At 35.6% G+C, this 114,254-nt stretch carries 123 protein-coding genes, 12 tRNA genes, 1 pseudogene and 5 riboswitches (1 of these 141 running past the window's edge); of the genes and pseudogenes, 98 read left to right on the forward strand and 38 right to left on the reverse strand.

The window, feature by feature from the left end:
* Window positions 1–45: 45 nt before the first annotated feature.
* The 14 genes from AC22L0_RS00005 to AC22L0_RS00070 all read left to right on the forward strand — a co-directional run bounded on the left by AC22L0_RS00005 (window position 46) and on the right by AC22L0_RS00070 (window position 3,154).
* Window positions 46–119 (forward strand) — tRNA-Pro (locus AC22L0_RS00005).
* 16 nt (window positions 120–135) lie between these two features.
* A tRNA-Ala gene (locus AC22L0_RS00010) sits at window positions 136–208 on the forward strand.
* A 20-nt stretch (window positions 209–228) separates the two neighbouring features.
* A tRNA-Ser gene (locus tag AC22L0_RS00015) sits at window positions 229–321 on the forward strand.
* A 55-nt stretch (window positions 322–376) separates the two neighbouring features.
* A tRNA-Ser gene (locus AC22L0_RS00020) sits at window positions 377–469 on the forward strand.
* Window positions 470–490: 21 nt separating this feature from the next.
* Window positions 491–567 (forward strand) — tRNA-Met (locus AC22L0_RS00025).
* A gap of 3 nt (window positions 568–570) precedes the next feature.
* Window positions 571–646: transfer RNA gene (locus AC22L0_RS00030), tRNA-Asp, on the forward strand.
* 8 nt (window positions 647–654) lie between these two features.
* Window positions 655–730 (forward strand) — tRNA-Phe (locus tag AC22L0_RS00035).
* Window positions 731–739: 9 nt separating this feature from the next.
* Window positions 740–812, forward strand: a tRNA-Thr gene (locus tag AC22L0_RS00040).
* 6 nt (window positions 813–818) lie between these two features.
* Window positions 819–889 (forward strand) — tRNA-Trp (locus AC22L0_RS00045).
* Window positions 890–899: 10 nt separating this feature from the next.
* Window positions 900–976: transfer RNA gene (locus AC22L0_RS00050), tRNA-Ile, on the forward strand.
* 8 nt (window positions 977–984) lie between these two features.
* Window positions 985–1,059: transfer RNA gene (locus AC22L0_RS00055), tRNA-Asn, on the forward strand.
* A gap of 1 nt (window position 1,060) precedes the next feature.
* Window positions 1,061–1,132: transfer RNA gene (locus AC22L0_RS00060), tRNA-Glu, on the forward strand.
* A 129-nt stretch (window positions 1,133–1,261) separates the two neighbouring features.
* Window positions 1,262–1,681: a CBS domain-containing protein gene (locus AC22L0_RS00065; RefSeq protein ID WP_000199011.1), complete on the forward strand. Its 420-nt coding sequence runs from the start codon at window positions 1,262–1,264 to the stop codon at window positions 1,679–1,681.
* Window positions 1,682–2,002: 321 nt separating this feature from the next.
* Entirely contained in the window at window positions 2,003–3,154 is a 1,152-nt protein-coding gene (locus AC22L0_RS00070) for a DUF3965 domain-containing protein (protein WP_000648912.1), read from the forward strand.
* Window positions 3,155–3,394: 240 nt separating this feature from the next.
* Here the strand turns inward: AC22L0_RS00070 and AC22L0_RS00075 are convergent, their stop codons facing one another.
* Entirely contained in the window at window positions 3,395–3,733 is a 339-nt protein-coding gene (locus AC22L0_RS00075; RefSeq protein ID WP_001137824.1) for a hypothetical protein, read from the reverse strand.
* A 5-nt stretch (window positions 3,734–3,738) separates the two neighbouring features.
* The gene (locus AC22L0_RS00080) at window positions 3,739–4,893 is read right to left on the reverse strand and encodes an SH3 domain-containing protein (RefSeq protein WP_487272078.1); all 1,155 of its coding nucleotides are present in this window, start codon (window positions 4,891–4,893) and stop codon (window positions 3,739–3,741) included.
* Window positions 4,894–5,162: 269 nt separating this feature from the next.
* Window positions 5,163–5,274: riboswitch (TPP riboswitch) on the forward strand.
* 60 nt (window positions 5,275–5,334) lie between these two features.
* A riboswitch (TPP riboswitch) is annotated at window positions 5,335–5,438 on the forward strand.
* An 85-nt stretch (window positions 5,439–5,523) separates the two neighbouring features.
* Here AC22L0_RS00080 and tenA point away from each other — a divergent pair.
* The 18 genes from tenA (at window position 5,524) to kdpDN (ending at window position 20,499) form a co-directional block, all read left to right on the forward strand.
* Complete coding sequence (gene tenA / locus AC22L0_RS00085) at window positions 5,524–6,219, forward strand: thiaminase II (RefSeq protein ID WP_087966361.1); 696 nt, start codon at window positions 5,524–5,526, stop codon at window positions 6,217–6,219.
* Window positions 6,188–6,937, forward strand: coding sequence for an ABC transporter ATP-binding protein (locus tag AC22L0_RS00090; RefSeq protein WP_001256793.1), 750 nt, complete (start codon window positions 6,188–6,190; stop codon window positions 6,935–6,937). Before tenA ends, AC22L0_RS00090 begins: the two co-directional genes overlap by 32 nt.
* Entirely contained in the window at window positions 6,937–7,689 is a 753-nt protein-coding gene (locus AC22L0_RS00095) for an ABC transporter permease (protein WP_087966359.1), read from the forward strand. Before AC22L0_RS00090 ends, AC22L0_RS00095 begins: the two co-directional genes overlap by 1 nt.
* On the forward strand, window positions 7,686–8,687 hold the full coding sequence (locus AC22L0_RS00100) for an ABC transporter substrate-binding protein (RefSeq protein ID WP_000670417.1): 1,002 nt from the start codon (window positions 7,686–7,688) through the stop codon (window positions 8,685–8,687). The genes AC22L0_RS00095 and AC22L0_RS00100 overlap by 4 nt, the downstream gene beginning before the upstream one ends.
* A gap of 10 nt (window positions 8,688–8,697) precedes the next feature.
* Entirely contained in the window at window positions 8,698–9,318 is a 621-nt protein-coding gene (gene tenI / locus AC22L0_RS00105; protein WP_000787170.1) for a thiazole tautomerase TenI, read from the forward strand.
* Window positions 9,311–10,420 (forward strand): glycine oxidase ThiO, encoded by a 1,110-nt coding sequence (thiO, locus tag AC22L0_RS00110; protein WP_087966358.1) that lies wholly within the window; start codon window positions 9,311–9,313, stop codon window positions 10,418–10,420. The genes tenI and thiO overlap by 8 nt, the downstream gene beginning before the upstream one ends.
* Window positions 10,421–10,435: 15 nt before the next feature.
* A complete protein-coding gene (thiS, locus tag AC22L0_RS00115) occupies window positions 10,436–10,639 on the forward strand; it encodes a sulfur carrier protein ThiS (protein ID WP_061654757.1) in 204 nt (67 codons plus the stop codon).
* A 2-nt stretch (window positions 10,640–10,641) separates the two neighbouring features.
* Window positions 10,642–11,412, forward strand: a complete 771-nt coding sequence (gene thiG, locus AC22L0_RS00120; RefSeq protein ID WP_016117182.1) for a thiazole synthase — start codon at window positions 10,642–10,644, stop codon at window positions 11,410–11,412.
* The gene (gene thiF / locus AC22L0_RS00125) at window positions 11,405–12,424 is read left to right on the forward strand and encodes a thiazole biosynthesis adenylyltransferase ThiF (protein WP_087966356.1); all 1,020 of its coding nucleotides are present in this window, start codon (window positions 11,405–11,407) and stop codon (window positions 12,422–12,424) included. The genes thiG and thiF overlap by 8 nt, the downstream gene beginning before the upstream one ends.
* A gap of 15 nt (window positions 12,425–12,439) precedes the next feature.
* Complete coding sequence (gene thiD, locus AC22L0_RS00130) at window positions 12,440–13,252, forward strand: bifunctional hydroxymethylpyrimidine kinase/phosphomethylpyrimidine kinase (protein WP_000867378.1); 813 nt, start codon at window positions 12,440–12,442, stop codon at window positions 13,250–13,252.
* Window positions 13,253–13,337: 85 nt separating this feature from the next.
* Window positions 13,338–13,485, forward strand: a riboswitch (cyclic di-AMP (ydaO/yuaA leader).
* Window positions 13,486–13,578: 93 nt separating this feature from the next.
* Window positions 13,579–13,965: a hypothetical protein gene (locus AC22L0_RS00135; RefSeq protein ID WP_000424067.1), complete on the forward strand. Its 387-nt coding sequence runs from the start codon at window positions 13,579–13,581 to the stop codon at window positions 13,963–13,965.
* A gap of 13 nt (window positions 13,966–13,978) precedes the next feature.
* Window positions 13,979–14,212: a hypothetical protein gene (locus tag AC22L0_RS00140; protein WP_001985933.1), complete on the forward strand. Its 234-nt coding sequence runs from the start codon at window positions 13,979–13,981 to the stop codon at window positions 14,210–14,212.
* A gap of 259 nt (window positions 14,213–14,471) precedes the next feature.
* Window positions 14,472–14,617, forward strand: a riboswitch (cyclic di-AMP (ydaO/yuaA leader).
* A gap of 100 nt (window positions 14,618–14,717) precedes the next feature.
* Window positions 14,718–14,822, forward strand: coding sequence for a SipW-dependent-type signal peptide-containing protein (locus AC22L0_RS00145; protein ID WP_000887894.1), 105 nt, complete (start codon window positions 14,718–14,720; stop codon window positions 14,820–14,822).
* Window positions 14,822–14,899: a K(+)-transporting ATPase subunit F gene (kdpF, locus tag AC22L0_RS00150; RefSeq protein ID WP_223153441.1), complete on the forward strand. Its 78-nt coding sequence runs from the start codon at window positions 14,822–14,824 to the stop codon at window positions 14,897–14,899. The genes AC22L0_RS00145 and kdpF overlap by 1 nt, the downstream gene beginning before the upstream one ends.
* 19 nt (window positions 14,900–14,918) lie before the next feature.
* Entirely contained in the window at window positions 14,919–16,586 is a 1,668-nt protein-coding gene (gene kdpA / locus AC22L0_RS00155; RefSeq protein ID WP_000638322.1) for a potassium-transporting ATPase subunit KdpA, read from the forward strand.
* 13 nt (window positions 16,587–16,599) lie between these two features.
* A complete protein-coding gene (gene kdpB, locus AC22L0_RS00160) occupies window positions 16,600–18,690 on the forward strand; it encodes a potassium-transporting ATPase subunit KdpB (protein WP_001247992.1) in 2,091 nt (696 codons plus the stop codon).
* A gap of 16 nt (window positions 18,691–18,706) precedes the next feature.
* Window positions 18,707–19,288: a K(+)-transporting ATPase subunit C gene (kdpC, locus tag AC22L0_RS00165; protein WP_087966351.1), complete on the forward strand. Its 582-nt coding sequence runs from the start codon at window positions 18,707–18,709 to the stop codon at window positions 19,286–19,288.
* Between the two features lie 56 nt (window positions 19,289–19,344).
* Window positions 19,345–20,499 (forward strand): KdpD-like non-kinase potassium sensor, encoded by a 1,155-nt coding sequence (gene kdpDN, locus AC22L0_RS00170; protein WP_087966349.1) that lies wholly within the window; start codon window positions 19,345–19,347, stop codon window positions 20,497–20,499.
* Window positions 20,500–20,523: 24 nt separating this feature from the next.
* Here kdpDN and AC22L0_RS00175 read toward each other — a convergent pair whose 3' ends face one another.
* Window positions 20,524–21,705, reverse strand: coding sequence for an MFS transporter (locus AC22L0_RS00175; RefSeq protein ID WP_000748741.1), 1,182 nt, complete (start codon window positions 21,703–21,705; stop codon window positions 20,524–20,526).
* Window positions 21,706–21,845: 140 nt separating this feature from the next.
* Here AC22L0_RS00175 and AC22L0_RS00180 point away from each other — a divergent pair, with 140 nt between their 5' ends.
* From AC22L0_RS00180 to AC22L0_RS00210, 7 genes are all read left to right on the forward strand, one after another.
* Window positions 21,846–22,307 (forward strand): MarR family transcriptional regulator, encoded by a 462-nt coding sequence (locus tag AC22L0_RS00180; RefSeq protein WP_000679683.1) that lies wholly within the window; start codon window positions 21,846–21,848, stop codon window positions 22,305–22,307.
* Between the two features lie 128 nt (window positions 22,308–22,435).
* Window positions 22,436–23,290, forward strand: coding sequence for a patatin-like phospholipase family protein (locus AC22L0_RS00185; protein WP_000892691.1), 855 nt, complete (start codon window positions 22,436–22,438; stop codon window positions 23,288–23,290).
* Window positions 23,291–23,489: 199 nt separating this feature from the next.
* Window positions 23,490–23,885, forward strand: a complete 396-nt coding sequence (locus AC22L0_RS00190; protein ID WP_000676983.1) for a hypothetical protein — start codon at window positions 23,490–23,492, stop codon at window positions 23,883–23,885.
* 87 nt (window positions 23,886–23,972) lie between these two features.
* On the forward strand, window positions 23,973–25,046 hold the full coding sequence (locus AC22L0_RS00195) for an ABC transporter permease (protein ID WP_087966347.1): 1,074 nt from the start codon (window positions 23,973–23,975) through the stop codon (window positions 25,044–25,046).
* A gap of 9 nt (window positions 25,047–25,055) precedes the next feature.
* Window positions 25,056–26,288 carry an ABC transporter permease gene (locus AC22L0_RS00200; protein ID WP_000465074.1) on the forward strand — a complete coding sequence of 411 codons (1,233 nt, stop codon included), beginning with the start codon at window positions 25,056–25,058 and terminating at the stop codon, window positions 26,286–26,288.
* Window positions 26,289–26,939, forward strand: a complete 651-nt coding sequence (locus AC22L0_RS00205; protein ID WP_000615295.1) for an ABC transporter ATP-binding protein — start codon at window positions 26,289–26,291, stop codon at window positions 26,937–26,939.
* 32 nt (window positions 26,940–26,971) lie between these two features.
* A complete protein-coding gene (locus AC22L0_RS00210) occupies window positions 26,972–27,175 on the forward strand; it encodes a hypothetical protein (RefSeq protein WP_000432806.1) in 204 nt (67 codons plus the stop codon).
* Between the two features lie 97 nt (window positions 27,176–27,272).
* Here AC22L0_RS00210 and AC22L0_RS00215 read toward each other — a convergent pair whose 3' ends face one another.
* Window positions 27,273–28,574, reverse strand: coding sequence for an NCS2 family permease (locus tag AC22L0_RS00215; RefSeq protein WP_000482710.1), 1,302 nt, complete (start codon window positions 28,572–28,574; stop codon window positions 27,273–27,275).
* Between the two features lie 202 nt (window positions 28,575–28,776).
* Here AC22L0_RS00215 and AC22L0_RS00220 point away from each other — a divergent pair, with 202 nt between their 5' ends.
* The 3 genes from AC22L0_RS00220 to AC22L0_RS00230 all read left to right on the forward strand — a co-directional run bounded on the left by AC22L0_RS00220 (window position 28,777) and on the right by AC22L0_RS00230 (window position 30,826).
* Window positions 28,777–29,643, forward strand: a complete 867-nt coding sequence (locus AC22L0_RS00220) for an SDR family oxidoreductase (RefSeq protein WP_001136259.1) — start codon at window positions 28,777–28,779, stop codon at window positions 29,641–29,643.
* A 66-nt stretch (window positions 29,644–29,709) separates the two neighbouring features.
* Window positions 29,710–30,471, forward strand: coding sequence for a L,D-transpeptidase (locus AC22L0_RS00225; RefSeq protein WP_025118307.1), 762 nt, complete (start codon window positions 29,710–29,712; stop codon window positions 30,469–30,471).
* 103 nt (window positions 30,472–30,574) lie between these two features.
* Window positions 30,575–30,826: a hypothetical protein gene (locus tag AC22L0_RS00230; protein ID WP_000834195.1), complete on the forward strand. Its 252-nt coding sequence runs from the start codon at window positions 30,575–30,577 to the stop codon at window positions 30,824–30,826.
* 32 nt (window positions 30,827–30,858) lie between these two features.
* Here AC22L0_RS00230 and AC22L0_RS00235 read toward each other — a convergent pair whose 3' ends face one another.
* The 9 genes from AC22L0_RS00235 to AC22L0_RS00275 all read right to left on the reverse strand — a co-directional run bounded on the left by AC22L0_RS00235 (window position 30,859) and on the right by AC22L0_RS00275 (window position 37,568).
* Complete coding sequence (locus AC22L0_RS00235; RefSeq protein ID WP_001115480.1) at window positions 30,859–31,074, reverse strand: DUF1540 domain-containing protein; 216 nt, start codon at window positions 31,072–31,074, stop codon at window positions 30,859–30,861.
* 72 nt (window positions 31,075–31,146) lie between these two features.
* The gene (locus tag AC22L0_RS00240; RefSeq protein ID WP_000738450.1) at window positions 31,147–31,599 is read right to left on the reverse strand and encodes a thioredoxin family protein; all 453 of its coding nucleotides are present in this window, start codon (window positions 31,597–31,599) and stop codon (window positions 31,147–31,149) included.
* Window positions 31,600–31,611: 12 nt separating this feature from the next.
* Window positions 31,612–32,031 (reverse strand): disulfide formation protein C, encoded by a 420-nt coding sequence (locus tag AC22L0_RS00245; RefSeq protein WP_087966345.1) that lies wholly within the window; start codon window positions 32,029–32,031, stop codon window positions 31,612–31,614.
* 165 nt (window positions 32,032–32,196) lie between these two features.
* A complete protein-coding gene (locus tag AC22L0_RS00250) occupies window positions 32,197–32,445 on the reverse strand; it encodes a YhdB family protein (RefSeq protein ID WP_001195459.1) in 249 nt (82 codons plus the stop codon).
* Between the two features lie 120 nt (window positions 32,446–32,565).
* Window positions 32,566–33,078: a PCYCGC domain-containing protein gene (locus AC22L0_RS00255; RefSeq protein ID WP_000761029.1), complete on the reverse strand. Its 513-nt coding sequence runs from the start codon at window positions 33,076–33,078 to the stop codon at window positions 32,566–32,568.
* Between the two features lie 54 nt (window positions 33,079–33,132).
* Window positions 33,133–34,233, reverse strand: coding sequence for a GerAB/ArcD/ProY family transporter (locus AC22L0_RS00260; RefSeq protein ID WP_001095042.1), 1,101 nt, complete (start codon window positions 34,231–34,233; stop codon window positions 33,133–33,135).
* A gap of 16 nt (window positions 34,234–34,249) precedes the next feature.
* Window positions 34,250–35,332 (reverse strand): Ger(x)C family spore germination protein, encoded by a 1,083-nt coding sequence (locus AC22L0_RS00265; protein ID WP_087966342.1) that lies wholly within the window; start codon window positions 35,330–35,332, stop codon window positions 34,250–34,252.
* Window positions 35,329–36,846 (reverse strand): spore germination protein, encoded by a 1,518-nt coding sequence (locus AC22L0_RS00270; RefSeq protein WP_000467491.1) that lies wholly within the window; start codon window positions 36,844–36,846, stop codon window positions 35,329–35,331. The genes AC22L0_RS00265 and AC22L0_RS00270 overlap by 4 nt, the downstream gene beginning before the upstream one ends.
* 125 nt (window positions 36,847–36,971) lie before the next feature.
* Window positions 36,972–37,568, reverse strand: a complete 597-nt coding sequence (locus AC22L0_RS00275) for a hypothetical protein (protein ID WP_000276960.1) — start codon at window positions 37,566–37,568, stop codon at window positions 36,972–36,974.
* 238 nt (window positions 37,569–37,806) lie between these two features.
* On the opposite strand from AC22L0_RS00275, the gene AC22L0_RS00280 reads away from it, so the two are divergent.
* From AC22L0_RS00280 to AC22L0_RS00340, 13 genes are all read left to right on the forward strand, one after another.
* Window positions 37,807–38,367, forward strand: a complete 561-nt coding sequence (locus AC22L0_RS00280) for a nitroreductase family protein (protein ID WP_000214819.1) — start codon at window positions 37,807–37,809, stop codon at window positions 38,365–38,367.
* 114 nt (window positions 38,368–38,481) lie between these two features.
* The gene (gene spoVR / locus AC22L0_RS00285; protein WP_001202717.1) at window positions 38,482–39,897 is read left to right on the forward strand and encodes a stage V sporulation protein SpoVR; all 1,416 of its coding nucleotides are present in this window, start codon (window positions 38,482–38,484) and stop codon (window positions 39,895–39,897) included.
* 108 nt (window positions 39,898–40,005) lie between these two features.
* Entirely contained in the window at window positions 40,006–41,277 is a 1,272-nt protein-coding gene (locus AC22L0_RS00290) for a neutral/alkaline non-lysosomal ceramidase N-terminal domain-containing protein (RefSeq protein ID WP_000034536.1), read from the forward strand.
* Between the two features lie 174 nt (window positions 41,278–41,451).
* A complete protein-coding gene (locus AC22L0_RS00295) occupies window positions 41,452–42,420 on the forward strand; it encodes a trypsin-like serine peptidase (RefSeq protein ID WP_000887279.1) in 969 nt (322 codons plus the stop codon).
* Window positions 42,421–42,792: 372 nt separating this feature from the next.
* Complete coding sequence (gene cdr, locus AC22L0_RS00300) at window positions 42,793–44,457, forward strand: CoA-disulfide reductase (protein WP_487272080.1); 1,665 nt, start codon at window positions 42,793–42,795, stop codon at window positions 44,455–44,457.
* Window positions 44,458–44,642: 185 nt separating this feature from the next.
* On the forward strand, window positions 44,643–44,906 hold the full coding sequence (locus AC22L0_RS00305) for a metal-sensitive transcriptional regulator (RefSeq protein ID WP_000456205.1): 264 nt from the start codon (window positions 44,643–44,645) through the stop codon (window positions 44,904–44,906).
* Window positions 44,907–44,994: 88 nt separating this feature from the next.
* A complete protein-coding gene (locus AC22L0_RS00310) occupies window positions 44,995–45,555 on the forward strand; it encodes a sulfurtransferase TusA family protein (protein WP_087966336.1) in 561 nt (186 codons plus the stop codon).
* 38 nt (window positions 45,556–45,593) lie between these two features.
* The gene (locus tag AC22L0_RS00315) at window positions 45,594–46,724 is read left to right on the forward strand and encodes an MBL fold metallo-hydrolase (protein WP_000114056.1); all 1,131 of its coding nucleotides are present in this window, start codon (window positions 45,594–45,596) and stop codon (window positions 46,722–46,724) included.
* Between the two features lie 27 nt (window positions 46,725–46,751).
* Window positions 46,752–46,982, forward strand: coding sequence for a sulfurtransferase TusA family protein (locus tag AC22L0_RS00320; protein WP_002093886.1), 231 nt, complete (start codon window positions 46,752–46,754; stop codon window positions 46,980–46,982).
* A 38-nt stretch (window positions 46,983–47,020) separates the two neighbouring features.
* Complete coding sequence (locus tag AC22L0_RS00325; protein WP_001092317.1) at window positions 47,021–47,380, forward strand: rhodanese-like domain-containing protein; 360 nt, start codon at window positions 47,021–47,023, stop codon at window positions 47,378–47,380.
* Window positions 47,381–47,394: 14 nt separating this feature from the next.
* Window positions 47,395–47,691 carry a rhodanese-like domain-containing protein gene (locus tag AC22L0_RS00330; RefSeq protein ID WP_000661816.1) on the forward strand — a complete coding sequence of 99 codons (297 nt, stop codon included), beginning with the start codon at window positions 47,395–47,397 and terminating at the stop codon, window positions 47,689–47,691.
* Window positions 47,692–47,763: 72 nt separating this feature from the next.
* On the forward strand, window positions 47,764–48,243 hold the full coding sequence (locus tag AC22L0_RS00335) for a DsrE/DsrF/DrsH-like family protein (protein WP_000437728.1): 480 nt from the start codon (window positions 47,764–47,766) through the stop codon (window positions 48,241–48,243).
* Between the two features lie 33 nt (window positions 48,244–48,276).
* A complete protein-coding gene (locus AC22L0_RS00340) occupies window positions 48,277–49,041 on the forward strand; it encodes a sulfite exporter TauE/SafE family protein (RefSeq protein ID WP_000060715.1) in 765 nt (254 codons plus the stop codon).
* A 69-nt stretch (window positions 49,042–49,110) separates the two neighbouring features.
* Here the strand turns inward: AC22L0_RS00340 and AC22L0_RS00345 are convergent, their stop codons facing one another.
* Complete coding sequence (locus tag AC22L0_RS00345; protein WP_000642362.1) at window positions 49,111–49,551, reverse strand: hypothetical protein; 441 nt, start codon at window positions 49,549–49,551, stop codon at window positions 49,111–49,113.
* Between the two features lie 148 nt (window positions 49,552–49,699).
* Window positions 49,700–50,899, reverse strand: coding sequence for an LCP family protein (locus AC22L0_RS00350; RefSeq protein WP_000437392.1), 1,200 nt, complete (start codon window positions 50,897–50,899; stop codon window positions 49,700–49,702).
* Window positions 50,900–51,213: 314 nt separating this feature from the next.
* Between AC22L0_RS00350 and AC22L0_RS00355 the strand changes: the two genes are divergently transcribed.
* A complete protein-coding gene (locus AC22L0_RS00355) occupies window positions 51,214–52,209 on the forward strand; it encodes a YhdH/YhfP family quinone oxidoreductase (RefSeq protein ID WP_087966332.1) in 996 nt (331 codons plus the stop codon).
* A 36-nt stretch (window positions 52,210–52,245) separates the two neighbouring features.
* Here AC22L0_RS00355 and AC22L0_RS00360 read toward each other — a convergent pair whose 3' ends face one another.
* Both AC22L0_RS00360 and AC22L0_RS00365 read right to left on the reverse strand, forming a co-directional pair.
* Window positions 52,246–53,901, reverse strand: coding sequence for a Na/Pi cotransporter family protein (locus AC22L0_RS00360; protein ID WP_000456270.1), 1,656 nt, complete (start codon window positions 53,899–53,901; stop codon window positions 52,246–52,248).
* Window positions 53,902–54,252: 351 nt separating this feature from the next.
* A complete protein-coding gene (locus AC22L0_RS00365) occupies window positions 54,253–55,455 on the reverse strand; it encodes an MFS transporter (RefSeq protein ID WP_000503243.1) in 1,203 nt (400 codons plus the stop codon).
* A gap of 319 nt (window positions 55,456–55,774) precedes the next feature.
* Between AC22L0_RS00365 and AC22L0_RS00370 the strand changes: the two genes are divergently transcribed.
* The 8 genes from AC22L0_RS00370 to AC22L0_RS00405 all read left to right on the forward strand — a co-directional run bounded on the left by AC22L0_RS00370 (window position 55,775) and on the right by AC22L0_RS00405 (window position 63,373).
* A complete protein-coding gene (locus AC22L0_RS00370) occupies window positions 55,775–56,863 on the forward strand; it encodes a DUF871 domain-containing protein (RefSeq protein WP_087966330.1) in 1,089 nt (362 codons plus the stop codon).
* Between the two features lie 76 nt (window positions 56,864–56,939).
* Window positions 56,940–58,880 (forward strand): BglG family transcription antiterminator, encoded by a 1,941-nt coding sequence (locus tag AC22L0_RS00375; RefSeq protein ID WP_087966328.1) that lies wholly within the window; start codon window positions 56,940–56,942, stop codon window positions 58,878–58,880.
* 110 nt (window positions 58,881–58,990) lie between these two features.
* Window positions 58,991–59,311 carry a PTS lactose/cellobiose transporter subunit IIA gene (locus tag AC22L0_RS00380; RefSeq protein WP_000774631.1) on the forward strand — a complete coding sequence of 107 codons (321 nt, stop codon included), beginning with the start codon at window positions 58,991–58,993 and terminating at the stop codon, window positions 59,309–59,311.
* A 1-nt stretch (window position 59,312) separates the two neighbouring features.
* Window positions 59,313–59,618 (forward strand): PTS sugar transporter subunit IIB, encoded by a 306-nt coding sequence (locus AC22L0_RS00385; protein WP_000275642.1) that lies wholly within the window; start codon window positions 59,313–59,315, stop codon window positions 59,616–59,618.
* A gap of 83 nt (window positions 59,619–59,701) precedes the next feature.
* The gene (locus tag AC22L0_RS00390) at window positions 59,702–61,012 is read left to right on the forward strand and encodes a PTS sugar transporter subunit IIC (protein WP_001013053.1); all 1,311 of its coding nucleotides are present in this window, start codon (window positions 59,702–59,704) and stop codon (window positions 61,010–61,012) included.
* Entirely contained in the window at window positions 60,988–61,266 is a 279-nt protein-coding gene (locus AC22L0_RS00395) for a hypothetical protein (RefSeq protein WP_000900048.1), read from the forward strand. The genes AC22L0_RS00390 and AC22L0_RS00395 overlap by 25 nt, the downstream gene beginning before the upstream one ends.
* Window positions 61,256–62,341, forward strand: coding sequence for a DUF871 domain-containing protein (locus tag AC22L0_RS00400; RefSeq protein WP_061654740.1), 1,086 nt, complete (start codon window positions 61,256–61,258; stop codon window positions 62,339–62,341). The genes AC22L0_RS00395 and AC22L0_RS00400 overlap by 11 nt, the downstream gene beginning before the upstream one ends.
* A gap of 108 nt (window positions 62,342–62,449) precedes the next feature.
* Entirely contained in the window at window positions 62,450–63,373 is a 924-nt protein-coding gene (locus AC22L0_RS00405; RefSeq protein WP_087966326.1) for a HEAT repeat domain-containing protein, read from the forward strand.
* A 52-nt stretch (window positions 63,374–63,425) separates the two neighbouring features.
* Here the strand turns inward: AC22L0_RS00405 and entC are convergent, their stop codons facing one another.
* The 4 genes from entC to AC22L0_RS00425 all read right to left on the reverse strand — a co-directional run bounded on the left by entC (window position 63,426) and on the right by AC22L0_RS00425 (window position 68,251).
* Complete coding sequence (gene entC, locus AC22L0_RS00410) at window positions 63,426–64,838, reverse strand: cell wall-binding protein EntC (protein ID WP_140160727.1); 1,413 nt, start codon at window positions 64,836–64,838, stop codon at window positions 63,426–63,428.
* Between the two features lie 457 nt (window positions 64,839–65,295).
* The gene (locus AC22L0_RS00415) at window positions 65,296–66,450 is read right to left on the reverse strand and encodes an ABC transporter permease (RefSeq protein ID WP_001986269.1); all 1,155 of its coding nucleotides are present in this window, start codon (window positions 66,448–66,450) and stop codon (window positions 65,296–65,298) included.
* Between the two features lie 26 nt (window positions 66,451–66,476).
* Window positions 66,477–67,151 carry an ABC transporter ATP-binding protein gene (locus AC22L0_RS00420; protein WP_000609104.1) on the reverse strand — a complete coding sequence of 225 codons (675 nt, stop codon included), beginning with the start codon at window positions 67,149–67,151 and terminating at the stop codon, window positions 66,477–66,479.
* Window positions 67,148–68,251, reverse strand: coding sequence for an efflux RND transporter periplasmic adaptor subunit (locus tag AC22L0_RS00425; RefSeq protein WP_087966324.1), 1,104 nt, complete (start codon window positions 68,249–68,251; stop codon window positions 67,148–67,150). Before AC22L0_RS00425 ends, AC22L0_RS00420 begins: the two co-directional genes overlap by 4 nt.
* Window positions 68,252–68,462: 211 nt before the next feature.
* Between AC22L0_RS00425 and AC22L0_RS00430 the strand changes: the two genes are divergently transcribed.
* The 3 genes from AC22L0_RS00430 (at window position 68,463) to AC22L0_RS00440 (ending at window position 71,160) form a co-directional block, all read left to right on the forward strand.
* Window positions 68,463–69,197, forward strand: a complete 735-nt coding sequence (locus AC22L0_RS00430; RefSeq protein ID WP_087966323.1) for a YwaF family protein — start codon at window positions 68,463–68,465, stop codon at window positions 69,195–69,197.
* A gap of 90 nt (window positions 69,198–69,287) precedes the next feature.
* Window positions 69,288–70,154, forward strand: coding sequence for an ABC transporter permease subunit (locus AC22L0_RS00435; RefSeq protein ID WP_140160726.1), 867 nt, complete (start codon window positions 69,288–69,290; stop codon window positions 70,152–70,154).
* A gap of 1 nt (window position 70,155) precedes the next feature.
* Window positions 70,156–71,160 (forward strand): ABC transporter permease, encoded by a 1,005-nt coding sequence (locus AC22L0_RS00440; protein WP_000269984.1) that lies wholly within the window; start codon window positions 70,156–70,158, stop codon window positions 71,158–71,160.
* Between the two features lie 45 nt (window positions 71,161–71,205).
* On the opposite strand, the gene brnQ2 is transcribed toward AC22L0_RS00440, so the two are convergent.
* The 4 genes from brnQ2 to AC22L0_RS00460 form a co-directional block, all read right to left on the reverse strand.
* Window positions 71,206–72,522 carry a branched-chain amino acid transport system II carrier protein BrnQ2 gene (gene brnQ2, locus AC22L0_RS00445; protein ID WP_087966320.1) on the reverse strand — a complete coding sequence of 439 codons (1,317 nt, stop codon included), beginning with the start codon at window positions 72,520–72,522 and terminating at the stop codon, window positions 71,206–71,208.
* Between the two features lie 217 nt (window positions 72,523–72,739).
* Entirely contained in the window at window positions 72,740–73,309 is a 570-nt protein-coding gene (cotJC, locus tag AC22L0_RS00450) for a spore coat protein CotJC (RefSeq protein WP_000265274.1), read from the reverse strand.
* A 12-nt stretch (window positions 73,310–73,321) separates the two neighbouring features.
* Entirely contained in the window at window positions 73,322–73,585 is a 264-nt protein-coding gene (locus tag AC22L0_RS00455; protein WP_001076509.1) for a spore coat protein CotJB, read from the reverse strand.
* Between the two features lie 8 nt (window positions 73,586–73,593).
* Window positions 73,594–73,809 (reverse strand): spore coat associated protein CotJA, encoded by a 216-nt coding sequence (locus AC22L0_RS00460; protein ID WP_087966318.1) that lies wholly within the window; start codon window positions 73,807–73,809, stop codon window positions 73,594–73,596.
* Window positions 73,810–73,902: 93 nt separating this feature from the next.
* Here AC22L0_RS00460 and AC22L0_RS00465 point away from each other — a divergent pair, with 93 nt between their 5' ends.
* Together AC22L0_RS00465 and AC22L0_RS00470 are read left to right on the forward strand one after the other, a co-directional pair.
* Window positions 73,903–74,271 (forward strand): VOC family protein, encoded by a 369-nt coding sequence (locus tag AC22L0_RS00465; protein ID WP_044129442.1) that lies wholly within the window; start codon window positions 73,903–73,905, stop codon window positions 74,269–74,271.
* Between the two features lie 14 nt (window positions 74,272–74,285).
* Window positions 74,286–75,065, forward strand: coding sequence for a DUF2935 domain-containing protein (locus AC22L0_RS00470; RefSeq protein WP_000440974.1), 780 nt, complete (start codon window positions 74,286–74,288; stop codon window positions 75,063–75,065).
* Between the two features lie 17 nt (window positions 75,066–75,082).
* Here the strand turns inward: AC22L0_RS00470 and ku are convergent, their stop codons facing one another.
* On the reverse strand, window positions 75,083–75,895 hold the full coding sequence (ku, locus tag AC22L0_RS00475; protein WP_000557746.1) for a non-homologous end joining protein Ku: 813 nt from the start codon (window positions 75,893–75,895) through the stop codon (window positions 75,083–75,085).
* Window positions 75,896–76,233: 338 nt separating this feature from the next.
* On the opposite strand from ku, the gene AC22L0_RS00480 reads away from it, so the two are divergent.
* From AC22L0_RS00480 to AC22L0_RS00495, 4 genes are all read left to right on the forward strand, one after another.
* Complete coding sequence (locus tag AC22L0_RS00480) at window positions 76,234–76,515, forward strand: YkvA family protein (protein WP_000733854.1); 282 nt, start codon at window positions 76,234–76,236, stop codon at window positions 76,513–76,515.
* 11 nt (window positions 76,516–76,526) lie between these two features.
* A complete protein-coding gene (locus AC22L0_RS00485) occupies window positions 76,527–77,132 on the forward strand; it encodes a DedA family protein (RefSeq protein ID WP_000435017.1) in 606 nt (201 codons plus the stop codon).
* 98 nt (window positions 77,133–77,230) lie between these two features.
* Window positions 77,231–77,599, forward strand: coding sequence for a DUF3992 domain-containing protein (locus tag AC22L0_RS00490; RefSeq protein ID WP_001277547.1), 369 nt, complete (start codon window positions 77,231–77,233; stop codon window positions 77,597–77,599).
* A gap of 20 nt (window positions 77,600–77,619) precedes the next feature.
* Window positions 77,620–77,958: a DUF3992 domain-containing protein gene (locus AC22L0_RS00495; RefSeq protein WP_000282809.1), complete on the forward strand. Its 339-nt coding sequence runs from the start codon at window positions 77,620–77,622 to the stop codon at window positions 77,956–77,958.
* A 62-nt stretch (window positions 77,959–78,020) separates the two neighbouring features.
* On the opposite strand, the gene AC22L0_RS00500 is transcribed toward AC22L0_RS00495, so the two are convergent.
* A complete protein-coding gene (locus tag AC22L0_RS00500) occupies window positions 78,021–78,440 on the reverse strand; it encodes an S-Ena type endospore appendage (protein ID WP_000752308.1) in 420 nt (139 codons plus the stop codon).
* A 305-nt stretch (window positions 78,441–78,745) separates the two neighbouring features.
* On the opposite strand from AC22L0_RS00500, the gene AC22L0_RS00505 reads away from it, so the two are divergent.
* The 3 genes from AC22L0_RS00505 (at window position 78,746) to AC22L0_RS00515 (ending at window position 81,674) form a co-directional block, all read left to right on the forward strand.
* On the forward strand, window positions 78,746–81,208 hold the full coding sequence (locus AC22L0_RS00505) for a LamG-like jellyroll fold domain-containing protein (protein ID WP_487272081.1): 2,463 nt from the start codon (window positions 78,746–78,748) through the stop codon (window positions 81,206–81,208).
* A gap of 79 nt (window positions 81,209–81,287) precedes the next feature.
* Complete coding sequence (locus AC22L0_RS00510) at window positions 81,288–81,491, forward strand: hypothetical protein (protein ID WP_000435800.1); 204 nt, start codon at window positions 81,288–81,290, stop codon at window positions 81,489–81,491.
* Window positions 81,492–81,503: 12 nt separating this feature from the next.
* Window positions 81,504–81,674, forward strand: coding sequence for a hypothetical protein (locus tag AC22L0_RS00515; protein ID WP_001174850.1), 171 nt, complete (start codon window positions 81,504–81,506; stop codon window positions 81,672–81,674).
* Window positions 81,675–81,702: 28 nt separating this feature from the next.
* On the opposite strand, the gene bcaP is transcribed toward AC22L0_RS00515, so the two are convergent.
* Window positions 81,703–83,106 carry a branched-chain amino acid transporter BcaP gene (gene bcaP / locus AC22L0_RS00520; RefSeq protein WP_000838700.1) on the reverse strand — a complete coding sequence of 468 codons (1,404 nt, stop codon included), beginning with the start codon at window positions 83,104–83,106 and terminating at the stop codon, window positions 81,703–81,705.
* A 257-nt stretch (window positions 83,107–83,363) separates the two neighbouring features.
* Here bcaP and AC22L0_RS00525 point away from each other — a divergent pair, with 257 nt between their 5' ends.
* The 9 genes from AC22L0_RS00525 (at window position 83,364) to AC22L0_RS00565 (ending at window position 91,122) form a co-directional block, all read left to right on the forward strand.
* On the forward strand, window positions 83,364–84,491 hold the full coding sequence (locus AC22L0_RS00525; protein ID WP_001985966.1) for a cation:proton antiporter: 1,128 nt from the start codon (window positions 83,364–83,366) through the stop codon (window positions 84,489–84,491).
* Window positions 84,492–84,615: 124 nt separating this feature from the next.
* Complete coding sequence (locus AC22L0_RS00530) at window positions 84,616–84,930, forward strand: hypothetical protein (RefSeq protein ID WP_000704957.1); 315 nt, start codon at window positions 84,616–84,618, stop codon at window positions 84,928–84,930.
* A gap of 29 nt (window positions 84,931–84,959) precedes the next feature.
* Entirely contained in the window at window positions 84,960–85,823 is an 864-nt protein-coding gene (locus AC22L0_RS00535; protein ID WP_000648164.1) for a MurR/RpiR family transcriptional regulator, read from the forward strand.
* Between the two features lie 310 nt (window positions 85,824–86,133).
* Complete coding sequence (gene murQ / locus AC22L0_RS00540) at window positions 86,134–87,018, forward strand: N-acetylmuramic acid 6-phosphate etherase (protein WP_000892344.1); 885 nt, start codon at window positions 86,134–86,136, stop codon at window positions 87,016–87,018.
* A 24-nt stretch (window positions 87,019–87,042) separates the two neighbouring features.
* The gene (locus AC22L0_RS00545) at window positions 87,043–88,407 is read left to right on the forward strand and encodes a PTS transporter subunit EIIC (RefSeq protein WP_000711291.1); all 1,365 of its coding nucleotides are present in this window, start codon (window positions 87,043–87,045) and stop codon (window positions 88,405–88,407) included.
* A gap of 48 nt (window positions 88,408–88,455) precedes the next feature.
* A complete protein-coding gene (locus AC22L0_RS00550) occupies window positions 88,456–89,529 on the forward strand; it encodes a DUF871 domain-containing protein (protein ID WP_002196231.1) in 1,074 nt (357 codons plus the stop codon).
* Between the two features lie 152 nt (window positions 89,530–89,681).
* A complete protein-coding gene (locus AC22L0_RS00555) occupies window positions 89,682–90,086 on the forward strand; it encodes a DoxX family protein (protein WP_001077751.1) in 405 nt (134 codons plus the stop codon).
* Between the two features lie 149 nt (window positions 90,087–90,235).
* Window positions 90,236–90,637, forward strand: a complete 402-nt coding sequence (locus AC22L0_RS00560) for a nuclear transport factor 2 family protein (protein ID WP_001126691.1) — start codon at window positions 90,236–90,238, stop codon at window positions 90,635–90,637.
* The gene (locus AC22L0_RS00565) at window positions 90,637–91,122 is read left to right on the forward strand and encodes a PRK06770 family protein (RefSeq protein WP_000897980.1); all 486 of its coding nucleotides are present in this window, start codon (window positions 90,637–90,639) and stop codon (window positions 91,120–91,122) included. The genes AC22L0_RS00560 and AC22L0_RS00565 overlap by 1 nt, the downstream gene beginning before the upstream one ends.
* A 34-nt stretch (window positions 91,123–91,156) precedes the next feature.
* Here the strand turns inward: AC22L0_RS00565 and AC22L0_RS00570 are convergent, their stop codons facing one another.
* The gene (locus AC22L0_RS00570; RefSeq protein ID WP_048567866.1) at window positions 91,157–92,068 is read right to left on the reverse strand and encodes a DMT family transporter; all 912 of its coding nucleotides are present in this window, start codon (window positions 92,066–92,068) and stop codon (window positions 91,157–91,159) included.
* A 205-nt stretch (window positions 92,069–92,273) separates the two neighbouring features.
* Between AC22L0_RS00570 and AC22L0_RS00575 the strand changes: the two genes are divergently transcribed.
* Window positions 92,274–92,768, forward strand: coding sequence for an Lrp/AsnC family transcriptional regulator (locus tag AC22L0_RS00575; RefSeq protein WP_000446088.1), 495 nt, complete (start codon window positions 92,274–92,276; stop codon window positions 92,766–92,768).
* A 129-nt stretch (window positions 92,769–92,897) separates the two neighbouring features.
* Window positions 92,898–93,353: an N-acetyltransferase gene (locus tag AC22L0_RS00580; protein ID WP_000686662.1), complete on the forward strand. Its 456-nt coding sequence runs from the start codon at window positions 92,898–92,900 to the stop codon at window positions 93,351–93,353.
* A gap of 80 nt (window positions 93,354–93,433) precedes the next feature.
* On the opposite strand, the gene AC22L0_RS00585 is transcribed toward AC22L0_RS00580, so the two are convergent.
* Complete coding sequence (locus AC22L0_RS00585; protein ID WP_000878073.1) at window positions 93,434–94,204, reverse strand: SDR family NAD(P)-dependent oxidoreductase; 771 nt, start codon at window positions 94,202–94,204, stop codon at window positions 93,434–93,436.
* A gap of 133 nt (window positions 94,205–94,337) precedes the next feature.
* On the opposite strand from AC22L0_RS00585, the gene AC22L0_RS00590 reads away from it, so the two are divergent.
* The 5 genes from AC22L0_RS00590 to AC22L0_RS00610 all read left to right on the forward strand — a co-directional run bounded on the left by AC22L0_RS00590 (window position 94,338) and on the right by AC22L0_RS00610 (window position 97,918).
* Window positions 94,338–94,697 (forward strand): MerR family transcriptional regulator, encoded by a 360-nt coding sequence (locus AC22L0_RS00590; RefSeq protein WP_000288059.1) that lies wholly within the window; start codon window positions 94,338–94,340, stop codon window positions 94,695–94,697.
* Window positions 94,698–95,109: 412 nt separating this feature from the next.
* The gene (locus tag AC22L0_RS00595) at window positions 95,110–95,454 is read left to right on the forward strand and encodes a DMT family transporter (protein ID WP_000796011.1); all 345 of its coding nucleotides are present in this window, start codon (window positions 95,110–95,112) and stop codon (window positions 95,452–95,454) included.
* A gap of 2 nt (window positions 95,455–95,456) precedes the next feature.
* Window positions 95,457–95,771, forward strand: a complete 315-nt coding sequence (locus AC22L0_RS00600; RefSeq protein WP_000539671.1) for a DMT family transporter — start codon at window positions 95,457–95,459, stop codon at window positions 95,769–95,771.
* Window positions 95,772–95,922: 151 nt separating this feature from the next.
* The gene (locus tag AC22L0_RS00605; protein WP_001999151.1) at window positions 95,923–96,501 is read left to right on the forward strand and encodes a TetR/AcrR family transcriptional regulator; all 579 of its coding nucleotides are present in this window, start codon (window positions 95,923–95,925) and stop codon (window positions 96,499–96,501) included.
* A gap of 214 nt (window positions 96,502–96,715) precedes the next feature.
* A complete protein-coding gene (locus AC22L0_RS00610; protein ID WP_487272082.1) occupies window positions 96,716–97,918 on the forward strand; it encodes an MFS transporter in 1,203 nt (400 codons plus the stop codon).
* 55 nt (window positions 97,919–97,973) lie between these two features.
* Here the strand turns inward: AC22L0_RS00610 and AC22L0_RS00615 are convergent, their stop codons facing one another.
* Window positions 97,974–98,312, reverse strand: a complete 339-nt coding sequence (locus AC22L0_RS00615; RefSeq protein ID WP_000997917.1) for a winged helix-turn-helix transcriptional regulator — start codon at window positions 98,310–98,312, stop codon at window positions 97,974–97,976.
* 169 nt (window positions 98,313–98,481) lie between these two features.
* Between AC22L0_RS00615 and AC22L0_RS00620 the strand changes: the two genes are divergently transcribed.
* Both AC22L0_RS00620 and AC22L0_RS00625 read left to right on the forward strand, forming a co-directional pair.
* On the forward strand, window positions 98,482–99,021 hold the full coding sequence (locus tag AC22L0_RS00620) for an ester cyclase (protein WP_000511560.1): 540 nt from the start codon (window positions 98,482–98,484) through the stop codon (window positions 99,019–99,021).
* Window positions 99,022–99,044: 23 nt separating this feature from the next.
* Window positions 99,045–99,593: an NAD(P)H-dependent oxidoreductase gene (locus AC22L0_RS00625; RefSeq protein ID WP_000789184.1), complete on the forward strand. Its 549-nt coding sequence runs from the start codon at window positions 99,045–99,047 to the stop codon at window positions 99,591–99,593.
* 62 nt (window positions 99,594–99,655) lie between these two features.
* Here AC22L0_RS00625 and AC22L0_RS00630 read toward each other — a convergent pair whose 3' ends face one another.
* Entirely contained in the window at window positions 99,656–101,416 is a 1,761-nt protein-coding gene (locus tag AC22L0_RS00630; protein ID WP_140160724.1) for an SgrR family transcriptional regulator, read from the reverse strand.
* Window positions 101,417–101,499: 83 nt separating this feature from the next.
* On the opposite strand from AC22L0_RS00630, the gene AC22L0_RS00635 reads away from it, so the two are divergent.
* Window positions 101,500–102,756 carry an MDR family MFS transporter gene (locus AC22L0_RS00635; RefSeq protein WP_087966312.1) on the forward strand — a complete coding sequence of 419 codons (1,257 nt, stop codon included), beginning with the start codon at window positions 101,500–101,502 and terminating at the stop codon, window positions 102,754–102,756.
* A gap of 44 nt (window positions 102,757–102,800) precedes the next feature.
* On the opposite strand, the gene AC22L0_RS00640 is transcribed toward AC22L0_RS00635, so the two are convergent.
* The 5 genes from AC22L0_RS00640 to AC22L0_RS00660 form a co-directional block, all read right to left on the reverse strand.
* The gene (locus AC22L0_RS00640) at window positions 102,801–103,004 is read right to left on the reverse strand and encodes a hypothetical protein (protein ID WP_001063872.1); all 204 of its coding nucleotides are present in this window, start codon (window positions 103,002–103,004) and stop codon (window positions 102,801–102,803) included.
* A gap of 325 nt (window positions 103,005–103,329) precedes the next feature.
* Window positions 103,330–103,845 (reverse strand): type 1 glutamine amidotransferase domain-containing protein, encoded by a 516-nt coding sequence (locus tag AC22L0_RS00645; protein WP_000037532.1) that lies wholly within the window; start codon window positions 103,843–103,845, stop codon window positions 103,330–103,332.
* 23 nt (window positions 103,846–103,868) lie between these two features.
* Window positions 103,869–105,866 (reverse strand): catalase, encoded by a 1,998-nt coding sequence (locus AC22L0_RS00650; protein WP_487272083.1) that lies wholly within the window; start codon window positions 105,864–105,866, stop codon window positions 103,869–103,871.
* 190 nt (window positions 105,867–106,056) lie between these two features.
* Window positions 106,057–107,256 (reverse strand): ABC transporter permease, encoded by a 1,200-nt coding sequence (locus tag AC22L0_RS00655; protein ID WP_000021375.1) that lies wholly within the window; start codon window positions 107,254–107,256, stop codon window positions 106,057–106,059.
* 60 nt (window positions 107,257–107,316) lie between these two features.
* A complete protein-coding gene (locus AC22L0_RS00660; protein ID WP_001186301.1) occupies window positions 107,317–108,741 on the reverse strand; it encodes an amino acid permease in 1,425 nt (474 codons plus the stop codon).
* A gap of 148 nt (window positions 108,742–108,889) precedes the next feature.
* Window positions 108,890–109,071, reverse strand: a riboswitch (Lysine riboswitch).
* 99 nt (window positions 109,072–109,170) lie between these two features.
* Between AC22L0_RS00660 and AC22L0_RS00665 the strand changes: the two are divergent.
* Window positions 109,171–109,419: pseudogene (locus tag AC22L0_RS00665) on the forward strand (glutamate racemase); the annotation flags it as partial.
* 110 nt (window positions 109,420–109,529) lie between these two features.
* Entirely contained in the window at window positions 109,530–110,615 is a 1,086-nt protein-coding gene (locus AC22L0_RS00670) for a DUF3626 domain-containing protein (RefSeq protein ID WP_087966310.1), read from the forward strand.
* A gap of 79 nt (window positions 110,616–110,694) precedes the next feature.
* On the opposite strand, the gene gapN is transcribed toward AC22L0_RS00670, so the two are convergent.
* Complete coding sequence (gene gapN, locus AC22L0_RS00675) at window positions 110,695–112,134, reverse strand: NADP-dependent glyceraldehyde-3-phosphate dehydrogenase (protein WP_087966308.1); 1,440 nt, start codon at window positions 112,132–112,134, stop codon at window positions 110,695–110,697.
* Window positions 112,135–112,730: 596 nt separating this feature from the next.
* Here gapN and AC22L0_RS00680 point away from each other — a divergent pair.
* Window positions 112,731–114,254, forward strand: the 5' portion of a protein-coding gene (locus AC22L0_RS00680) for an ABC transporter ATP-binding protein (protein WP_000953785.1). The gene runs 237 nt beyond the window's last position; the window shows 1,524 of its 1,761 coding nt (coding positions 1–1,524); its start codon is at window positions 112,731–112,733; the stop codon falls past the right edge of the window.

Below are 114,254 nucleotides of genomic sequence, written 5' to 3' on the forward strand. Positions count from 1 at the left end.
TCAAGAGGTTAGGGGTTCGACTCCTCTCGGGCGCGCTTTTATTAACGGGAAGTGGCTCAGCTTGGTAGAGCACCTGGTTTGGGACCAGGGGGTCGCAGGTTCAAATCCTGTCTTCCCGATATTCCCAAAAAACATGGGGCCTTAGCTCAGCTGGGAGAGCGCCTGCCTTGCACGCAGGAGGTCAGCGGTTCGATCCCGCTAGGCTCCACTTTATTTAATATATGTCTCGGAGGTATACCCAAGTTCGGCTGAAGGGATCGGTCTTGAAAACCGACAGGCGGTGAGAATCGCGCGGGGGTTCGAATCCCTCTACCTCCTCCATTTTTTCTTTAATGGTTTAGACATATAATAATAAAATATTTATTTTTTCCTTCATGGAGGTATACCCAAGTTCGGCTGAAGGGATCGGTCTTGAAAACCGACAGGCGGCGAGAGTCGCGCGGGGGTTCGAATCCCTCTACCTCCTCCATTTTTTAAAACTTTATATTGTCGCGGGGTGGAGCAGCACGGTAGCTCGTCGGGCTCATAACCCGAAGGTCGCAGGTTCAAATCCTGTCCCCGCAACCAAATGGTCCCGTGGTGTAGTGGTTAACATGCCTGCCTGTCACGCAGGAGATCGCCGGTTCGACCCCGGTCGGGACCGCCATTTATGTTGGCTCGGTAGCTCAGTCGGTAGAGCAGAGGACTGAAAATCCTCGTGTCGGCGGTTCGATTCCGTCCCGAGCCACCATTTTTTTATGCCGGCTTAGCTCAATTGGTAGAGCAACTGACTTGTAATCAGTAGGTTGGGGGTTCAAGTCCTCTAGCCGGCATCATTTAGGGGCATAGTTTAAAGGTAGAACTGAGGTCTCCAAAACCTCCAGTGTGGGTTCGATTCCTACTGCCCCTGTAAAGTATATGGGCCTATAGCTCAGCTGGTTAGAGCGCACGCCTGATAAGCGTGAGGTCGATGGTTCGAGTCCATTTAGGCCCACCATATATTATTCCGCAGTAGCTCAGTGGTAGAGCTATCGGCTGTTAACCGATCGGTCGTAGGTTCGAGTCCTACCTGCGGAGCCATGGCCCGTTGGTCAAGTGGTTAAGACACCGCCCTTTCACGGCGGTAACACGGGTTCGAATCCCGTACGGGTCATACAAAAAAGAGTCAGCATTATGCTGGCTCTTTTTTATTTTGTTAATCCTTTTTATTACGTTACTTTCCAGAAATAAATAAAGGAATTTTGGAAAAGCTATGGTATGTATAAAAAGGAGGAAATAAATAATGACACGAGTTAGAGACTTAATGAGTACCCATATTGTACATTGTACACCGCTAGACAATGTATATGAGGCAGCTGTTAAAATGAAGGAAGAATCAGTTGGATTAATTCCTGTTGTTGAAAATGAGCAAGTTGTTGGGCTTGTTACTGATCGTGATTTAGTCGTTCGAGGGATTGCTGAAAAACATCCTGGATCTAATAAAATTACAAATGTAATGACAACAAATATTATCTCAGTTTCTCCAAATGATTCTATTGAAAAAGCTACAGAGCTAATGGCACAGCATCAAATTAGACGATTACCAGTAGTTGATAGTGGTCAACTTATTGGCATGTTAGCACTAGGAGATTTAGCTATAAGGGAATCAGCAGATGATCAAGCTGGATTTGCCTTGAGTGAAATCTCAGAGCGTACAGAGTAAATTGAAACTTTAATTAACCGAGAGTTTAATGGTCACTCATAAAGAGCTAAATTATATATAAATTTCAGATACATTATTCTAGCATATATGGATTAAACTAATATGTTAGCGTGATGTATCTGAGACATTATATAATAAGGATACGGTTAATAATTTCGACATTTTTTTAAAATTTGTTATTCTTAATTTTTAATAAGAGAAAAGATGATATACTGATAGATATAAGTATTATGATAGATTTTGAATATAACAATATTAATTTTTAGTGGTGCGATAATAAATTAATATTTCCTACATAGATGAAAAGGGAAGGGGAATTATATGAAGGCTGTACAGGGCGATCCAAATTGGAATTTGGTTACAGATACATATATAGAACCAAATAATTTCGCTGAATTATTTTCTTTGCTTGTACCTTGTCACCCAAAAGGTGAGGGGAAAGAACGAACTATATTAGTATGGAAAGAAAAAGAATTTTATAAAGAAGAAAATTTAGCGGCATTTATCGTATATGGCATGAATAAAGCAAAGAAATTACCGCAGTTTCATAAAGATGAAATTCCAACTTTAGTGCGTATTCTTCGCTTATGCCAAGAGATTGGTTGGTATGAAGAGGCAAATGATTTTATGATAGCGCAAGGATTAGCTGAGTTTGTTCATACTTCATTGGAATATGAAACATGGGATCTTTTGACGCAATCAGTTGCTTTAAATTATTTAATTATTAAATATCGTATAGGTGAATTGACAGATAGGGATATTGAAATTTGGGATAGAGTTAAATTTAATGAGAAGTGTATAACCGATTGTAAACATTTATTATCTCATAAAGAAGTATTGGAATTTACATTCTTTTATATGTGCAAGAGAGCGAAATCATTATCAAAAGAGCAATTAAATAGTGATATGATGAGTTTAGCAATGTATTGTAATACTTTTGTATATGATTTGTATACACATGATTTATTACGGAAATATCGTAAGTGTACAGATTTCCTATCATATTATGGACCTAGTCAGGCAGTTTTAGCATGTCAAAGAGCTGTATTATCTCAAATTTCCGATCGCTTAGACCCATTAAAGACAACACATGTAGATGATTATTTATATGTGATGAAAGAAATGATGGAGCATATGACGATAGGAGTAATGGATCGATATGGTCATTTTATTGGAAAGCTACTATCTTATGTGCCATTTTTCGAAATGATACAAGTTCCACAGCATGCATATTATTGTGAAGAATTACTGTATATTTGTAAGGGCATTGAATATAAAGAAGAAACACTACGCAATTATATATTTATACAATTACATGATTGTTTACCATCATTCTTTAGGCTATTTCTTAAAAATAAGCGTTACGCAACGATTCATGATATTCTTTTCTATTGGTGCGATGACGAACAACGAATGAGCTTAGAGAAAAAATATAATCTGAGCTTTATTTATGAAAAATATGCTTGTGGATAAACAATATTTTCGATATGAAAAATTAATATAAATTAAAAAGGATCTCCAGTTTATGTGAGATCCTTTTTTGTTAGTAAAACAAGGAGAAAGTGATTAAGACAAGAAAAAACATTCCATATAGGAGAAGTTGTTCAGTATAACTTCCTTGTATACCAAAAAAAGTATTGGCTTTCTTATACAAATTCAATATGTATTTTATTGGAGTATCTTTGAAAGATTGGTACACAGTGTCTCCTCTTTCTAAGCTTCTTGTTCTTGTTTTTGTTTTTGGTTATAAGGGACATTAATATATCTAGCTACAAATAATAAAACAGCCATAAAGAATACTGGAAATACAGTAGATAAATAAAAGCCATTACTAATTATATTTGTTATGAGAGCACTCAAAAGAAAAATAGCATTATAAATATGGGCAATTTTTTGTTTTAGTTGCACTTGAAATGATTCCATCATAATTTCTAATGCAACAAAAGCAATAATAATAGATAAAAATACAATGTTTGTATTGTAAATGATTAAACAACAGATTAAACCTAAAAAGGCTACGTATTCAATTATAAGAGGTATATTGCGTGGCATACAATTTACCTAACTAAATATGGCAGTGGATTTACTGCATTTGTTTTTTCAAAATTCCATTCTCCATTATGTAATTCAAAATGAAGATGCTGCCCGTATGAATGACCTGTGTTTCCCATATGACCTATTAATTGTCCAGTTTGTACTTGATCACCAGCTTGTACAGTGCGATCCTTCATATGAGCATAAACAGTTGTATATAATTTCCCATTGATTTGATGCGCAATGAAAACAACATTGCCATAGCTAGCTGAATAATAAGATTTCACAACTTTACCTGCAGCAGCAGCTTGGATAGAGACGTTTCCTGGAGCGGCAATATCTATACCATAATGCATTTGTTCCCAGCGTATATCAAAGGTTGAGCTAATTCTTCCTTGAGCAGGGAATTTGAAAGCAGCTGGAATTGATGAAGGTTGATCTGTTTTAGCTTGTGGTTGATTTTGTACTACATAGTGTTTTGCTACATATCCGTATCCTGTGCCAAAACGAATTTTATACCAAGTTCCTACAGTTTCTACTACTTGTACTTGTGTACCGTTTTGTAATGAACCGAGTAGAGGGCTACTTGTACTAGCGTTGCTACGTACATTTAGATTAGGTGTTGCAACAGTATATTTTGTATTATTTTGAACGGTGATTCCTTTTACTAAGGGTTGTGAACCATTAGAGATGAATGCTTTTTGTACGTAACCTGTTTGGCCATTATGCGATATTTTATACCATTCGCCTTGATCTTCTTGAATGGTAATAAACTTGCCATTTGGTAATACATCTAAAATGGAAGATTCTAAATTAGGTTCAGAGCGAACGTTTAATGCATTAGCATTAACGATGTATTGATCATTAGAATGAAGTTTGTTTTTTAGTAAAATAGCATCTTTTTGTACATAACCTACTTTATTATGAACAGATACTTTATACCACTCATTAGTTGTTTCAAGGATGTTCACTTTTGTATTAAAGCGAATTGTATCAATTGATGTGCTTTTTACGTTATCTTCTGTATGTAATGCTACTTGATCGACTTTGACATACCCAGTTTTAATATTAGATAATTGTTCAGCGTTTGCTTTTTGTACATTTGTTTCACCCATAGAAGGAAGTAAAGAAGCAATCGCTACAGTAGTTGCTGTTAAAGCAGTAGCTTTCATATTCATGGAATAGAGACCTCCTCTAGTTGTATAGTTGTAATTTTATTATAGTATAAAGATATAATATAGTGGGTGTATTCACATAAATGTAATATGAAATCAATATAAAAATAAATTTTTTGAGGATAATGATTCCTTCTTATGCAATTAATTGGGGTTTTATTTTCTAAAATAGAATGTATGTATTGTATAAATTTGATATTCTGTTAATAATTAAGAAAATTAAAAAAGTTGATGATGTCTTATTAGGGTGTTATACTGACAGTGATAATTATATAGTTTGCTAGGAGAGCTGGTGTTGCCAGCTGAGAGTAGGCCGTAAGCCTTTGATCCTTTTTATTACCTGATCTAGATTATGCTAGCGTAGGGAAGCAATTCGGACACTAACAATGAGTCCCCGTTTCTTTGCGTATAGAAACGGGGCTTTTTTATTTGAAAATTTCATATTGAAACCACTAGGGGTGCTTGATTTGCTGAGAGAGGAATAATCCTTAACCCTTACAACACCTGATCTAGGTAATACTAGCGAAGGGAAGTGGAACATCGAATAAATGTATAACTTTATTTGCTGTAACCACTTCTTATATATAGAAGTGGTTTTTTATTTAGATACATATATTGAAAGGGGATAGAGAAATGAAATTTTGCGATAGATTATTAGAAACTGTGCAACCGGTTTGGGAGATGAGTCATAATCATCCGTTTGTAGTAGGTATGGGAGATGGCACGTTAGAAAAAGATAAATTCCAGTATTATATTATTCAAGATTATTTATATCTGCTAGATTATGCAAAGTTATATGCGATTGGTGTTGTAAAAGCAACGAATCCACAAGTAATGGGAAAGTTCGCTGAACAAATTGATGGAATATTAAATGGCGAAATGACAATCCATAAACAATATGCAAAAAGACTTGGAATTTCTATAGAGGAGATAGAGTCTGCGAAACCATCTGCTAAAAATTTAGCTTATACAAATTACATGATGTCTGTATCTCAAAATGGCACACTTGCGGAATTAATAGCAGCGCTTCTTCCATGTATGTGGAGCTATTGGGAAATTGGAAAGCGTTTAAATGATATTCCTGGAGCAAGAGATCATGAGTTTTTTGGTGAGTGGATTCAAGGATATAGTTCGGGAGAATACGGTAATCTGTGTATTTGGTTAATAGATTTATTAAATGAAATGGCAGTGGGAAAGTCTGAGACAGAACTAGAAAGATTAGAGGAGATTTTCTTATATTCCAGTCGATTTGAATATTTATTCTGGGATATGTCCTATCGTAAGGAGATGTGGGGATTTGAGGAGCAAGAACATACTACAGTTTCATAATGTTTCTTTTCATTACGATGAGAAACCAATCATCCATGAATTAAATGCTTCTATACATGAGAAAGAGTTTGTCAGTATTATCGGACCGAGTGGATGTGGGAAAAGTACTTTATTTCGCCTTATTACAGGTCTAGAAAAGGTAAGTACTGGACAGATAGAACTGACAGAAACAAAGCACCATCCTGTAGGATATATGCCGCAAAAAGATATGCTTTTGCCGTGGAGAACAATTATTGAGAATGCTGCCCTGCCGCTAGAGTGCCAAGGTGTACAGAAGAAAGAAGCACAAGTAAAGGCAAAGGAACTGTTACATAAATTTGGTTTGCAAGGGTATGAGAAAAAATATCCGAAAGATTTATCTGGTGGTATGAGACAACGTGTATCTTTTATTCGAACTTTATTAACAGGCGGGGAAATATTGCTGTTAGATGAACCATTTAGTGCGTTGGATGCTTTAACGAAGACCTCTTTGCAAGAATGGTTGTTTGAACAATGGCAAGAGTGGGAAAAAACAATTTTATTCATTACTCATGATGTTGAAGAAGCGTTATTTCTTTCAAACCGAGTTTTAGTAGTGGAACAGCAGCCGATAACGACTTTGACTGAGCGGACTGTACCGCTTGATCATAACAGAACACGAAAAGATTTATATAAACCGGAAGTATTAGCGCTGAAAGATGAGCTTCTTAGTATGTTACAAAGGCAGGTACTTGTGTGATGAACCGATTGAAAGAATTAGTTCCTGCTATTACACTTTCTAGTATTTTACTAGCTGTGTGGGAAATAGGAGCAAGAATTGTAGATGAGATGTACATTTTACCGTCACCTTCTGCGATTGTAATGAAGATATGGAAACTAAAAGACATATTATTTACAGTTCATTTACCTGCAACGTTATACGTCGTTTTAATAGGTGTTGTTATCTCTATCGTATTAGGTGTAGGGCTAGCGATGTTAATGAATGCGAGTACATGGATGGAGAGAGCATTTTATCCATTATTAGTTGCTTCACAAACGATTCCGATTACTGCGCTTGCTCCGCTATTTGTTTTATGGTTTGGATACACAATTTGGAGTAAGGTTGTTGTCACAGTTTTAATTACGTTTTTCCCAATTGCGGTCAATACGTATGATGGACTGCGTAGTACGAAAAAAGAATGGGAGGAGCTCTTAGTTACATATGGAGCAACAAAAAGAGATATTTTTCTTAAATTAAAGTTGCCGTCTGCTCTTCCTTATTTTTTCTCAGCTTTACAAATTGCAGTTCCGCTTAGTGTTATCGGAGCAGCAATTGGAGAATGGCTCGGTGCACAAGCTGGGCTTGGATATTTCAGTAAGAGAATGATGACGCAGTTAGATGGAGCTGGCGTATTTGCACCTATTGTATTGTTATCATTATTAGCTATTTTCTTCGTCGTAATTATTTCCATATTAGAAAAGAAATTCATTAGTTGGAGGAAGTATTCATGAAATTTTTAAAGCGCATCTTTGTGTTTACATTATTAATTGCAATAATTGCAGGATGTTCGAGTAATTCAGCATCAGACAAAAGTAAAAAAGAGAAAGAAATAACAGTCATGTTAGATTGGTATCCAAATGCGGTACATAGCTTTATCTATGCAGCAATTGAAAAAGGATACTTTAAAGAAGAAGGTGTAAAGGTAAATATTAAATTCCCTTCTAATCCGACTGATCCATTAACGCTGGCAGCAGCAGGGAAGGTAACAGTTGGCTTGTATTATCAGCCAGATGTTGTTATGGCGAGAGCGAATGAGCAAATTCCAGTGAAATCAATTGGAGCTGTCGTACGTTCACCATTAAATCATGTTGTATCACTGAAATCAGCGGGCATTCAATCACCGAAAGATTTAGAAGGAAAAACAGTAGGATACTCTGGAACACCTTTAAGTGAGATGTATTTAAAAACGATGGTAAAAGAAGCTGGTGGTAATCCTGATACAGTGAAAGTAGTTGATGTTGGATTTGATTTAGTACCAGCATTAATTACGAAGAAAGTAGATGCGGTAACAGGGGCATACATTAACCATGAAGTACCTGTTATGCGTCATGAAGGCCATGAACCAGCGTACTTTAATCCAGCTGATTACGGAGTACCAAACTACCATGAGCTTGTGTTTGTAACAGGTGATAAAACGTTGAAAAAAGATAAAGAAGCGTTGCAAGCTTTCTTACGTGGTACGAAAAAGGGCTATGATTTCATGAAGAAAAACCCAGATGAAGCATTGAATATTTTATTAAATCATCAAGAAAAAGAAAACTTCCCACTTGTGCCAGAAGTTGAAAAGGAAAGTATGAAAATTTTATTAGAGAAGATGGAAACGAAAGATGAGCCATTCTTATCAGATTCAAAAGAATCTTGGGAGAAACAAAATAAGTGGCTGAAGAACAAAGGAATGACGAAAGAAACCGTCCCAGCCGATGAACTATTCGAAAATATTTTAAAGTAGACGAATGAATATGAAAAATGAGCTCCACGTAATCTCAAATGGCCATATGCCATTCGAAGAGTTAGTGAATGTAGCGATGCAAATTGAGAGTGAGATTGATTATTTGCATATTCGTGAGCGTGAGAAGAGTACGAAGGAATTATATGAAGGTGTGGAAAGTCTATTAATGGAGGGCTTTCCGGCTTCTAAAATTGTCATAAACGATCGAATTGATATTGCAATTTTATTAAATATACCTCGTGTTCAACTAGGATATCGAAGTACAGATGTAAAGTCAGTGAAAGAAAAGTTTTCGTATTTGCATGTCGGTTATTCTGTGCATTCGCTAGATGAAGCAATAGTAGCTTTTAAAAATGGAGCGGATTCACTCGTTTATGGCCATGTATTTCCGACAGATTGTAAAAAAGGTGTGCCAGCGAGAGGGCTTGAAGAAATTTCAGACATTGCAAGGTGTTTATCTATACCGATTACAGCAATTGGAGGAATTACCCCAGAAAACACAGTGGATGTTCTTACTAACGGTGTAAGTGGTATAGCAGTTATGTCTGGAATTGTAAGTAGTAGTAACCCGTATAGCAAAGCGAAATCTTATAAGGAATCAATAAGAAAGTGGGCGGAAAAACATGTGTGAGAAGTATGATGTAGCGATTATTGGTGGTGGTGTAATTGGCAGTTCAGTTGCACATTTTCTAGCAGAAAGAGGACATAAAGTAGCGATTGTGGAGAAGCGAAGTATTGCATCGGAAGCTTCCAAAGCAGCTGCTGGTTTACTTGGTGTTCAGGCAGAATGGGATGCGTATGATCCGCTATTTGAACTTGCTAGAGAAAGCCGAGCTATATTTCCACAACTTGCAGCAGTTTTACGTGAAAAGACGGGTGTTGATATTGGATATGAAGAAAAAGGAATTTATCGTATTGCTCAAAATGAAGATGAGAAGGAAAGAATTCTTCACATTATGGATTGGCAGCAGAAAACAGGTGAAGATTCTTATTTTCTAACGGGAGACCATGTGCGGGAAAAAGAGCCATATCTATCTGAATCTATTATAGGAGCAGTATATTATCCGAAAGACGGTCATGTTATTGCACCAGAGCTTACGAAAGCATTCGCACATTCTGCGGCAATTTCCGGTGCTGATATATATGAACAGACAGAAGTATTTGATATCCGTATTGAAAATAATAAAGTGACTGGAGTTATTACAAGTGAAGGTATTGTCACATGTGAGAAAGTCGTTATTGCAGGAGGTTCATGGAGCACGAAGTTACTCAGTTATTTTCACCGCGATTGGGGTACATATCCAGTTAAAGGAGAAGTGGTTGCGGTAAGAAGTAGAAAACAACTTTTAAAAGCACCTATTTTTCAAGAAAGATTTTACATTACTCCAAAGCGCGGTGGACGTTACGTAATTGGGGCAACAATGAAGCCACATACGTTCAATAAAACTGTGCAGCCAGAAAGTATAACTTCTATATTAGAGCGTGCTTATACAATATTGCCAGCTTTAAAAGAAGCAGAATGGGAAAGCACATGGGCAGGATTAAGACCACAATCGAATCATGAAGCTCCTTATATGGGAGAGCATGAAGAAATAAAAGGTTTATATGCTTGCACGGGCCATTATCGAAATGGTATTTTATTAAGTCCTGTTTCTGGCCAATATATGGCTGATTTAATAGAAGGAAAGCAAGAGAATCATTTGCTAGATTCATTGCTTTCTAGAAGAGTTTAGAAAGGGGATGGAAGTTTGAACTTAAAAATTAATGGTAACCAAATTGAAGTGCCATCGAGTGTAAAAACAGTAGCTGAGCTACTTACACATTTAGAGCTAGATAACAGAATTGTTGTAGTAGAGCGTAATAAAGATATTTTACAAAAAGATGATCATACAGATACATCTGTTTTTGATGGAGACCAAATTGAGATTGTAACTTTCGTAGGAGGCGGTTGATTATGTTAAACATTGGACCATTTTCATTTCATTCTAGACTTTTATTAGGAACAGGTAAATTCCCTGATTTTGACGTGCAGCAAAAGGCAATTGACGTTTCTGAAGCTGAAATTTTAACGTTTGCAGTACGTCGTATGGATATCTTTGATGCAAAGCAACCTAATTTATTAGAGAAACTTGATGTGAAAAAATATACGTTATTACCAAATACAGCAGGGGCAAAAAACGCTGAAGAGGCTGTTCGTATTGCAAAATTAGCAAAAGCCTCTGGGCTTTGTGACATGATAAAGGTAGAAGTTATTGGTGATGATAGAACGTTATTACCTGATCCGGTAGAAACGTTAAAGGCATCTGAAATGTTACTAGAAGAAGGATTTATCGTACTTCCGTATACATCTGATGATGTTGTATTAGCACGTAAATTACAAGAGCTTGGCGTGCATGCGATTATGCCAGGAGCATCTCCAATCGGATCAGGACTTGGTATTGTAAATCCATTAAATTTGAGCTTCATTATTGAACAAGCGACAGTACCAGTTATCGTTGATGCCGGTATTGGTAGTCCAGCTGATGCAGCATTTGCAATGGAATTAGGAGCAGATGGCGTGTTATTAAATACAGCTGTATCAGGAGCAAAAGATCCTATTAAAATGGCAAAAGCAATGAAATTAAGTATTGAAGCAGGCCGTTTAGGATTTGAAGCAGGTCGTATTGCACGTAAGCGTTGTGCAACTGCAAGTAGTCCTTTAGAAGGAATGAGCGTAGTTGAATAATCGATATTCTCGCCAAGAACTATTTTCTCCAATTGGAGAAGAAGGACAGCAAAAGATAAGAGAAAAGCATGTGCTTATTATCGGTGCAGGTGCATTAGGTAGTGCAAATGCAGAGATGTTTGTAAGAGCAGGTGTTGGCAAGATAACAATTGTTGACCGTGATTATGTAGATTGGAGTAATTTACAAAGACAACAATTGTATGCAGAGAGCGACGTAAAGAATAATCTTCCAAAAGCTATAGCGGCTAAAAAACGTTTAGAAGAGATTAATAGCGATGTAACAATAGAAGCTCTCGTTCAAGATGTAACAGCTGAAGAGCTAGAAGAACTTGTTATAAATGTTGATGTAATTATTGATGCGACTGATAATTTCGAAACGCGCTTTATTGTAAATGATATAGCACAAAAATATTCTATTCCATGGATTTACGGTGCATGTGTAGGTAGTTACGGTCTTTCTTACACAATCCTTCCTAGTAAAACACCATGTTTATCATGTTTATTACAGTCGATTCCGCTTGGCGGGGCAACATGTGATACAGCGGGTATTATATCACCTGCTGTATCTCTTGTCGTTTCTCATCAAGTAACAGAAGCTCTTAAACTGTTAGTAGAAGATTACGAATCACTTCGAGATGGGCTTGTATCGTTTGATATGTGGAAGAATGAGTATTCATGTATGAATGTGCAAAAGCTTCGCCAGCATAATTGTCCTTCATGCGGAGAGAATGCATTATATCCGTATTTAAATAAAGAGAACACATCAAAAACAGCAGTTTTATGCGGGCGAAATACAGTTCAAATTAGACCACCTCATAAAGATAAAATAAATTTTGAACAATATAAAGAGTTGTTGGAAGGTCGTGTGAATGATTTAAATATAAATCCATATTTACTATCATTTTCTATTGAAGACAAGAGGTTAGTCGCCTTTAAAGATGGCCGTGTGCTCGTACATGGAACGAAAGATATAAGCGAAGCAAAAACGATTTATCATCGCTATTTTGGATAGAAAAGGATGAGTGGGATGAAAGTGAATAAAGCTTTAACAATTGCAGGGTCTGATAGCGGCGGCGGTGCTGGAATTCAGGCAGATTTAAAAACATTCCAAGAGCTTGGTGTATACGGAATGACGGCTATTACGGCGATTACTGCTCAAAACACGCTTGGCGTTCAAGGGGTATATCCTGTTCCGTTAGAAGGTATTACAGAACAGCTGAATTCAATTGGTACGGATTTAACACCAGATGCAGTGAAACTAGGAATGTTATTTAGTAGTGAAATAATTCAAATTGTTGCAGAACAAATTAAAAAGTTTGGCTGGAATAATATTGTGCTAGATCCCGTTATGATTGCAAAAGGCGGTGCATCATTATTACAGCAAGAAGCAGTTCAAGCATTAAAAGAATATTTATTACCAGTAGCAACTGTTATAACACCGAATGTCCCAGAAGCAGAAGTGTTAACTGGGATGGAGATTCATAATGTTGAAGATAGTAAGGAAGCTGCAAAAGTATTGCATGAATTAGGTGCTAAATATGTGCTTATGAAGGGCGGACATGCAGAATATCAAGGGAATGAAGTAATTGATTTCCTCTTTGATGGAGAAAAATTTATTGAGTTTAGAAGCGAGCGAATTCCTTCAAAGCAAACGCATGGAAGTGGGTGTACATTTGCTTCAGCGGTTACAGCAGGACTTGCGAAAGGATACTCAATTGAAGATGCTGTTCAAGAAGCAAAACGATTTATTAGTATAGCAATTGAAGAGCCATTGAATATTGGTAGTGGCCATGGGCCGACGAATCATTTTGCATATAAAGTGAATAGAATGCGTGCATAGGTAAGTGAAAAGCCAGTTTTATAACTGGCTTTTTTTCTGTTTACTTTTTCAAAATACAGGAGTAATATATCAGCCAGAATACATTTTTTTGTAAACGCTGAGTCCAATTATATGGAGCGGAGGAACCAATTAGTGCGTAGGCACTAGGGGTGAATCTTTCAAGTTTGAAAGTAGGGCTACTCTCAAAGTCCGAATCCGACAGCTAACTTCGTAAGCGTCTTGAGAGAGGACGGTGCCATGATGGATACATCACTTCATCGATCTGATTAGTATAGGGGAATATCAATCTATGTTTGATTTCTTTTATACTAAGGAGGATGAGGTACATGGAACTAACACTTATTTGTGTTGGAGAAGAAAGTAAGGTAGATAGTTTAAGAGATCTAGTATCATTTCAACATGAGTTAATTATTTTTACAGCAAATGAAGAGATAGCGGCTGAAGTTAGGAATTGTGGGTTTGATTGGACTTATAGCTGCAGTAAGGAGCAGGACTTTACTAGTATTTGTGAGTGTATTAAGAAGGTGATTTTACTAGGGGATGAGCTTCCAATCGTTAGTTTTTTCACAGAACACATTCGCTTTTCTTTTCAAGCACCTATTACTGTTGTTACAAGGAATAAACGATATCCAGCGAGGCTCTATGAAACAATTGGAGCTAAGTTTGTCGTGTTTACAAATTGTGATAATATTTCTTTTTTATTTTTTGAATAGGGCGGGGGAAGAAATGATGAAGGTACTATTACTTGGAGATATAGCAAATCGTTGGGCAGTATCGGTAGAGCGAGTTCAAGAATTGGTTCAGATCGATCCCCTTTTTCCAGGGCCGTATATTATATTACCATCAAAAGATGCTTTGTATTTAGAGGTGGATATTACCGAGTATGAGCAGCTACATGCAGAATTGACACAAGTTTATATTCGCGGGAGAAATTTACGTGCATTTTTACGAGGAGAATAAAGGTTGAATAAAAAGAGCGAATGCTGAGTGCAACAAGCTATGCACTTCATCTCATTCGCTCTTTTTATTTCATATTTAAAAGGTCATTTTTAAGAAAAGAGAAGAGAAATAAAGAAAATAGATGAAATAATAGTAATAATCTTCAATGTAAGCGTTTAAATGAATGTAAATATTATTATTTTCAGTAATTTACCCCTTTACAAGTGAAATATAGAGGAGTATATTTACTCTCATAAATCATTCATAAAATTTCCAAAAAAACCTAAAATCGCTGAGTTCCAGAAATGGAGCGGGGGAACCAATTTTGTGCATCGTCACTTGGGGTGAATCTTTCAGTTTTGAAAGTAGGGCTACTCTTTAGGCCCGAATCCGACAGCTAACCTCGTAAGCGTTTAGAGAGGAGGTTTACTTTTTGTTGTTCATTTTTTGAACACTGAGTAGAGCTCAGTGTTCTTTTTTAACATTTAAATGGTAAATTTTAACAAAAACAAAGCGAGGGATAGCTATGTTAGATGTTGTAATGGTCGGGATTTTTATTTTATTAGTTGCATCAATGGCAAGTCTTGCAAGTTGGTCAGATAAAGTTGTGAAAGAAGGAAAGCAATCATGATGATTGTCTTATCGGTTATTGTCGCAGCAATTACAGTGTATTTAGTGTATGCATTATTAAATCCAGAGAAGTTTTAATTAGGGGGAATCATTCATTATGATTTGGGTTGCAGTCATTATTACAATGCTCTTGTTTATTTTAGTAGCAAAGCCAACGGGGATTTATTTAGAAAAAGCTTTTCAAGGTAGCAAAAAGCTAGATAAAGTATTCGGGCCTTTTGAAAAAATTATTTTTAAAATTACGGGTGTAAAAGAATACAATCAAACGTGGAAACAGTACGCATTATCATTAGTTTTACTCAACGGATTTATGATTGTTATTGTATATTTCATTTTCAGATTACAAGGTGTATTGCCGCTAAATCCAGCGCATATTGAAGGAATGGAGCCTACGCTCGCTTTTAATACAGCAATTAGTTTTATGGCTGATACAAACTTACAGCATTATAGCGGTGAAAATGGCTTATCTTATTTATCACAATTAATCGGGATTACATTTTTAATGTTCGCAGCACCAGCAACAACATTAGCGCTCGTTATGGCATTTATAAGAGGGCTCGCTGGAAAAGAACTCGGTAACTTTTTCGTTGATTTTACGAGAGCGTTAACGAGAGTATTTCTTCCTATCGCTTTTATTACGGCGTTAATCTTTGTCGCTCTTGGTGTACCGCAAACGTTAGATGGGGCTGTTACAGCACATACGATTGAAGGTGCAAAGCAAAGTATATTACGCGGACCAGTTGCATCATTCGTGTCCATTAAGGAACTTGGAAATAACGGTGGTGGATTTTTCGGAGCAAACTCTACGCATCCTTTTGAAAATCCAGGACAAATGAGTAATATTTTGCAAATGATGCTTATGATGTTATTACCAACTGCACTTCCGTTTACGTACGGACGAATGGTAGGAAATAAAAAGCAAGGTCGTATCCTTTTCGTATCACTATTCATGATGTTTTTACTAGGATTTATCACAATTACGACATCTGAATTACATGGAAATCCAGTATTAAATGAAATGGGTATCCAGCATGTACAAGGAAGTGCAGAAGGAAAAGAAGTGAGGTTCGGAACAGTATTTTCTTCCCTTTATGCGACAGTAACGACTGCTGCGGAAACAGGTGCTGTTAATACGATGCATGATACGTTAACACCAATTGGTGGTTTAGTACCACTCGTAAATATGATGTTAAATACAGTATATGGCGGCGTTGGAGCAGGCTTTGTGAACATTATTATGTATGCAATTATCGCGGTGTTTATATCTGGGTTAATGGTTGGACGGACACCAGAGTTTTTAGGTAAAAAGATTGAAGGTAAGGAAATGAAATTAATCGCGGTCACGATTTTATTTCATCCATTGCTCATTTTAGGCTTTTCGGCATTAGCTCTTTCAACAAATTTAGGGACGGATGCTATTTCTCATTCCGGTTTCCACGGTTTAACGCAAGTTGTATATGAGTATACATCGTCAGCTGCGAATAACGGATCTGGATTTGAAGGATTAGGAGATAATACACCGTTTTGGAATATTACGACTGGTTTAGTTATGTTTTTAGGACGTTACTTCAGTTTAATTACGATGCTAGCTGTGGCAGCTTCGTTGAAAGAAAAAACGGTAGTGCCAGAAACAGTCGGAACGTTCCGTACAGATAATAGTTTATTTGGTGGCATCTTCATCGGAACAATTGTAATTGTTGGTGCATTAACATTCTTTCCGATGTTAGTACTCGGACCAATTGCAGAATTTCTTACATTGAAGTAATGGAGGGTAAATGATGAGACCGGTAGTAGTAAAAGAAAAACAATTAAATGAGTCACAAATACATGCTGTAGAAGATGAAGTTAGACAAGCGAAAACGATGGATCGTGATATCGTAACACATGCGATGAAGCAATCCATTGCGAAATTGAATCCGAAAGTCATGATAAAGAATCCGATTATGTTCGTTGTGGAAATTGGATTTATCATTACGTTCATTTTATCTTTTCTTCCAAGTAGTTCTAGTAGTATACCAGGTTGGTTTAATATAACAGTTTCTCTCATTCTATTATTTACAGTTTTATTTGCGAATTTTGCAGAAGCATTAGCAGAAGGTCGTGGTAAAGCGCAAGCCGATTCTTTAAAGCAGTCAAAGAAAGATGTGTTTGCAAATGTTGTAAAAGAAAATGGAGACATTGTCCAAGTTTCAGCAACTGATCTTACAAAAGGTGACGTTGTTATCGTAAAACAAGGGGAAATGATTCCGAATGATGGCGAAGTAATCAAAGGATTAGCATCTGTAGATGAATCTGCAATTACAGGGGAATCAGCTCCTGTTATAAAAGAAGCAGGCGGTGATTTTTGTTCCGTAACAGGTGGAACGATGGTCGTAAGTGATGAAATTACAATTGTCATTACGAGTAATCCTGGTGAATCATTTATAGACAAAATGATTTCTTTAGTAGAAGGAGCTGCTCGTCAAAAAACGCCGAATGAGATTGCTTTAAATACAGTATTAACGAGCTTAACTCTTATTTTCTTGATCGTCGTTGTGACGTTGCCGATTTTTACAAATTATTTAGGGTTTCAAATTGATACTGCTGTGCTAGTTGCATTATTAGTTTGTTTAATTCCAACGACAATTGGTGGGCTATTATCGGCAATTGGTATTGCTGGGATGGACCGTGTGACAAAGTTTAACGTGTTAGCGATGTCGGGGAAAGCAGTAGAAGCTGCTGGCGATATTAATACAATTATTTTAGATAAAACAGGTACAATTACTTTTGGGAACCGGATGGCTCATACATTATTGCCTGTAGGAAATGAAACGATTGAGCAAGTTGGAAAGTGGGCCGCTATTAGTTCTGTTTTAGATGAAACACCAGAAGGTCGATCTGTTATCGAGTATGTGCAGGGAAAATCTATATCATACAATAGAGAACTTGCAGAACAAGGTGAGTTTGTTCCGTTTAAAGCAGAAACGAGAATGAGTGGTGTTGATTTACAAGACGGAACGAAAGTGAGAAAAGGTGCTGTAGGTGCCGTTATTGAATGGGTTGAGTCACAAGGCGGAATAATTCCGAAAGATGTAAATCAAAAAGCAGACTTAATTTCAAAAGAGGGTGGAACACCACTTGTAGTTGCAGTAGATAATCGTATTTACGGTTTAATTTATTTAAAGGATACAGTAAAACCGGGTATGCGTGAGCGTTTTGAACAGTTACGCCAAATGGGGATTAAAACGGTTATGTGTACAGGTGATAATCCGTTAACGGCAGCAACGATTGCAAAAGAAGCTGGAGTAGATGAATTCGTTGCCGAGTGTAAACCGGAAGATAAAATTGCTGTTATTAAAGCAGAGCAAGATAAAGGGAAACTTGTAGCGATGACAGGTGATGGTACAAATGATGCTCCAGCATTAGCACAGGCGGACGTTGGATTAGCGATGAACAGTGGTACGACAGCAGCGAAAGAAGCGGCTAACATGATTGATCTAGACTCGAATCCAACGAAAATTATTGAGGTTGTAGGAATCGGTAAGCAATTGTTAATGACACGAGGTGCTTTAACGACGTTTAGTATTGCGAATGATATAGCGAAATATTTTGCAATCATTCCAGCAATGTTTACACTTGCGATTCCGCAAATGGAGGCATTGAACATTATGAAATTAACATCACCACTGTCAGCGATTTTATCAGCATTAATATTTAACGCTGTTATTATTCCATTACTCATTCCGTTAGCGATGAAAGGTATTGCATATAAACCGATGAGTTCTAATGCATTGCTTAGCCGAAACTTACTTATTTATGGGCTTGGCGGAGTTATCGTTCCGTTCATTGGAATTAAGGTAATTGATATGATTGTCGGCTTGTTCATATAAGGAAGAGGGGAAAAAGATGGAGAAGAAACAAAGTATGCTATCACCAATTATCCGTATTACTTTTACATTTCTAGTGTTGTGTGGACTTGTATACCCACTTATTGTTACTGGTATTGCACAAGCAGTGATGAAGGATAATGCGGATGGAAGTCTAATATATAATGATAAAAATGAAGTGATTGGTTCTAAATTAATTGGTCAAAACTTCACGGATCCACGTTATTTTCAAGGGCGTGTTTCTAGTATTGAATATAAGGCTGAAGCATCTGGTTCAAATAACTATGCACCATCTAATCCAGATTTAGCAAAGCGAGTAGAGAAAAGTATTGCGGACTGGAAGGAAAAAAATCCAGCTGTTCCAGTTACAGAAGTACCGATAGATTTAGTGACAAATTCAGGTTCAGGGCTTGATCCTGATATTAGTCCAAAGGCGGCCTCGGTGCAGGTGGATCGCATCTCGAAATTAACGAATATTCCGAAAGAAAAACTTAATCAATTGATTAAGGATCAAACGGAAGGCGCTGCACTCGACTTGTTTGGAGAAGATCGCGTGAACGTTTTAAAGTTAAATTTAGAATTACAGAAACTACTGAAATAGTAACAGTGCTACCTCAATCTAATGGATTGAGGTAGCGTTGTTTCGAAAGAAAGGTTGTGAATGTTTTGTATGCAGATGACTATAAACCGACTTTTCAAAGGCGAACACCAGAGGAATATTTAGAATATATTCGTCAGCAAAATCGGGGAAAGTTAAAGTTATATGTCGGAGCAGCTCCAGGCGTAGGAAAAAGTTATAAAATGCTCTTTGATGCAAGGGAAATGAAAAAAGATGGAATTGATATTGTAATTGGTTTAATTGAAACGCATGGAAGAAAAGAGACGGAAGAAGCAATTGCTGATTTAGAAAAAGTTCCTTTGAAAGAAATCCAGTATAAAGGAAAGGTATTTTATGAGCTTGATGTGGAAGGAATAAAAAAACGCGCGCCGCAAGTAGTCGTAGTGGATGAACTTGCGCATAGTAATGTTCCTGGTTCTAAACATAAGAAACGTTATATGGATGTGCAGGAATTGTTAGAGGCTGGTATATCGGTATTATCAGCTTTTAATATTCAACATTTAGAAAGTGTTCATGATATTGTAGCTCAAATTACGAATGTAAAAGTAAGAGAACGAATTCCAGATTTTATTTTACAAAAAGCAAATGAAATTCAGCTCGTTGATGCAACGCCTGAGGTATTAAGGAAGAGACTAATAGACGGAAAGATATATAAAGAAGAAAAAATTCAGCAAAGCTTACAAAACTTCTTTACACTTAATAATTTAGGAGCACTTAGGGAATTATCACTTCGAGAAGTTGCCGATGATATGGACGAGAAAATTAGCCAAACAGTAATAGAACCAATTGGCGTAAAAGAAAAAATTCTCGTTTGTGTACAATACAGTTCAACAGCGGAGAAATTAATAAGACGGGGATGGCGCATGGCTGATCGATTAAATGCTGAATTGTACGTATTAAACGTTGAGAGGGAAAATATAGATTCTATTTCAGCTGGAAAAAAGCAGACGATTGAAGAGTGGAAATCGTTAACCAATCAATTTGATGCGAGTTTTGTATTAGAAGAGGCGAAAGGGAGAAAACCAGCGGATGTTATTATTGAAGTCGCAAGAAGATTACAAGTGACGCAAATTTTACTTGGACAATCTGCAAGAACAAGGTGGGAAGAAATACGAAAAGGCTCTATTGTAAATGAAATTATGAGACAAACAAAGTATATTGATATTCATATTGTTGCGGATCAAAGAGGGTAAAATAGAGCCGACATTTTGGGGGCTCTATTTTAATTTTTGTACAGCATGAAAACTTAGCATTTTCATTGCATATAAGATTACAAGTAAAAACATAATTGCGCCTAGGAAGAAAATCCAAAAGTAATTTTGGTTAAATAAAAGAAATCCACCTATAAGTGGCCCTGTACCCATACCAAGATAGCGGATGAAGTTGTATATACCGATAGCTGTTGCACGTTCTTGTACGAATTCTTCTGTTAATAAAGTAGTGTGAGTTGGCATAGAAAGTCCCATACTAAAACCGTACAAAGATGTAACGATAATGATGAATGAGATATTGATGCTATATGTGAAAGAGAATAAAAAGACACATATAATATTGAAGAAACTCGTAATAAATAAAGTTGGCTTTGTTGTGAGGCGTTTTTGCAAAAACTTGTAGCAAAAACTTCCTAGCATGATAGAAAGAGACATTGGCACAAACATAAGACCAATTTCATTTGCAGCTAAATGAAATGAATTTGCTAAAATGCTCGGTAAAAAAACGAGAAAGCAAAAGTAAATACAAAATTGAATGAAGCCAATAAGAGTAATAGAAAATCCAGTTTTATTTTTTAAGATAAGAGAGTAATTCTTTTGTGCTTTAGAACGCTTAATTACATTTGGCTTTGTTTCTGGAAGTAGTGAAATGTTTATAATTAATAAGATAATGCCAAGTGTAAATAAAAAGAGAAATACAGATAAGTGACCATGTATACTGCCAAGATAACCACCTATGAGTGGAGCCATTGCAGGTGCGAGGGCAAGTAACATTTGGTATAGGCTCATCGCTTCTCCGCGTTCTTTTCCTTCAAATAAATCGCCGATAATCGTTGCTGAAACTACAGGTATAGCCGCTATTCCTATAGCTTGAACAGCTCTAAAAAAGAGAAATAAATAAATGTTTGCCGAAAAAGCACATCCGATTGAACCAATTGTACTAATGACTAAACTAGGAATAAGGACAGATTTTCTTCCTTTTGTATCAATTAAAGGTCCATATACGAGCTGCATAATTGCAAGAACGAATGTGAAAAGTGAAACTGTTACATTTACAAGATAAAGAGAAGTGTGAAAAGAATTTTGAATCATCGGTAAGATAGGTGTGTAAATATTTTGCGCGAAGGAACCGAATAAGGCACTAATACAGACAACATATAAAATAAGAGTTAGTTTAGATTTTTTCATCATGTTAACCTCCTTGTGATTTAGTTTCCTTGGAAACTAAATTTATTTTAACATGATTTTCTTACTTGTAAAGATGAAAAAATGGTTTTAAAATGGTATATAGTTAAATTGTTTCTTTGGAAACTTAGGAGGCGAACGGATTGAAGCATGCAACGAAGCAAATGGAAATACTTTCGGACATTCGTACACTTTTGCATAAAAAAGAAGAATATTTAAAACGACAAAATGAGAAGTTTCTTCGTGAGACAGGCGTAAGTAGTATGTCTTTATCTGAGTTACATGTAATCGAATGTATCGGAAAAAATGGTTTGATGAATGTAACGGCAATTACGACAGAAATGGGCATGACGAAGGGAGCAATCTCTAAAATTTGTACAAAGTTGTTTCAAAAGCAATTCGTTGAGAAGATGCAAATGTTAGATAATCAAAAAGAAATCTTCTTCAGCTTAACGGAGAGTGGGAATGAAATATATAAAGCTCATGAAAAATTGCATAAGCAAGCTGAAGAAAAGTGGTTGTTACTTTTAGATGGATATACGAAAGAAGAGCAAGACTTTATTCAAAGGTTTATAAAGGATGTCTCCGATCATTTGGAAATATAATTGGAAGAAAAAACTCCTTTTTCTCAAGTCTTTTAAATATAATTTCTGAAAGAACTCATATATAATAGAAAAAGATACTTAACATGGTGAATAATTAAAGAGTCAATATATATAGAGGAGAGAGTAACATGCTTGAAAATACGGGGTTAGTATTAGAAGGCGGCGGTATGCGTGGTGTGTACACGGGCGGGATATTAGAATACTTTATGGAACAAGATTTATATTTTCCATATGTAATCGGTGTATCAGCTGGTGCTTGTCATGCAGCGTCGTATCTTTCCAGACAAAGAAATAGAAATAAAACGGTCAATATTGATTATGCATCACATCCGAAATATTTATCGTATAAAAACTTATGGAGAAAACGTCAGCTATTTGATATGGATTTCATTTTTCATGAAATTCCAGAAAAGTATGTGCCGTTTGATTTTGAAACATACTTTAATAGCCCGGAACGTTTCCTTGTAGGAACGACGGATTGTGAAACAGGGCAATCTGTTTATTTTGAAAAAGAAGGAACGAATGATGATGCGCTAAATTTATTACAAGCGTCTAGTTCATTGCCTTTCATTGCACCGGTAGTAAATTACCGCGGTAAACAACTGTTAGATGGCGGGATTTCTGATCCAATTCCAGTTCGTAAAGCGCAAGAGGATGGATTTAAAAAATCAGTCGTTATTTTAACGAGAAATCATGGCTACGCGAAGAAAAAATCAAGGTTTGGATGGGTTGCAGCGAAAGCTTATAAAAAATATCCGAACCTTGTTAACACGATGCTGAATCGTTATGAAGTGTATAATGAAACACTTCACTACATTGAAAAAGAAGAACAAGCTGGGAATTTATTTGTTATTCGTCCAGAAGTGCCGCTTCAAGTAGATCGTATGGAAAAAGATACAGCAAAACTACAAAATTTATACGAGCAAGGCTATGAAGACGCAAAGAGACAATTTGCAGATTTAAAGGCGTTCTTGCAAAAATAAGTATTAGGCTGCGGAGATGGAGTTCTCTGCAGCCTTTTTTTGTATTGCTTGCTTATCCGTTACTTTTTAAAAATGTATGAATGTTTAAGTGTTTAAAGAGTTTGTAAAACATCGGGGTTTCTTGTTGAGGAGAATTTATTTGAAGGATATTATGATGATGTAGCGCTACTAAACTATTAAATTTATGAGGTGATTGTTAATGAAAGGAAAAGTTTTTTCAATTACGACTTTAGTATTATTAGCAACATCAATCTCAACAAGTGCATTCTATCCAACTCTAAGCGGTCACAAAAGCGGTAACCTACTATCTTACAGAGCTCAAACTACTACGAATCAAAATGCATCTCGTTGTTCAGTAGCAATTTCTTTTATTAAATCAAATGGAAATAATTCATATATTGAAAGCGCTTCAGACAAATTAGGATCCCATGAATCTGGAAGAGCATTAAACGCAACTGTGAGTAATGGTGCATATAACGCCTTTGGTGCAAAAGGACTATACTCGGAGCATTATGCAAATGAGAATAATGACTATCAAGAAGATACACACAAAGGTACTTTTGATAGTAATGGTAACTTACGATTGCAGTGGTAAAAAGCATTAAACAGTTGTCTTTATAAATATTTAGATAAGGAGAAGGGGATGTTCATCATCTCCTTCTTATTTAAAAGGAGCACAGACATGTACCTAGCTTTTAAAAATATAAAAAGCAATAAACTGTTTTTCTTAATTCTCCTTATGTCATTTTTTATTTCTTTTCTTTCTATATCAATAGCCGCACTTTTAACAGAGTCTAAACGAAACTTTATATCTGCTTTTCAAATCGGTTTTCCAGAGAAGAACCAAGTTTTAACTGTTCCGATAGCGAATGCAACTGAATTGGAAGAGATAATTCCTTTCATACAAGATACTTTTGTTAAAAGTGATATTTATGTAGAGCATTTAAAAGCATTAAATAGTTCAGGGGCAACAAAGATCATAGCTGTGAATTTAAAAGATGATTATTATTGGAAGCCATATATTTCTGAAGGACAATATTTTCATCGTGAAAATGTAAACGATATGGTTGTTGGCGATCAAACGAATGTAGAGGAGTTATATGAATTTGATGATACATATAAAAAAATAGGAACTATATCAAGAAAAGACAGTGACGTCGGTGTAGCAGGCATATACGTTCCACTTCAAAACTTACCTACTATATCTAAAAAAGGTATTATCGCGAGTAAACAATTACAATTAACAGTTGTTAATCCTACATCATCTATTCATAACGAAATAAAAAAGTTTATGGGTAGGAGTAAAGAAGTGCTTTCGGGAGATGTTCAAATACTGAATGAACGAGATCTTCAGGAACTACATGTGACACATATAGATCCAGCAAATAAGTATTATTATAAATTTATTCTTGTTGCAATTGTTTCTGGCATTTCTGCGGTTTTATTTTGGATTTATAAAAAAGAAAGAGAGATTTCATTAAAAAAAGCAGTAGGTGCTTCTAATATATCTATCTACTGCGAACTATATATTCAAATTTTGTTTATTTCTCTAGCAGCGATGTTCTTAGTTTTTATTACGTTAGAAATATTTTCGGGAACAATTCATACTTATTTTCAGACATACTTAGTAAAACCGTTAACACTATATGTATTGATATGCAATGTTATTTTTATAATTTTTCTTACAATTTTTGTTACTGTAATTCCAATCAAGCACATTATAAATATATATCCCGGAAAACATTTAAGAACGTAGGAGGTCGTCATGTTTTTTATATTTGATTCTATACGGTCTGTGAAAAAACGGTTGTTACCAAGTTTGATTATAGTAATTTCTTTAATTATTGCATTTTCTTCAGCAATAGAATTTGTTAGTAATCTTTCGGGATATCGAAAAATGATGACGGTAGCAAATAATTTATCGACTCATAAAAATTTCTATGAACTTTATGCGACGCAAGATATAACCTTGTTTAGCGAAGAAAAAGCGAAAAATGATTATCAACATTTCATGCAAGGGTTATCTAATATGATACCAATAACAAATAAAACTAATTATCTGTTCCGTAACTATTCACTTAGTTTAAAAAAAGAAAATGGAACGATAAAGACTCTTATTGTTGATAAAGATATTAATAAGTACTTTCGTATACGAATTTCACAAGGAAGATATTTTGAGGAATCGGAATTTCATAAATCAGTATTTGATATTAGACCTGTTATATTAGGGGCTAATTATATAGAAAAGGTATCTATTGGTGATGTTATACCATCTGGAAAAATGAAGCTAAAAGTAATTGGTTTTTTAGAAAAAAATTCACCATTTACATATCCTCGAAGTGGTGAAATATCGGATAATCGTATTACATTATTAGATGACATGGCGATTTTACCAATTGGAACAGAAGAAATAGAGTTCTATAGTGTAGAACTTTTATACAATGGGTTAATTATAGAAACAAATGAGAAGATAAATATAAATGAACTTCAAAAGAAAGTATTAAAGGTAACAGAAGGTAAGGGTTATTCGTATTATGTTACAAATCCGAATAAATTGTTAGAAAACGAAAAACAAGGTATTGATAATATGTCATACCCCTTATTATTAAGCGGTACAGTCTTTTTTTTTTCATTTCTATCTATTGTATTAACATCAATGGCAGCACTTTATATGGAGCGTAAAAATATTTCTATTAGGTCAGCGTTAGGTGCAAGCACTTTTCAAATATGTCTTCCATTTATTATTGAGTATATGTTGCTATTCGTTTTAGCGATATGTATAGGCATAATGTATTTTCAATGGGAGAATAGCGGAGTAATTGAAATTCAGAAAGGGCTAGAAAATAGTATAGTATCTTTCTTTGGAACGTTAAAAGTCTCTATAGAATCATTGGTTGTTATAGGTGCTTTATCAATTGTAATGATCCTCGTTATATATGCAATCATTTATTTCAATGTACTAAAAATAAAAAATACATATATGAAAGAGGTGTTATAGATGATTCAGCTCGCAAATGTGGCTAAGGGATACGGAAAGAGTAATTTTAGTGCTTTACAAGATATTAATCTTACAATAGAAAAAGGCGAAATGATAGCCATTATGGGACCATCTGGTTCTGGGAAATCAACCTTGCTTAACATTATTGGCTTAATTGATAGCCCCTCTACTGGAAAGTATTTTTTAGATGGAATGGATACGAGTACATTCAAGTCAAATTATCATAAGTATAGAAACACGGAAGTTGGATTTGTGTTTCAGAACTTTTCGCTATTAGATGATTATACAGTTGTTGAAAATGTAATGCTTCCGCTTATATATAGAAGAATTTCTCATAAGAAACGTATGCAAATATCAAAAGAAATGCTGAAAATGGTAGGGCTTGAGAGGCATATTAACAAATATCCTTACGAGTTATCAGGAGGAGAACAGCAAAGAACAGCAATAGCAAGGGCTTTAGCACAAGATACAAAAATTATACTTGCTGATGAACCGACTGGTGCTCTTGATCAAGAAAATGGGGAGAAAATTATGAGTATTTTACAAGAGATTAATAAAGAAGGAAAAACAGTGCTAGTTGTTACACATGATCAAAAGGTAGCTGCATATTGTCAGAGGACGATACGGTTACTCGATGGTTGTATGGTGTAATATGGATAATATTATGTGAAGAGGTGATACATATGGAAAATGTCTATAAAGGACTTAGGCATACTGGGTTTATTATGATGTTTATTTTTGGTAGCGTATTTTTACTTCGCTGGTTTATTCATGATGAAATGTTAATAGATCAACTTATTGGTTTTAGTGTGGGCATAGTAATGGTTATTTCATCAGTTTTCATTCAAAAGTATAGTAAAGAATTAAAGGTAGAAGAGAAGTATTAAAAGGTTATAACCTTCTTCATATTTTGGAGGTGCCTTTATAGTTTGAATGATTGTTGTAAAAGAAAAGTAGAGCATCGGATTTCGATGCTCTACTTTTTTAATGTGGTAAGAATATCAATTGATAAGCAAACAAAATTCCAAATACATATACAAGTGGGTGAACAGCACGGAATTTACCTTTTGCCACTTTCATAAGTGGATATGAAATAAATCCAAGTGCGATACCTGTTGCGATACTTGATGTAAGAGGCATGCTTAAGATTACTAAAAATGCTGGGAATGCTTCATCAAATGCGTCCCAATCGATGTGGCGAACTGAACCCATCATAAGACTACCAACGATAATTAATGATGGAGCAGTAATAGCTGATACACCAGAGACAGCACTTACTAATGGTCCGAAGAATGCTGCTAGTGCGAATAGAACAGCTACTGTAACAGTTGTTAAACCAGTACGACCACCAGCTGCAACACCAGCAGATGATTCAATGTAAGCTGTTGATGGTGTCGTTCCGAACATAGAACCAATAGTTGCTGAGAATGAGTCAGATAGAAGAGCTCGTCCAGCTTTTGGGAGTTTTCCGTCTTTCATAAATCCACCTTGTTGAGCTACCCCAAGTAATGTACCTGTTGTATCAAATAATGTAACAAGGAAGAATGAAAATACAACGCCGTATAATCCGTAGTTAATTACGTCAGATACAGCAGTAATTGGATTTGAAACGATAATTCCTTCTGGTAATCCAGGCATTGATGTAACACCGTTTGAGAATGTTAATTGTCCTGTGAAGAAAGCGATAATACCAGTTAATAGCATACCGATAAATAGTGCGCCATTTACATTTAAAGACATAAGGATAATAGTAATTCCAAGTCCAGCTAATGCTAGTAGAACTGGAGCAGAGTGAAGATCACCAAGTCCAACTAAGTTTGCATCATTTTTTGTAACGATACCAGTTAATCGTAAACCGATAAAGGCGATAAATAACCCGATACCAGCAGTAATTGCATGTTTTAAGTTTTCAGGAATTGCTTCCATTAATTTTGTACGGAAAGATGTAAATGATAGCAAAATTAAAATCATACCTGCTACGAATACAGCAGAGAATGCAATTGCGAAAGTCATGCCTTCATGCGCTTTTACAACAGAGTAAGAGAAGTAAGCATTTAATCCCATACCTGGCGCGATTGCGATTGGTAAGTTTGTAAAGATTGCCATAAATAATGTTCCGACAACAGCAGCAATAATTGTTGCTGTAAATGCTTGTTCAAATGGAACACCTGCATCTCCAAGGATAACAGGGTTTACGACAATGATATATGCCATTGTTAAGAAGGTAATAATACCTGCCATAATTTCAGTTTTAATAGAAGTTTTATGTTTTGAAAGGTTAAACATATAAACATCCTTTCTGTTTACGAATAATTTTCACAACAGTTATATATAATATTCGTTTTTTATCTATTTTGCAATAGTTTTGCATAAAAAGTTTATAACAATTCATATTTTGTGTCTTAAATTCGAATATTAATCGTAAACCGATGTGTGAATTTCAGCTTTTTATTGTGCACATGCTAAGGAAAAGGAGTTGAAAGCAGCTATGCCACAGCAAAAAAACTTTATAACAATGCCTGCGCAACATCAAAATAAGCAGCCTGGTATTGAATCATTAATGAATCCTCTACCACAGTTTGAAGATCCCAATTATAAAGGTAGCGAAAAGTTAAAAGGAAAGAATGTATTAATTACAGGGGGAGATAGCGGAATTGGACGAGCAGTTTCCATCGCTTTTGCAAAAGAAGGAGCAAATGTTGCGATTGCTTATTTAGATGAGGAAGAAGATGCTAATGAGACGAAGCAATATGTTGAGAAAGAAGGTGTAAAGTGTGTATTGTTGCCGGGTGATTTAAGTGATGAACAGCATTGTAAAGATGTTGTTCAAGAGACCGTCCAGCAGCTAGGTAGTTTACAGGTTTTAGTAAATAATGTCGCGCAGCAATATCCGCAGCAAGGACTAGAGTATATTACAGCAGAACAGCTAGAAAAGACTTTTCGTATTAATATTTTTTCTTATTTTCACGTTGCGAAAGCAGCCCTTTCTCATTTGAAGAAAGGGGATGTCATTATAAATACGGCATCTATCGTTGCATATGAAGGAAATGAAACGTTAATTGATTATTCCGCGACGAAAGGAGCAATCGTAGCTTTTACAAGATCACTTTCTCAATCGTTAGTGCAAAAAGGGATTCGGGTAAATGGTGTTGCACCAGGACCGATTTGGACACCGCTTATTCCATCGAGCTTTGATGAGAAGAAAGTCTCTCAGTTTGGGAGCAATGTCCCAATGCAAAGGCCTGGTCAACCATATGAGTTAGCGCCGGCATACGTATATTTAGCGTCTGGTGATTCTTCTTATGTTACTGGACAAATGATACATGTAAATGGGGGCGTTATTGTAAATGGATAGTTTTCATTTATAAGAGCAAAGTAATGTTAATTCCACTTATTATAGTGAGCGCTAGGGGGGATATAGCTGAAAAAGTTATGTTTCGTCATACTATTATTTTTCATCCTACCGGTTAGTGCTTTTGCTAATACAGATCATTTAATATTAGTGAATCTTACGACAAATCAGTTGTCTTTTTTTGAGAATGGAAATTATACAAAAACATTTCCAGTAACGACTGGAAGAGATCGTACACCTACGCCTGAAGGTAACTTTTGTATTATAACTAAATTTAAAAATAAAGAATACCATCGAAAAAAAATACCTGGGGGTGCACCGAATAATCCTCTCGGTACGAGGTGGCTTGGACTAGATAAGAATGAATATGCGATTCACGGGACAAATCGGGAATGGACGATTGGAAGTAGGGAATCAAATGGTTGTATTCGCATGCATGACAGGGATATACAATGGTTATATGACAGAGTACAATTACAAACAAAAGTAATCATTTCTCGTTTTCATACGAGCCCCGAATATGAAGCGAATAAGCTTGGTTATCGCGTTGTGAGCTGGAATAGTCGGAAAATAGAAGAAGAACAAATTGGAGTACTTACGCTAGTAGACCGCGCGGATATATATTGGCAAGAACCAAATGGACAGTTAACAAAAGTGAAAACGGTATTGCCAAATGAAAGATATCCAGTGTACTCAAAACGAAAAGATGGAATATATTATATAGGAAACAATTTGTATATTATAGATGAAACAGGAGAGAAAATTCGTTACGAGCAAATTCCTTCTTCAATTTTAAGTAATATATATAAACGGAAATACAATGTTCCGTAATGGCTACCGTTTTATAGACGGTAGCTTATTTATACTTGGAGTTTAACTGCAACTATTATATTTTGCTGAATATAATACAGTACAGATAGGGGGCGGTTATATTATGAAAAGTGAATTTGCGTTTAAAGTTTTTTTAGTAACGACCTGTTTATTTATCGTGTATTTATATGCGTTTCTCGTCTTTTCTTTTTATGTTCCATATGTTGATTTAATATTGTTCTTCGGATTTATTTGGGCGTTTGTGAAAGCGAGGGAAGGAGAGAAGAGTATATATCGGCGCATTACCTTATGCGGGACGGCCGTTCTCGTTATTTTGTACTTTTTTATTATGCATGATTTTTGGAGGGGAATGTAAAAAGCATACGATTAATCGCATGCTTTTTTTGTTTAATATTTAGGCTTAAATGTATGACAACAAGTTTCTACACTCGTTGCTACAGGACTTTCTAGCGTCTCGTTTGTTAAAACAGCAGCTGTATATGAATCATTTTCAGTTTGACCAGTTTCATCTGCATCAGGCTGAACGATGATCGCACTTGCTTGACAAAAGTTACCTTGTCCCCAAAAAGAACAGTTGGAAACAGAACATCTTACTTCTGGCATAAAACCCCCTCCTTATACATTAGTGTGGGATTTTACACCCATTTCATGTGTAGAAGGAGTTTCCTTTTCTAGTTACTTTTTCGTTTGCTCAAGCCATTCTTTTAATTTATCTTTCGGCTGTTCACCGCTAATACGGCTCACTTCTTTGCCATCTTTAAAATGAATGATTGTTGGTGTTCCTTGAATTTTATATTCATCCCAAGGAGCATCTAATTTTTCAATATCCATAACTTTCATATCAACGTTTAAGTCTTTAGCCATTGGCACTAGGACAGGAGATAATTTTTGGCAATGAACGCAAGATGTTTGATAAAAGTATACTGTTTCTTCTTTTTTCTCTTTTAAGTTCTTTTGAAGATCTGAAAGAGAGATTTTATTTGTGTAGTAGTCAGGACCGTTTGTCTTACTTTCAGTAGGATTATCAATCTTTTGGCTAGTAGCATTTTTTTCTTCCATTTGTGTGACAGCGAAAATTGCTACGAACAAGGCGATAATAATACCACCAAATATAAGCATTTTTTTCATTCTTTCATCTCCTTATTTGTTTTTGATGACAATAAAGCTACAAACAGCGATTGTAATAAAGCCGATAAGTGCTAAAAACGGGATTGTAATAAAACCAAACCAGTTTATAAATTCTCCGGTGCAGGGTACACGACCGCAAGCTGCTCCAGCAGCTGAAAACGCTGGGACTTTTTGAATTGCATAGTGATATAAAGAAATACAAGCACCAATACTTGTAATTGGTAAAGAATAACTTGCGATGCGATAATCTTTTTTTGCTACAGCGATACCGAGCCATAAAACGAATGGATACATAAAAATACGTTGATACCAACAAAGTACACAAGGCTCAAATTTCATGATTTCGGAAAAATAAAGACTTCCCAGTGTAGCGATAAAAGAAGCTCCCCATGCGGTAAGTAAAGCATATTCTTGCTTTTTTTCTCGTCTCATATTTTATACCTCTCTTATAATAGTTACATACTAAATTATAGTATGAAGTGGTATGGAAAAGAAAGAAAAAATATGTTTATCAATAAAAGTTTTATGAGGAGAAACTTTTATTGATATAAAAATTTAAAAAAAGCGCCATTCTCCGGAAGAGAATAGCGCTATAGTTTACATTTGAATTTGTTCTACTTCTTCTACATGCGACTTTTGGGATGCGTGGTCAATATATTGAAATAGGAGCTGCAATTGTTTATCAACTTCTGGCAGTTCCTTGCTGTATTGATAAGCGTGTAAAAAATGCTCAATACGCTTAGAAAATAATTGATCGTTCGTTTGAACCATGAGAACGAGTAATTTATCCCAATTACAGCAATACGTGTAATAGAGAGCTTTATCATAGTCGTTATATGTTTGCACTGTGTACCCTCCTTACCGAGAGTTATATATAGTGTGTGATAAGTAAGGAGAAATACACTTGAAAGAATTTGTTAAGAAAAAATGAGAATGAAAAGAAAAAACGAGGAATTCCCTCGTTTTTTAAGCTTTTGGCATTGGCGTAGGTGTTGGTTTGCCATAGCCTTCTTTGTATTTATTATCGATATAGTTACGAATTTCAAGCGTTGATTTTCCTTTTTGTTTCATGGAAGCAGATTCAACTGCAATTTCTAGGCAATTGACGCAAGTCGTTGCATGGGAGTCCCAAACAACTTCACCATTCTTTTTAATTTCACGAATAAAGCAGTTTTTATTATTTTTATGTCCTACACTTTCACCGCAACCACAATAGCATGGAATCCAATCTAATAGCTCTGCATTTTGTCCAGCGACGGTGTAGATATCTTTCATTTGTGGATCAAGCTTATCTAGGAAGGTTGGAAGTGTGTCGACTCCTTTTGTTTTCTCTTGAATGTCAGCTTGCTGAGTGTGCGATGCGTGGTCATGTTCTTCTTGTTTTGATTCAGAAGATTTTTGGTCATTTGTACCAGTACTTCCGCATCCAGCAAGAATTAAGCTTAGTACTGCAAGTAAAGAAAATACATACTTTTTCATTCGCTTGTCCCCTTTACAAATGTATTAATAAAATTGTATCAGACTAAGGGACACCTAGGGAGAAGTTTTTTTTGAACGATTTTTGAAGTGCCATCTTAGTGAATGAAACAAAAATAAAATCGGGATATAAGTGTATACAATATATAAACCCGCTTGAGATAGTACGGTATTTAATGTGTTGATACTTTCACGGTTTGTGAAGAACAGAGAAGCTGAAAATATGATGAAAATAAAAAACGGTAATGTAAATTTAAATGAAATATGAAAGGAACGCTTCATCGTTTGACATGATGACCAAATGGTTAAGCAAAGGTTTGGTAAAATAATTAAAAACCAAACGAAAATAATAATATATTCAAAGCGCTGAATAAAAGGAACTTTAATTATTTTTAACATCGTTAAAGTAGGCCAAATAGTACGGTTTAATTGTCCCTCGCTGTAATACATAAAAGATACGATAGCTAAAACTACATAAATTAAGGTGCTAAAAGCAATTCCAGCATGGGCCCATCTTTTTAAAGATTTTCCTTTTTCAATAAAGGGATAAAAGATAAGAATTGTTTCAAACCCTAGAAATTCCAATGCAGAGTGTTTTGCAGATATAAGCATGTCAAAGGGTGAATGTGTAAAAATAGGTAAAATATTACGAAAATGTGCATACTTCATCGGATAGACTAAAAAGAATACAACGAACATAGGAAGAACAATACCCCAAAAACATATCCCTGTCACAGAACGGAAGCCACCTTTTATAATGTAGTAAGTGACTAATAAAAACATAAGCGTAAGTTTCCATAACTTAATGGTAGGGAAAATCCAAACTTGTATCACTTCTATATATGTACGAAGAACAGTAAGGCAAAATAATAAGCAATAAAGAGTGAAAATTACAGAAAATATAGAGCCAACCCATTTTCCAAAGGTTGTTGTATGAATACTAATTAAATCTCCGTCTTTTTCAAGCATTTTTAACATACAAAACAGTACAATATGAGTTGCAATACCTGCAATAATAAGAGAAATCCAAGCATCATAACCTGCATTTTTCAAAATTACACGTTGATATCCGAGAATTCCTATACCAACCTGGAGAGAATGCAATAAAATAAATGCAAAATATGGAGATACGGTCTTTGTTTTATTCATTGTATTCATTGCTTATTTCACCTCACTATTCTCCGATTCCAGATTGTACAATATTAAGATCTAAATTTATATCTACCGCTATATTTTTATACATATTTCGAAGTTGTTTTATATTCCATTTTCTCGTATGGCTTCTAATTTCATCTCGTATTCCTAAAGGATCAATTTCTTTTTCTTGAAATTGTTTTATTAAATCTTCACAGTCTTTTTCGACATTTCGTTCAATTTGTTTTTTTATATAGTTGATATTTGTTCTTTTTCTTAGATCAATCCAATTAGGAGAGTTTTTAATTAATCCATTTAGTTTTAAATGGATTTTTACTTTTGGTATGTCGCCAGTTTGATCTATATCATACTTATTTTCCCCAGCTAAGTTTTGTATAACAACCATACCTTTATGTTTATCCTTTTTTATTGCTGCTTCGTAACGTCCATTTTTCGTAGGATTAATAAGTAATTTTGCTAAAACAGAATGTCTTTTATCCGTATACATGACGACTTTATCGCCTTTTAAAAAGGCAAGTCCTTTGACAGCGACAGAATGATTATCGTCCATTTTAATATAAGGAACATAGGCATCACATACAGAAGAGTAATAATTATATAAAAAAATGTTTAATTCAGTTTGTGGAATGTTCTCATTTCTTATATTTTGCTCGAGTAAATCAGCAATATATAAAGACCCATTTTTTTTTCCGTAATTTAAAAGCTCTTCAGCCGATCCATCTACAATTGCTAGTTGTACATCACGCCCGATATTTGGGTCACGTTGTAAGTTAGTAATAATCTCTCCCATTCCGCGTTCCCCTAGAGCCTTTCCAAATAGGACGACACGCATTTGACCTACAACAACATTGTGAGGAGATTTCGCATTTAATCGTGAAGCAATTGTTTCAAGTGAACGGGCAGATGTTGTTTGCGTCTCTGGTTTAGACTTTACACCATGTGTGTACTCTGGGAATAGAATAGTTCCTTGGAATTTTTTGTTTTTTGTGATGTCAAATCCAGCAATATGAATAATACGCTGTGCATCCACTATATACGTTTGTGTACAGCCAGTTTGTAAAACGAAGAAGATAATGATAAGGTGCAATAAAATTTTTTTCATTCATTCTCACCATCACGTTTTTGCTTCGATTTGTTTGGATTGTAGCGCCATTTTGATTTTGGTCTAAGAAAAGAAGGTCTTTGTGCCGTTTGACTAAATGGTAATCGAAGAAAACCTTCTGCTGTACCTAAACCACGAAATGGATATAAAGGTAATAAATAAGGTGATCCAAGTGATTTTAATTTAATTAAATGAGCTAAAATAAATACAAATCCGACAATAAGGCCTAATCCTCCGAATGCACCGGCTAAAAGGATAAGCGGAAAGCGTAACAACCGGATAGTAGAAGACATCTTTACGGTTGGTGTTGTGAAAGATGCAAGAGCGGATAAAGCAACTGCAATTAATAAAATTGTACTTGTCAAAGCTGCCTCCACGGATGCTTGGCCAATTACAATCCCCCCAACAATCCCAATCGTTTGTCCGACTTTTGTCGGTAAACGCGCTCCAGCTTCACGAAGCAATTCAATTGTAATTTCTAAAAAGAGTGCTTCTAGAATAGGAGGGAAAGGTACGTTAGCTCTCGAGAAAATAATAGGACCTAGTAAATCGGCAGGAATCATTTGATAATGATATGTTAAAGCCGCTGTATAAATAGCGGAGGAAAAAAGAGAAAATATAGCTCCGAAAAAACGAATAATACGAAAGAACGATCCAATCATCCACGGTAAATAATAATCTTCTGGTGAAATGAAAAAATCCAGTAACGTTGTTGGTCCTGATAAAGCATATGGAGAGCCATCTGTTAAAATTAAAACTTCCCCGTTAATTAATGCAAATACAGCTCGATCTAATCGTTCTGTAGGTAATAGAACAGGAAAAGGTGAATTGCTATTATCACTAATAAATTGCTCAATCATAGTTGAATCAAATGGGACATCAAAGTCAATGTCTTCTAGCCGTTGAATTGCGGTGTTGACAAATTGTTCATTTGTAATTCCTTCTATATAAGCAACTGCTACTTTTGTTTTTGATATAGATCCGACGGTAACTTCTTTAAAAATGAGTTGCTCCGTTACGATATTTCGGCGTAATAAGTGGATATTTGTATCAAGGTTTTCAACGAAACCGATTTTAGGCCCGATTACGCTATACTCATTTTCTGTATCGTTATATAATCGTTTTCCTAAAACAGTACTTTCGGCACGAATTAAAGCATATTGATCAGGATTCGAATTGTTTTTTAAGCGTATTAAAATATATCCACCTAATAATTTTTCACGAATATCATCAATAGAAGGGGAGGTAATAATGTCTTCAATAGAGATAATATTACATAAATCAGAGATGTTTTGGATTTGTTCCGATTCCTTTTTTATAGGAGTTAAAATGAATTGTTTAATAATAAGTGCTTCCACGACAGATTTATAATAAAACAAGCACAACGTTTCATCTTTAAGTATGTTATAAGAGACAAAATCGCTTGATTCTTTCATGGTTTGTATAAATTCTGGGATAGAACAAAGTGTTTTTGTATTAGTCTTTTTTGATTTCTTAGATGATAAACCGAACATTTTCTCACCCCTAACTTACATCATTTACTTGTGTTAGTTTTTGGGAAAGACGGGAATTTATACTTAAAAATTGAAAGTTCATAAAGAAAAGGAAGAGTAGTGAAAGCCTCTTCCTTTTTAGCATTTTAATTTGTTTTTTGTTCTTTAATAGACTTCACTAATTTCATCATTTCCGCTCGTATATCTTCTCTTTTTACATTTAATTTTTCGGCAATTTGTTTAATGTCCATTCCATCTTTTTTCATTTTTAATACATCATCAAGAGGGGTATTGCTTTTTTGAGAGATGATTGTTAACACAGTAAGATGACGCAATTTGATGTTATATTCTTTCATTTTTTGCTTTAGCTGATCAGGTGTGGATTTTTGCATAGTTGCTAACTGTTGTAGCAGTGCTTGCTTTGTTTCTTTATTCATATGATGCTTTTTCAGCTTACTTGGATCTACACCGAAATGCTCGGCTGTTTTCTCCCAAGATTTATTTTGCTTATAGTAAGCTAAAACATCTTTTATTTCTTTATTACTAATTCTTGCAATATGAGCAGCTTTCCAAATTTCATGTTTGTTATAGCCGAGTTTTTCTAGCGATTGCACTTCTTCTTCTGGAATTGGTTTATGGTGATGCATTGTTACTTCTTTTGGTGTGGCAGCGGAAGCGGGGAAGGTGGATATCCCGCATAATAATGCTGCCATAGTCATACAAACAGCGATTTTTTTGTACATGTAAACTCCTCCTAGATGGATAATGTAGAAAACTATACACATATCATTTCCATAAAATGTGAAATACTTGTGAACAAATCAAGTTTTTTTATTCACAGTATGAAATGACGTTTTTAGAAGTTTTCCAACATAAAACATTGATTAATAGTAAAAAACTAAGGTATAATCGAAATTGAAAATCAATATCAATGATGACGATAAACTTATACATATAGATAAAAATAAGGGAGAGATAAATATGACTACATATACTTCCATCGCTAATGTGATTAAAGAAAGACGCTCTGTTCGTACATTTACAGACAAAGCAGTAGAAAAAGATTTATTAATTGAACTATTAAACGATGCAACATGGGCACCAAATCATAAGCACCGTGAACCATGGAATTGTAAACTATACATCGGAGAAGGCCGCAAGAAATTAGTAGATGCAGTATTAAACTCTTTCACGGAAGAAGAAAGAGCGAAACGCGGTAAAATTTTATCAGATCGTTTTTTAAGCACGCCTGCACAAATCGTTGTATATATAAATGAAGATCCGCGTCAAATTCAACGTGATGAAGATTATGCTGCAACATGTGCATTCATGCAAAACTTCCAACTTCTTGCTTGGGAACGCGGATTAGGTTGCGTTTGGAAATCAGGCGGATTAAACTACAATCCATTATTTATAGAAGGAATCGGTTTAACAAGAGGCCAACGTATCGTTGGAATTCTTCATATCGGCTATTTCGATAAAGCGCCAGAAGGAAAAGCACGTACTCCGATTACGGAGAAGATGGAGATTATTGAAGGTTAATAGATGAGACATTCTCGTTTTTGCGGGGGTGTCTTTTTATTATGCAATCAATCCTCATGAAAGCTTGTTCTTCATCATACACTTTCTTAAGGGAAAGTGTAAGGAGGGAAAATAATGAGAGCAAGTGACGATAAAGCACTGCAATATGCGATTGCGGAAATTACGGAAATTGCGACTGGATTTGGGCTTGATTTTTATCCGATGCGTTATGAAATATGTCCAGCGGAAATTATTTATACATTTGGTGCATATGGGATGCCGACAAGGTTTTCACATTGGAGTTTTGGAAAACAATTTTTCAGAATGAAATTACAATACGATTTAGGACTTAGTAAAATATACGAACTCGTTATTAACTCTGATCCATGTTACGCCTTTTTATTAGATACGAACTCTTTAATTCAAAACAAATTAATTGTAGCGCACGTTTTAGCACACTGTGACTTCTTCAAAAATAATATTCGTTTTTCAAATACGAAGCGAGATATGGTAGAGAGTATGTCAGCGACAGCTGAACGGGTGAAAGCATATGAGCATAAGTACGGAAAAGAAGAAGTAGAAACATTTTTAGATGCCGTACTTGCCATTCAAGAGCACATTGACCCGTCGCTCATGCGTCCCAAACTTGCGTGGAGTATTGATGATTTAGAAGAAGAAGTAGAAAAGAAAAAGGTATCACAATACGATGATCTATGGAATTTAGATGATCGAAACAAAAAGAGAGAACGATCCAATATACGCAAAAAGAAGAAGATCCCACCGCAACCAGAGAAAGACTTGCTCCTCTTTATTGAAGAATATAGCCGTGAGCTAGAAGATTGGCAGCGTGATATATTAACGATGATGCGTGAAGAAATGTTATATTTCTGGCCGCAGCTTGAAACGAAGATTATGAACGAAGGCTGGGCGTCCTATTGGCATCAACGCATACTTCGTGAAATGGACTTAACATCTGATGAAGCAATTGAATTTGCGAAATTAAATGCGGGTGTTGTACAGCCATCAAAAACAAGCATTAACCCATACTACCTTGGGATTAAAATGTTTGAAGATATTGAAGAACGTTACAACAACCCAACAGAAGAAATGAAACGCCGTGGTGTAAAACCTGGGTCTGGTCGTGACAAAATCTTTGAAGTACGCGAAATTGAATGGGATGTATCGTTCTTAAGAAACTACTTAAATAAAGATCTCGTTATGCGAGAAGATATGTACTTATTCCAGCGCCAAGGAAAAGAGTATAAAGTAATAGATAAAGAGTGGGAACATGTGCGTGATCAACTCGTAAATATGCGTACAAATGGCGGCTTCCCGTACTTAGTAGTAGAAGACGGAGACTACTTAAAGAACGGAGAATTGTACATTAAACATAGTTACGAAGGAATCGAGCTCGATTTAAAATACTTAGAAAAAGTATTACCATATCTTCATCAACTATGGGGAAGAACGGTGCATATGGAGTCCATTGTGGAGAGTAAGGGTGTTGTGTTTTCTTATGATGGAAAGATGGTGCATCGGAAGTATGTGTGAGGGGAAGAACGGACATAGGATACTGTGTCCGTTCTTTTTTATTTGGAACAAGGTCAAATATGCTATTCTTTAAAAAAGGGAGTTACATAGAGAAATGGAGCGATTCAAATGAGCAAAATAGGGGTATGTAAGGTTGATATTACGCCGCCTGTAGGTATTGATTTTGTCGGATATCATAGAGAGGCAGGCATAAATAATGTTGAAGAACGTATTTACGGGACAGTTTTTGTATTTGAAAAAGATGAAATGAAGACTGTGTTTATAAGCATTGATAATATCGGTATGTTAGTAGAAGATACGAATATGATTCGTGAACGAGTAGCGAGTGAGGTTCATGTGCCAGTTGAGCGAATAACTGTTGTTTATACTCATACGCATTCCGGTCCAGAGACAGTCGGTGATGATCCGCTAGTGCAGTCGTATAAAATGATTTTAGTAAATAATGTAGTACATGGTGCTGTTACTGCAAATAACAATTTAAAGCGATGCGAAGTTGGATGGGGTGTTACGACAGGTGATATTGGTGTAAACCGACGAGAGAGAACATCTGATGGAAAAGCAAAGATGGGAACAAATATAGAAGGTGTTGTAGATAAGCGAATTGGCATGTTGGCAATAAGAGATGCTGAAACGAAGGAGCTATCTGGGATTATAGTATTTTGTACGGCGCATCCGAATGTTTTAAAAGGTGATAGCGATGAATTATCAGCAGATTATCCTGGAATAACGAGAGAGATTCTAGAGCAGATAGTGAACTGCCCTGTTATTATCGTTCAAGGTGCCGCTGGAAATGTGAATGCGAAGTATCGCGGTTCAAGTGAAGCCTTAAAACAAATGGCTTACATACTTAGTGGACATATATTAACGATGTTGCCAGCAGTTACATATAGCCCAATTTTAAATTTAAGGACAGTTTCAAGTATGATGCAAATGAAGTTGAATGATATTCCTGAAATTGATGAGATACGAAGCATGGCTCGATTAGCCGAGAAGCAGTGGGGCGTGAATACGGATGAATGGGTTGCTATCGTATTAGAGAAATATAGGCAAGGTATTCGGAAGTTACGTATAGATTTAGAAGTTCAACTGTTTCAAGTTAATGATGGTATGTTTTCAGGTATACCGATGGAACCTTTTTCAGAAACTGCCTTAGCAATGAAAGAGAGCCTTCAAAATGAATTGGCTTTCTTTGGTGGATATATGAACGGATATCTTGGTTATTTACCGACAAAAGACGAATATGCATATGGCGGATATGAAGTAGAATTAAGTCCTATTGTGTATGGAACAGTTACAAATTTGTTAATGCCACCGGGAGAGAATACTGCGGAGTTGATTGTGAAAAAGGTTATGGATTTATGTAATATGGTGAAACTTTAATGAGACAGGTTTTTGAACGCAGAGTAAAGAATATGACTCATTGTTTGATTTTGTTAAGTCAATGTAATTAATAATGATAATCATTATTAATTACATTGACTTCTAAAAAAAGAAAAACTAGAATTTATAAAGGGATCTTCAATTGTTCGCTATCATTTGTATAGGAGGTAAGTTATGTTGGATAGCTTTATTTCTATAAGATGTAGGTTGGCTCTTTATAGTTTTGGTGTTCTTTTTATCTTTTTTTGTACAGTATTTTTGGTGAATCAGAAGGTGTATGCAGAAGATGTACCGTGGACATCAGTTTCAAATGAGGGAGAACGTGTACTTTTTCAAGAACAATCTTTGTATAGTAATGATCGAAGGGGAGAAGATCTTGTTTCACCTTCATTTGAAGGGCGTAAACATGGTGGGGAAGATTGGGGAGCCTTCTTAGAAAATACGAAGTTAAATTATTCACCTAACATTCTTACCTATTCTGTTATAGGAATAGATGATCGAATACGGGTTAATGATACAACTTCATATCCGTATAGTGCTGTAGTCCATATAGCAACTCAGTATAATAGTGGAGAAATTTATGGATGTACAGGAGCACTAATTAGTAAAGATACAGTGCTGACAGCTGGACATTGTATTTACAATAAAGAAATTGGTGGATGGGCGACAAATGTTATTGTAACTCCAGGACGTAATGGAGGACAAGCACCGTATTTACCTTATAAAGGAACAAAACTTTACTCGGTAAGTGGATGGACTGATAACGAAAATTCAAATTATGATTATGGAACGATTAAATTAAATGGGTCTCCAGGAGATTATACGGGTTGGTTTGGATATAGAACTACCTATGTAGAATCACCAAAAGGTTTACTTGCGGTGATTCCTGGATATCCAGCTGATAAAATAGGAAATGAACGTTACACAATGTGGAGAGATTATGGTCCAATTGAAGGTGTTAATCCTAGCAGACTAACATACAAGATTGATACTTATGAAGGGCAAAGTGGATCACCTGTATATCATTATTTTGATACAGGTATCAAAATAATAGCCATTCATACAAGAGGAAATAAAAATATGAATTTTGGAAATCGGATAACAGACAATGTGTTTAATAATATTAAAAGATGGTCTGAATAAATATAGTAAATCCATTTGGAGTCATTTTCTTAGATTGTGGTATTTAAGAATTTTAAGCGAAATATATTCAACTTCAAGTGAAACTATTGAGTTTGGAAATTTAAATGTAGGTGTAGTTCAGTTATCTAAAACAAGTATTCCCTCATACTACACCATCTTTAGGTATTGATGTAATAGTAAAGAAAGTTATAGAACAGAACTATATGAAAAAGAACTTGGAAATATCTAAGTTCTTTTTTGTTTCAAATTTGTGAAAGAAAGACATATTGATTGAAATTAAATTTTTTATACCCTATTATATACCCATACAGGTATAGGTTTTTGTGTGATTCATGAAAAAATTAAATAATAAATAACATGGAGGTTTGAAATATGTCCAGAAAAATAGTTGTAGTAGGCGGAGTTGCTGGCGGGGCATCAGTAGCTGCAAGGCTTCGTCGTTTAAGTGAGGAAGATGAAATTATTATGGTTGAACGTGGTGAATACATTTCATTTGCAAATTGTGGATTACCATACTACATTGGCGGTGTTATTACAGAAAGACAAAAGTTATTAGTACAAACTGTTGAAAGGATGTCAAAGCGTTTTAATTTAGAGATACGTGTATTGAGTGAAGTGGTAAAGATTAATAAAGAAGAGAAAACAATTACGATAAAGAATGTAACTACAAATGAAATATATAACGAGGAATATGATGTTTTGATTCTTTCACCAGGGGCGAAACCAATTGTTCCACCTATTCCGGGCATTGAAGAAGCGAAGGCGTTGTTTACGTTACGAAATGTACCTGATACAGATCGTATAAAAGCGTATATTGATGAGAAGAAACCACGTCATGCGATGATTATTGGTGGTGGATTTATTGGAGTGGAAATGGTTGAGAATTTAAGAGAGCGAGGAATTGATGTTACTCTTGTAGAGATGGCGAATCAAGTAATGCCACCAATCGATTATGAAATGGCAGCATACGTACATGAACATATGAGAAATCACAATGTTGTGCTTGTTTTAGAAGATGGTGTAGATGCGTTAGAAGAAGACGGGGCTATTGTACGTTTAAAAAGTGGCTCAGTTATAAAAACAGATATGATTATTTTAGCAATTGGTGTACAACCAGAGAATAGTTTAGCGAAAGATGCAGGATTAGCATTAGGAGTTAGAGGAACGATAAAGGTAAATGAGAAATTTCAAACATCAGATCCACATGTATATGCAATTGGTGATGCGATTGAAGTGAAAGATTTTGTTACAGAAATAGAAACGATGATTCCTTTAGCGTGGCCAGCTAATCGTCAAGGTCGCATGTTAGCAGATATTATTCATGGTCATACGGATTCTTTATATAAAGGTACGATGGGAACTTCTGTGGCTAAAGTTTTTGATTTAACAGTTGCTTCGACTGGAGTGAATGAGAAAATATTAAAACGACTAAATATACCCTATGAGGTAGTACATGTACAGGCAAATTCTCATGCGGGATATTATCCGAATGCTACGCCTGTGCTAATAAAATTAATTTTTAATAAAGAAAGCGGAAAAATTTATGGAGCGCAGGCGTTAGGGCGTGATGGTGTAGATAAGCGTATTGATGTTATTGCAACGGCAATGAAGGCAAACTTAACTGTAATCGATTTGCCGGATTTAGAATTATCATATGCCCCGCCCTATTCTTCTGCAAAAGACCCAGTAAACATGGTGGGGTATGCGGCAAGTAATATAGTAGATGGTTTTGTGGACACAGTGCAATGGCATGAAATAGATCACATTGTTAAAAATGGTGGATATCTTATTGATGTTCGAGAGCCTAATGAACTAAAACAGGGAATGATTAAAGACTCTATTAATATTCCGTTAGATGAATTACGTGATCGATTGGATGAAGTGCCAATGGACAAAGAAATATATATCACTTGCCAACTTGGTATGAGAGGGTATGTTGCAGCGCGCATGTTAATGGAAAAAGGATATAAGGTAAAGAACTTAGATGGTGGCTTTAAATTATACGGAACAGTAGTACCAGAACGTGTTGTATATTAATATTTTTTCATCTTCCACTTCAAAATTTGGTGGAAGATGAAAGCCTATATATTAAGGTTTCACTTCTTGTTTTGTGAACATATAAGATAAATATTAAAAATAGGGGTTTACAAAATACCCTATAGGGTATAATATATTGTCATAGGTTATAAATAGTGACATAATGGTAATGAGGTGATTATAGAATGGAATATAATCAAGATATGAAAAATAGATTGAAACGTATTGAAGGTCAAGTTCGTGGTGTACTTCGTATGATGGAAGAAGGAAAAGATTGCCGAGAGGTTATTACACAGTTAACGGCATCTCGTTCTGCACTTGATCGTACAATTGGACTTGTTGTTGGGACAAATTTAGAGCAATGTTTGCGTGAGCAGTTTGAAAGCGGTAATGCTTCAAATGAAGAGTTAATTAAAGAAGCTGTTCAATTACTTGTAAAAAGCCGATAATCTGTCAGACATAATTGTTGACAGATTTTCAAAAACATTTTAATATACCCATACAGGTATATGTATATAAGTTGTGGAGGAATCAATTATGAGTATAAAAGTGGATATGAGTTTAGATTGTAAAGGGTTGGCTTGTCCGATGCCGATTGTGAAAACGAAGAAGGCGATAGAAGGATTAGCACCAGGGCAAGTAATTGAAGTTCAGGCAACAGATAAAGGATCTACGGTAGATATAAAAAGTTGGGCGGGTAAAGTAGGACATCAATATATCGGGACGAAACACGAGGATAATGTATTGGTGCATTATGTTAGGAAAGCAAACGAGCATGAAGTGAATGAAATTGTGAAATATCCACATACAATTACGAATGCAGAATTACAGTCTATATTGTCTCATGGAGAAGAGAGCATTGTATTAGATGTTCGCGAAGCAGCGGAATTTGCTTTTGGTCATATTCCATCCGCCATTTCGGTACCATTAGGTGAATTAGACAGCGCAGTATTAGATAAGATGAAGCAAATTTATGTTATTTGCCGAACTGGTAATCGCAGTGATATAGCTTGCCAAATGTTGAAAGAGAAAGGTTATTCAAATGTGAAAAATGTCATTCCAGGTATGTTAGAGTGGCAAGGGAATATAGAGAAATAAATTTTTTTGAATAAAAATATACCTATGGGGGTAATAGAGTGAGTGTTAAACCGTTACAAGCAAAAGATGTGGCAGAGAAAGTGTTATTCGGAGAGTTATTCATTTTAGATGTTCGTAATGAGGCGGATTATGAAGATTGGAAAATTGAAGGGAAACAAGTTTCTTCTATTAATAGACCTTACTTTGACTTGTTAGATGGTGTAGATCATATTGTAAGTGAATTACCTAAAGATAAAGATGTTTTAGTAGTATGTGCAAAAGAAGGGTCTTCTATATTTGTGGCAGAGCAATTAACAGAGGCTGGATTAGAAAATATTTATTATTTAGCTGGTGGCATGAAGGCTTGGAGTGAATATGTAAAGCCTATAAAAGTTGGAGATTTAAAAAATGGTGGAAGTATGTATCAGTTTAACCGCCTTGGAAAAGGCTGTTTATCTTATATGGTCGTTTCAAATGGTGAAGCAGCAGTTATTGATGCAGTAAGAACAGTTGAAGCATATGAAGAATTTGCGAAAGAGCATGGCGTTACGATTACGAATGTAATGGATACACATTTACATGCAGACCATATTTCCGGAGGACGTAAGTTAGCGGAAAAGGTAGGTGGTACGTATTGGTTACCACCAAAAGATGCAGAGGAAGTTGTTTTCTCATACGAACCGCTTGTTGAAGGATCTGTTATTACGGTGGGGGGTACTAAAATTGTAATTGACGCATTATACTCACCAGGGCATACGATTGGAAGTACGTCATTCATTGTAGATGATTCTTATTTATTATCAGGCGATATTTTATTTGTAGATTCAATTGGGCGTCCTGATCTTGCTGGTAAGGCTGAAGATTGGGTGAGTGATTTACGTAATACTTTGTATAGCCGATATAAAGAGCTATCTCAAAATTTAGTTGTGTTACCGGCTCATTATTCAAAAATAAGTGAAATGAACGAAAGTGGTATCGTTAGTGCAAAATTAAAAGATTTATTTGAGCATAATGCAGGATTAAATATTGAGGATGAGGGAGAGTTCCGTAAAGTTGTAACAGAAAACTTACCACCTCAGCCAAATGCATATGAAGAAATTCGTCAAACCAATATGGGTAAAATTCACCCAAGTGTGGATAAAGAGCGTGAAATGGAGATTGGTCCAAATCGTTGTGCAGTGCACGAATAATGAAATAAATAAAAAATGGAGGAATTGATGATGAATATAAAACAAGTGTTAGATGCGAAAGGTTTAGCATGTCCAATGCCGATTGTAAGAACAAAGAGAGCAATGGATGCTCTACAAACTGGAGAAGTGTTAGAAATACATGTAACGGATAAAGGGTCAGTTAAGGATATTCCAGCGTGGGCAAATAAATGTGGCCATGACATCGTAAAGCTTGAAGAAGAAGGCGATGTGCTGAAGTTTTGGATTAGGAAGGCGTAGTGAAGCAATAGTTTTGTAAATATAGAGAGGTTGGTTATATGAACACAATATTAAGTACGCTTTTCATTGTACTTGCTGCATGGTTTGTTATTTCACGATTTTTACCAGTGAAAGGTGTTCAAAATATAAATGGCAAAGAATTGAAAAGTATAGTGGGGAAAAAGGGGAAGTATTTTATTGATGTCCGTACAGTAGGTGAATATAGAGGGAATCATATGAAAGGCTTTCAAAATATCCCCCTAAATGATCTAGCAAGTAAGGCGAATCAATTAGATAAGAATAAGGAAGTAATCGTTATTTGCCAAAGTGGAATGAGAAGTAAGCAAGCAGCAAAGGTATTAAAGAAATTAGGATTTCAGCACGTTATCAATGTTTCAGGCGGTATGAATGGTTTGTGAGGAGGGAATTTAAAATGAAAGAAATGACAGTAAAAGAATTGGAAGAAAAATTGTTACGTAAAGAAGCAGTAAATATCGTGGACGTACGTGAAGTAGAAGAAGTAGCCGAAGGGAAAATTCCAGAAGCGTGTAATATTCCACTAGGACTATTAGAGTTTCGTATGCATGAGTTGGATAAAAAGAAAGAGTATATTATCGTTTGTCGTTCTGGCGGAAGAAGTGCACGAGCAGTTCAGTTTTTAGAGAGCTACGGTTTTCAAGCAATTAATATGGTAGGTGGTATGTTAGCATGGGAAGGTAAAGTCGTATAGTACAGAGATACATGATTTGAGCCTTTTTATAAATGATAAAATACCCCTATAGGTAATCGGAGGGAGAACAACATGGAACAACAGAAGAAAACAACAATCGTTTTATTTAGCGGAGATTATGATAAAGCAATGGCTGCTTATATTATTGCAAATGGTGCAGCGGCGTATGATCAAGAGGTAACTATTTTTCATACTTTTTGGGGATTAAATGCTTTAAGGAAAGATGAGCATGTGAAGGTAAAGAAAACTTTTATAGAAAAAGTGTTTGGAAAAATGATGCCACGCGGTGCGGATAAGATGGGATTATCAAAAATGAATTTTGCAGGTATGGGACCAAAGATGATTAAAGGTATTATGAAAAAACATAATGCGATGCCTTTACCAGATTTAATCGATTTGGCGAAAGAACAGGGGATTAAACTTGTCGCTTGTCAAATGACAGTAGATTTATTAGGGTTAAAAGAGGAAGAGATTATGGAAGGGGTAGAGTTTGCAGGAGTAGGAGCTTATTTAGCAGATGCTTCGGATGGGAATGTAAACTTATTCATTTAATTCATCTTCTTTCTAGAAGGGAGGGGATGTAAGATGAGCTTAGTCGTATTACTTTTTATAATTGGATTTATAGGATCGTTTATATCAGGAATGGTTGGAATTGGCGGTGCGATTATTAATTATCCGATGATCTTATACATTCCGGTATTGCTGGGATTTTCTGGCTATACATCACATGAAGTGAGCGGTATTACAGCGGTACAAGTATTCTTTGCAACTTTTGCAGGCGCTTGGGCATACCGGAAAAGTAATGACATGAATAAAACGTTAGTTATGTATATGGGAGCTAGTATATTAATAGGAAGCTTCATAGGGAGTTTCGGTGCTAACATATTAGAGGAACATACAGTCAATGTTGTTTATGCAGCATTAGCTACAATTGCAGCTATTATGATGTTTGTACCGAAACAAAATAATAGTGGAGATGTGAAGTATAATAAATGGTTAGCAAGCTTGTTAGCGTTCGTTGTAGGGGGAGCTTCAGGCATTATAGGAGCTGGAGGTTCGTTCCTTTTAGTTCCCATTATGCTAGTTATTTTAAAATTACCACTGCGCATGACGATCGCAACATCTATCGCTATTACGTTTATTTCCTCAATAGGGATTACTACAGGAAAAATGGTTACTGGGCAAGTAGTTATCATTCCAGCTCTAATTATTGCGGTTGCCAGTATATTTGCTGCGCCACTTGGAGCACGAGTCGGGAAGAGGCTAAATCAAAAAGTACTGCAATATGTATTGTCCACTTTAATTGTAGGCACTGCTGTTAAAATGTGGATCGATATGATATCAAAATAAAAGGATGGTGCTGCTTACAGCCCATCCTTTTATTTATTGCCCGTAAACCTAACGGATTATAGTTTTACTTTATGCCCAAATAACTTTCATTAAGTTTTTATATTCGTCATTTGCTAATTTATATAGCATTCTCGTATGTTCAAAGACAAGTGCTGGATTAAAGTTTGGTTCTGAGAATGCAAGAGATGTTGAAATATCAATTGCATTTTGCTTATTTAATGTGAATTTTGCAAAGCGATAAGATGTATTTAATTCATTGATGACATGTAAAATATCATTTGTTGATGTTGCATCAGGCACGTGAGCAACATTGAAGCAGTATATATCCACCGTAGGATGTTCGTTTTGGAAAGCAGCGATAAGTTGAATCTTTGCGCCAGCTTCAGTCTCTAATCCTACTGAAAAATGAACAGAGCCATCATTTTCATCTATATTTTCTTCCATGTATATATCGTTAGATTTTAAGTAGTCTTTAAAATCTGAGATGTTATGTTTTACTGCAGCTTTCATATGTATGAGCCCCCTGATAATTGGAATAGATTGCTACTATTTATTATAATTTAAAAATATTAAAAAAGATAGTTAGAAAGTTCTGATTTTTATATTTGGAAGAATAAAAAGAAGCGGTTCTCTACCTCCATAGAGAACCGCTTCTATATTATTCATTGTCATTAGACGATGTTTCTGTATCTTCACTGCTATTTTTGTTCTTATTTTTCACTTCATTGTTATTTGATTCGCGTTCACTTGAATTTTCAGACTTAGATTCTTTTGTCTTTTTTGAATCAGAGTTTGAGTCAGACTTTGTATATGCAGGTAGCCCAAGATGAGTACGAAGTTCATTTGTAACATTAGCTAATTCTTTTTTATCTGGATTGTAGTAGTAAGTTCGACCACCACCAGCAGATTTGCTACAAGTATCGTCACCTTTTGCCATGTAGCAATCATCACCTTGGATTTGTAATTTCTCAATTTCCGAATCCGATCCATATTTATAGAATGAAAGCATATCATCAAATGTTAAGTTTGTAACGAATTGTCCGTTAATATCATCAATGATGTTGCCAACTTTTGTTACAGAACCAACACTTGTTAGTTTCTTTAAAATAGCCTCGATAACGAGTTGTTGACGTTGTCCACGCATTGCATCACTATCGATGTGCCTTGTTCTAGCAAGAGCAAGAGCTTCTTCGCCATTTAGCTTTTGAACACCTTTTTCTAGATGAATAGCCTCAGCATTATCATTGCTATCTTGCTCAGTAAATTCAACTGGTACATCAACTTCAACACCGCCCAAGTCATCGACGATTTTTATAAATGATTTAAAGTTGAATTTTACAAAATAATCGACAGGAACATTCATTAATTTTTCAACTGCATCAATGCTTGCTTGTGGTCCACCATTTTTTCCGTTTTTAGCAGAACCGAATGCATGAGCGTGTGTAATTTTATCTTTTTTCTTTTCTATTGGAATATAAGTATATGTGTCACGTGGGATACTTAATAGTTTAACAGTTTTGCTATCTTTATTAAATGTTGCAAGTAAAAGCGCGTCTGTTCTTATAGCTTCACCATATTCTTTTCCACGGACATCGCTTTCATCGACACCCATTATTAAAACAGAGACATTGTTTGTAATAGGTTTTACAGCCTTATCACGTAAATCAGATTTATCACCGCGTGCTAAATCGTGTGCGGCATTTCGAACAGCAGAAGATGCTTTATTTACTAAAAACCAAGTATAACCGCCGCCTATTAATAAAACGAATAGTATAGCGCTTATAATAATTTTTATTTTTTTCTTATTTTTTTTCGGTTTATTGCGTGTATTTTCTTGCAAAGATGGGTTTTGCTCCATTTCCTGTACTCCTTCATTTGGATTGAAATACGACACTCATATCCACTTATTATAATGAAATTTAGCGAAAAAAAACATTACAAAACATTTACATTTCGTAAAAATTCAATATATTTATAAAAAGTCAGATTTTCTATATATTATTTGTCAGATGTAGAATAAGTATAAGGGCTTTTAGTAGAAATGAAAATATATATTATGAGAAAGTGATAGGGAAGTAAGATTTGTTGAAATATAGCCAAGAAGAAATGAGTAAGCTTACTTATTTCTTCTATATAATAAAGAAGAATTTGACGGATAAAGGAGAGAGCATAATGCATCATACATCATTCCGAGCAATCGTTGTGAACGAAAAGGAAAATCATCAGTTTGTAAGAAAAGTTGTTGAGAGAGAAGTAAGTAGTTTACCTGAGGGAGACGTATTCATACAAGTTCATTATTCTTCATTAAATTATAAAGATGCTCTTTCAGCTACTGGTAATAAAGGTGTTACGAGAACATATCCTCATACGCCAGGAATTGATGCTGCAGGAGTAGTTGTGAGTAGTGAAGATGCTACCATTAAAGCAGGAGATCAAGTTATTGTAACGGGATATGACTTAGGTATGAATACCTCTGGTGGTTTCGGAGAATATATTCGCGTGCCATCATCTTGGGTCGTGCCTTTACCAGAAGGAATGTCATTAAAGGAAAGTATGATGTACGGGACAGCAGGTTTTACTGCGGCGTTGTCGGTATATAAGCTTATTGGGGCAGGAATCAAGCCTAATATGGGAGATGTTTTAGTAACGGGTGCTACAGGCGGCGTAGGCAGTGTAGCTGTTAGTATATTAAGTAAGTTAGGGTTTAACGTAGTAGGAGCGACAGGAAAAATGGAAGAGAAAGATATGCTACTACGTCTAGGAGCGAAAAAAGTGATTCATCGCGCGGAATTGAATGATGAATCAGGAAGACCGATGTTAAAAGGGATATACGCCGGAGTTATTGATACTGTAGGTGGACGTATGTTAGAAACAGCTTTAAAAACAGTAAAGTATGGTGGTTGTGTAACGACATGCGGTAATGTGGCAGGCCAGGAATTACAAACAACGGTATATCCGTTTATTTTACGAGGCATAAGCCTTTTAGGGATAGATTCTGTGCAATGTCCAGCAGATGTGAGAAGTGATGTGTGGACGCTCTTAGCAAATGAATGGAGTAATAAAGAGTTAAGATCTTATACAGGAGAATGTACATTAGAAGAATTAGAGGAGAAGTTTACACTTATATTGCAAGGAAAGTTAAAAGGAAGAACAGTTGTTAAAATATAATAAGAAAGAGACGCTTACGTTAGCGTCTCTTTCTTATTATAATGATTGTTTTAAATTGATTTTTCCTTGTTCACCTAAAACACCGTCAGCGATATTTACAGCGTGATCGCCAATGCGCTCTAAGTTACTTACCATATCGACGAAGATGATACTTGCATCACCTGAACAGCTGCGTTCGTTTAGACGTAATACGTGACGTTTACGAAGAACACGTTCCATTTGGTCGATTTTGCGTTCTTTGGCAATAACAGTTTGAGCTAGTTCAGTATCGAAGTTTGTTAAAGCTTCAACTGAGTCTTGCAGTGTTGAAATTGTTAACTCAAGCATTTCGTTTAATTCAGCTAATGCTTCGTCTGATAGTGAAACACGGTTTGAAATTTGGAAATCTACAAGTTCTACAAGGTTTTCTACATGATCACCGACACGTTCAATATCTCCAACAACACCTGCTAAAACAGAATGTTTTTCAGAATCCGTAGGTGAAAGTGGCTTTTCTGATAGTAAAACTAAATACTCGGTAATTTTTTTATCTAAATTGTTAATAGCTCCTTCTAATTGAGTAGCCATGTTTGCGTGTTTTTTGTCTTGTGTATTTAAAAATTGATTTGCTTCTTTTAATCCATGTAATGAGAACTCAGCCATACGGATAATCTCTTTTTGAGCTTCAGTTAAAGCGATGGCTGGAGATTGTTCAATAAAGATTGGATTTAAATGTTGTGGTTTGAAGTCAATCGCTGCATCTTCACCACGAATAATTTTTGTTACGATCCATGCTAACACTGCAATGAACGGGAATTGAATGATTGTATTTGTTACGTTAAATGTTCCGTGTGCAAATGCAATAGTCATTTCTGGATTCAAGTTTAATGATGTTTGGAAATATTGAATTAAACTTGTAAATGGTACTAATAAAATTGTAAAGATAATTGTACCGATAATATTAAAGATAACATGAACTAATGCTGCACGTCTTGCGGCAATAGAAGTACCGATTGCTGCTAATACAGCTGTAATTGTTGTACCGATGTTATCACCGAATAATACAGGAAGAGCTGCTTGTAAATCGATTGCACCTTGACCAAATAGTTCTTGTAAAATACCGATAGTTGCACTTGAGCTTTGTACAATTAAAGTAAAGACTGTACCGACAACAATTCCTAAAATTGGATTATCACTCATGCTAACTGTTAATTCTTGGAATGATTCTAAAGAACGAAGAGGTTTCATACCTGCACTCATTAATTCTAAACCGAAGAATAACATACCAAAACCGAATACAACTTGACCTACAGAATGTACTTTTTTATTTTTAAAGAAGAATAGTAAGATTGCTCCAATTGCCATAACTGGGAGAGCATATTCTCCGATTTTAATTCCGATAATAAATGCAGTAACTGTCGTACCGATGTTTGCACCCATAATAACACCGATTGCTTGTCTTAATGTCATAAATCCGGCACTTACAAGTCCGACTGTTAAAGCAGTTGTTCCTGAACTGGATTGGATTAATACCGTAACTAACATACCTGCTAGTACACCCATAAGTGGGTTTGTTGTAAAACGATCTAGAATATCGCGAAGACGATCTCCAGCTGCTTGTTGCAGTCCATCGCCCATGTATTTAATCCCGAATAAGAAAATACCTAATCCACCAATGAACTGGAAGATCATATCTTGAACATTATATTCCACGCATTCCACTCCTTAAATTTCATGTACGATGTAATTATTAACTGAACCTTGAGGCACTGTAAACGGTTTGCTAGTAAAATTTACACTAAATTTACAAAGAGAAGAAAAGTTTACAATCCCTTAAAGAAACAGCTGTGTTCTATTGGTTTTCATCTTGTATAAATCTTAATTTTGTAAAGAAATCACACTTTTTAGAATAATATTGTTCAGTCGAATATTAAGGAAAGCGTCTGCGAGTTCATCGTATATTTTTTGATGAAAGTTAAAAAAATATGTAGGAAAATGCATGTAGTTTTATAACAGCAAAACGAGGGGAAATAATTCTTTTAACACGATAAAAAAGCCACTGAATTATCCAGCAGCTTTTTCCGTGTTTTTATCGCCATGCTTTTGTTTTCTTATGCTTGTAATGTAAATGAAGAGAAAAGCAATAAGTAATAGAGAGGAGTAACGATATACAGTTGCATAGTTTGTAAAATGAGCAATAAATCCAAATATAATCGCTCCAGCGCCGATTCCAAGGTCAAATGCGGAGAAGAATGTAGCCGTTGCTACGCCGCGTCGATGCGGTGCTACGCGGTCAATCATCCATGCTTGTAGTGCAGGTTGGATCGCTCCAAAACCACTTCCGTAACATGCTGCAGCAATAATTAAGCTCGGAATTGTCGTCGTATACGACAATAAAATAATGCCTGTAAAAGTTATAATAACTCCCGGAATGATGACGAATGTATGGCCTTTCGCATCATATAGCTTTCCAGAGAATGGACGAGTTACAGCGATTGCTAGTGCGTTACATAAAAAGAAGAGACTAATATCAGCTATGCCGACTTCTGTAGCAAATAGAGTGATAAAACTTCCGATTCCTCCGTACATTAATGTAATACATAATATTAATAATGAAGGAAGTAAAGCTTTACGCTCAATAAATCCATCGAGAAAAGTACTAGATGATTGTTGTGGAGGCTGTTTCGATTTTTGGATTTGAAGTAGTTTCGTTAATATTAATGAAACAACTGTGCACGATAATGCACATAAAAAAAGAATTGTGAAGTTATATGTTTGCATAAGCCATAGTCCGATAAGTGGACCGAGGGCCATTGCAATTGTTCCAGAAAGGCCAAAATATCCCATGCCTTCTCCGCGGCGAGCTGAGGGAATTAAATCAGAAACGACAGTTCCATATGTAGTCGTTGTAATACCGAAACCAGCTCCGTGTAAAATACGAACAGCAAGCAAGAGAAAGATAGTTGAGGCGAAAAGGTAACTGCCCATAGCGAGTAAACAGATAGCAGTGCCGATCATTAAAATGATTTTTTTATTGAATTTTTGCAAGGCGTTCCCAGTTAGCGGTCTAACAAAAAGTGCCGCAACGGTAAACATGCCGACAACAAATCCGATATTGGAACTTGTGCCACCAATTTCTTTCACATAAACAGGTAAGGTTGGAATTAACATTTGAAACCCTAAAAACATACATAAGTTTGCAAAAATTAAAGCAACAAACTCTTTCGTCCATAACGGTTCTCGTTTTACGAGTATTGCTTCTCCCATATATTCATCCCCTATATAAAATTTTCTCTTTTCTTTCGAGTATATGTATTGGCCAATGCAACAGTCAAGGAAGGTGTCTTGAAAACGGATAACAATTTTTAAGATGAAAAACTGACAAATTTGTGTAAAAGCTACACAACTATGAAAAAAAGATGTAAAGTATAGATGTATAGACTTGTAGGTGTTAAGAATGATAGAAATTGTTTTTTCTTTAAAGAAAGCGGATTCAAAAGAGTAGTGAACAAGAAGGGGATATATACTTTTTCACTACATATATTTGAAAAGGTTTACAATATGATGAAGAAAGAGGCGTGTACATATGAGACGATTAGGTATTTCTATTTATCCAGAACATTCAACAGTAGAGAAAGATAAGGAGTATTTAACATTAGCAAGTAAATATGGATTTACACGTGTGTTCACATGTTTATTATCTGTGGATGGAGAAAAAGAGAAAATTATAGAAGAATTTAAAGAAACGCTCTCTCATGCGAATGCATTAGGGTTCCAAGTATTAGTTGATATTAGTCCATCTGTTTTTGAACAATTAGGTATTTCGTATAATGATTTATCATTCTTCCATGAATTAGGTGCGTACGGTATTCGTTTAGATGTCGGTTTCTCAGGATTAGAAGAATCAATTATGACTTATAATCCGTATGGTTTGAAAATTGAGATTAATATGAGTAATGGTACGAAGTATGTAGATAACATTATGAGTCATAGACCAAATCGTGAAAATTTAATTGGTTGTCATAATTTTTATCCGCATCGTTATTCAGGATTATCATACGATCATTTCATTAAATGCTCGAAACAATTTAAAGATTACGGTATGAGAACGGCAGCTTTTATTTCATCATTTGATGCAACATACGGACCTTGGCCAGTAACAGAAGGGTTATGTACATTAGAGCAGCATCGTGAATTACCGATGACAACACAGGCGAAGCATTTATTCGCGACTGAATTAATTGATGATGTTATTATTGCAAACGCATATGCGTCAGAAGAAGAATTACAAGCACTAGGTGCATTAAATAAAGAGAAACAAACATTTGATATAGAAATATATGATACAACGACAGAACTAGAAAGAATTATCGTATTAGACGAACCACATTTTTATCGCGGAGATGTATCTGAATATATGATTCGTTCTACACAAAGTCGTGTGAAATATAAAAAAGAAGAATTTAAACCTCATAATACGCGCGAAATTAAGCGTGGAGATTTATTAATTGATAATGAACAATATGGCCAGTATAAAGGCGAATTACAAATTGCATTAAAAGATATGGTGAATACAGGAAAAACAAATGTAGTTGGTCGAATTGTAGAAGAAGAGATTTTCTTACTAGACTATTTACAAGCATGGGATAAATTCGGATTTACATTAAAGAAATAGAGAGAATATAAAGGGGAAAAACTACTGATTTCAGCAGCTTTTCCCCCTTTATATATAAAGAGCGAGAGGAAGAGCTATGACAAAGGTGCATCAGCGATTAATTTCTATTTTAGAGGAATTTTTAGAAGAGAAATCGATGTTAAATCGAGCTTTTTTAGCAGGCCGTTTACATGTATCAATGAAGACGATTCAAAAGGATATAAAATTATTAAATGATATATTGGAAGAAAACGGAGCGAAAATCGAATCGCAAAGAGGGAATGGGTACGAATTAGAAATTATACAAAAGAAGAAATTTGAAGACTTTTGTGTGAGTCTATTTCAAAAACAGACGGAAAAGATCCCAACTTCTTATGAAGAAAGAATAGCGTACATTCTGCAGCGTGTTTTAATGACAGAGGGATATGTGAAGCTTTCAGAATTAGCGGAAGAGATGTATGTGAGCAAATCAACGGTCAATTTAATTATGAAAGATGTTACAGATATATGTGGTTGCTATGAATTACAAATTGAGAAGAGACCGTATTATGGTATACGTATTGTTGGAGAGGAATTTAATATTCGTTCTTGTTTATCACAATATGGTTTACCGCGTTATGATCATACTCCGTTTCATGAGCAATTTGAGCAGACGGAGACATATTTATCGCTACCTCATATATCACTCATTCGTTCAATTATATTAAAGTATATTGAAGGCGGAACAATATATTTATCTGATATAGAAATTGATAATTTAGTCATTCATATTGCAATCGCATTAAAGCGTTGTCAAAGTCAACATTATATAAAAGGACTGCATGCGGAGCAATCAGAACTTATACTAAAGAAAGAATATACAATTGCGAAGCAGATTTTAGGAGATTTAGAGAAAGAGTTGAAATTTTCATTTCCAGAAGAAGAAGTATTATATGTGACGATGCATTTATTAAGTACTGCTGTTACAACGAGAGATCGCTATGAAAATGTAGAAGAGCTATTAGGGAAAGATATATATGCATTTATGCAACATATTCTTTTTAAAGTAGCGGAAGAACGGAATCTTATTTTTTATTATGATGAAGAATTATTATTTGGATTTGGTATTCATTTAAAAACGTTATTAAATCGTTTGAAGTATAAGCTAAATACGAGAAATCCTCTTTTGGCAGAAGTGAAAAAGAATTATCCGTATGCTTTTGAAATTGCTGTTCTCGTTGGAGATATCATTGGTGAATATACGGGTGAATCGATCCCTGAAAGTGAAATTGGTTATATTGCAATTCACTTCGGCGGAGCGATGAGCCGTTTGCAGGAGCAAAATCAAAAGAAAAGATGCTTATTAGTTTGTGCGACTGGTCAAGGAAGTGCACAACTATTAAAATATAAAATTTTATCACAGTTCCGAGATAAATTAGAGATTGTAGGTATTACAGGCTATTATCAATTGAAAGTAGAAGATCTTTATAAAGAAAAAATAGATTGTATTATTAGTACGATTCATATACCGAGTGGCTTGCCTGTTCCAGTTATAAAAGTGAATTCAATATTTGATGATAAAGAGATTAAATCGATTGGTCAGCGGTTGTTTACGCATGTGAATACTAGTGTGCAGCCTTATATTAAGGAAGATTTAATCTTTTTAAATCATAATGCTTCTACGAAAGAGGATGTTATTCAGTTTTTATGTGAAAAAGCTGCTGAGAAACGCTATGTACCAAAAAACTTTTATGCTTCTGTTATGGAGAGAGAAAATACGTCTCCGACAGCGGTTGGGAATTCAGTTGCAATCCCGCATCCGATGCAGTTATTAAGTGAGGAAACTTTTTTGATGTTTTGCACACTTGAAAAGGCTGTTGATTGGGGAGATAAAAAAGTACAAGTAATTATTTTATTTAGTGTAAAGCGCAATAATAATGAAGATTTGCAAAGGCTTTATGATTTTTTATATGATATTATGTCTAGTCAAACTACGATAGAGAAACTTACTCAGACCGAGGTAATTGAAGATTTTCAAGAGATTTTATTATCATTTTGAAAAAGTATATAAAAACTTCCGTTACATAACGGAAGTTTTTTATGTTTAATTGTATGCGTTTTCATAATAAGATAAAAATATAGAAAACATATAGCTTGGGGGAATTTAAAATGGCTGATATGCAAACTCCATTTGCGTTAATTTTACATGGTGGCAATGCGAGAAGCGCGGCGCTTGAAGCAATTGCTTTTGCAAGACAAGGAGATTTCGGGAATGCCGGTGAAAAGATGAAACTTGCTAGTGAGGAAATTTCAGCAGCGCACCGTATTCAAACGGATTTAATTCAAGAAGAGGCAAGAGGAAATCATGCAGAAATTAGTTTACTGTTAGTGCACGCACAAGATCATTTAATGAATGCAATTACAGTGAAAGAACTGGCTGAAGAATTTATTGCTCTTCATAAACGAGTAGAAGAGAAAGTGACCGTATAAGATGTACATTTTATTATGTTGTGCAGCAGGTATGTCAACGAGTATGGTCGTAAGAAAAATGCAAGAAGAGGCAAAGAAACAGGGGAAGAATTATAAAATTAAGGCGGTTGATTCAGAACTAGTGAAGCTTGAAATTAAGGAAGCCGATGTCGTTTTAATTGGCCCACAGGTGAAATATTTATTTCCAGCTGTAGAGTTTCTTGCAAATTCATACAACATACCAGTTGCGATTATAGACCAACGAGATTATGGTATGTGTGATGGTTTGAAAGTGCTTAAGCAAGCAGAACAATTAGTTTTAGCATAATTATATCTTTTTAAATATAAACATTATAATGTTATAAAGTTTATTTCATTCTTTTATAGTAGAGAGAAAGAGGAGGGCTATTGATGAATGGGTTTATGAGTTTTATGGAACAAAAGATTATGCCAACAACGCAAAAAATTGCAGGACAACGACATTTATTAGCAATTCGAAACGGGGTTATTTCTACATTACCGTTAACGATCGTCGGATCATTTTTCGTTATCTTTTTAAATTTACCAATTGATGCATATATGGAATGGATTGCACCGTTTCGCCATATTCTAGATATTCCATTTCGATTTACAGTAGGACTAATGGCATTATACGCAGCATTTGGAGTAGGGGCTTCGCTCGCGAACTTTTATCAGCTCAATCAGTTAAGTGCAGGGTTATTATCTGTACTCGCCTTTTTACTAGCATCAGTTGAGCCAATTCAAATTACGAAAGCTGTACCAGGTGTTATTGATGCAGGTAGATATATTTCAGTAGGAACATTAAGTGCAACGTCTTTATTTGGCGCAATTGTTACAGCATTAATTGCAGTAGAAATTTATCATTTTATGATTAAGCATAATATCTCGATTAAATTACCAGATAGTGTACCACCAGCAGTTTCAAATTCGTTTGCAGCATTAATTCCAACATTAGCAGTTATTCTTTTATTCTGGGGCATTCGCTACGGTTTGAAATTTGATGTGAATACAACAATCACATATTTAATCGCACCATTAAAATCAGTATTAGTAGGAAATAATTTATTCGGTGGTTTATTAACAGTATTCTTAATCGTGTTTTTCTGGTCATTCGGTATACATGGACCAGCGATTTTAGGACCAATTATTCGTCCGATGTGGGATTCAGCAATTCTTGAAAATATGGAAGTATTCACGGCTACAGGAAATGCACATCAGTTACCAAACTTATTTACAGAGCAGTTCATTCAATGGTTCGTATGGATTGGTGGATCAGGATCAACGTTAGCTTTAGTTATTATGTTTATGTTCTCTAAATCTAAGTTCTTAAAAGAGTTAGGTAGATTATCATTCGTGCCAGGCTTATTCAATATTAACGAACCAATTATTTTCGGTGCACCAATTGTAATGAACCCAATCTTAATTATTCCGTTCGTTATTACACCGTTAGTGACAACGACGGTATCATATTTCGCAGTTGTTTCAGGTATGATTCCACTTATGATGGCGAAACTGCCATTTACGATGTTAGCACCAATTGCAGCGGTGATTAGTACGGACTGGACAATTATGGCTGGTGTACTTGTACTTGTTAACTTTGTTATCTCGTTCGTTATTTACTATCCATTCTTCAAAATGTATGAGAAACAACAATTAGCAGGAGAGGAGAAAACAGAATGCTCGGAGCAATTATCATCTTAATTACATTCGTGGTCGGACAGTGTATTGCTCATTATTCGAAATGGGTACAAAGTAAATCTTTATTAGTGTTACTATTAGTATCAGTTTTATTTATCGGTTGTTCAATGGGTGCATATGTAATGTTAGGATTGCAATCACCGTACGTAATTATTGTACCGACAATTTTATGTGCAACGTGTTTATCTGCAAAATATAGATTTACGAGCATGGCATTAATACAACGTGTGAAGGAGATGCAAAAGCATGGAGCGTAAATTAGGAATTTCACTTTATCCAGAACATTCAACGAAAGAAAAAGATATGGCTTATATTTCCGCAGCGGCACGACACGGTTTTTCAAGAATATTTACTTGTTTGTTATCTGTGAATCGTCCGAAAGAAGAAATTGTAGCTGAATTTAAAGAAATTATTAATCATGCGAAAGATAACGATATGGAAGTTATTTTAGATGTAGCTCCGGCTGTGTTTGATCAGCTTGGTATTAGTTATAGCGATCTATCATTTTTCGCAGAGTTAGGCGCAGACGGTATTCGTTTAGATGTAGGTTTTGACGGATTAACGGAAGCGAAAATGACGAATAATCCGTACGGTTTAAAAATTGAGTTAAATGTAAGTAACGATATTGCGTACTTAGAAAATATTCTTTCGCATCAAGCGAATAAATCAGCTTTAATTGGTTGCCATAATTTTTATCCGCAAAAATTCACTGGTCTTCCGTACGATTATTTCATTCGCTGTAGTGAACGCTTTAAAAAGCATGGTATTCGCAGTGCAGCTTTTATTACATCACATGCCGCAAACATCGGTCCATGGGATATTAACGACGGATTATGTACGTTAGAAGAGCATCGTAATTTACCAATTGAAGTACAAGCGAAGCATTTATGGGCAACAGGGCTAATCGATGATGTCATTATCGGAAATGCTTATGCGAGTGAGGAAGAGTTAGAGAAACTAGGAAACTTAAATCGCTACATGTTACAGCTAAAGGTACACTTTGTAGACGAAGCGACTGAAGTAGAAAAGAGAGCCACGCTGCAAGAATTACATGTAAGGCGCGGTGACATAACAGAATATATGGTACGTTCTACAGAAGTGCGTAAAAAGTACAAAGACTATGACTTCCCAGTGCGCGAAAGTGTGCTACAGGAAAGAGGGCAAGTTGTAATTGGTAATAACTCATTCGGAAAGTATAAAGGTGAACTGCAAATCATCTTGAAAGAAATGCCGATAGATGAACGGAAAAATATCGTCGGTACAATTGCGGAAGAGGAGTTATTCTTACTAGATTATGTAGGAGCTTGGACGCAGTTTACTTGTGTGGAATAGAGAAGAGAAGGAGAGGATGCTGTGGCATCCTCTTTTTTCTGTTGATATAGTAGTCTATCGTATATAGAATGCAAAGAGATAGACTTAATTTGGACGGGAGAGAATGAGATGGAAGGGTATATAGATAGTTTATTAAGGCGGATGGCTGATGAAGATACAGAGGTTAGGCATCGTGCTTATGATGAAGCAAAAGAGCTAGATGACCTATTAACGTTTCCTTATTTACAGCAGAAGGTAACCAAAGCAAAAAAAATAGCTATGAAGAAAGATATGTATTATGTAATGACGAAACTCGCTATCAATACGAAGGAAATCTATATTGCTGATTATCTTATAGATTGTTTGGAATGTGAACAAAGCCCGACTTTGTTAAGTGAACTGCTTAGTAATATTTATACATTGCCAGAAGTAAGTGATACAAATAAAATTATTCCGTATATTTACCATAAAAACGATAGTGTTCGTTTTTGGGCAGTTTCTTCCTTAAAGTTATGTAAATCATTAGAAGCGGAGAGTGCTTTACTAAAGTTGCTAGATACTGAAGAAAATAAAGATGAGATTACAAATATTTGTTATACCTTGCTTGAGATTGGAACAAATCAATCGATTCTGCCGTTAACAAAGCTTTTATATAGTAATAGTGCCTATGTTCGTTCAACTGTTATTGAGGTGTTAGCAAAAATAGGGGGATCGGACTTGCAAATAGTTTATATTGAAGCTTTACAGGATAGAAATGTGATGGTGAAATATGAAGCTGTTCGAGCTATTTATACGTATGGCGACGAAATGGCAATGAGACCAATTTGCGAACGTGTGAATAAAATTGTTGCTAGAAGACGTAAAAATGAAGTAGAGCCTACGGATGAAGCAGAGATTATCATTGCTCTTCGTTTCTTACATAAGTTTGCTAATCATGAAGAAGTTTTAAAGATATTTGATAAAGTGTACAAAAAACGTGGAAACTTGTTTATGTCGGAGAGGAAGTGGCTTCGAGATAACATTACTTACTTTCAAGAGAAAGAAAGAATGTAAGAATCATAAAAAAGAGCCAGCCTCAAGGATGAGACTGACTCTTTTTTACTAACTAGTTTAATACTTTAACTGTAACTGTTTTACGTCCCCAGCTACTTGATGTACCTTTATCTGGCATTAAAACGTCGATTTTATTACCTTTAATAGCTCCACCAGTATCACCAGCGATTGCTACTCCGTAACCTTCAACCCATACTTTTGAACCTAATGGAATTACACTTGGATCAACTGCAATAAGTTTCATGTTTGGATTAGCTGTTAAGTTATGACCTAAAGCTGATTTTACTTGGTCGCCTGCTTTATAACCATTTTCAAGTGGATCTGCTGTGTAAGCTGTTGCTACAACTTGGAATTCACGAGAAGAAGATTGTGTGTTTTTCTCAGTTTCTTTTGCAACAGGTTGTTGTGTAGCTGGTTTTTGAACTTTATTAGCTGCTTCACGATCAGCTGCCTCTTGAGCCTTAGCTGCTTTACGAGCTTCAGCTGCTGCCTCTTGAGCTTTAGCTGCTTCACGAGCTTCAGCATCTGCCTGAGCTTTAGCTTCTGCTTGAGCCTTAGCTGCTTCTTGAGCTTTAGCCGCTGCTTGAGCTTCAGCTGCTTCCTGAGCTTTAGCTGCTTCACGAGCTTTAGCCGCTTCTTGAGCTTTAGTTTCTGCTTGAGCTTCAGCGTCTGCCTGAGCTTTAGCTTCTGCTTGAGCCTTAGCTGCTTCACGAGCTTTAGCTGCTTCCTGAGCTTTAACTTCTGCTTGAGCTTCTGCCGCTTCACGAGCTTTAGTTGCTTCTTGAGCTTTAGCTTTTGCTTGAGTTTCAGCTACTTCCTGAGCTTTAGCCGCTTCACGAACTTTAGCTGTATCTTGAACTGTAGTCGTTTTTTCAACTTTAGCTACTGGTTGAACTTTAACTGGTGCTTTACCTGTTAAGTAAGGAACATGAACATAAGCTGTTTTTCCGTTATATTCAAATTGAATCCAATCATTTTGTACTTGGTGTGTTGTTTCAATTACATCATCTTTTTTCAACTTACCAAGAATCTCTGAGTCTGTGTTTGCTCCAGCACGTACGTTTAATACGTTTGCTGTTACGTAGTAAGTGTCTTTTGTATAGTCAGCGCTTATGAAAGCTTCTTTACCGCTATTCAATTGAACTTTTGACCAACCATTTTCTGTATGTAAAACATTTACTTTATATCCATCTAATAATTTTCCTACAACTTTTGATTCAGTAGTTGGGTTTTCTCGTACGTTTAGTACGTCAGTCGTTACGATTGTTTCTGCTTTAGCAGATGTTGTGAAAATCCCAAGACCAAAAACCGCTGCTGTTGCTATACCCATAAATTTTTTCATAATAGCCTCCATTGCATTTGTTTTCGTTGACCTCATTATAGCAACCATTATTTTCTTATTTGCGAAAAACATAAAATTACAAAGCTTTCGTAACGGGGCATTAATATTCTGTAACAATTCCATAAATATCCTGATAGCGCTTCCTTGTTGTTTTTTGGCGTATCAGGGCATATGAAACACAAAATGAGTAGTATTTCAATTACTTTAACGTTAATAATGTTACAGTAATATTTCTGAGTGATATCTATAGCGTTACGAAAGTAGCGTATTTTACTGTTTGAATGGAAATTTAGTTATAAAACGATAATATTTTTAGGCGTGAAAATATATAAATGAGGTGAAATTTAATAAAATATCGATATAATTGTTACAAAATCAGTCGAAGTATGGAAAAAATTACGCCTTGATTTTCGTCTATTACATAGTATTTTTGCAATAATAGAATTAGATAATAGCCTTAGTACCTATAAATAATGAAGAGTATTAGAATGATAGTTGTAACGTGAAACATATATAATAGAAGAAACTCAATTTAGTAGATAAATAAAAAACGTAGGAGTGTAAACTCCTACGTTTTTGTTTATTCATATCGTAAACATTCAATTGGATCCAGTTTGGCAGCTTTGTTAGCTGGTAGTAAACCGAATATAATACCGATTAACATTGAGATACCTACTGCAAGAAGTCCAAGTTCTTTTGAGACAACGAGTGGCCATCCAGCAAAGATTGAGACAATCCAAGCGAAGAAAATACCCAGCATGAATCCGATGAAACCACCAAGTCCTGTTAAAATACAAGATTCGATTAAGAATTGTGTTAATACTTTACCACGTGTTGCACCAAGTGCTTTACGAATACCAATCTCCCGTGTACGTTCTGTTACAGATACGAGCATGATGTTCATTACACCGATACCACCAACAAGTAAGGAGATAGCAGCAATACCACCAAATACCATTTTCATCATACCAATTGATTCGTCTAGTTGTTTCGTAAATTCACCTAAGTCTTGTGCTTCGAATTTGTGCTCAAATTTAGGAGCTTTCATTTCGTTTAAGACAGAAACGGCTTGTTTTTCTACACTTTTACGTTCTGTCGGAGAGGTCATTGTTAATCTTACAGAGTCATACTCATTTACTCCTGAAATGACAGGCGCATTTTCAAGTGATGTATAACCTTCAGGCATAGGCATTCCAAAGTCGTTTTTCGTTTCGTATACACCAACTATTTTATACGGCTTTCCTTTTATATCTGTGTATTGATTTGATTCCCAACCACTACTAAATAATTTGTTGAAAGCTTCTTCATTTAATATAACAGCAGGGATTGCTTGGTTTAGTTCACTGTCATTTAATTCACGACCGTGAACTAATTTTATTTTCGAATCTGTCATAAAGGCGCCTGTTCCACCTTTTAAATCAAGATTTACATCTTTTGAACCAGCAGATGCTTTTACTTTCATACTTACGTCTGGATACACATCTTTAACGCCTGGTACAGTTTGCAGACGGTTTAGCATATCAGGTGTGATTTTGGCACTATCTGTTCCGTAATCAGGATTGTTGTAGTAAATCGTTACTTCGTTATCTTTTCCTTGGCCTAATTCTTTTTTAAACTTTGCATTTGTACCATCACCCATTGAAATGATAGTAATAATGGCACTAATACCGATAATAATACCTAACATCGTTAAAATAGAACGCATTTTATGAGCAAAGATAGAGGAAAGGGCCATGCGTATATTTTCACTCGTATTCAAAATTAACCTCTCCAATCTTGGACGATATTTCCGTCACGAATTACAATTTGACGTGCTGCAGCTTCCCCGATTTCACGGTCATGGGTAATCATAATAATTGTTGAGCCTTGTTTATTTAATTCGTAAAAGAGGTCCATAATTTGTGTGCTTGTTTTTGTATCAAGTGCTCCCGTCGGTTCATCGGCTAAAATGAATTTTGGGTTATTTACGATTGCACGTGCAACAGCGACACGCTGCTTTTGTCCACCTGATAATTCGTTCGGTAAGTGAGTAGCGCGATCAGCTAAACCGACTTTTGTTAAAGCAGCTAATGAGCGCTCGCGTCTTTCTTTTTTATCGACTCCAGCGTAAATAAGAGGTAGTTCTACATTTTGAAGCGCTGTAAGTCTCGGTAATAACATGAAGTTTTGGAATACGAATCCGATCTCTTTATTACGTACGTGTGCAAGTTCTGTTTCAGTCATGTTTGAAATATTTTGACCGGCTAGTTCGTACGTACCTGTCGTCGGTTTATCTAAGCAACCGATAATGTTCATTAATGTTGATTTACCAGAACCAGAAGGTCCCATAATAGAAGTGAATTCTCCTTGGTTCAGTGTTACGTCAATTCCGTGTAATATTTGAACGGATTCTGCACCATTTTGGAAGGATTTCGTGATGCCTTTTAAGTTAATCACTGGGCGACAACCTCCATACCATCTTTTAAGTCTTTTTCAGGTTTAGAGATAATTTCCTCTCCTTTTTTCACTCCAGAAACTTTTGCTTCGCTATCAGTCTCGAATTCAACAGTAACTGCTTGTTCTTTCGCCTTACCGTCTTTTACAACGAAGACAACATTTTTATCACCTTTTTTCACGATACTGCTTTTCGGAACAATTGTACCAGTTGCTTCGCCAGATTTACTTGTTACGTAAACATGGAAGCCGTTTTGTAATTCGTCACTATTATCTAATGTGACAATGAATTGATAGTTAGAAACAGTTTTATTTTCATCCATGCTCTTTAATGGTGTAGAACCGATTTCTGTTACTTTTCCTGTCCAAGTCTTACCAGCGACAGTTTTTGATGAAACAGTTACTTCTTGCCCAACTTTCATACTAGCAAGCTCATATTCAGAAAGTTGACCTTTTACTTTAAATTGACCAGCGTGACGAAGAGTAATTCCGCTCATACCTGTTTTTTCGTCAGCAGTTTTTACGATATCATCAATTACGCCATCAGCAGGACTTGTTACAGAAAGAGTGTTTACTTTCTCTTTTGCTGCTTTAATCATTTCATCAGCTTTTTCAACTTCAAACTTTTTCATTTCAAGTTGTGATTCTAATTGCCCAACTTCAGCTTCTGATGCTTTTAATGCTTCAGCGGGAAGGCCTGCATTTTTATCTTTTTGTAATTTTTGTTTCGCCGCATCAATTTGTTTTTGGAACAACGTTACTTCTTTTTGTGCGATTTTCTTTTGCATTTCTGCTTCTGTTACACCTTGTTTAGCAGTCGGGTCATTGTATTTAAATAGAAGCTGACCTTTTTTCACTTCATCGCCTTTTTTTACAGCTAATTCATATGTTCCTTTTGTTGGATCGAATGAAATAGTTTCAATTCCATTTGGAATAACTTCGCCACCAAATTTTTGCGCGTTTTGGATTTGTTTTTCAGTTACTTTATATCCGCTATATGCCATTGCTACTTCTGAACCGCCCCCAGCAAATGCAAAGTATGATCCAGCTGCAATTCCGATTGCTACTACACTAGTAATTAACACCTTATTTTTCTTTTTCATCTATTTATCACCTTTTCGTTCGTTTTAGTATCTACATTAAGTATAGAAGAGGTGAAGAATCTGACAAATCGTTTTAGCTTACAATAACCTTACAGTTTTGTAAGGTATGAATATGTAAATGTAAGGTAGAGGTTGTCCTATTGTAAGCAAATGAATTGACTCGTTGTTTCTTTCTTACAATAATATTGTATGAAGGAGAGGAGGAAGGAAGATGGAAGCTTATTTTAGTGCGCATCCATTAAAACCGTTTATTCCATACTCAAGGCAACATGCCATTATATTATTTATTATGTTGGTGGGGATATTTTTTCTGTATCAATACCAAGATTTATTACGTCAAAATGAGTGGAATATAAAGGTTCGATATGCGATTGCATTTTTATTTATAGGTAGTGAAATTGGGCTTCATATGTGGGAGTGGAAAGCGGGGATTTTTGAGCTAGCTACTTCATTACCGTTTGAGTTATGTACAATTAGTTTGTTGTTAGCGTCGATTATGATTGTAACGAAAAGTTATCGAATATATGAGATTGTATTTTTTACGGGAATTATTGGTGCATCACAAGCCATTTTAACACCAAATTTGCAATATGCTTTTCCGCATTTTCGTTTCATTGAATATTTTATCGCGCATGTATTGCTTATTTGGGCACCACTCTTTATGACTTGGGTGGAAGGCTATAGACCGACCTTGCAATCTATTAAGCGTACGATGATATTTTTAAACATATTGATTCCGCTTGTTTCGTTTGTGAATTATAAAACAGGTGGTAATTATATGTTTTTAGCTCATAAGCCAGAAACAGCTTCATTACTCGATATGTTAGGACCGCATCCTTACTATATTATTTCATTAGAACTCGCAGCACTTATTGGATGTTTTATTTTATATATGCCGTTTGCGAAAAGAGAAAGGCATGCGCATAAAGAATCACTAGGATCATAACCTAGTGATTTTTTACGTTTAAAATATTTACAATTCAGAAAATTAAGAATAAAATTAGAGAGTAAAATATAAAGAGAGAGAAGGGAAAACGTGGTCAAAAAAGTTTTTCTGAATGGGATGGAAGTGACAATTCAATTTATTATTTCGATTTTGGGGATTATTATGTTAGGGGCTCTGCCGAAATTGTTTTATGGATTTAAGCTGGATGTATCAAAGTACATACAGAGTTTAAAAGAAGTGTTTGTGAACTTAATGGATATTTCCAATTTGCAATATGTGAGAGGTGAATTTTTATTTCCGCAGCTGTTCGTCCATTATAAAGAAACGATTATTATTTTTTTAGCTGCTTTTTTTATTTCATTATTTGTAGCATTTTGTATTGTTTATGTAATTATGAGTAGTTCACCGCGTATACAACATCGAATTAAATCATTTCTCATCTTCCTAGAATCCATTCCAGATATCCTTCTTATTTTAGTATCACAAATTTTAGTTGTATGGTTTTTTAAACAAACAGGTTTTTTACCTTTTCAAATTGCTTCAATTGGAGGCGAGTCGATTAGAGGGTTGCCAATATTGTGCTTGAGCATCCCGACTACGATTATGTTTGTAAAAATGGTCGTGCTTCGTTTTGAAAATGAACTAGAAAAAGATTATGTACTATTTGCTAAGGCGAAAGGGCTGGGGCGCTTTCATATTTTAAATCGTCATATTTTACGAAATGTGTTGCTTAGTACATTATTCTTTGCGAAAACGAATATCTTTTTTATGTTATCTAATTTATATATTATAGAATGGATTTTTAATACGGGTGGTATTTTTATGTTTTTGAAATCGTATTTCGGTATTAGAGTTGAGGTTTTCATCGTTAGTGTGCTTCTTATATATATTCCGATTTTTATTTTATTTAAATTGTTTCATTATCTCATTCCGGCTGCGATGAAGGAGAGATTATAATATGTGGACGTATATAAAACGTGATAAAAGATTTTGGATAAGCATTGGGTTTCTTCTCCTATTAGTTCTTTTGAGCATCGGAAATACGTTATGGAATGATGGACATATTAGACAAGTTACATTGCAATATGATGTGGATGAAAATCCACAAGTGCCACCGTTTCCACCTTCATTACAATTTTTACTCGGGACAGACCGGAAAGGGTATGACCTGTTACATTTAGTCATTGAAGGCGCGAAGTGGACGATTGGTATATCTATTTTAATTGCGGCACTTAGAATGGTGATAGGTGTGTTTTTCGGTGTCGTACTCGGAACGTATATAAAAAGAGGATTTTCAAAAATTGAGGCTTTCTTTGATAGTTTTACAGTTATTCCGACAGTTATGATTGCGTATTTTTTTCTTCAATCTGCAAATGCATTTGGAAGCGGAGAGGAGACAACAACCTTTTTTGAAAGGGCTTCGTTTCAAGTGGTATTACTTGTACTGCTTGTAATGCCAGTTATTGCACTGTATGTTGCGAAGGAAGTTCGTAAATTGCGAACGGAAGAATTTGTTGATGCCGCGCGCATATTAGGCGGATCGAGAAGACGTATTGTTATAAAACATCTTTTTCCGCATCTCTATATGACTTTTATACTCGTATTTCTTCAACAGTTTACGCAGAGTCTTACTATTTTACTGCACTTAGGATTACTTGAAGTGTTCTTTGGTGGGACTGTTACGTTTGGTGGACCTATAAAAGAGGTGGAATCTTATACGCATGAATGGTCAGGTTTAATTGGAGTATACTTTAGATCATTAACAGTGCATCCATGGATTCCTCTCGTCCCGATTACATTTTTCGGGCTAACTATTTTTTCAGGAAATATGATTGTGAAAAGTATAGAAGAGGCAATGTTGAAAGTAAGGTTAGGAGGGGAGAGAAAGAGGAAAGATGTAGAAGAGGAACAATCTGCTTTGCAGTCAAAAGAAGAGTTATTTACTTTTAAACATACGATGTGAAGAGAAAGAAGAAGCAAGCATGGATTTCATGCTTGCTTCTTCTCTTTATTTTGTAGAAACTTCACCTGCAGCTTCTGTTTGCGGAATAAAGTATCCAATTATACCACCGATTATTGCTGGAATGATCCAGCCAATTCCTAAGTTATAAAAAGGAATGGTGTGTACGATATTAGCGATAAAATCTGGTATCATTTCCACATTATCAAGTGCATGAATACAGCTAATAATAAACGCTGCGATCATCGCTCCAATGTAGACAGAAGGTTTACGTTTCGTATATTTATCGATAAATGATACGAAAACTAAAATGATCGTAATTGGGTACAAAATAATTAATACAGGTAAAGTAATTTTAATTAATAAGCTTAATCCTAAGTTTGAAATAACGAAACTAAAGATACAAACGTATAGTACAAGCTTTTTGTATGAAACATTTGTTAGCACTGTTGTGAAGTAATTTGCAAATGCACTTACAACACCAATTGCCGTTGTTAAACAAGCGAAGATAATGGCGATACTTAATAAAATATTACCGCTTGTCCCAAAAAATTGATACATAACAGTAGCTAATAGCTGCCCACCGTTTTCGAATTGTCCTAAGTTTCCGTTTGAAGCTCCAATATAACCGAGTAAGAAGTAAACAATTGTTAAGAATAGAGCAGCGATACTTCCGCAAATGATTGTATATTTTGCGATAGATTTCTTCTCTTGTATACCATTTTGACGAATTGCATTTACAACAATTGTTGATAGTACGAGAGCCCCAATTGCATCTAACGTTAAAAATCCTTCAAGAAATCCTTTGAAAAACGGGATGTCTTTATAGTCACCGATAGATTCTGCAAACGTCCCTGGTGAAAGAATCGCTTTTGTTGCCATAATTGCAATAATTACAAGTAAAATTGGCGTTAATATTTTACCGATATGATCTACTAGCTTGGATGGATTTAATGATAAGAAGTAAACGAATGTAAAGAAAATCGCACTAAAAACTAACATAGAATACCATTGATCTGGGAAAAGTGGTGCAATCCCGATTTCATAAGATACAGATCCAGTTCGTGGAATAACAAATAGTGGGCCGATTGAAAGATAAATAATGATAGCGAATACTGCTGCGAATTTTGGATGAACACGGCTCGCTAAAGTGTTAAAACTACCACCAGCAAGGGCAACAGCAACGATAGCAAGTAAAGATAAACCGACGTCTGTAATAATAAAACCTGTAATGGAAACCCACATATTTTCTCCGGAAGAAAGACCGAGAAGGGGCGGGAAAATCATATTACCAGCACCGAAGAAAACTGCGAATAGTAATAAACTAATCGAAAGTATTTGCGCTGGTTTTAAAGTTGTATGCATATAAAGAAAATCCTCCTAATGAGTGTTTTTGTCGAAAATTCAAACAATTTGTCGAGTAACTGTTATTATTTTAAAGGTCTGATGACTAGAAAGCAATAGGGAATTTTGAAAATATTAAAAAATAATGCATTAAATCGAATAAATATACTATTTATATGTTTAATAGGAAGGATTTAACTTTTAACGTAAAAAAACACATATCGCTAGGATACGTGTATTAAAAATATATTTTTCTATCGCGTTCTTCTTTTAAAATTTCAACCGCTTCTCGGAAACGTTGTGAATGAACGATTTCACGTTCACGTAAGAAGCGTAGACTATCATTTATATCTGGATCATCGGATAAGTTAATGAGCCATTGATATGTTGCTCGTGCTTTTTCTTCAGCTGCAATATCCTCGTATAGATCGGCAATTGGATCACCTTTAGCCTGTATATAGGTTGCAGTAAATGGAACACCAGCAGCGTTATGGTAATGAAGAGCACTGTCATGATCAGCGTAATGAGGGTCAAGACCAGCAGCTTTCATTTGTTCAGGGGTCGCATCTTTCGTCAGCTTATAAACCATCGTAGCAATCATTTCAAGGTGAGCAAATTCTTCTGTACCAATATCAGTAAGTAGGCCAATGACTTTATCAGGAATTGTATAACGTTGATTTAAGTAACGTAGTGCAGCAGCTAATTCTCCATCTGCACCACCGTATTGCTCGATTAATAATTTTGCAAGTGCGGGATTGCAAGTTCCCACTTTAACTGGGTATTGTAATTTCTTTTCATAAATCCACATAGTTTCTCTCCTTTATATTTGCCATGGCCAAGGACCTTTGCTCCATTCCCAAGGGGCATTAGAATAGCTGTTTCCAAACTGTTGGAGTGGTCCGTATTTTTCTTCCATCTTTTGTTTTAATACTCTCCGTTTATAGGAAAAGTCATTAAATTGATTAATCGCAGCGGTGTCATCTGGATGTGTATCTAAATAAAGAGTGAGTTCAACTAGTACAAAGTCCAGTTCTTGAAGCTCCAGTAAAAGTTTATAGTATTCTTCTGGTAGCGATTGATTCACGACAGTAGTCACCGCCCTTTTTTATAAGGATTTTCATAATAGTCATAAAAAACAGGCCATAAAGTCCCTTTTTGTAGTGCTTCTTTTGGTGTGAATTGTGGTAAGTTTGGCGGTTGAAAGCCTAAAAATAAATTAGGAGGAGTAGAATAATATTTTTTTCCAATAGGAGGACAGGGATCGAGAGAACTATGATAGGGCACGAATGATCTCATATATTTATTCACGAATAAACCTCCTTAAGTGTTCATTACTACGTATTGTATTCAGACATAATAGGCATTTATGACACATATAAAAAAGTAATAGGTACGGGGGGAATGAATGTGGAGAATGTGAAACAATTCATTGTATTGGAAGTGAAAAACTTAAAGGAAACTTTGTATTTTTACGAAGGGATTTTAGGAATTAAACCTAGTTTAGAAAGACCTCAATTAGATGTAACAGGGGTTTGGTATGATGCTGACTCAACGAGAATTAGTTTTATTATGAAGCGCAGTTTGGGCGGGCGTGAGAAGAGTGTTACGGACTCAGTTGATGTTCTAACGTTTTCAATTTCTAACATAGAGAATGTAAAGAAGAGGTTAGTATTTTATAAAATCGCATACACAGAAAACAAAAGTGAGAAGAGTATTGTGGTACAAGACCCGGATGGATATAAACTTCAAGTGATAGAGAAGGATGAATAGACGGAGGGGATTTAGTGGAGAGAAATTATGAAGAAAGTGCGTTGTTTGAGCATCAATTTTGGTTAAAAGTACTTACTGATCATGCACAATTTTTACTGGATGCATTAGCTCCGAAGGAAAAAGAGGATATAAAAAAAGCTACTTACTTTGTTGAAACATTTACGAATTTGTTAAATAAAGTTCGGAATGTGAATCTGATGGCATTTTCAAAAGAGGCAGAACAAGCCGCTAAGGAGATTCGGGCGTTTAAATTAAATATTATACAGAAGCAGTTGGAAGGGAAAATTACGATTCATTTTACGCCAACTTTTATTAATCATATGGTAAACGAAGTGGAAGAGTATATAGCAGTTTTAGAGTTTTTGAAGAAAGGGGAAGTTCCGCCTGTTTTTCATGAATTACATTATCATCTCGTTTGGTTAACGGATGCGGCTGGTCACGCAGGCTCTATTTCTGGTGGATTAGATCTTGTTGAAAAAAGATTAAAAGAGAAAAGCGAAGAATTTACGAAGCATTTTGAACAATTTTACTTAAAGGCAGTTGAAATGACAGGGTATTTACGAACGGAGCTTCATCATTTTCCAGCATTAAAGAAGTTTACGAAAGATGTTTCACTTGAATTGAAATTATTTTCGCATTTTTTACATGAAGTGGAAGAGCTCGAGTTATCGAATGAAGTATTAAGTGTATTATCGGCTAGAATGGCAGATCATATGGCAAGAGAGGAATGTTACTACTTATTAAAACTAGCTCAATCGTCTGGACTTGAAATGCCGAAATGTAATCCGCTTTAAAGAAAAAGAGGTCAATTTTATTTGGCCTCTTTTTCTGTTTTATTGTCTCTTTTTATTTTTGCTTGTTCAATGCTTGCCTGTAATGTCTCCATAATATTAATGATGTTCGGAGTTGGAGAGATTGTTTCAGTTTTTTCCTGTTGTTCAATTTTATTCTCGATTAATTCGGTAAGGGCTTCTTTATATTCATCTGTATACATTTCTTGTTCAAAAGGATTTGTAAGGTGGTGGATTAAATTAATTGCTGCGGTGAGTTCTTGTTTTTGTATAGGATAATTTTCGTTACTTGGTAAGTTAGGTGTATTTGTTATAGCGCGAATTTCATTAGGGTAGTGGATGGTTTGTAACATTAGTCCATCTTCAAAGTTACGGATAATAGCTAAATGTTGTTTTTTTCTAATAGAAATATGAATAAGCCCAAGTTTATTTGTACGTTCAAGAGCTTCTTTTAATAATAAATAGGATTTTTCATGTCCTGGGGTAGGTCCTATAAAATAAGAGCGATCATAAAGAACAGAATCAATTTCGTTATTTTGGACAAAAGATATAATACGAATGGATCGTGGTTCATGAGCTTGTTGTAATTCAGCTAATTCTTTTTCATCCATAATAATATATTTATGAGGTGCGTATTCATAGGCTTTTACAATATCGTTATCATCAATTTCTTCATCCGTACAATCGGGAGCGAACTTTTTATATTTAATAGGTGTTAAGCATTCTTTATGGAGACTTAAAAATTTTATGTCGTTTTCTTCTACGGCACTGTATAGTTTAATTCCTATATTTAATAGTCCAAGTGAAAGTGCGCCTTTCCAGACGGTATGCAAATGAAACATCTCCCTTCGTTCAAAAATGGTTATGTATATTATGAGGTAGTAAGAAATTTCCTATACGTTTTTTGTTTTTTACGGAAGGGATTGGAATATAAAATATATTGACAAGCCCTCTGAAATATTTTAATGTGAGTGTATAAAATTGTGTATAAAGGGGAGTAACTTATTACAATAAAGTCGTCATTACAGGGAGAAACCCTCGGCTTTATTGGCAACGTTTCGTTGTTAGTGAGACCTTTACCAGCAATGGTAAAGGCCCCTTTCTGTCTTTTTGAGGACCCTTACCATATTTGGTAGGGTCCTTTTCGTATACAAAGAGAGGAGATATAAAAATGAAAAAACTTATTAGTAGATTAAGAGTTGTATTTCATGTTCGCCGATTTGTTCCATTCCTATTTGACTTTTTTACTTCAAAAGAGGTTTCAATAAAGAAGAAAATTTTATCTGTTGCTTTTTTAGTTGGGTATGTAGCGATGCCGCTCGATTTAATTCCAGACTTCCTACCGTTTATCGGTATTTTAGATGATATTGGAGTTGTGTTATTTATTTTGAACCGAATTGTAAAAATGGCGCCAGTTCAATTACAAGAAAAGCATAACGTAAACGTAGGATAGGAGTTAAAAATATGGAGCAAATTATTTTAGATATAATCGAGTTTTTAAAGCAGTTTTCTTATTTTGGAGTTGTGTTAGCATTAACGTTTGAATTTATTCCGGCAGAAGTAGTGTTGCCTATGGTTGGGTATTGGGTATACGAGGGAGATATGAATTTTTGGTTGGCTGTATTAGCAGGGACACTTGGTGGAACGACAGGACCTTTAACGTTATATGCACTCGGTTATTACGGTGGTCGTCCGCTATTAATAAAATACGGAAAATACTTCTTTATTAAAGAAGAACAAATTCAAAAAGCAGATGATTTCTTTGAGAAATATGGACCAGTTGTAGCATTTGTTGGACGCTTTGTACCTGGAGTGCGAACGCTTATTTCTGTTCCATGTGGTATGGCAAAAATGAACATATGGAAATTTAGTATTTATACATTTGTAGCAATGTTCCCGTTAACGACTTTGTATGTTTATTTTGGAATGAAATTAGGTCCACATTGGGAAAAAGCAGCGGATGTTGTTGGACAATATATGCTACCGATATTAGGAGGCGTTATTCTTATTGTTGCTAGTATCTTTGTCTATAAATATATGAAAAAAAGAAACAAAACGGAATCTATCTAGTCATTTGAATATTTTTTGAAAATAGATGAATAGTACAGGCAAAAGACTCTGGGGGACATACACATATAGGGAATATAAAAGAGAGAGGGGAAACAACTATGTCTTGTGAGTGCTCAGGGTCAGCATTAACTTGTTGTCCAGATAAAAATTATGTGCAAGATAAAGTGTGTAGTCCGTGGTCAGGAACTGTAGTGGCGACTGCTATTACGAATGTACTGTACAACAATAATATTAATCAAAATATGATTGGAACAGGGTTTGTTCGATATGACGTCGGACCGGCTCCGATCACACTGACAGTTTTAGATGCAGCAGGCGCTACAATTGATACACAAACATTAAACCCAGGAACAAGTATAGCTTTTACGTACCGTCGTTTCGTAACAATTGAAGTAACTTTACCTGCTGCAACAGCTGGAACATATCAAGGGGAGTTTTGTATAACTACACGTTATCCACTTTCATAATAGAAAAGGAGAGGGCTAAGATGTACAATTCTAACTTATCATGCTGTTCCAGTAAAACACTTGTTCAAGATCAGGTATGTATAGATTGGGCTGCTACTGGTGCGGTAACTGAAACAGTGTATACGAATAATATTACGCAAGATTTATATGCATCAGGTTATGTGAAATATGATGTAGGTACAGCTCCAATTACGGTGAATTTTTTAGTAGGAGCGACAGTGGTGAATACAATTACTGTACAACCACAAAGCAGTGGATCATTTACAGTAAGATACTTTACTACAATTCAAATTGTAACAACAGGAACGGGAGTAAGCCAAGGACAATTATGTCTGACAGTACGTTATCCAATTTCATAAGCAAAAGCATACCAAGTGGTATGCTTTTTTATATAGTTTGTAAGTTAAGGTGGTGAAGAAATTTATAAGCAAAATGAGAATTGACAACAATATTTTCCTTCCATATATCGGGTTGGGTTATTTGGAATATCAATGATAGCCACAGATTGTAAGGATTGACCTGTATATGACATTGTGTTGCCAGGATAGACTGTAAAAGTATTTGTCACCTTTCCGATAATTTGAACGGTAATTCCTGCAGTACTACTAGTACTATTATACACAGAAATGGTACCAGATATTTTAACTACACCATCTCCTTCCCATAAGATTAATGTAGGATTTTCAGAAGGTGGTGGAATTTCTTTTGTTATAAGAAAATTACCGGCAAATTCATTTGTAATTAATTCACAGCCTGGTGGTTCTGGTGGATTAGGTGGATCATAGGGAGGGCAGATGATAGATAGAGGGGCATAACAGCCGATATTTTTTTTACAAGCCATTAGTAGCTCCTCCCTTCATACTTTCTTTTTATTACTATTAAATGTTGGAAAACGATAGTTGTGTTAATAAAGGGGCGAAAAATTTCAGGAAAGTTTGTTTAATAGGCTTCCAAATCATAATAATGAATAAGAGTCTGTTAGACACAAGGTACTTGTATAAGATAATACAAGTAATGTTGGATGTTACAGAAAAATGACTGTATATTTACAAAAGTTAAATAAATTTCATTTTCACTTTAAACGAAGTTAATATGTGTTCGATACAATAACCATTGTAATTAATTCATTATATGAGGAGGATTTACGTGGACAGAACTGATTTACGAAAAGTAAAAGGCCTTATTGGATTATTAATGGTTTTTGTATTAGCATTCGTATCATTTCCGTGGAGTACATCAGTCAAGGCGGAAGAGAAAAAGCAAGAAAAGGCATCAAGTGAGAAGAAGATAGTTTTTCCAGTTGTAAGTGATGTGCATATTAAAAATAGTGGAACGGATGATACGTTTCGCTGGAAAAGAGCGATTGAACAGTTTAATACATTAGCACCGAAACAAGATGCGTTTGTTATTGTAGGTGATTTCACAGATACAGGATCAGTGCAGCAATATGATCGTTTCATGCAAGTGTATAATGAAAATGCAAATAAAGATGCAGTGCGAATGAATTCTCTCGGTAACCATGATTATTGGAACGGTTTATCCGTAGAGGGTGCACAGAAGCGTTTCTTAGAAAAAACAGGTATGGAATCAATTTATTATCATAAAGTGGTAAAAGGTTATCACTTCCTTGTTATGTCTCCAGAGAATGGAACAACACATGGTTATTATTCGGACAAGCAAATTAATTGGTTAAAAGAAGAAATGGCAAAAGCACAAAAAGATGATCCAGAAAAACCGATTTTTGTATTTTTACATCAACATATTAAAGATACAGTGTACGGTAGTCAGGAATGGGGAACACAAGATAGCGCAAAAATTAATGCAGTGTTAAAAGAATATCCACAAGTTATTACGTTTTCAGGTCATTCACATTATCCGTTAGATGATCCGAGATCGATACATCAAAAAGACTTTACATCAGTTGGTACATCTTCAGTAAGTTATATGGAAGTTGAAGGTGGTAAAGTACAAGGGAATATCCCGCCAGGAGCTAGTACGTTAAGCCAAGGTTTATTAGTAGAAGTAGATGAAGAAGAAGTGACGATTAATCGCCGTGATTTCCATACGAATTCTTGGACAGGCGAGCCTTGGAAAATTAAATTACCAGCAAAGAAAGAAACATTTACACATGTAGAAGATCGTGATAAAGAAAAGCCTTACTTTGCTAAAGATGCAAAGCTTGCTGTATCAAATGTAACAGAAAATGCGGCAACAGTAACATTCCCGCAAGCATTGGACAACCTCCTTGTTCACTCTTACCGTGTGCAGGCTAGAGATAAGCAAACGGGTGAAATAAAAAATAATTTGTTAGCATTCTCAGAGTTTTATCGTGATCCAGTGCCGAAAGATCTTACATTTACACTTGCGGGATTAGATGGCGGGAAAGCATATACACTTGAAGTAGTTGCGATTGATTCATTCGGCAATGAAACCGCGCAGCCGTTAACTGCGGAAATTACTACGAAAAAAGATAATATTGACCCGAATGTGAAAGTACCAAAAGCTGATGTTTTCGATGTAAACTTTGCAGATGGTACATTTAAAGACAATTCACCATTTGGTACAAAAGGTGATGTGAAGGGCAATGTGACTATTGAATATGATAAAGCATTGAAGAAGAATGTTATGAAGTTAAACGGAAAAGCAAATACATTTGGATATCTTCCATTTTCAGCAGCACAAAAAGAAAAAGTAGCAAATACGTTTACGTTAGAAACTGTATTTTCAATGAATGAAATTCGTGGACAAGGCATCTTGCAAAATACAGAGAGCGGCGGAATTGGATTTGAGTCTACAGGAAGTGGATATGTTGAATTATGGGCTCACATTGAAGGTAGCTATAAACGTGTTGGAGTTCAATTAGAAGCGAATAAAACGTATCATTTAACAGGAACGTATAACGGAAGCGAAGTGGCAATTTACGTAGATGGTAAAAAAGTAAATAGTCAGCCAGCTACTGGGAAAGTGTATCATCCGAATGTACCATTTGCATTTGGAGCGGATCCTGATAGTAACGGAAATGGTGGTATTCCGTTAAATGGACAAATCGTGCTTGCGAAATTATATAGTAAAGCGTTAAGTTCTTCAGAAGTATTAGCAGCGTACAATGAGTTTTTTAACCGTACGAAGTTAGAGCAAGTAACTGCGTTATTTGAAGAGCTTGGAAAAGTAAAAGAAGTGTTAGCGGGTACGTATGAATTTGGTAATAAGCCAGGTCAATATTCAAAGGAAGCATTTCAAGAACTAGAGAAAAGCTATAACATTGCAAAGCAAGCATTTGAAAATGTAGGAAGTACTGGGGAACAAATTATTCAAACATATAACGAATTAAAATCAGCTAATGTAACATTCGTACAATCAAAAGTGGCAGAAGAACAACCAAAAACAACGAAAGAAAAATTACAAATCAATATTGAATCTGCAAAAGCAGTAGTGAAGAAAGCGCAAGCTGTAAATGTAACAGATGGTTCAGTGAAATCATTACAACAAAAAATTACAGTTGCAGAAGCTGTATTACAAGATGTGCAAGTAAAAGATGAACAGGTAGAAACGATGAATCGTACATTAGAGTATGCGATTTCACTTGTTGAAAAAAGTATGAACAAATAAGAGAGAAGAAAAGAAGCTTATCATGATAGGCTTCTTTTTTGTTATACTAAAAGTAGCATAGAAAGAAGGAGCGAATAATTTGGAACAGAAAAAGCTAAAAAGAATTCTTGAATATGTATGGATCGCGGTTGTGCTCCTTGTAGGATATTATTTATTAAAAGATAAAAGTATTTGGGTTTTATTCTTAATGACGTTTTTATTAGCAGGATTAGGAACGTTATTTATTAACTTCTTCTTTGATAGTTTGAATGCCTGGAAGAAGAAAAAGAAGGGGACGAAGTAAAGGAGGGAATATATGCAAAAGTGGAAGCTCATATATCAGGTGATTATTTTCTTAGTGCTTGTGGGTATTGGAATGATCAAATACTCGACACCAATAGGAAATTGGGCATGGTTTACAGCTTGCATCGGCATATTTTTCATTTTACAATCGTTAACGAAAAAATATAATAGTACAGAAAGATAGCTCGCCATTTTATCGGCGAGCTATTTTGTTATGCTTTTTTCTGTTCATCATTTGTTTTTTCAATAGCTAAATGACTATGCTTTCTAGAGTAGAAGAAATAGAAGCATAAGCCGACTATAAGCCAAACTGCAAAGCTAATCCATGTTGTTTTAGACAAATTGATCATTAAATATAAGCAGCAAAGAATCGCGACAACTGGTAGTACAGGTACGAAAGGTGTGCGGAATCCGCGTTTTAAGTCAGGATGTGTTTTTCGTAAAATAAGTACTGCGCAGCAAACGAATGTAAAGGCTGTTAATGTGCCGATGTTTACTAAATTCGCTAGCAAATGTAAATCTAAAAGGCCTGCTAATAAAGCGGCAACAACGCCAGTAATCCACGTATTTAATAAAGGGATTTTTACTTTTTTATTTACACGTGCTAACGCTTTTGGAAGTAGACCGTCACGGCTCATTGCATATGAAACGCGAACTTGTCCATACATAACGACTAAGAGGACGGTTGTCATTCCAGTCATCGCTCCAACAGCGAGTAGTCCTGCAATTGCATCTTCACCAACGAAGTGCAATGCAAATGCAACTGGATCAGAAACGTCTAATTGTGTATAAGGAACCATACCTGTTAAAACGAAAGATACAATCATATATAAAACAGTACAAATAAGAAGAGAACCGATAATACCAATTGGTAAATCACGCTGCGGCTTTTTCGTTTCTTCTGCAGCGGTTGCGATTGCATCAAATCCTAAGAAGGCGAAGAACACAGTGGCAGCCCCAGTAATAATACCGTCGTATCCGAATGGAATGAACGGTGTCCAGTTTTCAGGTTTTACATATTTTGCGCCTGCTACGATAAAAGCGATAATAACTGCTAGCTTGATAAGAACCATAATATTATTAATGCGAGCGCTTTCGCGTATACCGAAGCTTAAAAGACCGGTAATGATTAGTAAAATACAAACAGCGGGTAAATCGATGAGGCCACCTTTTCCTACGCCAGGGGCCGAGGCGATTATGGCGGGCAGGTGTATATTGAAACCTTGTAGTAATGATTGTAAATAACCAGACCAACCGACAGCTACTGCTGCAACGGCAAGTAAATATTCGAGCATTAAACACCATCCGACGATGAAGGCGACGACTTCTCCGACTGTCATATATGCGTAAGTATACACACTTCCTGAGACAGGAATAGAAGAAGCAAATTCAGCGTAACAAAAGGCTACACAAGCACAAGTAAATGCAGCAATAAGGAATGATAGCATAATACCAGGACCAGAATGTTTTGCTGCAACAATACCTGTTAATACAAAGATCCCTGTCCCAATTACGGCGCCGATTCCTAAAAACGTTAAATCGAGTGCAGTTAATGTTCTAGCTAGCTGCTTTGGTGATTCAGTACTAAGCGCTTTTTTTCGTAATAATGACTTCACTTTGGACTCTCCCCCCGTTTTTTCATTTCCATAACTGCGACTATAGTATGAGCCCATTAAAAAAGAGTAAGTAAGGAAGTGGAGGTGCAGTTATGGTATATAGTTTTTAAAATTGCTGGATTAATCTTAATATAATTCAGAATATTTTGTCAAATAAAAATATGACAAATAAAATGCGGATCAATAGGGGAAACTACTTGCAGAAATGTACGGGGGTTAACGACCCACTGATTAAAGTTAAAGTAGGAGCAGATGCTATGTTATTTTATTTTGAACTTGTCGTCATTTTACTTTGTACGAAATTAGCTGGTGACATTAGTGTAAGACTTGGTCAGCCTTCTGTACTTGGTAAGTTAATTGTCGGTATTATTATCGGTCCGGCTGTACTCGGTATTATTAATAGTTCTGAACTGATTGATGAACTGAGTGAGATTGGTGTTTTGTTGCTTATGTTTATGGCGGGACTTGAAACGGATTTAGAAGAGTTAAATCGGAATTTGAAATCGTCATTTGCAGTAGCGGCTGGTGGAATTATTTTTCCTTTCATCGGTGGTTATGTAACAGGATTGCTGTTTGGATTAATACAGTCCCATGCCATTTTTTTAGGGTTATTACTTTGCGCAACATCGGTTAGTATTACGGTCCAGACGCTACGTGATCTAGGAAAAATGAATACGAGAGAAAGTACAACAATTTTAGGTGCTGCCGTATTTGATGATGTCATTGTCGTTATTTTATTGGCATTTGTAATGAGTTTTTTAGGAACACAAGATGTGAATATAACACTTGTCATTGTAAAGAAAATTATTTTCTTTGTAAGTATTGTTTTTATTGCTTGGAAAGTCGTTCCTTGGATTATGAAAATGCTTGTACCGCTTCGTGTAACAGAAGCGTTAATTAGCGCGGCTCTTATTATTTGCTTCTCTTTTTCTTATTACAGTGAAATGATGGGAATTGCAGGCATTATTGGAGCATTTGCAGCAGGAATTGCTATTTCTCAAACAGAGTATAAGCATGAGGTGGAACATAAAATTGAACCGATTGCTTATGCAATATTTGTTCCAGTATTCTTCGTAAGTATCGGAATGGAAATTACATTTCAAGGCATTGGAAGCCAGCTTTGGTTCATTATTATTATGACTCTCATTGCAATTTTCACAAAGTTAATCGGATCAGGTTTAGGAGCGAGACTGACAGGATTTAATCTCCAATCTTCTATTAGTATTGGCGCGGGGATGGTATCACGTGGTGAAGTAGCGCTTATCATCGCTGCAAATGGACTTACGGCGAATTTATTAGCGAAAGAAAATTTCACAGCGATTGTTATTGTTGTTATATTGACGACGATTATTACACCGCCACTTTTGAAGAAATATTTTGTATAGAGAGGAAGGGCTTATCTGATGTAGGTAAGCTCTTTTTTTATTCCCAAAAGCAATGATCATATAGCATGAAGGGTTTGTAATTATGGTAAAATCTATGTATGTGATATGACAAGGAGAGGGAAGTGTGAAGATTACGAAGGAGAAGGTTATTGGTGTAATCGTACTTATTGCAGTATGTATACCATTTACTGCATGGAAAGAATCAAAAGTGAAAGATTTTCCGGTTTCTATTTTTTCGGAAGAAGCAGATGGTGAGTACGGTCAGAAGCTGAAATATACTGCTTTTTTACCTGATGTTGCGATTTGGATGAACGGTTGGGAAAAGAAGTGGACAGAAGGGGAAAGAACTGTTTATCAAAAAGGGAATCGCATTGTAAATGTGTTTCATCCTCCTGGCGATGATGGTTTTTACCTTATTGAAGCAAGAGAAAATAAGTGAACGCAACCGTAAGAAGTGGAGGTTAAATAGTGAAAGCTTCAACATTACTATTTAAAATTGAAAGTAATATGGATCAATTTTCACCAGCTGAGAAGAAGGTTGCCATGTACATAATGGAGAATGCAGAGATTGTACCGAATTTAACGACGAAAGAAGTGTCAACGAATGCAGGCGCAAGTGAAGCGAGTGTCGTTCGCTTTTGTAAATCGATTGGAATCGGAAGTTTTAAAGCATTTAAGATAGCACTCGTTCGTGAATTAACGATTGCTGATTATAATATTAACGATTTTTCAGTGATGAATACAGAAGATGGACCGTATGATTTATTTAATAAAGTTACTTATGTGAATAAAGCTGCAATTGAGGCGAGCGTGACGGCGATAGATAAAAAAGAACTTGAAAAAGCTGCAGATCGTATTGTAAATGCCGATAAAATTATCTTTTATGGAGTAGGCGGATCAGCTACTCCGGCGATGGACGGAGCTTATAAATTTACAAGGCTCGGATTTACAGCGATGATGCTATCTGATTTTCATATGATGTTGCCGCTTGTGACGAATTTAAAAGAAGGCGATATATTTGTTGCGATTTCAACATCTGGTCGAACGAAAGATGTGCTTGAAATGGCGCAGTATGCAAAGAGACAAGGTGCAACTGTTATTGGAATTACGAAACTAGATCAATCATCACCGTTATATAAAGAAGCGGATATTCGCCTTTGTATGCCAGATGTAGAACAAGATCATCGTATTGCGAGTATTGCTTCGAGAATGACGCAATTGAATATGATCGATGCTTTATATGTGATTACTTTCAATCGAATTGGTAATAAAGTATTGAATCAATTTATGGAGACACGAGAAGAAGCGTTGCGGTTACGGAAGTTAAAGTAGAAGAAAAGATGAGGAGACTCATCTTTTTTTATCCCCCTATTTGCCGTGCAGTAAGACCCTCACTTCAAAATTCAGCGGAAGCAAAGAAAGTTAGGTGGGGATCAACTGCCCGTAAATGCCCGATTGGTGCGGGCTAATAATCAGTGGGGATGAACAAAACCCACACTGATTAAAGTTTCACTTTATGATCTTTGACAAAAATATGTCATGTCGTGAAATTTTATTTCATAAAATAAGAAAGAGTAATTGATTTTTAGTTTCTTAAAGTTATAATAAAAGTGTGAAATATAATTTCAAAGAGGGTGGCAATATGTTAGAAAATTTATCGACAGAACATCGTAATGAGAAAACAATGAATTTGGATGAGATGAGCATAAAAGAAGTGTTACAAAGTATGAATGAAGAAGATCGAACTGTTGCGTTAGCAGTTGAAAAAGAGATAGAACAAATTGAAAAGGTTGTACAGACTGTTATTAAATCTTTTGAAGAAGAGGGACGTTTAATTTACATTGGTGCTGGTACGAGTGGTCGTTTAGGTATTCTAGATGCAGTGGAATGTCCGCCGACATTTGGCACGGATGATAAAATGGTGCAAGGATTTATAGCAGGTGGATTGAAAGCGTTTACTAAAGCGGTGGAAGGTGCCGAAGATCGCGAAGAGTTAGCAGAAGAAGATTTAAAAAGTATTGGATTAAATGAGAAAGATACAGTGATTGGAATTGCTGCAAGTGGCAGAACTCCTTACGTAATTGGCGGCTTGAAATACGCACAGAGTGTAGGAGCGAGTACAGCGAGTATTTCTTGTAATAAAAATGCTGAAATAAGTAAATATGCAAAGTTAAATGTGGAAGTAGAGACAGGTGCAGAAATATTAACAGGATCAACGCGTTTAAAAGCTGGTACAGCACAAAAATTAGTGTTGAATATGATTTCAACAGCTTCGATGATTGGTGTAGGAAAAGTATATAAAAACTTAATGGTAGATGTTCAATCCACAAATGAAAAGTTAGTAGAACGATCAAAACGAATTATTGTGGAAGCAACAGGCGCTAGTTATGAAGTAGCGGCAGAGTATTATGAAAAGGCAGAACGTAACGTAAAAGCTGCCATTGTTATGGTGTTGTTGCAGTGCGAATATGGGGAAGCACTGGAGAAACTAAAATGCGCAAAAGGGTTTGTGAAGAAAGCACTATAAAATAATAGGGAGGGGGATTCTATTATGAAGAAAGAAGAGAGAATGGCCAAGGAAATTTCGGAGCAACTTGGAGGAATAAAAAATATTCGTAGTATTGCTCATTGTATGACGAGACTACGATTAACGCTTCATGATGAAAGTAAAGTAAATATGGACCTTTTAAAAAAAGTTGAAGGCGTTATGGGTGTTATAGAAGATGAGACGCTTCAAGTTGTCGTTGGTCCAGGAACAGTAAATAAAGTAGCAGCTGAAATGGAAGGCTTAACAGGACTACGAATTGGTGAGATAGCAGATCATCACCTTGAAGATATTGGGCAAGAGATGAAATCAGAGATTAAGAAGAAAAATAATACACCAGTGAAAAACTTTTTACGAAAAATAGGAAGTATTTTCATTCCGTTAATTCCAGGACTTGTTGCGTCAGGAATTATAAACGGGGTTGCTAACTTTGCGAAAAACGCTGGTGCTGATCCAAATGCAACGTGGTTACAAATGTTACTACTCATTGGCGGCGGTATCTTTACATTCTTAGGAATTTTAGTTGGTTGGAATACAGCGAAAGAGTTCGGCGGGACACCGGTTCTTGGGGCAATTGCTGGCATTTTAATTTTCAACCCGGCGATGGCAAACGTAAAATTGTTTGGTGAAGCATTAGTGCCCGGACGGGGCGGATTATTCGCAGTTATTTTTGCAGCATGGCTTATGGTTGTAGTGGAAAGACAAGTTCGAAAAGCAGTGCCGAATGCAGTTGATATAATCGTGACACCACTCATTACTGTATTAGTTGTAAGTATCGTAACGATGTTAGCAATTCAGCCATTAGCAGGTTTCTTATCAGATGGTATTACGAGCGGAATTAATGCGATTTTAAATATTGGCGGAGCATTTGCTGGCGCAGTACTTGCGGGAACATTTTTACCTCTCGTTATGGTCGGATTGCATCACGGTTTAACACCAATTCATATGGAATTTATTAATCAAACACACGTAACACCTTTATTACCAGTACTAGCAATGGCTGGTGCTGGCCAAGTGGGCGCAGCAATTGCGATTTATGTGAAAACAAAAAACAAACGACTTCGAAATGTAATTAAAGGTGGATTGCCAGTTGGCTTTTTAGGAATTGGTGAGCCGCTATTATACGGGGTTACATTACCACTTGGGAAACCGTTTATTACTGCTTGTTTAGGAGCGGCTGTCGGTGGTGCATTCCAAGCAGTTATGCAAACAGCTTCTCTTGGAATTGGCGTATCAGGGCTATCTTTAATTCCGTTAATTGCTGACAATAAATATTTACTATATTTCTTAGGTTTAGTAATTGCATATGCTTTCGGATTTATCTTTACGTACTTCTTCGGATTTAAAGAAGAAATGGCAGAAAACATATAGAGAAAGGGATTCCTTTCTCTTTTTCTATTAATAGAAGGGGAGATTTATATGATCGGAGTTTCCATTTATCTTTCAAAAGAACGAGTAGAGAAACAAGAAGAGTGGTTAAAAGGAGCGAAGGAAAATGGGTTTACATCTATTTTTACATCACTGCACATTCCAGAAGATGATCCAAATACGTATAAAGAGTTAATTCAAATATTAGGGAGACAAGCTCTTGCACATGAAATGGAGCTAATGGTTGATGTTTCTCCAAAATCGTTACACCATTTAGGGCTAACATATGAAAATGTGGAAGAGTTATTGAACTGGGGCATTACCGGTTTAAGAATGGATTACGGCATTGCGCCAAAAGAAATTGCAAGCGTATCTCATAAGATGAAAGTAGCTTTAAATGCGAGTACGATTACAAAATCATTTTGGAAAGAATTACTTGCAGAACATATAAGAGTAGAGAATGTAGAAGCATGGCATAATTTTTACCCGCGCCCAGAGACAGGACTAGCAAAGTCTTTCTTACAAAAACAAAATCAATATTTACAGAAGTGCGGAATAAAGACAATGGCATTTATTCCAGGAGATGGTGAAAAACGAGGGCCGTTATATGAAGGGTTACCAACGTTAGAAAAACATCGCAATATGCGCCCACTTGAAGCGTACTTAGAACTTGTTCAAGATTGTGGTGTTGATAAAGTATTGATTGGAGATATAAGCGCAAGTTTAAAAAGTATGCAAGAAGTAGCTAGTGCAAGTAGAGGGATTATTCCATTGCGTTACAAATCATTTATAACTGATAAAGAAGTATTAAAATTGGTAGAGCAAGTGCATACAAATAGACTAGATCCGGCTCGTGATGTTATTCGATCTGTAGAATCAAGGGAAGGAAATAGAGTGGTGATAAAGCCGATGCATACAATTGTAAGAAAGAAAGGGAGTATTACAATTGATAATGAATTGTATGGTAGATATGCAGGGGAGATGCAAGTTGCCATAAATGATTTATCTGTAGATGAGAAAGTGAATGTTGTTGGAATGGTTGTAGAAGAGGACGTGTCTTTACTGCCTTATATTGGCGCTGGAAAAATGTTTCAACTTTTTTTATGCGATAGAATAAAAGCTTGAATTAGCGCTATTTTGTAAGAAAACATTATCCGTAAAACGGATAATGTTTTTTGTTTTCTTTAAAAAAGTATTTGACGAATGAAATAAAATACCGTATTGTTTTGACTTGTAAATAAAAGTTCACCATAACAAAACAAAAAGGAGAGTTCAAAATGAATCAATATATTGGGAATTTAATTATTCGTATCGTGTTAGGAGTTACGTTCTTTGCACACGGTTTAGCAAAGTTTCAATCAGGTATCGATAACGTAGCAGGATGGTTTACAAGCATCGGTTTACCAGGTGGCCTTGCATATGGCGTAGCAACTGTAGAATTAGTTGGTGGTATATTATTAATTATCGGTTTAGGTGTACGATATGTAGGATTGTTATTCGCTCTTATTTTAGCTGGAGCTATCGTAAAGGTAAATGGAGCAGCAGGTTTATTAGGAGATGGAAAGAATCCAGGATATGAATTAGATCTTGCATTATTATCAATGGGTGCGTATTTATTCGTAGTAAAAGCAGAAGGATATGTAGATCGTTTCTTAAAAGAGAAAGTAATGAAAACGAAGTAAATTTTATTTATAAATGTTGACTTGAAGAAATATTGTAACTATAATGATTACAACTAATAGATTAAGAGTAAAACAATTTAAATATTTTTTTACACAAGATGTAACTACGTGAGTTACATCTTGTGTAAAAATAAACGGGAGGAAGTAATATGCCTAAATCAAATTTAGAAATTATTAAAAGCACGTATGAAGGATCAGCTTCTTCAAATGCAAAGCATTTAGCAGAAGCCCTCTCTGAAAAAGTGGAATGGACAGAGGCAGAAGGTTTCCCGTACGGCGGAACATATAAAGGCGTAGAAGCTATAATGAAAAATGTATTTAGCCGTTTAGGATCAGAATGGGATGATTATAAAGCAAGTGTAAATATGTATCATGAAGTAAGCGGAAAAGATGTAATTATTGCTGAAGGTATGTATTCTGGAGTTTATAAAGAAACAGGAAAATCATTTGAAGCAGAATTTGTTCATGTATGGCAACTGGAGAACGGAAAAATCGTGAAGTTTAAGCAGTATGTAGATAGTTATATTGTTAAGGAAGCAATGAAGAGCTAATGCTTTTTAAATGGATCGTAGGTATATGCATTACAATTATAGTAATTTTCTCGTCTATAGTTGGCGGAAAGAAATTGCTTGCATATGTGGAAAAAGAAAATAAAAATATTCAAACCGAGCGAGCGGCAAACGAAAAAGAGAAAAAAGCTGCAGAAGAAGCTCCGCAAATTAGTGAAGGTGAAATTATTTCTACTATGCATAAAATGGTGCACCAAAAGGTAAAATCCTCTGAAAAATGGGGATTTGTAGAGATGACAAAAAAGGAAATTTCTAATGTAAAAAGAGATATTGAAAATAGTACAGGTTTTCAATATAAAATGAAGTTATTTTCTATTATAAATAGGTGGGAAAAAGGAGATTTTTCTCAAACTGTTGAGGAGCATAACTTTTTATGGAGCCTTCAAGGTGGAGATACTGGCAAGGCGACGGAACGTTTATCGCCAGAAGAGGAAAAGCAGTATATAAGAGAAATGAAGAGTAAATAAAAACATCGCCAACCTAGATGACGATGTTTTTTCATTAAGAATGTTTTCGTATTAAAGGTCTAGTTGGCTGAACGGCAACAGTTTTGAAATGAGAAAATAAATAACATCCTGTTACAACGACAATTGTCCCTAAAATTTGTATCCACGTTAATTCTTCTCCGAGAAATATGAATGCTAAAATGGCTGTGAAAATTGGATTGAAGTTTAGAAAAATACCTGATGTAGTTGCGCCTAATTTTTGTACGCCAATATTCCAAAATACCATACAAAGAACTGTCGAAATAAGCCCAGTATATAAAAGTGATGTGATGAAAGAAGTATTTATATTTGAAACAGTGAAGCTACCTATGTTAAACGGTAGTAATAAAATAACGCCGAAAATACCAGAGTACAACGTTGCCATAAGTGGTGTAGTTGTTTTTGTTGCCCATTTACTACAAACAGAATAGATTCCCCAAATACAAACCGCTGCAATCATCCATAAATCACCGCTATTAAAATGTAGTGAAAATAAAAGCGAGAAATCACCTTTTAATAGGACGAGGATGACCCCGAAGAATGAAAGAATCATGGATAGGATTTGAAGTGTATTTACTTTTTCTTTTAGAAATAATACTGAAAATAATGCGATTGAAATTGCATTCAATGTAGAAATAAGCCCTACATTCGTAGCGGATGTTTTTTCTAATGCTAAAAATTGAAAGATGTTAAAAAGAGCGACTCCTGAAATTCCCATTAATATTAACGGAATTATTGCGGTACGTGGTGGAAGGATTTTCTTTTCTTTAAGCCATACCATTGGTAATAAACAAACAATCGCAATCATCCATCTTAAATTTGTCAATGTCATCGGTGATGCATGATCGACGAGTGATTTTCCAACGACGAAATTTCCTCCCCATAATAAGCTCGTTAGTAATAGTAAAAAGACGTAAAAATAAGGCATGATAAAATCCCCTTTTTTGTAATCAATACGAATTGTAAATAATTTTAGCATTTTTCTTTATTGTGTAATACATTATTTTGTATAATGGTGAAAACTCGATAAAATCTTTAGTTTAAAATGATATTTACAGAAAGATATTCAGTTTTATATAAATTATAAGTTGTTTTTTCGAATAATCATCGGTAAGAAAAAAGGAGGAATTGTAATGGAGTCGTCTGTTATTAAAGTGTTGGATGATTTGGATGTACAAATTTTAGATATATTGCAGAAGGATTCACAAGTAAGTAATGCAGAGCTGGCACGTCGCGTTAATTTATCACCGGCTGCGATGCATGCAAGAATAAAAAGGTTAGATGGGGAAGGTTTCATCGATAAGCAAGTTGCGATTTTAAATCAAGAAAAGCTTGGGTTTGATTTATTATGCTTTATTTTTATGAGTACGAATATTCATCAATTTGACAAGTTAGAAGTGTTGGAGAAAGAATTAGAATCGATGCCGGAAGTGTTAGAATGTCACTGTTTAACAGGAGAGTACGATTATTTATTAAAGGTTGCAAATCGTGATCGTAAAGAACTAGAGCAGTTTATTAGAAAGCTGAATAAGCTTGGTATTACACGTATACAGACGAGTTTGGCACTTCGTGAAATTAAATATTCAACAGTATTACCGATACGAGATGAGGAACCGAGCATCGATTAGATTGCTTGGTTTTTTGTTTGTATAAAGTGATTGACGAGGAGAAAAGAGAGCTGTATTATTATATGAAATTATGAATTAAAATTCATTTAAAGTTATAAATATTAATATTGAGGGGCAAGGGGATGTAATATGAAAATCTGTAATGCGGTGACCAGTGATGTGAAAGAAATTTATAGTCTTATTGAGGTTTATGCAAAAGAGGGAGTTGTTTTACCACGTTCTCTTTTGTCTCTTTATCAATATTTGCAATGTTTATATGTTATGAAAGAAGACGAGAGAATTGTTGGAGTTGCTGGATTGCATGTGTTAGGAGAAGATCTTGCAGAAATACGATCGTTAGTAGTTTCGCATACATATGCAGGGAAAGGGATAGGACGTATGCTCGTAAATCATGTAATGGAGGAAGCTACGAAAATAAATGTAAGAAGAGTAATTTCCTTAACATATGAAACAGTATTTTTTCAAAAGTGTGGATTTGATTTTATAAATAAAGAAGCGTTGCCAGAGAAAGTATGGATTGATTGTAGACATTGTCCAAAGATGGATTATTGTGATGAAGTGGCGATGGTTCGGTATGTTGGATAAAAAATTTATAGAGAAAAAGTTCCCACTATTATTTACAGATATAGTGGGAACATATATTTACATAAGAAATGGACAGGTTATTAAGAATTTGAATTCGTTTGTCTTACGGCAAAATTATAAAGTGGATCTTTAAGTTCATAGTTATACGTTAAACCGTCGACAATTCCTACAACTTTATCATTATCATAAAGGTCGAGCATAAATTGTGCCATTTGTTTTGCAGTGTGGAATTTCGGTACAACATTATCGTATTCGAACTCATCAATACCAAATGAACGTTTTGCAAATTCTGTTTCAGTTGCCCCAGGTGCTAAAACCTTTGCTTGCAGTTTTGCGCCTTGTTCTTTCAGTTCGTGAGACAGCCCTTCTGTAAAGGCACTTACATAAAATTTTGTAGCGCAATACGTAACAGCATCAGCAACAATCGTGTATCCGCCGCCCGATGAAACGTTAATAAGCTGTGTTCCGTCAACCATTGAATAATCTCGAACGAAAAGAGAAGAGAGTATTGTTAGTGCTTCTATATTGACATGCAACATCGTCTCGATTTTATTTAAATTTTGTTCGGCAATTGAGGCGAAATTACCAAAACCTGCGTTATTAATCCACGTTTCAATTTGAAAAGCTTGTAGGCTTTCATAAAGTTTATAAACATCTTCAGTAACAGATAAATCAGTTCGTCGAATGACAACATCTAACTCTGGATGCATTTCGTTAATTTTCAATTTTAATCCATCTAATTCTTCTTGTCTTCGAGCTACAAGTACTAAATTTTTCCCGCGAGATGCAAATGCTAAAGCTGCTTCATAACCAATTCCGGAACTTGCACCAGTAATAACAGTGTATTTCATATAAAATCCCCCTAAATTCAAATTTATTTATGGTTAGATTGTATTTGTTAGAGTATACTCTAAGTCAAATGTTTTTTATAAATTTGATACGTTCATAAAATATATAAGGATAAGCATGTGGAGGGAGTTTAGTATGTATACAATTAGTGAGGTAGCAAAATTATTAGGATTGAGCACACATACACTACGTTATTATGAAAAGGAAAATATATTGATTGCAAATCGTGATACAAATGGAAATCGACTTTACGAAGAGTCACATATAAAGTGGTTGCAGTTTGTAATGAAATTAAAACAAACGCAAATGCCAATAGCGAAAATAAGAGAATACGCTAGATTATATACAGAAGGGGCGCATACAACAGAAGCTCGTTTACAGCTCCTAGAAGATCATAGGAAATCTATTCAGATTCAAAGAGAAAACTTAGAGGTTACAGAGAAGATGCTTGAGAATAAAATTCGTGCATACAAAGGCTCATTGGAAAATAAATAGATGGTTGTTATGTGATGAAAAATGGATTTGATCTATGAGTATTTCATCATAGTGTATGGATAAATAAAAAAGAGCAGCTAGCAAAAGCTAACTGCTCCATTCAAGGGATCTCTCCAAGGGGGAGTGGAGAAAATATTATGTTACTAGCATTATTGACAGATTATTAGGAAATATACAAATAGGATGAAAGAAATTTTAAATAAACTTTCGGCATTGACAATTTTTAAAATGTTCATGTACAATATATATGAATGACATTCAGTCATTTTCGTGTGACAGGATGCAGTTAGCTTAGAAATGGAACAAATACAATGGTAAATGAGGATGATAGTTGTTTTTATATAGTATTGATGAAAGAGTATATTTTTTTAAAATAAAAATGACTGATAGTCAGTCATGAAGGGTGAGAGGTATGAAAAATAGAGCTTGGTTATATGTCATATTAACATGTATCTTTGAAATTTTTTGGGTGTTTGGTTTTAATACGGCCGATACTTGGTGGCATTGGATTATTATTTTAGGAGTTATTGCTGTTGATTTTCACTTCCTTTCTAAAGCGTGTGAACATCTTGCAACAGGAACTGTATATGCTATTTTCGCTGGAGCTGGTACGGTAGGTACTTTCTTAATGGATGTATTTCTTTTCGGTGGAAGTTTCAGCGCAGGCAAACTATTCTTCATTCTTATGGTAGTAGCCGGCGTTATCGGTTTAAAGTTAGCTGACAATAAAGAAGAAACTGTGGAAGGAGTTGCTTAAAAATGGGTTGGTTTTTCGTATTTTGTGCTGCAATTAGTGAAATAGTCGGTGTGATAGGACTTAAAATGTATAGTAAAGATAAGACATTAGCCAATGGTGCGATTTATATAGGTGGGTTTGCTACATCCTTCGCATTTTTGTATACTTCCTTCTTATTTTTACAAGTAAGTGTCGCGTATGCGGTTTGGATTGGTATCGGAACAGCAGGTGCAGTTTTGTTAAACATGTTCTTGTTTGGTGAGTCGAAAAGTAAAGCGCGTATCATTAGTGTGTTTCTTATTGTATGTGGAGTGACAGGATTAAAGGCACTTTCTTAAAGATATATTGTATTTTTATCTCCTAATTGTTTATTAGGAGATTTTATTATAAAAAAATGATTTCCTCTTAGAGTTCACTATCATTGACAGTACAATCGATTATCTTATAAAATGAGTGACAGTCATTCAATATGCGTGTGAAAGGGTTTAGATGATGAATAAAAAAGAGAAAATTGTCTATGCAGCTATTGAAGTGTTTCAGGAAAAGGGCGTCGAAAAAACGAAGATTTCTGATATCGTGAAATTAGCTGGCATTGCGCAAGGAACTTTCTATTTATATTTTCCTTCTAAGTTATCTGTTATGCCTGCAATAGCAGAAGTGATGGTTGAAAAGATGATACTTGCAGTGAAAGAAAAAGTGCAAAACGATGCGCCTTTCTCAAGTAAAGTGACGCAAGTAATAGATGCGGTGTTTCACTTTATAGCTGAATATCGTGAAATACAGGCTTTAATGTATGCTGGTCTTGCATCTACAGAACATATAAAAGAATGGGAAGCTGTGTATGAGCCCCTTTATATGTGGCTAAGTGAATTTTTAAATGAGGCAAAAGAAGCTGGTGAAATTCGTGATTCGGTTCACGCAGAGCGAACAGCGAAGTTATTTATCGCTCTAGTTGAATCAGCAGCGGAACAAGTGTATTTATATGATCATAAAGATGATGAGCAAGTCGATTTGCAAAAGGCAGAAGTACTAGATTTTTTAACACATGCACTACATATAAAGAAATAGTGAGATGAACCTGTCTGAAAAGGTAGGTTCATTTTTGAGGAAAACTGAATGATAGTCATTCATCTAATGCGTATGTATGTGTGGAAGGATAGTGTGAAATTCTAACGAGTAGGGGGGCATCTCTACTCATGACTAGCCCACAAATAGAAGGATAAAGAAAAAGCTTCTTGGGCATTATTTTTTGAGAGGAACTTACGGGAAGAGGTGTTAAAAAGTGAAGAAACCGATAAAAGAACAAAAGATGGTATTGGTCATTCTTTTGAGTAATATATTTATCGCTTTTTTAGGGATTGGATTAATCATTCCGGTTATGCCGTCCTTTATGAATGATATGCATTTAACAGGGAAGACGATGGGATATCTCGTTGCAGTGTTTGCAATGGCACAGCTCATTACTTCACCTATTACAGGCCGGTGGGTTGATCTTTACGGTAGAAAGAAAATGATAATCATTGGATTATTTATTTTTGGTGTTTCAGAGCTTCTTTTTGGATTAGGAAAAGATGTATGGATGCTTTATGTAGCAAGGGTATTAGGCGGAATTAGTGCTGCTTTTATTATGCCTGGTGTTACGGCGTATGTTGCGGATATTACATCTATTCAGGAACGTCCAAAGGCGATGGGATACTTATCTGCGGCTATTAGTACTGGATTCATTATAGGTCCTGGAATCGGCGGATTTATTGCAGAATACGGTATACGTGTGCCGTTTTTCGTTGCAGCAGTAATTGCTTTTATAGCATGTGTGATTTCGATCTTTATTTTAAAAGAACCGTTAACGAAAGAAGAACTTGCAGAGATTTCTTCTAATACGAAGGAATCAAGTTTTATTGGTGATTTAAAGAAATCATTACATCCAATGTATGCAATTGCATTTATTATCGTATTTGTACTCGCATTCGGATTATCAGCGTATGAAACAGTGTTTAGCTTGTTCTCTGATCATAAATTTGGCTTCTCGCCGAAAGATATCGCAGCAATTATTACAATTAGTTCAATCTTTGGGGTAGTTGTGCAAGTATTTATGTTTGGCAAATTGGTAGAAATGTTCGGTGAGAAAGTGTTAATTCAAATATGTTTAATTGTAGGTGCAGTATTAGCATTCGTCTCAACTGTAGTCTTTAATTATTGGATTGTACTTCTCGTTACTTGCTTCATTTTCTTAGCATTTGATTTACTTCGTCCAGCTTTAACGACATTTTTATCAAAAGCAGCCGGAAAAGAGCAAGGATTCGTTGCTGGAATGAACTCGACTTATACGAGTTTAGGAAATATCGTAGGACCAGCGATGGGCGGAATATTATTTGATATGAATATTCATTATCCATATGCATTTTCAGGCGTTGTTTTAATAGTTGGTCTCGCTATTACATTTATGTGGAGAGAGAAACAGTTGGCTGAAAGTTTTGCGAAGTAATAAAACCCCTTACGACGGTAAGGGGTTTTTGTTTTATCCTGATTAAAGTTTCATTTTATAAACTTAACCCAAACCGTTTTAATTCAATAAAAATCCCCTCTAATTGCTTTCCTTTATCCGTTAATGTGTACTCTACACGAGGCGGAACTTCTGGATATACTTTTCTCGTTATAATGCCTTGAGACTCTAATTCTTTTAGTCGAAGTGATAATGTTTTTGGACTAATACCATCCATTGATTTTTGTAAATCACTAAAGCGTAATGTTCCTTCGATAAGAAGATCACGAATGATTAAAAACGTCCATTTTGTACTAATTACATCAAGCGTTTTAGCGATGGGACAAGGTATGCCAGGTAAACCTTTCGTTAATTCAACTGGATTTATATCGTTCATGGAACTAGCCTCCATAAAATTTTTTTGGATGAATTTGCTTTATAGTATCACAAAACTATACTTTTGGTAACTATATGAAAAAAATATCACTACTTTCATAAAGAAAGTTAGTGCATATACAATAGCAATACGAAACAAAAAGGATTTATATAAGGAGGTGGTGATTTCCATGGGGATAAAAAAGTTATTTGGATTTCTTAGTTTGTTTGTTATTTGTATTGTGCTTGTAGCATGTGGTGTGGAACAAAAAACTGAAGTTCAGTTATTAAAAGAAATGCCAAAGCCAAAAGCAATGACAATTGATCCCTCACTAAGTAAAAAAGAAGCGACAGAAATGGTTCATGCGGCGCAGCGTTTTTATGCATTTTGGGATACAGGTAAGGAGGAACTTATTCCGCAGACTGTTACTAAAGATTTCTTCGATAATACATTGCCGAAAGGGCGACCACAAGGCATTGAAGGATTAAAGTTTGCAGCGCAAAATTTTCGTAAAGTTGTGCCTGATATACATTGCGAGATTGAAGACTTATTAGTTGTTGGTGATAAAGTAACGGCCCGTCTTTCTTTTACAGGAACGCATAATGGTAAGAAAATTAATTTTTTTGCAATTGATATTTTACATGTGAAAGACGGAAAGATAACAGAAGATTGGCATTTAGAAGATAATCTTACACTACAGCAGCAACTCGGCTTAATAGCTGAAGAGTAGATCATATAGGGGAGAGGAAAGCGATGAAAAATATATTTATTATAAATGGACATGAAAAATACGGTACAAAGGAAGGACGATTAAATAAAACGTTAGTAGATTATATGGTTACTGTATTAGGCGAGAATCATCATGTGAAAACAACAACGATTCAAGATGGTTACAATATTAAAGAAGAACAAGATAAGTTTTTATGGGCCGATGTTGTGATTTATCAAACGCCAATTTACTGGTTTAGTGTACCAGGCTTATTTAAAACGTATATGGATGAAGTATATGAATACGGTTTGTTCTTTAAAGGTGCAGATGAATATGGAACAGGTGGTTTATTAAAAGAGAAAGAGTATATGTTCTCTACAACTTGGAATGCACCTAAAAAAGCATTTGGAGATAAGACGAAGTTCTTTGAAGGAGAAAGTTTAGAATCAGCGCTTAGTCATTTACACCGCGTGCAGAAGTTTCTCGGTATGAGTCCGTTAAAGAGTTTTGCTTGTTATGATGTGGTGAAGAATCCGGATATAGAGAAGTATTTAGGGAAATTGAAAGATCACTTAGATGGAGTAATTAAATAATAGTATGTGAAGAAGGTACTACTAAGGATGTAGTACCTTCTCCTTTTATAATGACTCATATTTTAAGACATGGATGGCTGTATCCATAACTTTGCAAAATTTGCCCAACCAAATGAATCAATTGTTACATTTTTTAAAGAAGAAGGGTATGTTTTTCTTTTTAGAACGTGATAGTTAAATAAAATGATGTGTTCTGCTTGTAAAAACTCTTCAATCTCATACATGAGTTCATAACGCTTTTCTTTATTTTCTTCTAGTAAAAATGTATCTAGTAAACAGTTAATTTGTTTTTCGTAGTGCGGGTCCATGAACCGATTTACGAAGCAACTTTTATTTTTAAATACATTTAAGAATGCAATTTCATGATTGGCAGCAAAGACTTCTCCCATGAAAATAATATCAGCATGTTTATCAATAGAGCGATTCATATAATCTGAAACGGGAAATGGGTGAAGCTCTACTTGTATACCTAAACTTTCACATCGTTCTTTTAAGAAATATGCATCATTTGCACTATCTTTAAATGCGAAGAAGTAAATATGTATCGTTTCTCCATTATATGTACTCTTTTTCAAATACTCTTTTGCCTTTTCTAAAGAGTAGGATCTTCTTGTTGCAAGGCGGCTTCTATCAGGGAAAAAGCTTGATGCAGCAATTGTCCGTCTACCCTCTATGTTACGAAGTATCATTTCAACATCATATAGTTCTCTCCAAGCTTTTCGAAAGTAAATGTCGTGATGAGGACCAGTTTTTTTTAAGTTGAAGCTAGCATAAATACAACCTATTTCTTCTATTTGTATATCATGCCTTTCATTTTCCTCTTCGTTTGGTAGTTCATAATCAGCATCTATTTGCACATGGTCAGGAATACCCCAAAATTCAATACGGTCTAATAATGCGCGCTCTTTAAAATAATGGGTGAACGCTTCGAGTACGATATTATCTTCAGAGTAATGAGCAAGTTTGAAAGGTCCAGTACCTATATAATGATGATTTTGAATACTCGTATCACGCGGTAAAATTGCGAGCTGCATTGAACTTACATAGTGTAAGAAAAATAAATTTGGTTTTGCTAAATGGAATCGAATTTGCAGTGGTGATGGTGTTTCAATTTGAACAATTTCTTCTGTTAACCATTCGAAAGGGGATTGAACTTGCTTTAGTCTTTCAAATGAAAACTGTACATCTTTAGAAGTTAAAATTGATTCATTGTGAAAATATATATCTTTTCGTAAATAAAAGGTCCACGTAAGTCCATCTTCACTTAATTCCCATGTATGCGCAATGTGAGGCTCCATTTTTTCAGTAACATCGTTATAGACAACTAACGTATCAAAAATTTGACTCGTAAGATGACTCTCTGTAGTTACAGCCACAAAAGCCGGATCTAATGGGAATATCTTTCTCGATATAGGAATCTTTAATACGTCGTACATATCATTTGAAGGTTCGTATCCAAAATGATGATGTAGTTTATTTTCTATCTTTTTTTGAAGTGCAAGGGGTAGGGGTTCTTTTAAAAGAAGAAAGATATCTTTTAATTTTTCTTGTGCTAACAGTTCATCTGTATAGGACTCAATCGCTTCTACGAGATTATGTATAAATAGAATTTCCGTTTTATTTCCGCGGCCTCGCCCTGGAGTCCAGCTAATTAATTGCTCCTCGCTCATTTTCTTTAATAAAATCTTTACGTTTTTCGTACTGCAATATAAAACATCCGCTAATTCTTGTAAGCTATTTCGCATATGTTGTTGATCTTGTGCATGTAGTCTTAGTCTAATGTAATAGTCCATAATTTTCATATATACACTTCCTTCTATCATAAAAGGGGAAACTCTTTAGAATATTCTAACCTTTTTCTTCCTTTTTTTCAAAGTAAAATAAGTAAGCATAAGGAGGGGAAACAATGGGATTTTGGAGTATGCATCGAAATATAAAAATTAGAATTATAACATCGTTTTTAACACGTACTGTGTCTACGATGATTTTTCCATTTATGGCGATTTATTTTTCCATAAAGTTAGGTAGTGCGATTGCTGGTGCGTTACTACTTATTAATGTCATAGCTTCATTAGTAATTGGTTTATACGGTGGATATGTTGGAGACCGGCTTGGGCGTAAAAAGGTTATGATTATCGGTCAAAGTATACAAGTCATTTCCATTGCTTGTATGGGAGTTGCGAATTCGGATTACGTTGACTCACCATGGCTAACATTTGTGTTTATGTTAGTGAATAGTTTAGGGTCTGGACTTATGAATCCTGCGACAGAGGCGATGTTAATTGATGTGAGTACACCTGAAAATCGAAAAGTGATGTACAGCATTAATTACTGGGCTATTAACTTATCCATTGCAATTGGAGCGATATTTGGTGGATTACTATTTGAAAACTATAGACTACAATTGTTTATCGTATTAACGCTTGTTGCCATTATGACTTTATATGTGATGGCTGTGTATATGGAAGAAGTGTATGTAGCACGAAAAACGATGGAGAAGAAAAATGTATTAAAAGATATGGCAGATAGTTATAAAGTCGTGATGAAAGATAAAGCATTTTTAATTTTTTGTGCAGCGAGTATATGTACATTATCGTTAGAGTTTCAAATTAATAATTATTTAGGGGTACGTTTGCAGAAGGAATTTGAAACGGTGCACTTTTTATTCGGGAATGGTTTTACGTTTGATTTAACAGGTATTCGCATGCTGAGCTGGATTTCTGCAGAGAATACAATTTTAGTTGTGTTATGTTCAGCACTTCTTATTAAAATGCTGAAAAGCTTCAACGATTTGAAAATCTTATATGTAGGCTTATTTATTTACACGATTGGATTTACAATACTCGGAACGAGCAATAGCTTATGGATTTTATTAATTGCAGGGCTTTTCCAAACGGTAGGCGAGATGATGTATGTGCCAGTGCGTCAATCTATTATGGCAGATATGGTGCCAAATGAGGCGAGAGGTTCATATATGGCGATTAACGGAATGGTCTTTCAAGTTGCAAAAATGAACGGGGCATTAGGTGTTATGCTAGGTTCATTTATTGCATCTTGGGGCATGAGTGCTCTGTACTTTATCGTTGGTATGAGCAGTATTTTACTATTTATGAAGGCGATAGGGAGAGAGAAGTATGAGGGGGAGGTTTCTCAGATTGGATAAAACGATATGAAAAGCGATGCTAGAAATCGCTTTTCATATGGCTTTTAAAACGGATCAACTTCAGCTAAATCAGGATTGCTATTTGGGTTTGTTAATAAGACTTTCAGCTCACCTACTTCAGAGAGCGCAACGAGGATATAACCACTAATAAGGACGACGAGTCCGATGACCCTTAATGTTTGCAGCGTAATATCACGGCTATTGTTTTCGGAGTTGTCTTGGGGCGTTGAAGGTGGATTGTTATTCATAAATAGGGCTCCCATCTTTTGTATTTATATATGTGCGAAATCATTATTTAACTTATGGATAGGAATTATATAGTCATTTTCACTATATGAGAAATGCCTATGAAAAGTGATAAGGAATTTTTGGGCGAGAAAAGGGGGGAATCCAAAAGATTATTAAAACTGAACTTTTGGATTCCCCTCTTTTTATTTATCTTGCTATTTGTGGTGGTCGGATTTCCTGTAAACGACCAGTTGGTGAGGGCTAATGAATCAGTGGGGGGATGAATAAAACCCCGCTGATTCATTATTTTCATGTAAATAAAAGGAGGTTAGTTAACCAAAGTAGTTATCCTAATATACGCAACGATTCTTCAATAAACGCTGGGATGTCCTCTGGCTGTCTACTTGTTACTAGCTGATTTTGACATACGACAACCTCTTTGTCATGAAAGTTCCCGCCGGCATTTTTTAAATCGACTTCAATAGATTTATATCCAGTTACATCGCGTCCTTCAAGTGTTTGTGCAGTGATGAGTAGCTGAGGTCCGTGACAAATAGCGAAAACAGGTTTTTCCGCATCCATAAATGCTTTACTAAAGCGAACAAAACGTTCATCGGCACGAAGTATATCTGGAGAAAATCCACCCGGTATGAAGAGGGCATCAAAGTTCTCTGGAGAAACATCATCAATACTTTTATCAATCACGACTTCACTTTTTCCTTGCTTACCGTGTACCGTTTTCCCTTTTTCCATTTCAATAGTTGTGAATTCATATCCCTTTTGTTTAAAAGCTTCTACTGGCTCTGTGTATTCTGTATCCTCGAAATAATCCGTTATTAAAATAGCAATTTTTTTACTCATTCTAATCCGCTCCTTATATTATATTATCGGCTCCAGAATCTTCCTTGGGCAATGCCTTCTATAAATGATTCAATTGAAGTATTTGTTAAGTTGTAAACTCCTGCTCCATCCAGTTTAATCTTACTATGGTCCAAAGCATGAGGATTACTAAGGACATGAGCTATCGGTTTAAAATGTTTAAAAGTAGTTTCTGCAAATTCTAAAACAGGGGGTTGAATGACAGACTCACTACTAAACACTAATACTGCATCAAAAAGGGAGGAGTCTGTTGTTGTATAAGTGTCAGTTACTTTAATGGAATCATTGAACTGATAAATTTTATTATCTATGATACTATAGTTAATTCGGTGTTGTACAAAAGCTTGAATCCATTCGGACAGAAGTGAGACGCTTGGGTCACCATTTAATAGAATTGCAACATTTTTGGAATCAGATTTAAAAATAGTATTGGACATACTTAGTGCAGGTGATTTTGCATCTGAATTTACTTCGTGATTTTCCTTAGGTAAAGGAGCTCCAATAATGTTAGCGACTTCTTGTGCTAATTGACGATCGACGTGGTTTAAGAGAGCAATTACATTTGCCTTCACCATGTCTGATTTACACTTCCCAACTTCAAAGCAAAAAGCTTCTTTTATGTGCTGCTTTTCAATAGGGCTCATACTATTGTAGAAAAGTTTAGCCTGAGAATAAAAGTTAAGAAAGCTTTTACTGCGACCTCTAATTTTATGCCCATCAATCTTTTCTTGATAATGTTCATATCCTCCTTGTTCGGCTTGGACGGTTGCAGGTTGATTGTTATTTAATCCATTAGGATGATAGCTTGTTTGACCGCGATGAATCTGCATTTGATGCATACCATCACGTTGATTATTATGAAAAGGACATACAGGCTGATTAATAGGAATTTGATGGAAATTAGGGCCCCCTAAACGAGATAATTGTGTATCTGTATAGGAGAATAATCTTCCTTGCAGAAGAGGGTCATTTGAAAAATCAATACCTGGTACGACATGACCAGGGTGAAAAGCTACCTGCTCTGTTTCAGCAAAGAAGTTATCAACATTTTTGTTCAGTGTCATTTTACCAACTAATTTTACGGGAACTGCTTCTTCTGGCCATAATTTCGTTGGATCTAAAATATCAAAATCAAATTTATGTTCATCTTCTTCTGGAATTAGCTGTAATCCAAGCTCCCATTCAGGATAATCCCCTTTTTCAATTGCTTCGTATAAATCTTGACGATGAAAATCAGGATTTTTCCCGGCAATCTTTTGAGCTTCATCCCATACTAATGAATGAACCCCGAGGGTAGGTTTCCAGTGAAACTTTACGAAATGGGCTTTTCCTTCTGCGTTAATGAGTCGAAATGTGTGAACTCCAAAACCTTCCATCATTCGTAAACTACGCGGAATAGCTCGGTCGCTCATTTGCCACATGACCATATGAGTGGACTCAGGATTATGCGCAACAAAGTCCCAAAAGGTATCATGAGCGCTAGCTCCTTGAGGAATATCATTATGTGGTTCTGGTTTAACTGCATGGACAAAATCAGGAAATTTAATAGCATCTTGGATAAAGAATACTGGCATATTATTACCCACTAAATCATAGTTTCCTTCATCTGTATAAAATTTTGTGGCGAATCCGCGTACATCTCTTACTGTGTCGTTGGATCCTTTAGAACCTTGAACGGTTGAGAACCGTACAAATACAGGTGTTTTCTTTGAAGGATTAGTAAGAAAATCTGCTTTCGTATATGTTTCTAAAGATTCATAAAGCTGAAAATAACCATGAGCGCCAACCCCGCGTGCATGAACAATCCTTTCGGGAATTCGTTCGTGATCAAAATGGGTCATTTTCTCACGAAAGTGAAAATCCTCCATTAAGGTTGGGCCTCTTAAGCCCATCTTTAAAGAAAATTCATCTTCAGCTATTTTTACCCCTTGATTTGTTGTTAAAGCATGTTTGCATTGATTGTCAGTAACGTGATGCTTCAATTGTTCCGTTTTTTTATTCACAATATAGGCCCCTCCTTTACTCTGTTAATTAATAGATACCCTTTTTATTAGGTCGTAAACATGTATTATCGTTTTTGTATGTAAAATCATAAAATATCGGTTGTTTCAGTGATTCTTGTTTGAGGAAGCAAAATAAAAAAGCCAAGGAGAAAATTTATTTTCTCCTTGGCTTTTAAGATAATTCTTTTCGTTAAAATGCGGAAATTCTTTGCTTCGTTTTTGGTACAATAATAAATTTGATCCAGAGTAACCCGACAATCATAATGATAAGGCTATGTAAAAATTGACCTGTAGCAATGAGTATAACACTCGAAAATACAATGAGTTGAATACTTAGCAATATAAAGATTAAGCTAAGAAATTGCTTCATCCTTTCTTCAGTATGGGTTGGATATAATGCTACAATAATATTTCCCGAAAAATATTTCCATAGTGAACGAAGCTGCATAGAGATCATATATAAAACGATGTAAGCGATAGCGCCTTTTACGTATATATTTGGTATGAAATATAAGGCGAAAGCACCGATCAATCCTAAGCGAATATATATACCGAAATAATCATTTCCACGTAAAAATGCTAGTGTATGTAAGTAGAAGAAAGTTGCTCGTTTTTTATGTAATAAAGGTTCAATCCAATTTGTAAGCCATTTTCTTTTATTTACTTGTTTATTCAGTTGCGGAACATCTGTGAAAATGCTAGCAAATTGATAAAAACGAACGTTCATTTTTTCTTCTTGCTCAATTATGTAATCCCACGGTATTCGTTTTGTAGGCTGTTTTTTCGTATATAGAAGTAGGAAAGCAAGTAGTAAGAGTAGTCCGCCCAATATGAGAACATTTGCGGAATAAAACAGCATGTAAATGATTAGGGCGTTACAAGTAATACGAATGATCAGCCATATATTTTTTTCGTGACTATCACGCCACATCCAATGTATGTACATGTTCCAGGCTTTCGTAATCATTAACACGATAAAGATTGTACATAAAAAAGGTACAGTTAATTGTAATGATTGCATAGCAAGTGGAACGAGAATAAGGAACGTAAATAACAATGGGAAAAGCTGAATGATGTAATTGTATAGAAGAGATTTTTTGAAATAAGATGTTAATTTCTCTTCTAGTGCTAGTAAATAGACAGCATCAGGTTTTTGAATAAATGTACGGATAGGGCATCTCGTTATAAGGAATGTAAGTACAATCGTTATAATTATTAAAGATATTCCTTTAGAAGGAGATGCTTTTAGAAACTGAGCATAATAATATGCGCCAACGCATGAAATAAAGATAAAGCTATATAGTAAACCGTTAATCATACGTGCAAAGTATGTAATGATATTTTGAATATGTTGTTGGAAGCGACTGCTCCATAGCGATTCGATTGACATGTTTTTCACCTCTTTGTTCTATTATATATGTTTTACAAAAGAAAAAACGAGCAAATTGCGTTATGCAACTTGCCCGTTTTTCTTTTCGTTATTTTTTTTCTGATCACGATTCATTAATGGATAGAAAGCAAATCCAATTACGAATAAACCAATTCCGAGAAGGAACGTTTTTATATCGGATGCGCCAGTTTTAATAACCCATAGTGCGTAGCAAAGTGCGATAACTGCGACTATGCCATCTGTAATTCTTGCCCGCATTTCATTTTTATATGTTTCACCAGTTGCGACTAGTTTTAACTGGAAGATTGGTGAAACGAGATATGGAATGAGGTAGGCCAGTGTTGATACGGTAATAACGAATGTATAAGCTTCCGCAATGGTTCCTGATAATGTTGAGAATAGGAATACTTGCGACATAATGTTTGTTAATCGTAATGAGTAAATTGGACTTCCTTTTTTATTTGTTTTCGTGAAGAAGGAAGGGAAGAAACCTTCTTTTGCTGCTTGATAAGGTACTTCTGAGCTTAATAAAATCCAGCCTAAGATAGAACCGAACAGGGAAGTAAGAGCAAGTAATGCCATCAGTTTCCCGCCGCCGTGACCCATTGCAGCATTTAGTGCATCTGCTAATGGACGTTCAGAAGCTTGTAATTTATCAACGTGAAGTACACCCATTGTTAAAATTGTAATTCCTAAGTAAATCGCAACTGTAATAAGTAATCCCGCAACTGTTGCACGTTTTACCGTTTTTGGAGAAACAGCACGGTTTGATAAAAGAACGGCTGATTCAATTCCGATAAACGCCCAAAGCGTTGTAAGAGCAGCTAAATTTACTTGTGAAAGAAGACCATGTGATGCACCTGATTTATCAATCATCGGTGTGTACCATTGTCCAAACTTAGAAGCTTCGAATGCAAATAACGTAACGACGATGAATAAAAGGAATCCAGTTACTTTCGTTGTTGTTGCTAAGAAGTTTAGTTTTCCAGCTCCGCTTACACCGTTTGTTAATATAATATGAGTTCCCCAAAGTAAGATGGAACAAATCGTAAATGTAATTAGTTTTCCGACTTCTACGTTAAACGAGCCGATTGAAAATAGTAGTCGCGTATCTTTCATAATTGGGAAGAAGAGTGATAAATATCCCGCAAATGATGTAATGATGGCAACGTTACTTGCCCAGTTTGCAACCCAATATCCCCATACCATACTGAAGCCAGCCATTTTTTTCTTTTTTGGTGTTGAGAATAAAGCATATGCATGACTTTGTGGCCCTGTCGTTAAATCAGGACGACGAATTGCTAAATTACCGAAAACAAGAGCTAGCATTAAAACACCAAACCCTGTAGTTAACCAAGCTAAAGTGACACCGAGTGGGCTTGCTGTTTGTGCCAACGTACTTGGTACCATGAAAATACCAGCGCCAACCATGTTACCGACAACGAAAGCTGTTAGTACCCAAAAGCCCCATTTTTTTTGTTGCATAGAAAAATACCTCCAAAGTTAGTATAACCAAGTCAAGCGAGGAGATATGTATGTCTTCCTGAGTCAGGAAGAGAAGTCCCAAACAAAACAAAAAAAGCACGTAATCTGCCGCTACATGCTTTCTATCTTATAAGAAACCCACGACATACCTCTCGATAGCTCTCCACAAACGAAACGTTTGTGACAGTTCTGCACTTATTAAATGCAGACCCAGCAAGCGTGCATGGTGGACACGACTTACTTCGGCAACCATTCCTTTCTCATTCCTTCATCAATGCCACTACATCTCCTGAAATGATACTCTTAATGACTGCAACCTCTACCTCACCGAGATACGAATGAGGATTTAAATATTAAATTAACGTATTTAAGAGTAACAAATGAATTTTTATACGTCAATGGATATAGTAATAATCAGATTATAGAGAAGAGTTTGTGATTAAAAGTGAGTTAGGAGAGGCTGTAACGATTATTAGTTCTGCAGAAGAAACAGCGATAGAGTTAAGTACCATTTTACAGCACAAAGGAATTTTGTCTGACAATCTGAATTTGAAGCATCGCTTTTTTACAACGGGATCTGTTTTATCATTTGAACATATTGCTGAGCGATGGCTAGGGTATCAAATTTCTGTAGAATGTGTACATTTGCCTATGAAAAATGCGTGTATACATAATTAAGATTTAGTAAATTACTTTTTTAAATAAATGAGGTTCGTTTCATAAGAAGGAAAGAATAAGCTTTTAATTGAAGTGTTTAAGGGCAGTTCAATTAAAGGGGAGATTGGATTATGGAATTATTAAGATCTCAATTATTTGCTTTAGAGTATATTTCAAAATATGCAGAGAACGAAAAACGTGGGGCTAAAGCAACGATTAATCATATACTTAAAATGTCTAATATTACAGATGAAATATTTGAAGAAGCTGTCGCTAATTTAAAATCTCATGCAAGGATTGCTTTACACTTTCATCCAGACAGACTAGATTCGAATATGAAAAGAGTTGCTGAAGCACTGTTTGAGCAAGGAGTATATAAAAGTCAGTTTGAAACATTGCTATCTAATGGAAGCGTATCTGCTTATCCTGGTGGTGAACGTGACCTTTGGGAAAAGAGAATATTTGGAGGGGCATATCAATTAGAAGGCGTAACGAATGATCAACGGCCAAAATATGGAGCGCTAAATTTAATGTTACATCCAGATGGGCCGGCTCCGCGTTTTGGATCCTGTTATTTTCTCTTATCTCCAAAAGTTTCTTCGCGCTCTACATATACGTATTTAGATTCGCATCAAGATCCGAAAGAAAAGGGGACTTATGAGGAGTTTGATATGATTTTAGCTGCTCTTTTGGAAGAGACATTTGTAAGAGAATTTGCAATTGGTGAAGGAAATTTGACGCCAACAATATTAATTAATCATTTACTAGCTAACCTGAAAAGGCCGTTTATAGATTTAGTAAGCAAAGAGCCAGCCCGTAATCTTAATCATTATATTGAAGCGCAGATTCATGGAGAGATTTCTCTTAAAGAAGACGTGGAGGCGCTTGTTGCAGATCTTTCATTTAAGGGTACGGATGTAGGAAAAGTTTTAGAAGAAATTTGCCTGAAGTATGCGATTGATTTGTATTGGCACATCGGTTTTGTACTTATGGTAGACGAAGTTCCAATGGATTTTAGAGGTTCAAAAATGCCATCTTTAGCAAGACGCATTGCACGGAATCATTGCATCGATGCAAATATAATTGGCTCTGCTGTAGTGGATTTGAAGCGCAATCCATTATCTTGGAGTGATCGTGGAACTTATGAAGAAGTGCTTCAGGAATTAAAATTATTATGGCATGTTTTAGTTCGATTTGGAAAACCAAATCGGAAGTAGAACGAAATACTCCGTTTTTCGGAAGTATTTATATAGAAAAGAAGCTGATCTATTTATAGATCAGCTTCTTTTTATAAGATTAAACTAAGTTTAATACTGTTACTTTCTCACGTGTCATAGACTCAAGGCTCTTACGAATACCTTGTGCGCCCATACCTGAACCTTTTACACCGATGAATGGGAAGTGGTCAGGGCCACGTTCTGTGCGTCCGTTAATTTGAACAGAACCAGTTTCGATTTTGTTAGCAATTGCAAATGCTTTGTTAATGTCTTTAGTGAAGACACTTGCTTGTAAGCCGAACTCTGATTTGTTAGCAATTTCAATTGCTTGCTCATCTGAAGAAACGCGGATGATTGGAAGGATTGGGCCAAATGGCTCTTCCCAAGCAACTTTCATCTCTTCTGTTACGTGATCGATTAATGTTGGGTAAATTAAGTTACGCTCACGTTTGTTACCGATAACGATTGTAGCACCTTTTTCTACAGCGTCGTCAACTAAACCTTGAACGAAGTCAGCAGACTTGTCGTCAATTAATGGAACGATTGTGCTGTCTTGTTCTGGAGATCCAACTGATAGTTCAGCTACTTGCGCTTTTAATAAGCTAACAAGCTCGTCCGCTACGTTTTCGTGTACAAGTACACGTTTAATAGCTGTACAACGTTGACCAGAGTAAGAGAATGCACCGCTTACGATATGGTTTGCAGCATCTTGTAAGTCAGCATCTTCACGAACGATACCAGGATCTTTACCACCAAGTTCTAATACAAGTGGAATCATTGAAGCTTTTTTCGCTAAATGTTTACCTGTGTTTGTACCACCTGTGAACGATACCATATTGATGCCTTCGTGCTCTACTAAGTAGTCACCAATTACAGAACCGCGTCCTGTAGCTACGTTTACAAGACCTTTTGGAAGGCCAGCTTTGTGAAGTGCTTCAACCATTTTAATACCACTAATTGCACCTTGAGTTGCTGGTTTGAAAATAACAGCGTTACCCATAATTAATGCTGGTGCAAGTTTTGCAGCAGATAAGTTTACTGGGTAGTTAAATGGTGCGATTGCTAATACAACACCAAGTGGTGCGCGTTGGATAATCGCAAGTTTAGATTTTGTGCCGCCCGGGAAGTTATCGCCCATCATGCTTTCTCCGTGCATATGTAAAGCTTCTTCGATCGTGTAACGAATGAAGTCAGCTGTACGAACAACTTCTTTCTTCGCATCTTTATATCCTTTACCGACTTCTTTCATAATGATATCGGCAATTTCATCCTGCATATTTACGAGCTCATCAGCCCATTTATATAAGTATTTTGCGCGATCTTGTAGGGAAGCTTCAGCCCATGATTTTTGAGCTTCTTTTGCAGATGCAATTGCTTCATCCACTTCTCCGCGAGTAATTGCTTGTACTTGTCCAATTACTTCGTGTAAGTATGGAGATGGAATTTCGATTGTTTCTCCTGAAGAGCTTTCTCTCCATTCTCCGTTTAAATAAAATTTGTACGTATTGCTAGTTGTCATGATTAGTCCTCCTAAAATAGCAACTTGTAAGAGTGAGTATAAGGTGATTGTAGGGGGTTTGATAACATTTTTCAAATGAAATGTTTGTGAAAACGATTTCTTATTCTTTTTTTATTTTGTATGCCCTTTCTTACAGAACATTCCCTTATTTCAAAATGGTGTATCATATATTTTTATTTGAAGTGTGAAAAAATAATTGACAGAATACTCAATAAAGTTGTAAGATTATAAATGGAAAATAAATGAAGGGGGTGTGCGTAATGATTGTAATCGTAAATGTAATGGGCTTAGCTCTGTTAAATGGCAGAAAACATTCATATCATTACGCAACCCGTACGGATATATAGGGCATCTTTGTCTTATAAAAAGCGTACGTTGCGTATATCGTAACGTACGCTTTTTATGCATTCCTGTGCATATCGTCAAGCGGCGGTATGCTTTTTTTTGTTTATTTTCCCTTGTTTGGTTCCGATAAAAAACTTTGGAAGGTGGAAAAATGTGATGAGATTGTATGGGTTACGAAATGTAAATGTGATGGGTCTGGATAGTGGATAAAGAAATGAGAGGTAAACGAGAACGAGAAGGGAGAGGTTACATTGTTATCAGTATTACTAAAGTTAAAATGGTTTTTTAGGGAGCACTGGAAGAGATATAGTATTGCCATTGGAGCTCTTTTAATTGTGAATATAGTTGAAGTTATTCCCCCGAAAGTGTTAGGGGTTACGATAGATAATATAAAAACAGGAACGTTATCGAACGAAGCAATTATGCAATCTATTCTTATTTTAATAGGGGTTACAATCGTTGGGTATGGTCTTACTTTCGTATGGCAACATCAATTGTTTGGAGGTGCATTTGTACTTGAGAAAACGATGCGCTCTAAATTTATGGGGCATTTACTTAAGATGACGCCGACTTTTTATCAAAAAAATCGTACTGGCGACTTAATGGCGAGGGCAACGAATGATTTAAAAGCAATCGCTATGACAGCTGGTTTTGGTATATTAACGCTTGTGGATTCTAGTTTATACATGCTTACAATCGTTTTTATGATGGGATTTACAATTAGTTGGGAGCTTACATTTGCAGCGCTTATTCCGCTTCCAATTATGGCGTATGCGATGAATATATATGGAAAGAAATTGCATGAAAGATTTACCGTTGCGCAAGATGCGTTTGGTGATATGAACGATAAAGTGCTTGAATCAATCGCTGGTGTGCGTGTTATTCGTGCATACGTACAAGAGAATGCAGACGAGGAAAGATTTCATCACTTAGGAGATGACGTCTACGAAAAAAATATGAAAGTAGCGAGAATTGACGCATTATTCCAACCAACTGTGAAAATGCTTGTTGGCCTTAGTTATTTAATCGGTTTAGTGTACGGGGCATATCTTGTATTTCAATCAAAGGTAACACTTGGTGAACTTGTTTCATTTAACGTGTATTTAGGGATGATGATTTGGCCGATGTTTGCAATTGGTGAATTAATTAATGTTATGCAAAGAGGAAATGCTTCGCTTGACCGTGTGAATGAAACGTTAGCGTATGAACCAGATGTAAAGGATCCGAAACATCCAAAGCTTGTGCAAGAGCCGGATTATATTCAGTTTGATGACGTTACCTTTTCATATCCTTCATCAACTGAAACAAATTTAAAAAAGGTTTCGTTTACCTTAAAACAAGGGGAGACGCTTGGGGTTGTCGGAAAAACAGGAAGCGGGAAAACGACGCTTGTACGTCAGCTTCTTCGTCAATATCCACTTGGAGATGGAGATATTGCAGTTTCTGATGTGACATTAGATAAAATGACGAATGAAAATGTACTCGGCTGGATTGGTTATGTACCGCAGGAGCATATTTTGTTCTCAAAAACAGCGCGAGAAAATATTTTATTCGGAAATAGGGAAGCGACTGAAGAAGAACTAGAGAAAGCAATTGAAATTGCTGCGTTTAAAAAGGATTTAGAGTTTTTACCAGAAGGGTTAGAAACGCTCGTTGGAGAGAAAGGTGTTTCTTTATCAGGAGGGCAAAAACAAAGGATCTCGATTGCAAGAGCTGTTATTCAAAATCCAGAAATTTTAATTTTGGACGATTCTTTATCAGCTGTAGATGCTCGT

The organism is Bacillus sp. LQ01, assembly GCF_057624735.1.

Excerpts from the sequence above, each read along its gene's own strand:
- AC22L0_RS00065 (WP_000199011.1), top strand. The coding sequence starts at position 1,262 with ATGACACGAGTTAGAGACTTAATGAGTACCCATATTGTACATTGTACA.
- AC22L0_RS00070 (WP_000648912.1), top strand. The coding sequence starts at position 2,003 with ATGAAGGCTGTACAGGGCGATCCAAATTGGAATTTGGTTACAGATACA.
- AC22L0_RS00075 (WP_001137824.1), bottom strand. The coding sequence starts at position 3,733 with ATGCCACGCAATATACCTCTTATAATTGAATACGTAGCCTTTTTAGGT.
- AC22L0_RS00080 (WP_487272078.1), bottom strand. The coding sequence starts at position 4,893 with ATGAATATGAAAGCTACTGCTTTAACAGCAACTACTGTAGCGATTGCT.
- tenA (WP_087966361.1), top strand. The coding sequence starts at position 5,524 with ATGAAATTTTGCGATAGATTATTAGAAACTGTGCAACCGGTTTGGGAG.
- AC22L0_RS00095 (WP_087966359.1), top strand. The coding sequence starts at position 6,937 with ATGAACCGATTGAAAGAATTAGTTCCTGCTATTACACTTTCTAGTATT.
- AC22L0_RS00100 (WP_000670417.1), top strand. The coding sequence starts at position 7,686 with ATGAAATTTTTAAAGCGCATCTTTGTGTTTACATTATTAATTGCAATA.
- tenI (WP_000787170.1), top strand. The coding sequence starts at position 8,698 with ATGAAAAATGAGCTCCACGTAATCTCAAATGGCCATATGCCATTCGAA.
- thiO (WP_087966358.1), top strand. The coding sequence starts at position 9,311 with ATGTGTGAGAAGTATGATGTAGCGATTATTGGTGGTGGTGTAATTGGC.
- thiG (WP_016117182.1), top strand. The coding sequence starts at position 10,642 with ATGTTAAACATTGGACCATTTTCATTTCATTCTAGACTTTTATTAGGA.
- thiD (WP_000867378.1), top strand. The coding sequence starts at position 12,440 with ATGAAAGTGAATAAAGCTTTAACAATTGCAGGGTCTGATAGCGGCGGC.
- AC22L0_RS00135 (WP_000424067.1), top strand. The coding sequence starts at position 13,579 with ATGGAACTAACACTTATTTGTGTTGGAGAAGAAAGTAAGGTAGATAGT.
- AC22L0_RS00140 (WP_001985933.1), top strand. The coding sequence starts at position 13,979 with ATGATGAAGGTACTATTACTTGGAGATATAGCAAATCGTTGGGCAGTA.
- AC22L0_RS00145 (WP_000887894.1), top strand. The coding sequence starts at position 14,718 with ATGTTAGATGTTGTAATGGTCGGGATTTTTATTTTATTAGTTGCATCA.
- kdpF (WP_223153441.1), top strand. The coding sequence starts at position 14,822 with ATGATTGTCTTATCGGTTATTGTCGCAGCAATTACAGTGTATTTAGTG.
- kdpA (WP_000638322.1), top strand. The coding sequence starts at position 14,919 with ATGATTTGGGTTGCAGTCATTATTACAATGCTCTTGTTTATTTTAGTA.
- kdpB (WP_001247992.1), top strand. The coding sequence starts at position 16,600 with ATGAGACCGGTAGTAGTAAAAGAAAAACAATTAAATGAGTCACAAATA.
- kdpC (WP_087966351.1), top strand. The coding sequence starts at position 18,707 with ATGGAGAAGAAACAAAGTATGCTATCACCAATTATCCGTATTACTTTT.
- AC22L0_RS00175 (WP_000748741.1), bottom strand. The coding sequence starts at position 21,705 with ATGAAAAAATCTAAACTAACTCTTATTTTATATGTTGTCTGTATTAGT.
- AC22L0_RS00185 (WP_000892691.1), top strand. The coding sequence starts at position 22,436 with ATGCTTGAAAATACGGGGTTAGTATTAGAAGGCGGCGGTATGCGTGGT.
- AC22L0_RS00190 (WP_000676983.1), top strand. The coding sequence starts at position 23,490 with ATGAAAGGAAAAGTTTTTTCAATTACGACTTTAGTATTATTAGCAACA.
- AC22L0_RS00195 (WP_087966347.1), top strand. The coding sequence starts at position 23,973 with ATGTACCTAGCTTTTAAAAATATAAAAAGCAATAAACTGTTTTTCTTA.
- AC22L0_RS00200 (WP_000465074.1), top strand. The coding sequence starts at position 25,056 with ATGTTTTTTATATTTGATTCTATACGGTCTGTGAAAAAACGGTTGTTA.
- AC22L0_RS00205 (WP_000615295.1), top strand. The coding sequence starts at position 26,289 with ATGATTCAGCTCGCAAATGTGGCTAAGGGATACGGAAAGAGTAATTTT.
- AC22L0_RS00210 (WP_000432806.1), top strand. The coding sequence starts at position 26,972 with ATGGAAAATGTCTATAAAGGACTTAGGCATACTGGGTTTATTATGATG.
- AC22L0_RS00215 (WP_000482710.1), bottom strand. The coding sequence starts at position 28,574 with ATGTTTAACCTTTCAAAACATAAAACTTCTATTAAAACTGAAATTATG.
- AC22L0_RS00220 (WP_001136259.1), top strand. The coding sequence starts at position 28,777 with ATGCCACAGCAAAAAAACTTTATAACAATGCCTGCGCAACATCAAAAT.
- AC22L0_RS00230 (WP_000834195.1), top strand. The coding sequence starts at position 30,575 with ATGAAAAGTGAATTTGCGTTTAAAGTTTTTTTAGTAACGACCTGTTTA.
- AC22L0_RS00235 (WP_001115480.1), bottom strand. The coding sequence starts at position 31,074 with ATGCCAGAAGTAAGATGTTCTGTTTCCAACTGTTCTTTTTGGGGACAA.
- AC22L0_RS00240 (WP_000738450.1), bottom strand. The coding sequence starts at position 31,599 with ATGAAAAAAATGCTTATATTTGGTGGTATTATTATCGCCTTGTTCGTA.
- AC22L0_RS00245 (WP_087966345.1), bottom strand. The coding sequence starts at position 32,031 with ATGAGACGAGAAAAAAAGCAAGAATATGCTTTACTTACCGCATGGGGA.
- AC22L0_RS00255 (WP_000761029.1), bottom strand. The coding sequence starts at position 33,078 with ATGAAAAAGTATGTATTTTCTTTACTTGCAGTACTAAGCTTAATTCTT.
- AC22L0_RS00260 (WP_001095042.1), bottom strand. The coding sequence starts at position 34,233 with ATGAATACAATGAATAAAACAAAGACCGTATCTCCATATTTTGCATTT.
- AC22L0_RS00265 (WP_087966342.1), bottom strand. The coding sequence starts at position 35,332 with ATGAAAAAAATTTTATTGCACCTTATCATTATCTTCTTCGTTTTACAA.
- AC22L0_RS00270 (WP_000467491.1), bottom strand. The coding sequence starts at position 36,846 with ATGTTCGGTTTATCATCTAAGAAATCAAAAAAGACTAATACAAAAACA.
- AC22L0_RS00275 (WP_000276960.1), bottom strand. The coding sequence starts at position 37,568 with ATGTACAAAAAAATCGCTGTTTGTATGACTATGGCAGCATTATTATGC.
- AC22L0_RS00280 (WP_000214819.1), top strand. The coding sequence starts at position 37,807 with ATGACTACATATACTTCCATCGCTAATGTGATTAAAGAAAGACGCTCT.
- spoVR (WP_001202717.1), top strand. The coding sequence starts at position 38,482 with ATGAGAGCAAGTGACGATAAAGCACTGCAATATGCGATTGCGGAAATT.
- AC22L0_RS00290 (WP_000034536.1), top strand. The coding sequence starts at position 40,006 with ATGAGCAAAATAGGGGTATGTAAGGTTGATATTACGCCGCCTGTAGGT.
- AC22L0_RS00295 (WP_000887279.1), top strand. The coding sequence starts at position 41,452 with ATGTTGGATAGCTTTATTTCTATAAGATGTAGGTTGGCTCTTTATAGT.
- cdr (WP_487272080.1), top strand. The coding sequence starts at position 42,793 with ATGTCCAGAAAAATAGTTGTAGTAGGCGGAGTTGCTGGCGGGGCATCA.
- AC22L0_RS00305 (WP_000456205.1), top strand. The coding sequence starts at position 44,643 with ATGGAATATAATCAAGATATGAAAAATAGATTGAAACGTATTGAAGGT.
- AC22L0_RS00310 (WP_087966336.1), top strand. The coding sequence starts at position 44,995 with ATGAGTATAAAAGTGGATATGAGTTTAGATTGTAAAGGGTTGGCTTGT.
- AC22L0_RS00320 (WP_002093886.1), top strand. The coding sequence starts at position 46,752 with ATGATGAATATAAAACAAGTGTTAGATGCGAAAGGTTTAGCATGTCCA.
- AC22L0_RS00325 (WP_001092317.1), top strand. The coding sequence starts at position 47,021 with ATGAACACAATATTAAGTACGCTTTTCATTGTACTTGCTGCATGGTTT.
- AC22L0_RS00330 (WP_000661816.1), top strand. The coding sequence starts at position 47,395 with ATGAAAGAAATGACAGTAAAAGAATTGGAAGAAAAATTGTTACGTAAA.
- AC22L0_RS00335 (WP_000437728.1), top strand. The coding sequence starts at position 47,764 with ATGGAACAACAGAAGAAAACAACAATCGTTTTATTTAGCGGAGATTAT.
- AC22L0_RS00340 (WP_000060715.1), top strand. The coding sequence starts at position 48,277 with ATGAGCTTAGTCGTATTACTTTTTATAATTGGATTTATAGGATCGTTT.
- AC22L0_RS00345 (WP_000642362.1), bottom strand. The coding sequence starts at position 49,551 with ATGAAAGCTGCAGTAAAACATAACATCTCAGATTTTAAAGACTACTTA.
- AC22L0_RS00350 (WP_000437392.1), bottom strand. The coding sequence starts at position 50,899 with ATGGAGCAAAACCCATCTTTGCAAGAAAATACACGCAATAAACCGAAA.
- AC22L0_RS00355 (WP_087966332.1), top strand. The coding sequence starts at position 51,214 with ATGCATCATACATCATTCCGAGCAATCGTTGTGAACGAAAAGGAAAAT.
- AC22L0_RS00365 (WP_000503243.1), bottom strand. The coding sequence starts at position 55,455 with ATGGGAGAAGCAATACTCGTAAAACGAGAACCGTTATGGACGAAAGAG.
- AC22L0_RS00370 (WP_087966330.1), top strand. The coding sequence starts at position 55,775 with ATGAGACGATTAGGTATTTCTATTTATCCAGAACATTCAACAGTAGAG.
- AC22L0_RS00375 (WP_087966328.1), top strand. The coding sequence starts at position 56,940 with ATGACAAAGGTGCATCAGCGATTAATTTCTATTTTAGAGGAATTTTTA.
- AC22L0_RS00380 (WP_000774631.1), top strand. The coding sequence starts at position 58,991 with ATGGCTGATATGCAAACTCCATTTGCGTTAATTTTACATGGTGGCAAT.
- AC22L0_RS00385 (WP_000275642.1), top strand. The coding sequence starts at position 59,313 with ATGTACATTTTATTATGTTGTGCAGCAGGTATGTCAACGAGTATGGTC.
- AC22L0_RS00390 (WP_001013053.1), top strand. The coding sequence starts at position 59,702 with ATGAATGGGTTTATGAGTTTTATGGAACAAAAGATTATGCCAACAACG.
- AC22L0_RS00395 (WP_000900048.1), top strand. The coding sequence starts at position 60,988 with ATGCTCGGAGCAATTATCATCTTAATTACATTCGTGGTCGGACAGTGT.
- AC22L0_RS00400 (WP_061654740.1), top strand. The coding sequence starts at position 61,256 with ATGGAGCGTAAATTAGGAATTTCACTTTATCCAGAACATTCAACGAAA.
- AC22L0_RS00405 (WP_087966326.1), top strand. The coding sequence starts at position 62,450 with ATGGAAGGGTATATAGATAGTTTATTAAGGCGGATGGCTGATGAAGAT.
- entC (WP_140160727.1), bottom strand. The coding sequence starts at position 64,838 with ATGGAATTGTTACAGAATATTAATGCCCCGTTACGAAAGCTTTGTAAT.
- AC22L0_RS00415 (WP_001986269.1), bottom strand. The coding sequence starts at position 66,450 with ATGGCCCTTTCCTCTATCTTTGCTCATAAAATGCGTTCTATTTTAACG.
- AC22L0_RS00425 (WP_087966324.1), bottom strand. The coding sequence starts at position 68,251 with ATGAAAAAGAAAAATAAGGTGTTAATTACTAGTGTAGTAGCAATCGGA.
- AC22L0_RS00430 (WP_087966323.1), top strand. The coding sequence starts at position 68,463 with ATGGAAGCTTATTTTAGTGCGCATCCATTAAAACCGTTTATTCCATAC.
- AC22L0_RS00440 (WP_000269984.1), top strand. The coding sequence starts at position 70,156 with ATGTGGACGTATATAAAACGTGATAAAAGATTTTGGATAAGCATTGGG.
- brnQ2 (WP_087966320.1), bottom strand. The coding sequence starts at position 72,522 with ATGCATACAACTTTAAAACCAGCGCAAATACTTTCGATTAGTTTATTA.
- cotJC (WP_000265274.1), bottom strand. The coding sequence starts at position 73,309 with ATGTGGATTTATGAAAAGAAATTACAATACCCAGTTAAAGTGGGAACT.
- AC22L0_RS00465 (WP_044129442.1), top strand. The coding sequence starts at position 73,903 with ATGAATGTGGAGAATGTGAAACAATTCATTGTATTGGAAGTGAAAAAC.
- AC22L0_RS00480 (WP_000733854.1), top strand. The coding sequence starts at position 76,234 with ATGAAAAAACTTATTAGTAGATTAAGAGTTGTATTTCATGTTCGCCGA.
- AC22L0_RS00485 (WP_000435017.1), top strand. The coding sequence starts at position 76,527 with ATGGAGCAAATTATTTTAGATATAATCGAGTTTTTAAAGCAGTTTTCT.
- AC22L0_RS00490 (WP_001277547.1), top strand. The coding sequence starts at position 77,231 with ATGTCTTGTGAGTGCTCAGGGTCAGCATTAACTTGTTGTCCAGATAAA.
- AC22L0_RS00495 (WP_000282809.1), top strand. The coding sequence starts at position 77,620 with ATGTACAATTCTAACTTATCATGCTGTTCCAGTAAAACACTTGTTCAA.
- AC22L0_RS00500 (WP_000752308.1), bottom strand. The coding sequence starts at position 78,440 with ATGGCTTGTAAAAAAAATATCGGCTGTTATGCCCCTCTATCTATCATC.
- AC22L0_RS00515 (WP_001174850.1), top strand. The coding sequence starts at position 81,504 with ATGCAAAAGTGGAAGCTCATATATCAGGTGATTATTTTCTTAGTGCTT.
- AC22L0_RS00525 (WP_001985966.1), top strand. The coding sequence starts at position 83,364 with ATGTTATTTTATTTTGAACTTGTCGTCATTTTACTTTGTACGAAATTA.
- murQ (WP_000892344.1), top strand. The coding sequence starts at position 86,134 with ATGTTAGAAAATTTATCGACAGAACATCGTAATGAGAAAACAATGAAT.
- AC22L0_RS00545 (WP_000711291.1), top strand. The coding sequence starts at position 87,043 with ATGAAGAAAGAAGAGAGAATGGCCAAGGAAATTTCGGAGCAACTTGGA.
- AC22L0_RS00550 (WP_002196231.1), top strand. The coding sequence starts at position 88,456 with ATGATCGGAGTTTCCATTTATCTTTCAAAAGAACGAGTAGAGAAACAA.
- AC22L0_RS00555 (WP_001077751.1), top strand. The coding sequence starts at position 89,682 with ATGAATCAATATATTGGGAATTTAATTATTCGTATCGTGTTAGGAGTT.
- AC22L0_RS00560 (WP_001126691.1), top strand. The coding sequence starts at position 90,236 with ATGCCTAAATCAAATTTAGAAATTATTAAAAGCACGTATGAAGGATCA.
- AC22L0_RS00565 (WP_000897980.1), top strand. The coding sequence starts at position 90,637 with ATGCTTTTTAAATGGATCGTAGGTATATGCATTACAATTATAGTAATT.
- AC22L0_RS00570 (WP_048567866.1), bottom strand. The coding sequence starts at position 92,068 with ATGCCTTATTTTTACGTCTTTTTACTATTACTAACGAGCTTATTATGG.
- AC22L0_RS00575 (WP_000446088.1), top strand. The coding sequence starts at position 92,274 with ATGGAGTCGTCTGTTATTAAAGTGTTGGATGATTTGGATGTACAAATT.
- AC22L0_RS00580 (WP_000686662.1), top strand. The coding sequence starts at position 92,898 with ATGAAAATCTGTAATGCGGTGACCAGTGATGTGAAAGAAATTTATAGT.
- AC22L0_RS00585 (WP_000878073.1), bottom strand. The coding sequence starts at position 94,204 with ATGAAATACACTGTTATTACTGGTGCAAGTTCCGGAATTGGTTATGAA.
- AC22L0_RS00590 (WP_000288059.1), top strand. The coding sequence starts at position 94,338 with ATGTATACAATTAGTGAGGTAGCAAAATTATTAGGATTGAGCACACAT.
- AC22L0_RS00595 (WP_000796011.1), top strand. The coding sequence starts at position 95,110 with ATGAAAAATAGAGCTTGGTTATATGTCATATTAACATGTATCTTTGAA.
- AC22L0_RS00600 (WP_000539671.1), top strand. The coding sequence starts at position 95,457 with ATGGGTTGGTTTTTCGTATTTTGTGCTGCAATTAGTGAAATAGTCGGT.
- AC22L0_RS00605 (WP_001999151.1), top strand. The coding sequence starts at position 95,923 with ATGATGAATAAAAAAGAGAAAATTGTCTATGCAGCTATTGAAGTGTTT.
- AC22L0_RS00615 (WP_000997917.1), bottom strand. The coding sequence starts at position 98,312 with ATGAACGATATAAATCCAGTTGAATTAACGAAAGGTTTACCTGGCATA.
- AC22L0_RS00620 (WP_000511560.1), top strand. The coding sequence starts at position 98,482 with ATGGGGATAAAAAAGTTATTTGGATTTCTTAGTTTGTTTGTTATTTGT.
- AC22L0_RS00625 (WP_000789184.1), top strand. The coding sequence starts at position 99,045 with ATGAAAAATATATTTATTATAAATGGACATGAAAAATACGGTACAAAG.
- AC22L0_RS00630 (WP_140160724.1), bottom strand. The coding sequence starts at position 101,416 with ATGATAGAAGGAAGTGTATATATGAAAATTATGGACTATTACATTAGA.
- AC22L0_RS00635 (WP_087966312.1), top strand. The coding sequence starts at position 101,500 with ATGGGATTTTGGAGTATGCATCGAAATATAAAAATTAGAATTATAACA.
- AC22L0_RS00640 (WP_001063872.1), bottom strand. The coding sequence starts at position 103,004 with ATGAATAACAATCCACCTTCAACGCCCCAAGACAACTCCGAAAACAAT.
- AC22L0_RS00645 (WP_000037532.1), bottom strand. The coding sequence starts at position 103,845 with ATGAGTAAAAAAATTGCTATTTTAATAACGGATTATTTCGAGGATACA.
- AC22L0_RS00655 (WP_000021375.1), bottom strand. The coding sequence starts at position 107,256 with ATGTCAATCGAATCGCTATGGAGCAGTCGCTTCCAACAACATATTCAA.
- AC22L0_RS00660 (WP_001186301.1), bottom strand. The coding sequence starts at position 108,741 with ATGCAACAAAAAAAATGGGGCTTTTGGGTACTAACAGCTTTCGTTGTC.
- AC22L0_RS00670 (WP_087966310.1), top strand. The coding sequence starts at position 109,530 with ATGGAATTATTAAGATCTCAATTATTTGCTTTAGAGTATATTTCAAAA.
- gapN (WP_087966308.1), bottom strand. The coding sequence starts at position 112,134 with ATGACAACTAGCAATACGTACAAATTTTATTTAAACGGAGAATGGAGA.